We start from the raw sequence: 114,430 nt of genomic DNA on the forward strand, positions 1-114,430 counted from the left end.
TAATCCCATTGGCACTGATAAACCTGGTACCCCCGTTAAATTGACAGGAACGGTAAATGGCAAACAGCGTCTAATCACATCTAAATTTTGCTGGACCCAGTTCTGAGCAAATGCCGGTGTTGAGATAGGGATCGTTGGACCGAGCAAAATATCGACTTCATCAAACGCTTTTTGGAACGCTTCTACCATTTTTCTGCGGGCTTGTTGGGCTCTGACGTATTGTGGCGAATTTGTCAATGCACCGGACAGAAGGAAAATTCGGTTATCTGCTGCATAATACTCTGGATGCGTCTGCAGCCATTCGTGATGGTAAGTGGATGCTTCCCCACCTACAATACTATAGCCTGCAAAAGTTGACATTGAAATTTGAGGAATGACAATTTCGCTTATTTCAGCTCCCAGACTTTTTAAAGTTGTTATGGCATTTTGGAGCAGTTTTTCCACATCCGGGTCTAATCCCTCGAGATAATACGTAGGGATACCGATTTTTATTCCTCTCATTCCTTTATGAAGATCTTCATTGTAATGCGATTCAGGGACATGAAGGCTTGCCGGATCATTCGCATCAAAACCTGCCATGCCGTCCAGCATTAGCGCCAAATCTGAAACCGATCGTGCCATTGGTCCCGCGGTATCCAATGACCAAGCTGAGGGGAACATATTAGAAGTGCTGATGAGCCCATAGGTTGTCTTTAACCCGTAAATACCGCACATCGCTGCAGGCAGGCGGATGGAGCCGAATGTATCTGATCCCGTTGCAAGTGTTGCCAGACCGGCTGCTAAAGCAGCACTGCTCCCGCCACTTGACCCGCCCGCCATATAATGGATGTTCCATGGATTTCGTGTCGTGCCAAAGGTCAAATTGGTACCGGTGGATCCGAGGGCAACTTCATGCATGTTCAATTTCCCCAGCATAATCCCGCCTGCCGCTAACAGTTTTTCTGCTGCTGGTGCCGTTTTGTCAGGAATAAAATCAGCAAAAAGTTTTGAGCCGTTTGTCGTTGGTATGCCTTTTGTATAGTAATTATCCTTAATACCGATCGGGATCCCATGGAGGGGTCCTTTATATTGGCCGTGCATAATGCTGTTTTCCGCTTCTTGTGCTTGTTGAAGGGCAACGTCGTGAAGAGGGGTGATATACGAATGGATGGCTGGATCGATGGTATCGATTCGGTTTAAAAGATGTTTAGTCAATTCAACCGGAGATAGTTGTTTTGTCTGGATTAAAGGAGCAAGCTCAGCAGCCGTTAAGAAGCCTAGTTCAGCCATAGCATCAACCTCTTATCAACCACCGTAATCGGTACAGTTTGGTTTAGGTCAGGGAATGATTTAAGCGGTTCTTGAGCCTGATTAATTGTGACAAGTGTGTTTTGAATGTAAGGCACGTCATCCTCGAAGACAGGTAAACCTTGTAAGTATAAACCTTGTTTTATGAAGGTTGCATCATACATTGAACGTTCCTCCTTGTATTGACTTGCTTTAGTTGAAAGGTTAAATAAAAAAACGGGGAAATAATCACTTTATTTCCCTGGATTCTTTGTGCTATCGTTTTAAGATACTAAGTTCGATTCCAAAAGCGTTGATGTGCAATGGCGTTGGCAAAATCCTTTCCAAAGTCAGGATTGTTTGCGGCAAAAACCACGCCGGCCAGGTTATTTTTTTCTGATGTGTAAAAACAAGACTCGCCGGTTGTTGCAACACCAATCGGTTTATAGTGCCTATACGCTTCACCTGCATAACGCATGACGTCTTGATTGAATCGCTCCTGGTTTTTAGTGCTTCCACCAACGACATAGAGCGCGTCAAGCAGATAAGGACTTGATGTAAGAAATGATTCATCAACCTTGAGTTTTGTGCCATCAGCACCTGTGACAGTACCAAGTTTTTCACTTATGATGGTTATAAAAATCCCATTTTGTTTTAGTGTGTTAAGCACATTTGTTACCTCTTGATCGTTAAAGCCATGACCAATCAGTACCCCGACTTTTTGCGTATAGGCATAACTTGGTGTATTGGCCTGGCTAAGGGAAGGATAACTTGTTGAGACAGGCACATGAGAGCCACTTGGACGGTCGACGCCTATATTGTCAGCAACGATGCATGCCATTTCCTTATCGACATTGACCAGCAAATTAACGGTTTGCTGGCGGACAGATTCGCTTTTCACACTTCCAACCTGATAGCTGAGTGCTTCTATGGTGTGTTGCTTTTCAACAGATGTCAAGCTATTCCAAAATATACGCGGCTGCGAAAAATGATCCCTGAACGAATCGCTTCGATTACGTATGACGTGGCCTTCAACTTTTTTTGGATAATGCGCATAGCCGCCTGCTTCAGGGGGTGTCTCGTATGGGGTATTATTTGCTAAGGAATTTTTATGATAGTTTACCTGATCAACATCGATTCGATACCTCATAGGGCCTCGTCGCTGATTATTATGAAATGGGCAAATTGGTTTATTAATCGGCAGTTCCTGAAAATTCGCTCCAATTCGATGTAATTGTGCACTTTGATAAGCAATTAACCTTCCCTGCAGGACGGGATCATTGGAAAAATCAATTCCCGGAACGACATTGGCAGGATTAAACGCGACTTGTTCTGATTCCGTATGGTAATTATCAATGTTTTTATTTAACGTCATCTTACCGATAAAGTGAACAGGGACGAGCTCTTCCGGCCAAAACTTGGCAGGATCAAGCACATCAAAGTCGTATTTGAATTCATCCTCCAGTGGAATAAGCTGGACACCTAATTCATATTCAGGATAAGCACCATGGTCAATTGCCTCTCTGAGATCCCGCCGGTGGAAGTCCGGGTCGAGTCCGCCGATTTTCAGTGCCTCATCCTGCGTTAGTGAATGAACACCAAGAACAGGCTTCCAAACAAACCGGACGAAGGTTGCTGCGCCCTGTTCGTTGACAAACAGGTACGTATTAATCCCCCACGATTCCATCATTCGATAACTTCTGATAATCCCCCGGTCAGACATGATCCACAGCACCATATGAAGTGCTTCTTCGTTATTGGCTACATAATCCCAAAAGAGGTCGTGTGCACCGCTTGCTGTAGGAATATCATCATCCTGCTTCGATTGGTATGCATGCATCGCATCCGGAAACTTCATCGCCTCCTGATTAATTAATACAGGCATAGCAATTGTTGTCAGATCATAATTGCCTTCTTCTGTATAAAACTTAACACCCTGACAACGTAAATCCCTTGCTGTATCATAAGAGCCCCTGCTCCCTTGTACGGTAGAAAACCGGATAGTTAAAGGCGTCTTTTTCCCGGGTTCCTGTAAAAATCCAGCTTTTGTAAACTGTTTCATTGACTGATAGCATTCAAACTCCCCATGGGCACTGTAGCCTCTTGCATGAACCACTCTTTCCGGTGCCTCTTCATTCACAAAATGTGTCATTTTTTCAAAGTAATGCCAATCCTGATGTAATGTTGGACCGCGTTCACCTGCTTTTAAATTAAATTGGTCGTCTGAAACTTTTCTTCCTTGATTTGTTGTCAATGGTTTTCCTGTGTTTTGGATACGGTACTGATCCAGTTGTTCATCTTTTATGTTTTCACTGTAACCGCCGACGCCTTTCTTATGCCTTGAATTGGAATTATCCATTTCAACACCTCACCTTTCACACAATTTACAAACATCACATTTTATGTGAAAGAGCTCGTCACTATTCATGGGGTCTGTCCCCCACCACGGTAATGCGTTAAAGCGGTGAGGGACAGACCCCATAAAATATGGTATCCTAATGGCAGCATAACAGATGGAGGTTTAACGAATGGATTCTTTCTCACTATTAATGACACTCGCGATTATCGTAACCATTATGGAAGTTTTTGTGGCAATATTTTTAGTGAAAAAAGGGTTGAGCATATGGCGCACACTGTATACCTCGTTGCCCGTTATCGTGATTGTCTGGGTTGTGGCTTTTGTATATTCCTAGACTTACTGCTCAAACTTTTTGCGCGTGAAAAGCCTGTATAGCTTATATTGTACAAAGAAAACGACAAAGGCCAAGATACATAGATTCACATAATACCAGATTCCGCTTCCCAATAGATCGAGCGGTGTATTGGCTGTGGGGGTATGAGACAGATATAAATAGTTGGACCCCAGAAGCGGATTAACGAAAAACCCGATGATGGCAGCATAGATTAAGACATACCCATATGTTTTCAGTAATGTTTTAAATGTAATGGTGACGTTATTAGAAACCACTAAAAATATACTGGTCCATGAAATCGCAGTGTGATGAACAAAAAATTTCAAATAACGGTAATGCGGAAAGTCATATGGCAATTCGGGTGTCACCAGTGCTAAAAATGCCGGCACAAGCCCAATGAAAAAGGTGATCTGGATTAATAGTTTATTATGATTGATAAGAGCGATGGCTCCGGTTATACCGGCTATACCGCAAAGGTGCAGAAATATATGATCCGCTAAACTCCAAATGCCGTTCAGCGCGGTATATGTCTGATAACTCACTTCGGATAAAACGAGCAGGCTGAATAAACTCCAGCGAATCGTGTTGTAGACGGAGCGGTTATACAGTATTTTTTTGGCGAATAAAAGAAAAATCGTAATCCCGGCAAAATAAATGAATAATGCGATTAAATGACTCGAACCAAATGCTGTGAATGGTTCACCATGCTCTTCCAAAAATATGCCCATCATCGTTTCCCCCGCACAGTTAATTTTAATCGATAGGAAAAAAGCCTTATTAAATGCAGTGTCACTTTATTATAAGGGGAAAAATTGAATTTGAAAATTAAAATTTGATTTTCGGTCTTTACAAAAGGGGGTAACCTGTATATAATAAAATTTGTCGGTTTTGCCCGATACATATTTCAAGGCGTGGCACACGCGCTGTATGGCCCGTTGGTCAAGTGGTTAAGACACCGCCCTTTCACGGCGGTAACACGGGTTCGAATCCCGTACGGGTCACCAATGGAGGATTAGCTCAGCTGGGAGAGCACTTGCCTTACAAGCAAGGGGTCGCTGGTTCGAGCCCAGCATCCTCCACCATTTTTATACGCTGGTTTATATGTCACTCAATAATGTGACGGCGGCCAAAAATACCAAATGCCGGTCTAGCTCAATTGGCAGAGCAAGCCGCGGGCACCACCGAGAAGGCTACCATGTGCAGGCCTGCGAGGAGTGCTGCTTCACCGAAATAACTTACAACACGACGAGCTCACAAGATGATAATGCACATGACATTAAAATAATTATTTTATAAATGCCGGTCTAGCTCAATTGGCAGAGCAACTGACTTGTAATCAGTAGGTTGGGGGTTCAAGTCCTCTGGCCGGCACCATTATATTTTTTATGTATAATTTAAATCAATGTTAGTAACAATAGTTACGGAGGGGTAGCGAAGTGGCTAAACGCGGCGGACTGTAAATCCGCTCCCTCAGGGTTCGGGAGTTCGAATCTCTCCCCCTCCACCATATGTTTTATTGGGCTATAGCCAAGCGGTAAGGCATCGGGTTTTGATCCCGTGATTCGCTGGTTCGAATCCAGCTAGCCCAGTCTTTTTTTATTTCAGGCTGTTTTCTGAAAGGCTGTCAACACAAGCGGAGTTTATTTCCGAAGCGGTGTCATTGCACTCAAATTTTTCAGTGTGTCGCAGTTTATATCAACTACGTGGTTAAAAAGCAACAAACATTACGAAAAGAGCTTTTATCATATAAAACTCATACAGCAACTTACTGTACAAACGAGCCATAAGCTGGCCGCCAACATCACCGAGTAAGCTACCAAGTGCAGGCCTCCGAGGAGTGCAGCATCACCGAGTTCTCTTGCAACACGACGAGCAATGCTTTTCTGCGAGGAGTGCGACATCACCGGAATAACATGCAACACGACGAGCAATGCTCTTCTGCGAGGAGTGCGACATCACCGGAATAACATGCAACACGACGAGCACCCTTATACTGTTATAGTAAAAAATCATTATAAAAGTAAAGACACCAAAATAACATTGTACGAGCCATTAGCTCAGCTGGCAGAGCATCTGACTTTTAATCAGAGGGTCGGAGGTTCGAATCCTCCATGGCTCATTCGACCATCATAAACGTTAGCAAATGCATAACAGACGATAATGGCAGATAAGCAAGGTTGTTATGATGTTAACAGCCTTGTTTATTTGCATTTTATCGTGTTTTTTTACATAATAGAAACAGTAAAATGAATATCAATTATGATGACTTTCACATAGTATAAAAGGATGAGTTGGTATGGAAACTTCCAGAATTCCTGGCTTTTATAACATGACCGTTGATGAACGCCGGCAATTGCTTGGAACAATGAATCTGTTTACGGAAGAAAATACAGAATATTTATTTTCTAAAGACCCGTTACCAACGGATACAGCTGATAACATGATAGAAAATGTGATCGGGACGTTTCCGCTTCCTTTAGGATTAGGATTGAATTTCCTGATCAATGGGAAAGACTATTGTATCCCTATGGCCATTGAAGAGCCATCTGTCGTGGCGTCGGCTAGTCACATTGCGAAAATTGTCAGGAATACTGGCGGATTTACAACCGAAGCGACCGACCGTGTGATGACGGGACAAATCCAGGTTGTCGGATGTCCTGATTTCAATGCGGCCAAAGAAACGATAATGAAAGAAAAAGATGCGTTAATTGAAGCCGCCAATAATGCATACCCTAGTTTAATGAAAAGGGGTGGCGGTGCTGAGGATCTGGAAGTCAGACTGCTAAATGGAGAATCGGATTCCAAATACGGACAGATGCTCATCCTGCACCTTTACATCAATACGTGTGATGCAATGGGGGCCAATATGGTCAACACAATGGCTGAGTCACTGGCGCCAGTTGTTGAAGACTTGACGGATGGTAAAGTGTATTTGCGTATTCTTTCCAATTATCCTGATCGCTGTCTTGCACGTGCGCGCTGCGTCATCCCGCCGGATATGCTGCAAACAAGTGACTTTTCGGGTGAGGAAGTACGCGACGGGGTCATCCATGCTTATGAATTCGCGGCTTCTGACCCGTACCGCGCTGTAACTCATAATAAGGGCATCATGAATGGAATCGATCCTGTCGTGATTGCGACCGGTAATGATTGGCGTGCAGTAGAAGCCGGTGCCCATGCACATGCCGCGCGTGACGGTATGTATACATCGATGACAGTCTGGTCTAAAGATGAAGAGGGAAATTTGGTCGGTGAATTGGAATTGCCGATGTCAGTTGGTACGGTTGGCGGCTCCATCAGGGTGCATCCGATTGCCAAACTTGCCCATAAACTGTTAAATGTTGATTCAGCCCAGGAGCTTGCCGGGGTCATTGTAGCAGTCGGCCTTGCGCAGAATCTTGGAGCGTTAAAAGCGTTAGCAACCGATGGCATTCAGAAAGGACACATGGCATTACATTCTCGTTCTGTTGCCATTGCAGCAGGAGCTACAGGGGAGATGATTGATATGATTTCAGAGCGGTTAATTGACGAAAAAGAGATCCGTGTCGGAAAAGCTAAAGAATTGGTGGAAGAATATAAAAAATGAGTGTAGAAAAGGCAACAACTTCAGTACAAACAGCTATTGGCGTAGCTCATAGTAAATTGATTTTAATCGGGGAACATGCAGTTGTACACGGGCAGCCTGCCATTTCTCTCCCATTTCCGTTAGTCGGAGTGGAGGCGATTATCGATTATGTGCCGGGTTCGGTGAAAATTGACAGTACGTTTTATCATGGACCCCTTGAATCCGCACCTGACTCTCTGAACGGGCTTACCTCTTGTATTGAAGCGACATTGGAAGAGCTTGACATGCCATGTGAAGATTTGTTGATCCGGATTAAATCATCCATTCCCCCGGGAAAAGGTCTCGGATCCAGTGCATCTGTGTCGATTGCGGTTATCCGTGCCCTTTTTGCCTTTGCGGAAGAGGATTATGAGATGGCAGATATATTACGGCTTGCCGATATTTCCGAAAGACATGCTCACGGGGAACCAAGCGGTATTGATACACTCACGATAACATCTGAACTTCCGATTTGGTATAAAAAGGAAGAGCCGATTGACATGATTGAGCCTCAAGGTGATTTCCATTTTATCGTTGCAGATTCAGGCAGAATGGGTGATACCCGTTTGGCAGTTGAATCGGTGACGAAACTGATCAAATCGGCACCGAAGCGGATTCAATCCAAATTGGAGCGGCTTGGTGAAATAACACACCGGGCCAGAACGGCATTGGAAACGGCTAGTAAACACCTGCTGGGACAAATGTTAAATGAAGCACAAAAAGAACTGGAAGCACTGGGTGTCAGTGATGCAGGATTGAACAGATTGATTTATCTTGCCCGTCAGGAAGGTGCTTTAGGTGCTAAATTAACAGGTGGGGGTAATGGCGGTTGTGTCATTGCCCTGGCTGAGAATGAGATGCATTCCAAACAGCTGTGTGAGAAGCTGAGAAAGTTTGGGGCACATGCTGTATGGTCATTCGCGCTGGACAGAAAAACGGAGTAGTTGTTCAAAATAAAAGGTAAAATGGCGACTATAGGGTCATTTTACCTCATTTTTTGAATTGGTTCGATAAAGGCTAAAGGGGTTATAACATGAAAACAACAGCAAAGGCTCATACAAACATAGCTCTCATCAAATATTGGGGAAAACGTGATGAGTCATTAATCCTGCCAATGAACAACAGTTTATCGTTGACGTTGGATGGTTTTTATACAACCACAACAGTTGAATTTCAGGATAGCCTGATGTCAGATCGTTTTTATTTGAATGACCGGCTGATTGATGGAAAAGAATATGCCCGGGTAACCGCATTTCTTGATCGCATCCGTGAAGCGGCAGGACGGCCGGATGCTTTTGCTGAGATCCATTCCACTAATCATGTCCCGACTGCAGCCGGTTTCGCATCGTCTGCTTCCGGGTTTGCCGCTTTAGCTGCAGCGGCGGCTAAGGCCATCGATTTACCAACTGATGAACAGAAACTTTCAATTTTGACGAGACAAGGGTCTGGTTCCGCATGCAGGTCGATTTATGGCGGGTTTGTCGAATGGGAGAAAGGTGCAAAGGCTGATGGATCTGATTCGCACGCTGTCCCGATTGCGCCTGCCGATCATTGGGATATCAGGGTTGCTGCTGTTGTTTTATCGTCTGCCGAGAAGAAAGTGTTAAGCCGGGAAGGGATGAGACGGACAGTGGAAACATCAGCTTACTATCCTGCTTGGGTGGACAGTATTCCGGATGATCTGGCCGCGATCAAAGACGGTATTGCGGAAAGGGATTTTGAAAAAGTGGGGGAGATAGCCGAAGCGAATTGCCTGCGGATGCATGCGACAACATTGGCTGCTAATCCCCCGTTCAGTTACTGGCACAGTACGACTTTGTCAATAATGCAAGCTGTTCGGGACTTGCGGTCAGCTGGTGTCCCGGCGTTTTTCACGATTGATGCGGGACCAAATGTGAAGGTTCTTTACCTGCCTGAATATGAAGCGACAATTAAGGAAACGCTCCGTAACGTTCCCGGTGTTCATGATGTGACAGTAAGCAGGCCCGGCCAAGGCGTATCCTACATTTAGGGGTTGAACAAGTTGTCCGATTCCACTTTAACAGTAAAAGTCCCGGGAAAATTGATGGTTGCCGGGGAGTTTGCTGTCCTTGAAAAACATCAAAAATTAGTTGTGATGGCAGTTGATCGCTTGTGTACGCAACGTTAAAAGAAAGCAGCGACAATCGTCTGACGCTTGAGACATTTGATCTGCACGATTTAGCATGGACCTGTGAAAATAATGAAATCCACGTCAAAACGGATGATGAACGCGTACGGTTTGTGGAAGAAGCGATGCATGTTGTCCATACATATTTAAATGAGAATAATATTGAGCTGGATCCATTCCATCTTTCCATTCGAAGTGAATTGGATGATGCATCAGGAAGAAAATATGGCCTTGGGTCGAGTGCTGCAGTTGTCACATCCGTGGTGGCGGCTATGTTGATGAAATTTTTGCCCGAAAAGCCGTCTGAAAAGCTGATTTTCAAATTGGCGGCTATTTCACACGTGAAAACACAAGGAAGCGGGTCTGGCGCTGATGTAGCTGCCTCTTCCTATGGCGGATTTTTGCAATATGCATCATTCCAGGCAGACTGGCTTCAGGCTGCTTATTATGACTCCGTGAGTATTACGGAGCTCGTAAAAAAGGACTGGCTTTATTTTCATGTTCAACCGATCAAGCTGCCGAAAGATTTGTATATGTGTATCGGATGGACGGGAAAGCCTGCCTCCACACATCAATTGGTTATTGGGATTGCCAGACTCAAGACGGATAATCCACCATTATACGAACAGTTTCTGACAGACAGTGAAAAAGCCGTCAGCACTTTTTTAAATGGTATTGATCGGGGTGAGCCTTCATCCATCATCGACGGGACAAAACAAAATCGTCAGGCACTGGCTGCTGTTGGCAGACATGCTGATGTTAATATTGAGACACCCTTATTAAAAACACTCTGTGACCTCGCCGAAGAATATGGCGGTGCCGGGAAGCCATCAGGTGCCGGCGGCGGTGACTGCGGGATTGCATTTCTGCCGTCCCGTGAAAAAGCTGAAAAACTGGCCAAAGCATGGGAACAAGCAGGAATTAAACCGTTGACTATCGTTGCCTCACAGACAGGAGCGGCTGAAACATAAGAAAAAACGCTGACGCGTCTTTTCAGATACCAGGGGTCGGATTGGCAGAAATCGGCGAGTTAGCCGATTTCTGTACCTGAAAACGACATTTAAAATTTTATGCTATCTTTTCAATCAAAAAAAGCAGGATTGACTGATATGAGCCAATCCTGTTTTTTTGTATGTCAATCTCACTATAGGGGGTCGGACTGTATATATATACATTTTTTTGTCGAGTTGAGTCATTGTTCAACTTTTGGCTAAAATAGGGAAAAGAGGAGGCTATTTTATGCTGAAAAATATGTCCGTTATTGGCGTTCCTATGGATTTAGGCCAAAGCCGCCGGGGAGTCGACATGGGCCCAAGCGCCATTCGTTATGCAGGTGTTACGGAGCGCCTTGAAGATCTGAAATATCATATCAATGACCTGGGCGATGTGGCAGTTTCCCGCCCGGATAGCGAAAACACTATACAAGAAGGCAATTTACGCAATCTGCAGCAAGTATCAAAAAGCAATCAGACACTTGCGGAAATGGTCGATCAGGAAATTGAGAAGAACCGTTTTCCATTAGTATTAGGCGGCGATCATAGTATTGCTATCGGCAGTTTGGCAGGAACAGCGAAACATTATGAAAACCTGGGAGTTATCTGGTATGACGCACATGGTGATTTGAATTCCGGTGAAACGTCACCATCAGGTAATATACATGGGATGCCACTGGCTGTGAGTCTCGGAATTGGCCATGAAAGACTCACGAATATTCTGGACTATGCACCAAAAGTAAAGCATGAAAACATCGTCATTATCGGAGCACGTTCACTTGACCCGGGAGAGAAAGAGCTGATCCGGGAAACAGGAATCACCGTTTACTCCATGCATGAAATCGACCGGTTGGGGATGCCTCAAGTGATGGCTGAAACGATTGATTATCTGAAAGAGCGGACAGATGGTGTTCATTTGAGTCTTGATCTGGATGGATTGGATCCTGAAGAAGCGCCCGGAGTGGGTACACCGGAGATTGGCGGCCTGTCTTATCGTGAAAGTCACCTGGCCATGGAAATGCTGTCAGAGGCCGATATTTTGACATCAGCAGAATTTGTCGAAGTTAATCCAATCCTTGATGATAAAAATAAAACAGCTACAATGGCGGTCGGATTAATCGGCTCGCTATTTGGCGAAAAACTGAAATAGAATTGATATTCAAAGACGAAATAAAACCTGCTTACCGCTGGACCTATCTCATAAAAAAGACATCCTTACCCTCGGATGTCTTTTTAGCTATATATGTAATGAAAGACTTTCGTAATTCCCCTTTTGTAAACGTTCAGCATTCTGATATTCATTCAATAAATCATCCAGCTGCTTGCTCACTTTTATGACAGCCAGGGATGTTAAGCCATATTGCTTACTGAGTTCCAGCATTTCATGACGGTAGTTCTCAATTTTTTCTAACAATATTGAATGATTATCCACAAAAGGCCCTCCATTTTTAGTATAATTGTAATATAAACTACCCAATTAACCGGGGTGATAAACGGTTTTATCGCATATTTAACAGACTGGGCCGGTGAAAATGTTACATCCTCAAAAAGCACGATTTTTTTAAGCAGTGCATCATTGGCATAAAACTGGCTTGAATCAGGCAAAAAGCGAGCATTTTGAACTGAAATCTGCAAATAAAAAAACCCATAAAAATTTTTGAAACCTTATACGGTGTTAGTTCGTATGGATAATACCGCATAGTAAGCGGAGGTACAAGAGATGGATTCGATGATCAAGGAGAAAGTCAAAAAGGTTAAACGAGGAGATCAATCAGCTTTTGAAGATATTGTATCCTTTTATCAGCAAAAAATTTATCAGCATTGTTACCGTATGCTCGGCAATACGTACGAAGCGGAGGATATTGGGCAGGAAACGTTTGTTCGTGCCTATGTCAACATTCATTCCTTTGATGACAAACGCAAATTTTCAACGTGGCTCTATCGAATTGCGACCAACCTGACAATTGACCGGATACGAAAACGTAAACCGGATTATTACCTTGATGCAGAAATTAAAGGGATAGAAGGATTGACTATGTACTCCCAGCTGGCTGCAGATAATCGGCTTCCTGAAGAGGAAGTGCAAGGGATGGAGCTTCAGGATTATATAACACGGGAGATTTACGGACTGCCGCCCAAATACCGGAGCGTCATTATTCTAAGATATTTAGAAGAATTTTCATTGCAGGAAATCAGTGACATATTGGATATCCCGCTTGGTACGGTAAAAACCCGGATACATCGAGGGCGTGAAGCTTTACGGAAAAAGCTTCGTCATGTGTAAAGGAGTGTGATCGCATGGATTGCAGCAAAGAGGCCATACAGCTCATGCATAGATATTTGGATGGGGATCTCATAAAACAGGAAGAAGATAAACTGCGCACTCACCTGGAGGATTGTGAGGCATGTCAAAAACATTTCCATGAACTGAAGCGTACGATTACACTCGTTCAAAGTGCCGGGCAAATCAGTGCACCTGATGACTTCACGAACAACGTCATGCAGAATTTGCCGGCTGAAAAGAAACGTGTTAAATATACACGCTGGTTTAAAGCACATCCTATTTTAACATCAGCTGCTATTTTCTTTATTTTGATGTTCAGTGGGATGTTTTCAACCTGGAATCAGGGTAATGAACTGGTTGTTTCCAAACAGGAGAACCTGGAGATACGAGGGGATACTGTCATTGTACCCGAGGATGTGACTGTATCGGGTGACTTAGTCGTTAAAAATGGCGATTTACGAATAGATGGAACGGTGGATGGCGATGTCCGGCTGATTAATGGTGAGCTGATCGACGAAGAAACTATTGAAGGGTCTCAACTGATGGCCTCAGCCGGTGAAATCAACGGCGAGCTTCATCAGGTCGATCGGATGTTTGAGTGGCTCTGGTTTCAACTGAAGGATTTCTTTGAAAGTATCTTTTCACTTGGACATATCCAGATAGTCGGTTTACAAAAATAATTGGTGAGAGAAAACCTGGTTATCGCCAGGTTTTTATTAATCGGAAACAACGTATCAAATTTCGGTTGACGTTTTTATACGAGAATCGGCTGCCTCGCCGATTTCACCCAATCCGGCTTCTGGCATCTGACCTCTGGAAAAACGAGGCTGGCCCTAAGTTTTTCTTATTGATAAATATAGGTGATACCATAAATAATATGATATAATGGGAGCGGTATTATGTATCGATAGGAGAGCACACTATGTATGGAAGGAAGTGTGAACATGCTTGATGGGGGATTTAATCTTCTTGAATTACTGCGAATCGGCGTAGATATTGCTCTCGTCTGGTATGTTTTATATAAAATAATTATGCTGATCAGAGGCACGAAAGCCATTCAGCTGTTAAAAGGCATTGTAGTAGTGCTGCTCGTCTGGGCGGTCAGTATACTGCTTGAACTACATACGATTCAATATCTGACAAACCAGGTGATCAACTGGGGTTTTGTCGTCATTATCATCCTATTCCAGCCTGAGTTGAGAAGAGCATTGGAACAGATTGGCCGGGGGAATCTTTTTGCAAGAGGGTCAAAATCCGAGGAGGAAATACTGGAACAAAGAATCGAGTCAATCGTCCAATCGTGTCAGTACATGGCCAAGCGTCGGATTGGTGCACTGATATCCATTGAACGTGAAACAGGAATCGGTGAGTATGCCGAGACCGGGATTCCAATCCATGGAAAACTGACCCATCAATTACTGACAAATATATTTACGCCGAATACGCCGCTGCATGATGGTGCCGTGATTATAAAGGATGAAGAAATTTTTGCAGCTGCCTGCTATCTTCCATTATCCGAAAGCCCGTTCATCTCCAAAGAACTTGGTACAAGGCATCGGGCGGCAATGGGGATAAGCGAGGTTACCGATGCGATAACGATTGTCGTATCCGAGGAAACAGGAAATATCGCCGCTACGAAAAACGGAGAATTGAAACGGGATCTCGATCAGGAGGGATTGCGCCATTATCTGCGTGAAACGCTATCCCTATCCATGAGAGCCTCTGAACATAAGTTGAGACATCAGAGGGGGAAAAAGAATGGATAATTGGTTTAAGAGTCGGTGGTTTGTCCGTGCTATTTCGTTAGCTTTTGCTATTGCATTATATGTTTTTGTCCAAGTCGAGATTGATCAATATCAGAACGACTCGCGGATATTTCCGAATACAGGCGCTGATGTTCAAACAGTTGAGAATGTCCCTGTCAATATCCGGATCGATGAAGAAAATTATGTGGTAAGTGGCGTACCCGAAGTGGCAAGTGTGACGCTTGAAGGCACAACAGGTACGATAACGGCCACAGCACGCCAGCAGAACTTTGATATATTTGTTGATCTGGAAGGATTAGGTGAAGGTACTCATACCGTGACATTGGAGCATACCGATATTCCCGACGATGTCAGTATGTACATTGAGCCCAAAACAATCGAAGTGACAATTGAAGAACGGGCATCGGAAGAATTCGATGTTAACGTAGATTATATCAATGCTGGCGAGCTTCCTGATGGTTTGGAAATTGGTGAGTCACAGTCTGACCCTGGACAAGTCACCATTACAAGTTCAAGGGAAGTGATTGAGCAGATTGCAATTGTCAAAGTGTATGTCGATATGGCTGGTGTAACAGAACCAATTGACAGCCGGGAAGTCCCCGTCAATGTTTATGATGCAGGCGGAAATGAATTGAATGTCCGGGTTGAGCCGGAAAATGTCAATGTCTCGGTTGATATAAACAACCCAAGTAAGGACGTCCCAGTGAATGTCCAGATATCAGGCGAACTTCCGGATGATTATTCATTATCCTCTATAACGCCTAATGTTGATGAAGTGGAAATTTTCGGAACAAGTGATGTCTTACAAGGTATAGAAGAAGTTTCAACGGAGGAGATTGATTTAGCAAATGTAACGGAATCAGGAACGGTTGATGTTGGATTTAATCCGCCTGATGGTGCCAATGTACCTGATCCGGAAACGGTTGAAGTCACGGTGCAATTGGAACAAACCAGATCCATTGAGGGCATACCGATTGACGTTGAAAACCTTGACGGTGGACAGGATATATCGTTTGTCGAACCGGAAAATGAGGAAATGACGCTAACCGTGACAGGGGCTCAGGCGGAAGTTAGTGAACTGACGGCCGATGATTTTCGTGCCGTGATAGATGCAGAAGGATTGGAAGATGGTGAACATGACATCCCGATCACGATAGAAAGTCCGGAAAACGTTGAAGCCGAGGGGGAATTCGAACAGGTGACAGCTGAGATTTCATCAGAATAGATTCAGCGTAAATGTTCTTATTCATTTCTGTTCAAACAGGATAAAAAGAATTAATTATTTTAACAACCTCTAATAGTGGATAGACGGATGAAAAGGAGAGGTAATCGAGATGGGAAAATATTTTGGAACAGATGGTGTCAGAGGGATAGCCAACACAGAATTGACATCAGAGTTAGCATATAAATTAGGCCGATTTGGCGGTTATGCATTAACAAAAGGCACTGATAAGCCCAAGATACTGATTGGACGGGATACACGTGTATCGGGAAACATGCTTGAAGGCGCACTTGTTGCCGGATTGCTTTCGATTGGTGCCGAGGTCATGCGGCTTGGGGTTATTTCAACGCCAGGTGTTGCTTATTTGACACGAGCGATCAAAGCGGAAGCCGGTGTCATGATCTCCGCATCACACAATCCTGTCGAGGATAATGGCATTAAGTTTTTCGGACCGGATGGTTTTAAATTATCGGACGATGAAGAAAATGAGATTGAACAGCTGATGGAAGGCGGGGACAATCTTCCACGTCCGGTTGGCGCGGATATTGGTGTTATGAATGACTATTTTGTAGGCGGTCAGAAATACCTTTCCTTCCTTAAAGATTCGATTGATAATGATTTTGAGGGTATGCGGATTGCACTGGATTGCGCACATGGCGCAACGTCAAGCCTGGCGACACATTTGTTTGCTGATCTGGAAGCAGACATTGTTTCCATCGGTTCTTCACCGGATGGCCTGAACATTAATGATAATGTTGGTTCGACCCATCCGGAGGCTTTGCAGGAATTTGTCAAAGAAAAGGAAGCCGACCTGGGTCTCGCTTTTGACGGAGATGGCGACCGTTTGATTGCCGTCGATGAGAATGGGAATACTGTCGATGGTGATCAGATCATGTACATTTGCGGAAAATATATGAATCAAAAAGGTGTATTGCGGCATAACACAGTTGTCTCAACCGTCATGAGCAATCTCGGATTTTATAAGGCGCTGGAGGAAAATGGTATGCGCAGTGATAAGACAGCCGTTGGTGACCGCTATGTCATGGAGGAAATGCGTAATGGCGGTTACAATCTTGGCGGCGAACAATCGGGACATGTCATCTTCCTTGATCATAATACAACCGGTGATGGCATGCTGACAGCCCTCCAGCTGGTGAATGTTATTAGAGACACGGAAAAGCCATTATCAGAGCTAGCCGGTGAGATGGATATTTATCCGCAAGTGCTAAAAAATGTGAAAGTCGTTGATAAACATAACGCCATGACGAATCCAAAAATTCAAGAAGCTATCGACCGTGTTGAAAGTGAGATGGGCGGGGAAGGCCGTGTCCTTGTACGTCCATCCGGCACTGAACCGCTCGTCCGGGTTATGGTAGAAGCACCTACTAAAGCGGATTGTGAAAAATATGCCGATCAGGTGGCAACGGTGATTGATGACCTGCTCGGGATGAAAGAATAAGGAAACTGCTCTGCTAAAATAACAGGTTCGGTTCCAAAACTGTCAGGGGAAACAAACACCAGCTGGTACTAACTGTAAAATAATAATTCATTTAATAAACGCTCAGATATATAAGTTCTGAGCGTTTTAAAGTTAATATAAAATAGATAAAGGAAGGTGATTTTGTTGGAAAATGAAGCATTGCTGAGTCGCATGGTGCTACAATTGAATATAAAAGGAATCATTCAAGCAAGAACCACTCCCTAAAAAAAGAGTCATCTTCCAAGTCAAAATAGTGTTTTGAAAATCTTACAAATTCTTCAGTATCAACTTCTTTATACTTGTAATGATCATAATAAGTCTTCAAAAACTTTTCTGCTCCCTTTATCCCATCATTTTGTTCAAATAATTTCCACAACATAGTGCTCGATTTGCCATAGACATATGAACTCATATTGCGATCATATTCATCAAGAGGCAGGTTAACCGGAAGTGGCTCTAAATCTTCTAATTGTTTATTCATCGTTTCATATGGTACTTCCTGATTGCTGCCGGACAAATTGTATAATCCAGTAGCAAAGTTTGCAAAACCTTCATCCAACCAGGCATCATTGTACGGGTCATTGCTAATGACACCATAAAACCATTGATGGGCTATTTCATGCACAACCATATTTTTTAGGGCATTTGGATTAACAGGGCCACTACCATAAACCGAATTAGCTGTCACAATCCCCGGGTATTCCATTCCGAGCTCGTCCACGATAATATCAAGTTGTGTAAATGGGTACGGACCGATATTCTTTTGAAAGTATCGCAGTGCATCGGAAGCCACCTCACTAATTTCTTTATATAGATCCTCGTTCTCTTCAAAACCAACCACTCGGATAGTTATGTCTTCCTCCATTTTTTGAATAACCTTTGGCTGATAAAGGATAGCTATAAACATTTCTTTTACATGATTTACTTCAAACGTGTTATTAGACGGGCCGGGATACTGATCACTGTCGCTTGATGATGCGACAGTGTAACCATCAGGCACCTCATATTTCACCTTAAAATCACTGAAAGCCGTATGATAGGTTTCACCTCTAAACCTGTAATCCTCTTTATTCCACTGATGATCTCTATATGTAGCAACCATCGGGTAGAATTGCGCCAAATAATAGTTCTCATTGTTCTTTGTAAACCTTAAGCCTTCTTCAGGAAGAGTGAAATCATAGGTGAAATCTACTTTTATATCATTACCAGGTTCCAATTTTTTTGATAGAGACACAGTTAAAGTATCTTTATCCAAATTATAATCTGCCTGTTCTCCATTTAACGTAACCTTATGTAAGTTAACAGTTGATGGAACCTCCAAGGAACGATTTAAGTCCAGTGATGTATTTTCCGTAAACATATTTGGGATAAAGTAAAAAACAAGCTCGCTCCACGAATCTTTGGAGATGTTCCTTATTATTACAGAGGTTTCTATATGAAAATTCCCTTCCTCATTCATTGTTAATTCGATATTGTATTGACTATCACTACCTGATGGAGCAGTTTTTAGAGCAAAGTTTGTTACGGTATCCGCAGTTCTTATTGGTTCTTCGCTTTCATATAGAGTAATGAATATCCAAGTTGTAAACGAAATCATTATTATGGAAATTAAAGAATACCATATAAGCTTTTTACTCATTGTATGCCGCCCCTATTTTCAGCGTATCTTTCATAACTTTATATTCTGGATAATTATAGATTATTCCTTCTTTTGAGACATATTTACTTTGACCATTAATTGTACAGATGTGATTCAATTAAATGAAAATTCCCAATAATTAATGTCGCCAAACTAGAGCACGGAAACGCCAAACTTAGGAGGAAAAACGCCAAACATGGAACAGTGACGTCGTACACGGTCCATTTAGAATCTTCATCACTAATCTGTTTATTCTATGTGATTTACGTTATAATTATTTTGCCAAGTAAAATTATTCAAACATTTTATCGAGGGGGAGTTCGATGATTACATTTCCAAAGCCGACAGTTGAGCAATTTTTCCGTACATATGTTATCACAGGGTTTGATGTAAGTGCTGATGAAGAGCGGCTTGTTTTCAGCACCAACCTGGATGGCAACATGAATCTATGGGCCATGGATCTGCCGGCTACATACCCATACCTGTTTGCTCATCAGGATGAATCGTGCAGTTTTGTCAAATTTGATCCGAAAAGCCGCTATGTACTGACTGGATTTGATAAAGATGGTGATGAGAACCACCATATTTATGCGATACCTTATGATGGCGGCATTCCCAAGCCTGTTGTGACAGGGGATCCGGAAGAGAAATTTATTTTCACCGATTTGAGTGATGACGGCGAACGTATTTATTATATAACATCAGAAGAAAACTCATCGTTTCTGAATACCCGTGTCCGCAATCTGGAAAATGATTCGGATACGCTGCTGCATATCGGGGAAGTATCGCCAACGAGTCTGGTAGCTGTTTCTGAGAATGAAGAAGCATTTGTCTATTTGCAGACATTTGCGAACACGTTTATCCCCGGGTTTGTCAAAATGGGAGACGAAACGTACAATCTGACACCTGACCCGGAAAAAGTGCATGTCACATTTGAACCTGTGTTTGTGGATGACAAAACGATTTATTTTGTGACGGATTATGAAAGCGAGTATAAATATGTCGCAAAATTTGATTTGGAGAACAAGGAATTTTCCCGGGTGTTGTCGATTGAGCAAGAAAGTGTCGAGCAAATGAAATATAATAAAGAAAACAATACCTTATTTCTTGTCACGGAAAATGGTGTTACGGATAGCCTGTATCGTTATGATCTGGACTCAGGCAATCTGACAAATTTATCAGCACCGGTGGATATCATTTATCAAATCAACGTAACCAAAGCAGGCAACCTTTATATTCTGGGAACAAGTGCAGCTGTCCCGCCCAATATCTTTCAATCAAAAGACGGTGAGCATTGGAAGCAATTGACCAACAACCGGGTACTCGGCGTGAACACTGATGATATGGTAGAGCCGGATGTTGTGTCCTACAAATCTTTTGACGGTATGGAGATCGAAGCGTTATTGTACAGAGCCAAACCGGAAAATGACAATGGTTATACGGTCTTCTGGCCGCACGGCGGACCACAGGCTGCTGAGCGAAAGTCATTCTATTCGATGTTCCAATGTTTGCTTAACCGTGGCTATACGATTTTTGCCCCAAATTTTCGGGGAAGCACAGGCTATGGTTCAAGCTTCATCAAATTAGTCGAACAAGACTGGGGAGAAGGACCACGCCTGGATTGTATTGCCGGAATTGAATGGCTGTTTGAAAAGGGCATAGCCGATCGGGATAAGCTATTCCTCATCGGCGGCAGCTACGGCGGCTATATGACATTGCTCCTGCATGGCCGCCATCCGGAATATTTCAAGGCATGTGTTGATGTTTTCGGCCCGTCTGATTTGTTCACATTCGTCAATTCGGTCCCTGATCACTGGAAGCCGATTATGGAACGCTGGCTTGGTGATCCTGAACGTGATAAAAAACGCTTCATCAGGGACTCACCGGTCACCTATCTGGATAGCATGACAAAGCCGATGCTCGTCATCCAGGGAGCACATGATCCACGCGTCGTCAAAGCGGAATCAGATAATATTGTAGCCAAATTGGAGGAAAAGGGTCGCGATGTCGACTACATGGTCCTGGATGATGAAGGCCACGGCTTTTCGAAAAAAGAAAACGAAATCAAGGTTTATAAACGCATGCTGGACTTTTTGGAACAACATCAGGGTTAATAGCAAAGTATGAAACTGCCATTTGCATTCCAACCGCTGAACTTATCAAGCGATTCGGGTTGGAAGCCTATCAGCATACGCGCCTTTCGCATTTATCCAAAGGAAATAAGCAAAAGGTAAACATTATTCAGGGTTTTTTAATTTTGCCTGAGCTGTTTTTACTGGATGAACCGACATCAGGACTGGACCCTGATTCACAGGAGACGATGACAGCGAATCTGACACAGTTAAAAAAAGAAGGCACAACGATTGTCTTGACGCATCATGAATCGGATCTTGCCGAAAGACTGGCTGATCGAAATATTCATGTCACACAACAGAACATAAAGGAATTAAAGACGTTCGGGAAAAATAAACACTATCGAACAATCGAATTTACTGGTACATCCAAAGAGCTTTTATCCTTTGTTAGCAGTTCAGCAGACATCATTCAGCATGTTTGCCAGTCCTCATCTTCTCATATTATTTCTGTGTATGCGGCAAAAAGCAATGCGTTAATCAGCAGCATCCTGGCATTGGGCGGCACCATTCAATTTGTCTCCCGTCAGACGAATATGCTGCCGATGCTTGCGCCTGATGATACTGGGAAGGTCAAGGTGAATAGATGATTAATATAGCTAAATACTGCATGCAGGATTATATACGGTCATATCAGTTTGTACCTCCTGTTTGCCTTTATATAATATGGACGATGATTTCCTATACATATATAGATGCACTGCCGCAATTCATGTCTTTCATAACCTGGCTTATTCCACCTGCATTTTCGATTGTTGATTTGTTAGGGGACGAAAGCTTATACATCAATGCTGGATTATTGCTGGAATGGATGTATGTCCTCATATACGCTGGTGTGTTGTTTCTTTTGTTTTTTATAGGCGTTCGCAAACGGAATGTGATCACTGATTGAATAGCGAATCTAGGGTGAATGCAAACACGAGAGTTGCATTAAGCCGGTATTGGAATCCCTTTTGGCTGCCTTCTCCTTTACAGCTGCTGGATGACTCACCCCCTTCTTACTCCTATAATCGAAATCAGAACCAAAAAAGGGGCATCCCAAAAAAAATTTTTTCAGGATGCCTCTTTTCAGCTGTTCGTTTCGATAATAGGGGTAGAAGGAGTTATTTGTTCAGTTTTTTCTCACAGGTCTCAATCGCTGTTTCGGTAGAATGAATCAGCTCACTATTGCGATTGTCTTTTCTGAGTTCCAACGCTTTTTGAAAGTAATCCAGTGCTTCACGGTACTTTTCCTGATCAAACAGGTTTTTGCCTTGATGCTGATATGCAAAATCACGGTATTCTATGTAATCGGAATTGTTTTCAGCATGCTCTATCAGCTCATCGAACATCTGATTGGACGTTTCAAAATCGTTATGCCATTGATATGTATTGGCCAGACGCAGCTGATTGACAAACACGCTCTGCTTTCTGTCCAGTTCACGGAAAATGTCAATGGCCATGTTAAGATGCCGTTTGCTTTCTTCCAGTTCACCAACAATGCGCAAAAAGGTTCCGAGCAGTCCATGCAATTTGCCTTTTTCATGTTTGTCCAGTGTCTTATCATTCAGCTGTTTTTGCAGATACATCATACCATAAAGCATGTCCATTTTATTTAAAGGCACTTCCCGGAGATTCGGGCCAAATTTAAATGTCATATCATGCGGGATATCTGAAATGTTCATGAGCTTACTCCTTATTTTTTAAAAGTAGGTGATTGAAATCATTATAACCTTTCAAACCCCTGAAAATAAAGGATTTGGTATTCTTTGTGGTATATCCATCAGTTTTGATTGTATACATCACTATTTTATCATATAATGTATATGAGGTGATTCGCCATGGAATATGAACGAAAGGTTAGAAAACAAATTTATCTTGATCCTGAGCAGAATAGGTACGTGAAACAAATATCTGCACGAAATGGCATGTCCGAAGCGGAATTTATTAGAGAAGCTGTTGATAACTATCTGGCAAATAACCAAATGAAGCAAAAAGATCCGTTGTTTGAACTGGTTGGAATAGTAAAGAACGGTAAAAAAGATGGATCCACGACACATGATCAGGATGTTTATTTGGCTGAAAAAGGGGATACAGATGAAAAGAAATAAATTATTTATCGACACTGGGGCATGGATTGCTCTCATTGTGGAGAATGATCATTTCCATAAAGCGGCCCGTTCTTATTTAGAAAGTCTTGATTTATCCATTAAACGACTTTCATCCAGTTACGTCATCGCGGAAACTTATACATGGTTACGATATAGGGAGGGATTTAAATCTGCAGACAATTTTCTCAATGTTATTAATCAATCGAAGGCAAGCGGTATGTTGGATGTCATTGTTGGTGAGGGGGATATCCTTGACATATCAGAACAGTTACTAAGGGATTTCTCAGATCAGCGTTTATCCTATGTTGATGCCGTTAGTATGGCAATTATGAAAAAGGAACGAATTAACAAAGTATTTGGGTTTGATCATCATTTTTACTTAATGGATTTTGAGGTGGTTCCATATTTGTGACCATTAAAGGTCTATTAACAATACACATTGTGCTTCATTCAAGCATACACATTATAATACCCACCCTTTCCAAAAAAGATTTGACCAATAAGTGTTGTCCCGGTTAAAATGTAGAAAGCCTCGATTGCTTAAGGGGTGGACTGATTCATTAAACAGAAAGGAGCGCAGTTGATAAAAGCATGAAAAGCGCCTGAACTATTTTCCGACCGGTAGTGAAAATAGTTGACGAGGTGGGGGTTATCGAACTTTTTCGGCGGGTACCTCCCGGCTGCACATCACAGTCGTGATACTTTTTCTTAAAAACAGTGAGGCGACTTGCTGTACAAAGGATTAAGTAAGCTGATGCATGACAATCACGAGAAAGGGGCAACAGAACGCCCCTTCCAGAGGTCAGTGGTCAGAGGCCGGAAGTCAGATGTAAAATCGGCTGGATTGCTGATTTACTCTGATCAGACCTCTGACATCTGATCTTTGGAAAAACGAAAGAGATCCTTTTAGGTCGTTTGTTGCCCCTTAAATTTAAGGAGGAAACAACGATGTGCGGAATTGTAGGCTATATTGGATATAATGATACGAAAGATATTTTACTGAATGGATTGGAGAAACTGGAATACCGCGGATACGATTCTGCGGGTATTGCAGTATTGGATCGTGAAGACATCAATTTGTTTAAGGTAAAGGGACGGATCGCCGCATTGCGCAAGCGTGTTGATGAGAAAGCTGATTCAACCATGGGGATTGGCCATACACGCTGGGCAACACATGGCGAACCGAGTGCGGAGAATGCACATCCGCATCAAAGTGCGTCTGGCCGGTTTGCGGTTGTTCACAATGGTGTCATTGAAAATTACCAGGATCTGAAAAGAGATTATCTCGATGGCGTCACGTTTGGCAGTGTCACTGATACGGAGGTCATTGTTCAGCTCGTTGAAAAAAACGCTGAAACATACGGGGATACAGCCGAAGCGTTTCGTCAGACGATAAGCCTCTTGAAAGGTTCCTATGCGATTGGTTTAATCGATCAAGAAGACGGGGATACGATTTATGTTGCCAAAAATAAAAGCCCATTGCTTGTCGGCCTGGGTGACGGATTTAACGTGATAGCCAGTGATGCTATGGCAACCTTGAAAGAAACCGATCAGTATCTGGAGATTTACGATCACGAAATTGTCCTTTTGAATCGCAATTTTGCGGAAGTGCAAAAACTGGACGGCACTGCCGTAAACCGCAGACCGTTTACAGCTCAGATTGATGTGAGCGATACGGAAAAAGGCACATATCCGCACTTCATGCTGAAGGAAATCGATGAACAGCCATTTGTCATGCGGCGGATTATTCAGGAATATCAGGATGAACAGGATAATCTTAAACTGGATCAGAATGTGCGCTGTGCGATGAAAGCTTGCGACCGCATTTATATCATTGCGGCGGGAACCAGCTATCACGCAGGTCTTGTCGGCAAACAATTCCTGGAAAAAATGGCTGGTATACCAGTGGAAGTTCATGTGGCAAGTGAATTTTCCTATAACATGCCACTCTTGTCGGAAAATCCATTATTCGTATTCATTTCACAGAGCGGTGAAACAGCCGACAGCCGTTCAGTATTGGTTAAAATTAAAGAAATGGGTCATCCGGCACTGACAATCACGAATGTGCCGGGATCCACCCTTTCTCGTGAATCAGATGATACATTGCATCTGCATGCCGGACCGGAAATTGCCGTCGCTTCCACAAAAGCCTATACGGCTCAAATCGCCGTGCTGGCTATTCTGGCAGTGGATACAGCACAGGCAACAGGGCTTGAATTGGACTTTGATCCAATGCAGGAACTCGCTATTGTGGCGAATGCCATGGAAGCTTTGACAGATCAGAAAGAAACCATTGAAGAGCTTGTCCGCGACAATCTCGGAACAACCCGGAATGCTTTCTTCATTGGCCGGAGTACAGATTACTTCGTATGCCTGGAGGGAGCATTGAAGTTGAAAGAAATCTCCTATATTCAGGCTGAAGGCTTTGCCGGCGGTGAGTTGAAGCATGGGACCATCGCATTGATTGAAGAAGGCACACCAGTGATTGCACTCGCAACTCAGGAGGATGTTAATTACGCCATTCGCAGGCAACGTACAGGAAGTTGTTGCACGGGGCGCCAATGACATGACCTTCAGTATGAATGGTCTGGAGCAAGATAGCGATGCATTTGTCATCCCGCATGTGCATGAACTGCTGACACCGCTCGTCAGTGTTGTGCCAATGCAATTGCTCGCTTATTATGCAGCACTGCATCGCGACTGTGACGTTGATAAGCCGCGTAACTTGGCCAAATCGGTCACGGTTGAGTAGTTGCTGAGCAATAATAAAGTTGTTTAAAGATTATGTGCGTTCGATTATGCTTTAATCGGGCGCACATCTTTTATGAATGATAACCATTGCAAAACTACGACATACAATTAAGGGGCCCGGAGATTGGCAGGATAGAGTGTATGAAAAATTAACGTGACACTGCCAAATGCCCAGAGGGATTTGGAATGACGTACACTGGAATTACAATATCTAAAACTAGAACAAAAACGTCAAGATCTGTTTCAAATTAAATAGCAGGAGAGGTGATTGCGTCATGTTAAAACAAGAGACGATATCTTTAAGTATGTCAGAGAAAAATACGATACACTGCCGGATTATCCGTTTAAGCAATTTCCAAACTATGCTGTTTTAAGGCATGCAACCAACAGAAAATGGTATGGTCTTGTGATGAATGTCCATCCGGAGAAATTAGAATTGGATGGAAATGAAGAAATTGAAATTCTGAATCTAAAGTGTTCACCCGAGCTAAATGGAAGTCTAAGAAAGCGACGAGATATTTTACCTGCACATCATATGAACAAGGAGCATTGGTACACGCTTGTTTTAGAACGTACAGACCCTAATGATAATGAAGATATTCATCGTTTGATTGAGATGAGTTTTAATTTAACGAAGTAATAATCAAGCTGTTCCTGCTAAATGGGATTAATTGTTGAAAAGCTAACCAAATAAGTCTGGTGCATCACTGCAATAGGTTTGTTGGAAAGTCATTCTTTACAAAGTTATGTAAATTTCGTTACAATATAAGTTAAGTGTAGAAGGAGGTTGATTTATATGAGTAAACATATTGCTGTTCTCGTTACAGACATGGTAGAAGAAATTGAATTAACCGATCCTGTGAAAGCTTACAAAGAAGCTGGTCATACGGTAGATATTATCAGTAATGAAGGAAACAGAACAATCAATGGTAAAAATGGCGACGAAATACAAGCAGACCGGGGAATTGATGAAGTGAATGCAAACGATTATGATGCATTACTCGTTCCTGGCGGTTTTTCGCCTGACTTACTACGTATTAATCCGAAGAATAGTGAGTTCGCAAAAGCATTTTTGCAGGGCAATAAACCAGTATTTTCAATTTGTCATGGTCCTCAGTTCCTCGTTAATACAGACCTGCTAAAAGGAAGAGAGCTAACGAGCTTTGTTTCCGTACGAAAAGACCTGGAAAATGCAGGAGCAACTGTAAAAGATGAAGAGGTAGTAGTAGGGAACCTTGTAACAAGCAGAACACCTGATGATCTTTCCTGCATTCAACCGCGAATCGCTAAAACTTTTGGAAAAATAATTTGTCGATCGTAAGAGAAGCTGTTAATGATACAGCTTCTCTTTACTTTTATCTAATAAATAGAAGGGTTGTACAAGCAAATTTGAAAGGAAAAAAGACTGAGTATTGTATTTTCACCCGAAATTCCAGCGACGCTTGCGAATCCATGAACAGCACCAAATTTATCTTCTGCTTGTTGAATATAGTTTTTGGTTTCTTCTTCTGAGGAAATGTTCGCAGTCACTAAAAGTACCCTGTCGTTTCCAGATTAAGTTCTTTCTTAACATCCTCAACCGCATCCTGGTTCACACCCACCATAACAACGTTAGCACCCTTTTCATGTGTTTAGAATGAGAAAAAGAATGATTAAAGAGAGGTCATTAAATGGATGCTTATAAGAAAATTCATCTGTTATCCCAGGAGTTAATCCCAGTTATAAACGACTTGGATCATGAACCTGAACAAATCATTTTAGATCATATCAAAGACTGTGAAGATTGCAGAAAACTATACGCCAATACGGTGAACTTCGACGAAAATATTCCCGAACCTGATTACGCCAACGATGTTGAAGTAAAACCCCTGAAAAAATTGGTTCAGTTTAATACCGGATTAAAGTTATTATTGATTGCTTTAAGGGCAATTATTCTGTTCTATATTTTTTACTCGAGTTTCAGTTACTATGATGTGGAATCTGCAGCGATGATACTTGCTTCCTTCCAAGGCGCCATATTCTTATTTTACATGCCCGCTGCCGTCTTTCTGCTGGTATTCACCATCACCTTTTTCAACAAAAAATGGGTATGGACATCTTTCATAACTGATTTAATGATCATTATATTCCTCGACAATATTGTGCAGTTATTTCTATAAAAAACTGGAGGCGTTAACGTGGTGTACTTGATTACGCTGGGCGGTATGTTTTTGGGTTGTATTCTTTTCATGTTTACGTTTATTGCATCTAAAAGGAGTGGCAAGTATTATTTAGCCCCAATCATCACATTTCTTTTTTCTGTTGTTATTGTTGTCTATAGCTTGATTGTTGTTGGCGGGTTTGAAGGTATGGGATATCTATTTTTAGCAGCAGGATTTTTAATCATCAGTATTGCTGGTACACTGTTCCTGCCATTCTTAATCCGCAGAAAAGCGTCACAGCAATTCAAGAAACGGGATAAAATCAGTCTTGTCATGTTACCGATCATATTTTTTGCAACGATTGGGTTGGTCATTTTCTCTGAACAGGGCTATTGGATTATTGATAAAGGAGAGCACAACTATGTAAGAGGAGAAGGGATAGAAAACTATTATAGAGTTTCCACCATTTCTGAAGGGAAAAAACAAGTTTCGTTAAGGGTCGGTGAAGAATACATGGGAAAAGAAATTGAGGTAGAAAATATAACGAAGCGTGGACCTACGGAAATCACTGTGAAAATGGTAGAAGGTGAGGATGAGAATAAAATCCCGTATATTGACATCGGCGTGGATGAAATAACTGAGCCGGTAAAAGTCCAGACAACAAATGGTGTTGTTTTTGAATCGGCAAAGGATAAAGCGGGTAATTAGCAGGAAGAATCCCTTTCCTGCAAAAACGGTGCACAAAATGTCGGGTGGATACATTTAATCCCTGTTTTTCTGTGGATAAAGGAGGCTCAAGTGGATTTGCTTAAGAATATGAATGATGCCATGGCGTATATTGAGGAGAACCTGACAAACGAAATAGACTTCAAGATCGTGGCCAGATTAGCTCACAGTTCGGAATATCATTTCAAAAGGATGTTTTCTTTTCTATCAGGTATGACCTTATCAGAATACATTCGCTGCAGACGACTGAGCTTAGCAGCAGCTGAACTCATGAATCAAAATACAAAGATAATTGATGTTGCGATGAAATATGGCTACCATTCACCGGACGCTTTTACAAGGGCTTTTCAAAATTTACATGGCATCACACCTTCAGAAGCAAGAAATAAGGGCCAGCCATTAAAAGCTTATCCACCAATGACTTTCCAATTATCAATTAGTGGAGGGATTGAGATGAATTATCGCATTGAACAGAAAGAAGCATTCAATATCGTTGGTCTCATGAAAAGAGTATCCATCATGTTTGAAGGCGAAAATCCGGAAATTGCAGAAATGTGGAAATCCTTGACGACGGAGGAATTCGAGCAATTAGAAAAACTGTCGGATGTTGAACCTAATGGGATCATTCAGGCTTCAACAAACTTTTCAGAAGGGCGTATGGAAGAAAAAGGAGGGCTTGATCAATATATTGGCGTGGCCACATCACAAGAATCCCCGGACCATTTTTCAAAACTTGAAGTTCCTGCCTTAACATGGGCGGTATTCGAATCAACAGGATTATTTCCTGATAAACTGCAGGAAACTTGGGGGAAGATTTACTCGGAGTGGCTGCCATCTTCTGACTACCAGGTAACAGAAGGCCCAGAAATCCTGTCCATTAAAAGTGAAGACTTAACTTCACCTTCCGTAAAAAGTGACATTTGGATTCCTGTTTCAAAAAGATTATGATGACAAAGTTTATTGAGCTGTTTCGGCAGCTCTTTATTTTTTTGAAGGCGGATTGACTGTGAATCAATAAACCCATGCCGTCTTTCTTTTCAAGTATAATTGTTTAAAAAATTTGACAATACTACACACCTTGCATATAATTTATGTGTAGGAGGCGTTCAATATGGAGTATCCCATGAAACGGAAACAATTTCATATAACAGAACAGGATGAAAAGGCTTTAAAGGATTTGGCTCAAAATAAGGGGCTATCTGAAGCCGAAATTGTGAGAGAAGCCATCCGGGAGTATACGTCAAATAATCAAAAGAAGGGAAACCCCTTACTCGAAATGGCAAGCAAAGCAGAGAGTTATATGGTTGAATCTGCCGAGGATTTGTCAGTGAACCATGATGATTATCTTCAGGAGATACATGATAATGAGAAACAATAGATGTTTTCTGGACACCAGTGCATTGATTGCGTTAAACGATGTTAAAGATCAATATCATGAGAAATCACGAGATATTGCGGCATCATTAAAAGACAGCAGATTGATTCTTTCGGATGCCGTTGTGACTGAGACCTATAGCCTCCTGAGATATCGGTCAGGTTTCAATATTGCCCGTTATTTTCTCGACACCGTGGTGACGGATGATTCCTTCATGATTGTGGAGATTACGCCTTCAATAAGAGAAAACACTTTGCAAATTCTTGATCAATACTGCGAACATAAAATTTCATATTGTGATGCGTTAAGTGTGGCAGTCATGAACGAACAGCAAATTGAGACGATTTTTGCGTTTGATTATCACTTTGAAATGATGGGTGTCCGGCTTGTCCGGATATAAAAATAGCCCCGGTCGCTTTAACTCACTGATTGTTATACGGCACTCTCCCAAACCACTTGTACCGGCGTGTCGAAACAAATCGGTATGCCGGATCACCGACATAATCAATGAACGGAAAATAGAGTAAAACAGCTAAAGGGACGGTGGCAGGCAGTACGGAAAGAATCCTGCGAACCGTATAAAAGCCTGTAAGCACTTTTTTGTCTTTGGTATACATATAGATTTCATCATACATATTTTTATAGGCGTTAATTCTCTCTCTTGTTGATTCACTCACTTTTTGAACAGGAAACCAGAAAATAGCTCCCTTCCAGTCAAGCCTCTTCAATACTGCTTTTACTGTTCGGCACAACGGGCATTCAGCATCGTAAAACACGATATGTTTATCCATCGGGAACTTCCCTCCTTCTTTCGGATTATTTCCTCCAGCAGCCAAAATCAAACTGACACTCACGAAAATTTGACAATAAGATGAACTTTCTATAGAGACAGCTTACTTTAAAAGTATCATATGATAAGGTGTGAAAAAATCTAGAGTAAATTTCCATTAAAATGTACTTAACAAACACTTAACAAAATAAAGATATGGGTGTAGAATAGAGTCTGTTAAATTTGAAATGCCCTTTAAAGGTTTTAAATCCTCAAAAAAGGGAATAGACTGATTTGAAATTAAACTGAAAGTCAGTAAGAAAAAATGTGGAGTGAGTGAAAGTGAAAAAACTAACAAACTTAAAATCTACCAAGATGGGATTTTTTCTGTTAGCTTTAGTCCTGTTTTGGATGAAGACGTATATCATATATATTACGGAATTTAGTTTAGGCGTCAGTAATATGCTGCAGCATTTTTTACTGTTTATCAACCCTTTGAGTTCAGGTCTGATTTTATTGGGCTTTGCGTTGTTTTTTAAAGGGAAACGATTCGGTATTGCGCTGCTGATTATAGACACATTATTGACCTTGTTTATGTATGCCAATGTCGTTTTCTACCGCGATTATGGCAGCTTTATTACCATTCAGGTGATGATGCAGACGGACAATATCGGAAGTATCGGCAATAGTTTCCTGGGACTGGCTCAATGGCATGACCTCCTTTATGCGCTGGATCTTGTTATCCTGGCTGTTTTGTTTGCCAAACGGAAAGTGCATTGGTCCCCGGCACGCTTTAGCTTCAAAAAGCCATTTGCGGTGCTGGCCACAGGTGTGCTTGTGTTTGCTGCTAACCTGGGCTTGGCGGAGATAGACCGGCCGCAGCTGTTGGAGCGGGTTTTTGACAATAATTATATTGTCAAATATCTCGGTTTGCCCAGTTTCGCCGTGCTGAACACGGTACAGTCCGTTGAGGTAAGTGCTCAGCGTTCAATGGCTTCAAGTGAAGATTTAACGGAAGTGGAAAGCTATACCGACAGGAAGTATGCTGAACCGAACGCTGAGTATTTCGGGACGGCTGAAGGCAAAAATATTATCAAGATCCACTTGGAATCTCTCCAGTCATTCGTAATTGATTATGAATTGAACGGGGAAGAAGTGACACCATTCCTGAATTCGCTTGTTAATGATGAGAGCAAGAATTTCACTTATTTCGATAACTTCTTCCACCAGACTGAACAGGGTAAAACCGCAGATGCAGAGCTGTTATTGGATAATTCATTGTACGGCTTGCCACAGGGTTCTGCTTTTGTAACGAAAGGCACGAACACGTATCAGGCGCTGCCGGCCATTATGGATCAGAAGCAGGATTACACGAGTGCTGTGTTCCATGGTGACGAGGGTTCATTCTGGAATCGGGATCAAATTTATAAGCAATTTGGCATTGATGAGTTTTATGACGATGAGTATTACGATATGAGCCAGGAAAATGTTATCAATTATGGATTGAAGGATAAGCCGTTCTTTGAACAGTCCATGCCGATGCTTGAGGATCTGGCGGCGCAAGATGATCCATTTTATGCGCACATGATGACACTGACACACCATCATCCGTTTGTATTGGATGAAGGTGAAGCGTCAATCGAGCCGGCTCAAACAGGTAATGGTACGGTTGATCGTTATTTCCAGACTGCCCGTTATATGGATGAGTCGTTGGAGCAGTTTTTTGAAGATCTGAAGGAACAAGGATTGTATGAAGATTCCGTCATTATGATTTATGGTGACCATAATGGCATTTCCGGAAATCATAATGAAGCCATGAGTCAAATCATGGGTGAGGAAATAACACCATTAAAATTTGCTGACTTACAACGGGTACCATTTATGATTCGTGTCCCTGGTGTTGAAGGCCAAGGTACAAAACATGAATTCAGCAGCCAGGTTGACGTCATGCCGACAATGCTGCACCTCTTGGGCATCGATTCCAAGGACTATATTCAGTTCGGTACTGACATGTTTTCTGAGGAGCATAAGGACTTTGCAGCATTCCGTAATGGCGACTTTATGACTGAAGACTACAGTTATGTGCAAGAAAAGTTTTATAATAATGAAACAGACGAAGTTATTGAGGAACCGACCGATGAAATGAAAGAATTGCGTGATCAGGTCCACTATGAACTGAGTCTGAATGATGAGGTCCTGAATGGTGACCTGCTGCGATTCTATGAGCCTACCGAAGACTGGGAACCTGTTGATCCCAGCGACTATCAGTATGGGAAATCTGAAGAAGACGATGAAGAAAATAACGATCAATGAGTAGTAAATACCTCCACTTCGATGTGGGGGTTTTTTCTTTCTTAAATTTGATTAAACATATAGCGATGCGCTTTTTATCAAGTGGAATATTACCCTTGGAATCTGGTAATATTGACTTGCAGGTAAATGACGGAGGGGAGTGTTTTTGTGAAGGCGATAATTTTTGATTTTGATGGGACGTTAGCTGATACATTACCCGTCTGTTATCGGGCGTTTCAGGATGTTTTCAGGACGTTTGACGGCAAGGAGCTTTCTGATGATGACGTAAGGGCAATGTTCGGACCTTCTGAAACGGAGATTATCCAAAAAAATCTCACAAATAGCAATAAAGAAGAGGCTATTGAACTATTTTACAAGAGCTATACGGATAATCATCAGCAATTGGTCAAATCGAACGCAGAAATAAATGATATGCTGACGTATTTGAATGACAGGGGCGTTAAATTAGGAATTGTAACGGGGAAAGCGAGAAGAAGTTTGGATATTTCTGTAAAAGCCCTTGAGATGGATAACCGGTTTGAGGCGGTTATAACAGGTGATGATGTCGAAAAATCCAAGCCGCATCCGGAGGGGGTAACCAAGGCCTTATCACTATTGGATGTTGTAAACGATGAGGCAATGTTTATTGGAGACAGTGACGCTGATATTGAAGCTGGAAATCGGGCAAATGTTCAAACAGCAGGCGTTCAATGGCTCCCTGAGTACCAGACATCAGAATTCACTGCCAAACCTGATAACGTATTTAAGACCGTTTCGGATCTTTTCACTATTATGGATTAATATACTGGGGTTGGATAAGACAATCTATAGCGATTATCTGCAAATCTACAGCGGGCCCCTGGAATCTAAAGCGTTTTTACACAATTCTGCAGCGCTGCGCTGAAGCTCTGTCAATCGAGTTAGATTAGCCCCTTTTCATCTGGTCCGAAATGCCGTCAAAGCAATTATTCCGCAAAATTGAGGGTATCACGTGATGATAAATAATTATCAAAGAATTTATAATAAATTGCTCGACTATTACGGCCCGCAGCATTGGTGGCCGGCCGATACGCCGTTTGAAATGATGATTGGCGCCATTCTTGTCCAAAACACGAGCTGGCATAATGCAGAAAAGGCATTAATGAATGTTGAGCCGTATCTGGATCCTGAGCGGATGGAAGAACTGAGAACTGACGAATTGGCCCAGCTGATTCGCTCCAGCGGCTTTTTTAATATTAAAGCTAAACGAATCAAAGCTTTTTTGGATTGGTTTAAAGCCTATCATTACAATATACCAACGATTAAAAAGCTCGGTAAGCAGACAGTAAGAAATGAGCTGCTTACGATTAATGGTATTGGGCGTGAAACTGCTGATGTTATGCTGCTGTATGCGTTTGATAAACCGGTATTTGTTGTTGATGCCTATGCAAGGCGAATCTTTTATCGAATTGGTTTAAATATGCCGACATCCTATGACACCTTTCAGAAACAAGTGGAGGATGCGGTGCCGAGCGATTTGCAAGTACTGAATGACTATCATGCACTGCTGGTAGAGCATGCGAAGGTTCATTGTAAGGCAACACCAATTTGTGAGGGATGTCCGTTGTTTGAGATGTGTGAACAGAGGTTGGGTTAATGTGTGCGTGGTAATTTCAGTAAATTCACTTTCAATTTCACTGATACGCTCCTCGGGTGTTTGTCCCTTCAATTTCTTTTCATGTGCTAGCATTTGCAATTTTAAAGCGTATATTGGGTCTTTCCATAAAAAAGAACTGGCGACAACACTTCATGAGATCTTAACCAGTTCTTATCTGGACAATTTATTAAGAATCTTTTTACGATAAAATGGAAACTTTGGATTGCGGTGCAGTTTTCGTTTTTCAACAAGTTCATCGACTCGTCTGTTTTTCTTGGCCCCTTTTTTATATTCCTCATCGGTTGCATATGTCATTAAATCATGATCGTTTATATCCTTACCGCTTTTTTTGGCGTTATCTTCTTCTGGTACAAAGCCGGCATTTTTTAAAATTTTATAAGCCTGATTTAATTCCGGGGACAGGCCTGGGAGTTCGTCGCGTACGTTAAGCTTTTTTCCTCTTCCCGGCAGATTGTCAAAGTCGCCGTTTTCGATGGATTCTTTTATTTTGTCTTCAACGATCAGGTACATGTTATCCCTCCTAATGTATATTGTATTGAAATTTTTCTGTCTTATCAACGTATTTTACTCATACACTCACTATAGAATAACAAAGCCACGAGGAGAAGCTTATGATTCGCACTGGTATTATCCTTATGCTATTAGCCACTTTAATATATATTTTATCATTCACCTTTTCTTTTTTCGCAAATAATCTTATATACAATTTTTTACTGGTGATCAGTTCTATGTTGGCTGGTGGGTTAGGAACGTTGTTAGTGTTCATCGGAGTTTTGCAAGACAGGATTAAAGCTAAGAGGGAGGAAGATCAAGATGATGTTAGCCAATACTGAAACTATTCCCGGATATGAAATTACCGAGTTCAAAGGATTGGCCAGAGGAAATGTCGTCCGGGCCAAAAATATTGGAAAGGACATTGTTGCCGGACTCAGGAATGTCGTTGGCGGAGAGGTGACAGAGTATACCGAAATGCTGACAGAATCAAGGCAGCGGGCGATTCAGCGGATGGTTCAGCACGCTGAGGAGTTAGGGGCAGATGCGGTGGTTAATATCCGTTTTGTAACGTCTCAGGTGGCAAGCGGAGCAGCAGAGCTTTTAGCGTATGGCACAGCCGTTAAGGTTCAAAAAGTGCAATAGGCTTAATAAAGAGATGAGAGGTATCGTGAACGTTGCGATACCTCTTTCATGATTATAAAATTCATAAATTACGGTTAAGCTGTTCTATTTCTTCCTCAGCCATAACCTCATTGGCAGCTTCCAATTTTTTATGCTCATCAACCGAATCGCCGGTGTCATCATCCTCTTTTTTTAATGGATGCTGGGTATTAAGTCCATCCGTTACGCTTAATTCGCCGTCCTGATTTGCTTGTGTGCGCTTTTTAAACGTTTTTTTGCCTTGCTTTTTCAAGTTACTCACCTCAAAATTTAGCATTTGATATTATTCGGTAATTATCCATACCATTGCATTACGATGTACATCGTATTACAATAGTGAAAAGAGGTGAGATTAGATGGACCGTGAAATCATGAAGGGCAGCATTGATATTTTGCTCCTTAATCTGCTGAATGAAAGCGATATGTATGGCTATGAAATGGTCAAAGTGCTGAAGGAAAAGAGTGAACAATTGTATAACATGGGGGAAGGGACATTGTATCCAGCGTTGAAGCGGATGGAGAAAAAAGGATGGCTCACATCGTATTGGTTTGAAACGAATCATGGACGGCGTAAGTATTACCGCATTACGGATGACGGAAAGGCTGAGTTGGCAAAGAAACTGGAAGAATGGAACAATGTTCATAACCTGATTACAAAAACGTCGGGAGATTTATCATGACGCGAATTGAAAAACATGTTGAAAAGATTTTGGAGCAAATGCAAAGTCCCGACGATGAACGGGAGGAAATACGGGAAGAACTTATTGGCCATTTGGAAGAGGCAAAATGGCAATATATTGATGATGGCTTGACGGAAAAAGAGGCTGAAAAACAGGTGCTGGAGGAATTTGGTGCGGCAGATGTTGTAGGCCATCAGCTGCAGGAATCAATGTACCCATACCAGCGCGGTCTGCTATATGTGATTGGGATAGGGACGATATTATTTGGTGTTATATTTTATTTAATCTCGGCATTTTTCCTTCATAACCCAATTCCCGTCTGGCTGACTATTCAGCTTTTGACAGGCGGAACGGTTACGCTGGCTGCTATTAACATTTCGGTTGTCGGGCGTTATGCTTATGTACTTAATATCGCGTTGCTTGTCAATGTTATCTGGAACGGTATTAATCTGGCAATGATGGAAGGAACACCTCAATGGCAGGCGATTAGCTTCAGCATTTACCTCTTGATTCTGATTGGCTTGGGACTTACAGCTGTTATACGAAATTCTTATTATTCGAGTGGCTCGACTGAAAACAAGCCGCAAAAGCGCGTACGTATACTGTTTAGTTATATCGTTAATTTATTGTTTGGATTGGCTGTTACAGGTATCAGTCTGTTTTTCCTGTGGGCTACGCTTGCTTTTTCCGTGCGCCCTTTAGAAGCGACAGCCATTATTCTGACGATAAGTCCCATTATTATTTGGCTTATTGCCTATAAGTTCCAAATGGGTTACATTTCAAAGAAGCCCTTGTTAGCACTATTAACCGGGCTTGGTATTTCTGTGTTGTCGATCATAATTCCGTTAATAATTCTTCGTTTGTCTTGAGGGAGGCCTTAATTTGATGTCACGCAAAATGAAAAATATCAGCTTTATCGGCGGGGTGGTTTTTTTATTCCTCCTGCTTTGGGGAGCGGGTTCACTAGCTGACGCGCCTGATGGTTTTTCCGGATTTGGCCAATCGACTGATATATCACTGGATGATAATGAACTCGTTTTTTCGTATTATCACAATGATGATGCAGCCCTGTATACCGTTCCTGTCAGTGGCGGAGAGGCTGAACTTTTGGCAAAACCGGATGAAGGCAAGTCATTTCTGAATCCGACATTCTCCCCGGATGGTGAAACAATTGTATTTGTCGAACAATGGGTGGAAGAAACGGAAGAGGACGAGCGGCAATACAGCCAGTTACGTATGCTGGATAAGTCCAGTCAAACGGTTGAAACACTTATGAACACGAGCGATTATATAACAGAAGCTGCATTCGCGCCTGATGGCGAATCATTATACTTTCTAAAAGCAAGTGTTTATCAAAATTATTCACCTATTGCATCCGAGCGGCCGCATGATTTCGATATTTTCCGGATGGATCTTGAGTCGGGGGAAACTGAACAGATAACAGACAAACAAGCATACAGTATGTCATCGCTTGAGGTGACACCTGACGGCAAACAACTGATGTATGTAACCAATGATGGTCAGGATCAGCTTGTTTTACATTCACTTGACGATGGAACTGAAGAAACAATCGTGCCAGAAGGTGACTTTGCATCCAAAGCACCAATCATCTCGTCACCGACAATATCCCCGGATGGCACGTACGTTGTGTTCTCCGATGTGGCTGCGACCGATGAAAATAACACGTTTGTTTATGAGGCTTTTCGTATGGATCTTGACACAAAACAGGCCGAACAGTTAACGTCATTTTATGAATACGTATCTGACCCCGTCTTTTTACATGAACAGGAGAAGCTGATCGTGACAGTTGATAAAAATTTTGCCGGGGCTGATCCGGACTACAGCTATTGGCAAATCAGCGCAGATGGGGAAGAACGCAACCGGGTGACAATTGAGATGCCTGAGGAAAATGAATCTTAGTAAGGGCTTCGGTGCCTCATATGACTTTAAAAGTCGTATTTCCAGGGGCGAAATACGGCTTAAAATCAATATGAATTGTGTTATTATTTTTATCGTTTCACAAAATACCTTTCATCAAGTATTTCTTTCACATCATAAGCACCAGATGCGAGTTCTTCTTCAGCAAAATCGGTAACGTCTGGTTGTTCAAGGTCATACATCACTTCAATTTCTTTTGAAAACAGCAGTTCTTCTTGTTCAAGCAGCTTTGAAAGCTTCGGTTGCTGATTAGGTTCGAGCTCATCTTTATCCATGACCTGCTTCAGCCCGGAAATATAGAATTCAAGTGGGCGGCCGCCAACAATTTTCACGCCTTGATTGTCTTCGTTCACCATGATGATGGTTGGAAAGCCTCTGGCGCCAAGGTTCGCAGCAAGTTTGAAATCCTCATTTAATAATTCTTCACCCTGTTGTGATTCGGCTTCATTGACAATCCATTCGCCATCAAGTCCCAGCTTATTGACGATTTCAATTAAAACATTTTTTTCTGCAATATTTTGATTGAAAGGGAAAACGGCTTCTCTCACACGTCGTAAGAAAACATCAGCTAAAGCTTCATTTTGTTGTTGAATGACTTTAAATACACGGGAAGGCGGATAAGACGAGTGAATAGGGTTGTCATACCAGAGTGTACCATCAATCGGCATGCGTGTTTGCTCACCGACTTCCCTCCAATGCCCTGCGACATCAGCTGGTCCTGAGATGCCATTTGCTGGATCAACCGGGCCATCACCCCATTTTTCGAGTAGCCCGCCCATTACTGCCTTAACGTTAAAATAATCACCATACTGCTCTGTGAAGCGGCGTAAAACCGGTTCCAGCGCCCAGCAGTGTGAACAAATCGGATCTGTCACATAATAAAGATCGACTGTCTTCTTTGGCTTGCTCAAATCAATCACCTGCATGTCATCTTCCCCTGCAGGCCCGCACACGCCTGTTTCCGGATTGCATACCATGTTGTTGTTATGTTCCATTTAATGATCCCCGCTTTCCAATGAAATGTTTTCTTCCACATTTAAATGTTTTTTTGCCCATTCCTGAATTGGTTTCAGACTATTGGCAAGGTCGGTGCCTTTTTGCGTTAATGAATAAGTGATTACAACCGAGGGGTCGCTTGTAACGTTCTTATCAATCAGCCCGGATTCATTAAGCTCGGTCAGCTTGATGGACAGTGATCTGGGTGTGATGCCGGATAAATCCCGTTTAATATCCGAGAAATGTGCTGTTTTGTTTTGACATAACGATAAATAATGTATGATCTGCCCATTCCACTTTTTGCCGATAATATCAAAAGAAGCCTCAATATAAGGACAAACCTTTGTGTTCATTTGCAACACCTCTTATAAGAGATTTTATCATGTATAAAAAATAAATCAAGTATAAAAAATATATTAAAAAGGTTTCTTCCAGTTCAATTAGATGTATTGTTTAAGTATTTTGTGTAAAATAGCATTAAAGAAAATTAAAATGGATTGAGCAATTCGCTTATACGTGGACGTTTTAAGGGGGCATATATTTTGAAAGTTGTTGGCATAGCAGGATCTGTTGTCGGTTCGAAAACACGTATTGCCGTTGAACAGATTTTTAAATAAAGTTCGTGAAGATCATCAGGAGATTGAAACGGAGCTAGTTGATTTAGGAGAATATGAGCTTGTTTTCAGTGACGGCCGGGATTATCGCGATTACAGCGGAGATACAAAATCGGTATTGGAAACAATCATGTCAGCGGATGCTTACATTATTGGAACACCGATTTTTCAGGCGTCCATACCGGGATCGTTGAAAAACCTTTTTGATCTGCTTCCTAATGAGGCTTTCAGAGATAAAGTTGCCGGTATTGTTGCAACAGCGGGTTCTTCTAAACACTACTTAGTGCCCGAGCATCAGCTTAAACCAATTTTGTCCTATATGAAAGCTGTTATTATAGCAAAGTATGTGTTTGTGGAAGAAAAAAGCTACTACCAGAAGGAAATTGTGGATGATGATGCGATCTTCAGATTGAACAGACTTGCCGATGATCTTATCCATGGGGTTAATGTGTTCAGTGAGATTCAAAAGGAAAAAGATTCGGCATTTCCATTTTAATAAAACGGGAAATAAAGTTGTGCAATGGCAACCGTTTTGCATAACTTTATTTCGTGTATATAGTGTATGAACATAATGGTATCGTGGTTACTTTTTATAAGTTTGTTATAAATTTAAAGCAAATGAATTGAATATAAATGTGATTGATGATAAGATGCTTTTGTTCAATTAAAATAATGAATTCAGATAATATGAATTCAAAACATCTTAGTATAGGGGGATAAACATGTTAAATATAGGTATTATTTTAGGCAGTGTCCGAGAAGGCCGTAATGCGGAGGCTGTTACGAATTGGATTCATGATTTTGCAGCTAAACGCAATGATGATGCGGCATATGAAGTTGTGGACCTTGCTGACTATCCTTTGCCAATGCTTGGTGCATCGTTACCTGAAGCACAGCAGGCAGAAGCGGAATCAGCCATCCAAGCATGGTCAGAAAAAATGGCTTCATTTGATGGTTATATAGTCGTCGCGCCGGAATATAATCATGCGGTAGGCGGTGCACTTAAAAACGCTCTGGATCACTTGAAACCGGAAGTTGCCAACAAAGCTGCCGGACTTGTTGGTTATGGCAGCCTGGGCGGTACTCGTGCACATGAGAACTTGCGTCTGATCTTCGGTGAGCTTCAGGTGGCGGATGTTCAAACAGCCGTTACATTCTCGCTAATGACCGACTTTGAAAACTTCAGCGTGTTCAAACCTGCCGACTATCATGCAGATAATGCAAATAAAATGCTGGATCAGGTTATAGCCTGGAGTGGTGCACTGAAACAAGTACGTGAAAATGCAGAAGCTGTAACAACCTAAATATAATAATTACGGGAGATGCGCAAATAGTGCATCTCCCGCATTTTTGCAGCCGTTTACTGAATTTCACAATTTCTGGTTGGGTTTGCCACTAAATATGGCTTGAAACTAGGTTGATCTAAATGAGTGCTGTAAATCGGGTCGGCTGGTGTTGCTGCAGACAGGCAATGTGAAAAAATCAATAAACCTGAGAATGCGGGTTCAGATATGTTATGCTATAACTAACATTTTTGAAGGAGACGTGTAAGCTGGTGAACATTCCAATCCTTTACGAAGACAATCATCTTCTTGTCGTGGAAAAGCCGGTTAATATACCTGTTCAGGAAGACAATACAAGGGATAACGATTTATTGACGATGCTGAAAAACAATATCAAAATACGCTATCAGAAACCGGGCAATGTTTATTTGGCGCTTGTTCACCGGCTTGATCGGCCAGTTGGCGGGGTGATGGTGTTTGCCAAAACATCCAAGGCAGCCTCACGTCTCTCGGATGGGATACGCAGGGGAGCATTTGATAAGCGCTATTTAACTGTAGTGCGCGGCAGACCTTCAAAGGATAAAGCCATATTAGAGGATTTTTTGCTGAAAGATCACCGGGAAAACAAAGTGCATGTGGTTTCACCGAAAACTCAAAAAGCGAAAAAAGCGGTTTTAGATTATGAGGTGTATGGCACGGCGAATGGTTTGAGTTTATTACAGGTCAACCTGCACACGGGGAGGCCGCACCAGATCCGTGTACAACTTGCGTCAGCCGGTTTTCCGATTTACGGCGATCAGAAATATGGGGAAAAGGTGAACAAGCCAGGTCAGCAGATAGCACTATGGTCGAATGCTTTGGCGTTTGAACACCCGACGAAGAAGGATATGACGGAAAATGAATCCTTCCCGCCAGACGTGTATCCGTGGAATCTTTGGCCGAACTGTTGCAAAAGGAGCTGATAACAGTGGGAAAAACGTTACATACATTCACGATTTCAACAAATGAAAAGCAATCGTTTACGAATTTGGATGGCTACTTGGATGAGGCGCTGTCCGAGAGTGGTGTGCAGGATGGCATTATGGTTGTTTACTGCCCGCACACAACAGGAGCCATTACCATCAATGAAAATGCCGATCCAGATGTCAAAACGGATCTGAAACGTGGATTGGATGAGACATTTCCGAATAAGCCGGATTATGTCCATATGGAAGGCAATTCTGACGGTCATATGAAGTCGTCTGTTGTTGGAGCAAGTGAGACACTGATTATTGCTGACGGCAGTCCTGTTCTGGGCACATGGCAAAGTGTCTATTTTTGCGAATTTGACGGACCAAGGACAAGGAAGGTTCATGTGAAAGTTATAGAAGGTTGACGCCGAATTGCTAAATTTTGTGAAGGGGCTTGAACTTGAACTGAACGTGAAGTATAAAATTTAAGGAGGCATCAAAATGGTTGAATTAAAAGATTTAGAGTCAAAAGACGAATTGGTACAGGCGTGGGAACAGTCAAAGGAAAACCCGGTCCTTTTTTTCAAGCATAGTACCACTTGTCCTATCAGCGCAGAGGCGTTCAAACAGTATCAAACATATCTGGAATCAGCCGGGGATGACCTGGATGCTTATATGGTTAAGGTGATTGAGAACAGAGATATATCCAATCAGATTGCGGAAGAGACTGATGTTAAACATGAGTCGCCACAGATTTTTCTGATCCATAATAAAGAAGTGCTCTGGCATACCTCACATTCAAAGATTACCAAAGATTCAATAAACGAGGCACTGCAATAATCGGTATAGACTAACAGCGGTATTCACATTTTGCGCCAGTTTGTTAATTTGTAGGTTTTGAGGAACAATCTCCCGGTTGCGTCTTTTATCCAGAGATCAAGCGTTGACCTGACCTTTTTATAATCTGCCATGAGCGATACCCCCAATGTCCAAGTGCCATGTATAATCCCATTCTTTTCAGCCACACTATAACTGTTACGAAAATAGGAAAGGATGGGTCTCATTACATGGTTCATTTAAAAACATTGGGAATCAAAGCGATTGCGATTGGTATTACCGTTTTTTCGTTATTTGGTATTTTTTATAATGCGAATTTGACGAATTTATTTTGGGTCAGTGTACTGGCGACAGGAATCACTTATCTCATCGGTGATTTGTTTGTTCTGCGCAGATTTGGAAATGTCACAGCGTCTATTGCAGATTTCCCGCTGTCATTTCTTTCCATTTGGCTGCTGTGCGGTATCTTTATAGAAGCAAGCATCCCCATTATCACGACTTCTCTGATGGCTGCGTTTTTTATAGCGTGCTGTGAACCTTTTATTCATACGTACATGGTCGAAAATCTTGAGGATGAAAAATTTGAAGAACAACGGGAAAGATCAGCTGAAACGGGCCGGCTGCAGACTGAGTTTTCAGAGGAATTCGACTCAAATGTAAGGGAAGATCAGGAAAAAGATCGTGATAAATGACAATCAAAATGAAACGTTAATATTTTGAAACCTCATCCCTCGATGAATCGTAAAAAATAAGGACTATCATTTTAATTTCAGGTATGAGTCGTGTATGATGGAATCTGAGGATCTTTCACTGTAATTGCGAGTGAAGTATTTCACCCTTAATTTGGTAGTTTGTTATTCTTCAATAGATAGTAAGGGGGAGAGATTTAAATTGGACGTTTTTGACGGAGGTTCAAATGGTTCTAATCAAAATAGAATAAAATGGAACCGGAAGTTTAACTGGATTGGTTATGTCATACTTGCGATCATTATTGCAGTTATAATCGGTTTATTTTCGCTGCAGCTGGTCACTGATTATATATGGATGGATACACTGAATTATTCAAGTGTTTTCACAACCATTTTGACAAGTAAAGTATTGCTCGGTGTTGCCGGTTTTCTATTGTTTGCAATCAGTACATTCTTTACGCTATTTTGGATTCGCCGGTCATACATAAAGCATTTTGATTCAAGCCAGTTACCGCCCATCCTGACAAAGAAAAAATGGATGACGCTGATTATGCTCGGTATATCAGCAGTTATTGGGCTGTTCGGGAGCAGTATCATCCAGGGTGTCGGTTGGGAAAGTGCTTTGAAATTGATCAACCATGCTTCATTTGGGCAAACGGACCCATATTTTGGCCTGGACATTTCTTTCTACGTTTATATTTTGCCGATTCTTGAATTAGTGGTTTTTGTCCTGTTGGGCTTAAGCATTTTTTTCCTGCTTGTGGAAATTGGTGCATATTCTGTGTTTTATATGTATCGGCAAAGCCGCTCCGCCCAGTTGCATTTGGGTCTCACACTTGGTTTTATCGGGCTGCTTTTAGCAGGTTATCATTTATTGCAGCCGTTTGGAACCTTGTCGACAACACAGGTCAACTTGTTTCAGAACAGTATTGTGGAAGGCCTGAGCTATACGGACGATGTCGTCAATATTCCAAAAGCATATATCCTGGCAGCAGTGGCTGTTCTTATGACTATTTGGATGATAGTAAAACTTGTAAGGGGCAACATCCAAACAATGCTGACTCCGATTGCTGTTTATATCGGATTAGTCGTTGTGGGGCAAGGTGCCTCTGTGGCTGTTCAGAACTTTGCTGTTTCTCCGAATGAATTCGCTATGGAAGAGCCTTATTTAGAGGATAATTTAAATTATACAAGAGCTGCTTATGATTTAGACGATATGAATGTGCAAGAGCACCCGGGAAATAATTCGCTTGATGCTGAAATGGTCGAGCGAAACGCAGGAACAATTGATAATGTGCGGATGAATGATGTGCGGCCATTACTTGATGTCTACAATCAACTACAGACGTTCCGTACGTATTATGAGTTCAATGATGTCGATGTTGACCGTTATCAAGTTGATGGTGAATATGAGCAAGTATTTTTAGGTGCAAGGGAATTGGATACATCCAACCTGCCTGAACAGGCCCAAACATGGGTCAACCGGAATTTGCGGTATACACATGGGTATGGTGTTTCGATGAGTCATGTCAACGAGGTGACAGAACAAGGACAGCCGGAATATATGCTGCAGGATCTGCCTCCTGAAGGTGTCATGGACATTGAGCGTCCGCAAATCTACTTTGGTGAACAGGATTATCCGAATGTTATCACCAATAGTGAAGTGGATGAATTTGACTACCCTTCAGGCGATGAAAATGTGAACAACCGGTATGAAGCGGACACCGGTATTCAGCTGAGTGGTATTAACCGTTTATTATTTGCACTGACTGAAGGTAATTTCCGGATGCTTGTTTCCGATCAGTTAACGGAAGACAGTCAGTTACTTGCAACAAGAAACATTATGGACCGTGTCAATCGAATTGCGCCGTTTTTCACTTATGATCAGGACCCTTATCTGGTCGCGCGTGACGACGGCAGTCTTGTGTGGATGGTTGACGCCTATTTGACGGCGGAGAATTATCCTTATTCTGAACCTTTTCAGGGTAATGAGAATTATATTCGGAATTCAATTAAAGTAATGGTTGATGCCTATACAGGTGACGTTAATTTTTATGCTTCCAATCTCGATGACCCGCTGATGCAAACGTTCCAGAACATATTCCCTGATTTAATAACGGAGGAAGTGCCTGAAGATATACGAGCCCATTTCCGTTATCCGACAGGTCTGTTTAAGGTTCAGGCTTCGATGTATGGAACGTATCATATGTCCGATTTAGAAATGTTCTACAATCGTGAAGACACGTGGCAATTTCCGACAGAGCGCTATTTCGATGAGGATATCGAAATGGAACCATACTATACGACAATGGCATTGCCTGATCAGGACGAGGAAGAATTTATCCTGATGATGCCGTATACACCGAAAAACAGGCAAAACATGGTTGCTTGGATTGGCGTGCGAAATGACGGTGAGAATTACGGCGACATGTTTGTCTATGAATTTCCTAAGCAACGGAATATATATGGTCCACAGCAGATTGAAAACAGAATCAATCAGGATAGTGAGATCTCCCAGGAATTAAACTTATGGTCACAAGGTGGATCGGAAGTCATTCGCGGTAACCTGCTTGCTATACCGATTGAAGATACCATTATTTATGTTGAGCCGATTTATATCGAATCGAACAATGAGACGTCACTGCCGGAAGTTAAACGGGTCGTTGTGGCTTATGAAGATGAAATTGTGATGGAGGCCAACTTTGATGCAGCGCTTGAGGAAATGCTGAACATCGTTGACTCCGGAGGTCAGGATGATGGACAGCAGGAAGATGAAGAAGGTCAGGAAGGCGAATCTGAAGAACAGGACGAACCAACAGATCCGATTATGGAGCAGATTGAGCAGTTACAGGAATTTTCCGGCTGTTTGGAGTCCTATCAGCAGGATCTATGGCAATTGAAGAAGCCGCAGCAATCATGAGCGATTAGAAGCTCTGCTGGATGATATGGACCTGTCGAATGGTTCGGATGCACCTGAGGATGTGCCAGAAGATATGCCAGAGGATGTACCTGAAGACATGGAAGATCCTGAGGCCTCCCAGGCGCCTGACGATAATTCAGAAACACCGGATAACTCGGAAGAATAGGTTGAGTAAAAAGAAATCGGGATGCGCGATGTGCGCCATCCCGATTTTTCTTTATATCGTAAAGAAAGTATAAAATTGACCAGGTCGGTCTAACATGTTATTATAAAATCGACCGATATGGTCTAAATGGAAGCTTAAGCGAATAATCATGATTTTGAGGGGGTGAGAAGCAATTACGGATAAGTTTCAAAATCTTGATGAGAACAAGCAGCAGCGAATTCTGGATGCAGCCTTTATGGAATTTGCGGAAAATGGGTATGAACGGCCTCGACTAATCGGATTGTAAAAAAGTGCCGGTCGGGAAAGGATTGCTGTATTATTTTCAAATAAGAAAGCGTTGTATCATTATAATAGATTATGGACTGATTATACTATTTAATTTAATTGACATGCAAGAAACGGATTTTATTGAACGGATGAGACAGGCAACACAGGTGAAAATGAGATGTTTTGCTGAAAGCCCGAACGTGTTTAATTTCCTGGGTACGTTTTTTCTGGAAAGTGTGCCGGATCTGCCTCTCATCTTGAACAGCAATATCATCAATTGCTGGGAAGAGGGCAATTGCAATTCATGTATGAATATTGATAAATCCCTGTGATGATGTTAATGTAAATAAGGTGTTCAAGCTGATTCAATGGTCAATGGATGGGTATCAAAATGAAATCATCAGTCGGCTGAAAGGTCAAAAACTATCATCTGTTGATTTTAATCCATATTGGGAAGAGTTTTATGCGTATCTGGATATATTGAAAAAAAGCTTTTATAAGCAGGGGGAGTTGTAAAAATGGCGCTTTTAAAAACGGAAAATCTTACGAAGGCGTTTGGGAACTTTAAAGCCGTGGACAATATTAATATTGAAGTCCGGAAAGGGGAAGTGTACGGCTTTATTGGTCCGAATGGTGCAGGGAAATCAACGACTATCCGCGTTTTGCTTGGAATGCTGAAGGCGACAGGCGGCAAGGCATCCATCTTTGGCCAGGATGTCTGGAAGGATGCTGTGGCTATTCATAAGCGGATTGCCTATGTTCCGGGGGATGTGAATTTGTGGCCGAATCTGACCGGTGGCGAGGTTATCGATCTATTTATGAAACTTCGCGGCGGATCGGTAAACAAAGAGCGGCGTGACGAAATGATTGAGAAATTCAAATTTGATCCTTCCAAAAAATGCAGGACATACTCAAAAGGGAACCGGCAAAAAGTTTCACTTATTGCGGCATTTGCATCTGATGCTGACCTGTACATTCTGGATGAACCGACATCAGGCCTTGATCCGCTTATGGAACGAACATTCCAGGAATGTGTGATGGAAGCGCGGAATGAAGGGAAGAGCATTTTGCTGTCCAGTCATATTTTGTCTGAAGTGGAGCGCCTCTGTGATCGGGTTGGCATTATCCGCGAAGGTCAGATTATTGAATCAGGTTCACTTGATGAATTGCGTCATTTAACACGGACGCACATGACAGTTGAGACGAAACAGCAAGTAAGTGGCCTGGAGGACATGCGAGGTGTTCATGATGTTGATATAAACAATGAAACGATTTCGCTGCAAGTTAATACGGAGGAATTGGATGACGTCATCCGGTATATCAGTCAGTTTGGTGTCGTGAAACTGGAAAGTGCCCCACCGACTTTGGAAGATTTATTTATGCGCCATTATGAAGGAGCAGGGGGTGAATCCTGATGCTTCAACGGTCTTTTGCCAACTCAGGTAAGCTGTCCCGATTAATGTTGCGGTTGGATCGTACGCGGATAATAATCTGGCTTGCTGGACTGTCTTTTTTTACCTTGGTGGTACCGGTTGCTTTTGACGATTTATATCCGGCGCAGCAGGATCGTAATGCGATGGCTGAAACAATGGAAAATCCGGCAATGACGGCTATGGTAGGCCCTGGTGATTTGGAAAATTATACAATAGGTGCAATGACCTCCCACCAGATGCTGCTTTTGACAGCAGTCGTGGTTGGATTAATGAATATCTTGCTGATGAATCGGCATACACGCTCTGAGGAAGAGGACGGCCGACAGGAAATGGTTCGTTCACTGCCGGTAGGGAAGCTTGCGAATTTGAATGCTTCCTTTATCGTTTTAGTCTCAATAAATATATTGCTGGCGGTTATTACCGGTATCGGTTTGTATGCTTTGGGCATCGATAGTATGGGACTGTCTGGGTCCTTGCTATATGGCCTGATTTTAGGGGTGACAGGTATATTCTTTGCCGGGGTAACCGCATTGATGGCACAAATAACTGAAAATGCCCGGAGTGTCTTTGGCTTTTCATTGGCACTGCTGCTGCTTGCGTACTTGATACGGGCGATAGGGGACGTCAGTAATGAAACACTGTCCTGGATTTCACCATTAGGATGGGTATCAAGTGCTGAAGTGTACAGTGAAAATAACTGGTGGGTGCTGTTGCTGCTGGCAGGCGGTACGGTTATTTTGATCATGCTGGCTTTTTATTTGAATGCCATTCGGGATTTGGATGCCGGGTTTCTGCCATCAAGACCCGGAAAAAGACATGCATCACGGTCACTCCTCAGTCCGTTCGGTTTGGCCTTTAGATTACAGCGCGCCGGGATCATTTCCTGGGCAGTTGCTATGCTCCTGGTCGGTATTTCTTATGGATCGGTTATGGGCGATCTTGATTCTTTTTTTGGAAGTAATGAAGCGATACAGCAAGTATTGGTCTCAGAGGAACGCGCTTCGTTTACCATGCAATTTGTTTCCATGTTGATGATCGTTATGGCTTTGATTGGGACAGTTCCCGCCGTCATGGCTGTGCTTAAATTAAACGGGGAAGAAAAGAAGGTCCGGATTGATCACGTGTTGGGCAGGTCTGTATCACGAACACGTCTGCTGTTGGGTTATTTGATAATAGCTGTCATCAATGGATTTCTGATGCTGTCCCTAGCCGCAGGAGGTCTTTGGCTGGCAGGTGCGAGTGTGATGGATGAACCGTTTGAATTCGGGGTGATATATGGTGCCGGTCTTGCTTATTATCCTGCTGTTCTTACTATGGTTGGCTTAGCGGTGCTTATTATTGGATTTGTGCCCAAAATAAGCGGCCTTATCTGGCTTTATGTTTTGTACTCGTTTTTCGTCTTGTATTTCGGCAATATGTTCCAATTCCCGGACTGGGTCGGGAATCTGTCACCATTCGGGTATATTCCCGAGTTGCCGGTGGATGAGATGGAATGGACACCTGTTATCATCTTGACTATTGTTGCGATTGGGTTAACAGTTGTGGGGATGTTTGGCTATAATAGACGGGATATTCAGGGGTGATCAATAAACGAAAGGTCTGCAGCTGGTTATAGGCTGCAGACCTTAATTTTTGTCAGTTTTCTTATAGATTATTATTTTCGGGACTATTATTGAAAAAATACATAAAAACCGCAACCAGTTTTTATATTAACCGTCTATACTATGAATTCAATTTTAGAGGGGGGTAAACCTTGTCTAAGGAGAGGTTTCACCGCGACCTTATCGTTCAATGGTATGATCAGTACAGCGCTCCTGTCTTTAAATACATTCTGAAAATGATAAAGGATGTACAGCGGGCTGAAGATCTGACGCAAGATACTTTTATTAAGGCCTATAAGTATATGTCGGGAGAAACCACAGTGAAATATCCTAAAACTTTTCTGTATCGTATTGCACATAATCTCACCATTGATTATTTAAGGAAGCAGGCACCAATCAATATTATGGAGGACTTTCTCTCAAGAAAAAAAGACCCCGGTCCATCAATCGAAAAAATTGTCGAGATACGGGAAGGGGCGAGGGAACTGTATGAAGCATTGTCATTGCTGAAAACGTCATACAGGCAAGTGATCATCCTACGTAAAATAGAGGATTTCTCGGTTCAGGAAACGGCACATATTCTAAACTGGTCCGAGAGCAAGGTCAAATCAACGCTTTTTCGTGCCCTCAGAAATTTGGAGAAACTGCTTATCAAGGGGGGGTTTATAAATGAAACATCATGATGACTCCTATCTTAACGATTTACTTAAAAAAATGGATGATGATGTCTCCTGGAATAATAAACGACAACAAAATGTGCGTCGAAACGTTCTCTCGGCCATTGATCAAGAAGGTGTTAAAAGCAGTCGCAGGATAACACATTGGTTCGGGAAAAAGATTGTACCCGTTTTGGCTACTTTATTACTTGTTGGCGTATCCGTTCCACTTATCATGAGTGAGGCAGGTGACCAGCAGCCTTTAGGTCAGGAACAAGCTGATGAGGTCACTCAAGCTCCGGGCGACTCAGGAAACGAAAACGGCAAGGGGTACTATGTGGATCAACAAAATGGAGCATATATAGAAGACATTAAAGCATCAGGTTTTGATTTAAGATTACCTGGCTATTCACCTGGAAATCATATTGAGGTAGGCAAGATTGTAAAACGCGCGTCCGGTTCCGGATCGCATGTGTCCGTTACGTTTAATCAAGAGGATGAAGAAATATTTAAATTCTGGCAGGAATCATTTAATAGCGACGACCCAGCCCGTGTTGATCAACGAATTGAGCAAATTAAAACTGAAGCATCAGATCAGCTTAGCATAGGCGTTCACAATGCCTATATTGTCAATGATAAAAAGGGAGAATCGTTATATATTGTAACGGAAAGTTATGGATTTACGATTCATTCATCCGAGTTACCGAAAGATCAGATGATTAAAGTAGCAGAATCGATTGATTTATCCGACCTTAACTAGATTAAGCAAATGATAACCCCTTGATTGAAAAATCATGAGTCTGCTCTATATGATTTGAATCAGCGGCAGACTCATGATTTATGTCTTAGTATGGTTCGGAGTCGTTCCCTTTCTCAACTGCTTTATCCGGCGCTTTTTCCGCATCCTTATTGCCGAGCGGATTTCTGCTTGAACCGTCTGACATCATTTTTGCAGCTTCTTCCAATCCTTCACGCAAACGACGTCCGTATTCCTCGTCTGCCTCCTCGGCAAGTGCGATCATTTTATCCTGGATTTCCTGTGTGCATTCGGAAATGTCGCCGACCAGATTCGAAATCAATTCGTCTTTCTCCCAGTCAGCAAACCAGCGAAAGGTCTCACCCGCCTGTTTGGTATTATCATTCCGGTCAATCGACTCCCGGACAAGGTTCCCTTCCACTTTTGGTGTGTATTCCTTGCCGACTTGTTCCGCTTCCTTATAGTTCCCTAACGATGATGGTTCATAATTGATATGCGGATTCTTTTTGGGTGATCGTTCAGGCTCATACCGCATAGCTCCGCCTTGGTGATTGGTGGCGACTCGTTTTTGGGCGGCATTGATCGGAATTTGCAGGTAATTGGCGCCTACCCGGTAACGTTGGGTATCGGAGTAGGAAAATGTCCGTCCCTGCAGCATTTTGTCATCCGAAAAGTCAAGACCATCGACAAGAACCCCGGTACCGAATGCGGATTGCTCGACTTCTGTAAAATAATCTTCCGGGTTTTTGTTTAATACTAACTTTCCTACCGGTAACCATGGGAATTGATCTTCCGGCCAGATTTTTGTGTCATCGAGCGGGTCAAAGGCCAGCTCCGGATGCTCACCTTCACTCATAATTTGTACATATAACTCCCACTCCGGATAATCACCTTTCTCAATTGCATCATACAAATCCTGTGTCGCATGATTAAAATTTGTTGCCTGAATTTTATTGGCTTCTTTAACTGTCAGGTTTTTGATGCCTTCTTTTGGCTCCCAGTGGTATTTAACAAGTACAGCTTCTCCCTCATGATTAACCCATTTATACGTATTGACGCCGGACCCTTGCATCATCCGGTAATTGGCTGGGATGCCCCATGGTGAATAGATGAACGTCACCATATGGAATGACTCCGGCGAATTGGCACAGAAATCAAAGAAGCGCTGGCTGTCTTGAATGTTTGTAATCGGGTCGGGTTTGAAGGCATGAATCATATCTGGAAACTTAATCGCATCGCGGATGAAAAAGATTTTTATGTTGTTTCCGACCAAATCCCAATTGCCGTCTTCCGTGTAAAATTTGACGGCAAACCCTCGTGGATCTCTGAGTGTTTCCGGTGAATGATTCCCGTGTACGACTGTGGAAAATCGTACAAATACAGGTGTACGTTTGCCTTTTTCCTGGAAAACTTTGGCTCGTGTGTATTTGGAAACAGGTTCATTTCCGGCTGTGCCGTATGACTCAAAATAACCGTGGGCACCTGCTCCCCGCGCATGAACAACACGTTCAGGAACACGCTCACGGTCAAAATGGCTGATTTTTTCAATGTAATCATAGTTTTCCAATGTGGCAGGACCGCGGTTACCAACTGTTCTTAGATCTTGATTGTTTGTGACAGGATGACCCTGTTTGTTTGTCAGCGTGTCATCATGTTCAATATTCGTTTGATATTTTTTGTTTTGACCTCCAGCCATCTATACCAACCTCCATTTTTTTAAGAATATACTTTATTCATTTTGTCCAATCTTAGTCAAATTAATCCATCTTTTCTGGAACGCAGAATAATGCTGTAAGTTCCTAAAATGCTTTGATTACAGATTCTCCGAACGCGAAAGCCCATCGTCTTTAGACATGGGATGAAAGTGAGGTCAGATACGGAGCGCCACAAAAGAAGGTTTTGTGGTGCTTGAAGTATCTGAAATGAATTAAGTTAAAAAGATTAAGTGTATTTAGTAAACAATTTGATTTCTGATAGTCAATAGGATATAATAAAAACAAAACATACGTTCCTTGCTAAAGAGGTGTTCACATTGGCCAAAACCACATCCCCAACGTTTGTGTTAACCCTTGAATTAGACCATCATCCAAGAATGTTTTCGGTTATCTCAATATTACAATTAAATTAAGAAAGACTTGTGGCGCCAGCTGCCCGTAAAGGTCCGATTCTGTTCAACTAACATTCAGCGGTAAGAACCGCACCGCTGAATGAAGTTTCACTTTATATTCAGCCTTCTTATTGATGAATACCAATAAGTCAGGAACCAAACCAAATCGAAGCAAATGTGAGGCAGCCTTTCCATTGTTTAAAAAGTTGCATGCCAGGCAATACGGGCTATTGTAAACGGCAAAAGAATGATTTTAAATTCGGGAATCAGTGTCAAAAACTAATGCGACACATATGGCGGTGTGATACCACCGGGCTTGTGAAAGTCAAAGATGCGGTCGTTAATGGCAACAGAGGCTGCTTTGGCCGTGAAAGTTCTGAAGGAAATGGTCCCAGTAGCCCGAACAACCCTAAATGCCGAGCACATGCAAATGTGTCTGTGGCTGCCGGCCGGAAGAAGGACAATGGATTCAGAACCCCACTGCTTTAGCTGTGGGAGTATCAGAGTAGAGTATTAACAGGCGTAAAGGGAGGCGGTAGCGTGAGTACCGGAAGCCTGAAAAATAATGACAAAGCCAAAAAGTTGTGTGTATCATTAGTACCGATTTTCAACCATCTTGATTATGAGGAGCAATTTGAAATAGCCCTTACAAGCAGAAGTCTGTCATATGACAAAAAGGATCTCATTTTCCAGGCTGGAGAACCTTCTGAGTACCTCTATATCGTGCATAAAGGCAAGGTGAAAATGTATAACCTGGCTGAATCCGGCAAAGAACAACTGATTCGCATTCTGGAGCCTGGTGATTTTATGGGGGAATTGGCCGTTTTCACGGATGAGTGGCTTACAAGCTTTGCCGAAGCCATTGAACCGACAGAAATATGCGCCATTCACAAGTCAGATTTACAGGAGTTTCTTGAAGAAAAACCGGAAATCTCCTTTAAAATCCTGGCAGAAAGCAGTAAACGGTTAAAAGATGCGGAAAAGACAATTGAACGGTTAAGTTCCCAGGACGTCGAAAAGCGCCTGTCATCTTATTTACTTGAACAGTCTGAAAAAGGGACATCATCCCAAATAACGCTGCCGATGAGTAAAAAAGATCTCGCATCCTACCTGGGCACCACACAGGAAACCCTTAGCCGGCGTCTGGCAAACTTTGAGGACAAAGGTCTGGTTGAACAGACAGGTCAGCGGAAGATTAATATTTTAAATTTAGAAGCATTGGAATCGATTGCTGAGTGAGAGAAGCAGGGGGGGTCCTTGATCAACAGTCATCAAGCGTACAGAAAAGGAGTGGGGTATCATGTCTGATCGAAAAATGAAGCAAAGTGAATGGGCGGAATTCACTTTGCAGCTAGAAGAAGAATTGGATACCTTACTCTTCCTGGATTTGATTAAGCTTGAGAATGCCTCAGAATCCTTGATAAGTGAAATTAGAAAAAGCGGGAAAGTGTTGTATGTGGCTGAATCCGCCTCCGATAAATCAGAATAAAATCCACTTGATTTTACTTTGATGATAAAAAGCATACCTGAATCTTTTTTCCGGAAAAATCGTATATATTAGTAGAAGAAAAGAGGATGGTATCAACATGAATGATTATGAACAAAAAGTATATAACGACCTGAAAGCATGGCGGCGAAGTGTATTGAAAAAATCAGGTCTCTTCACCCAACTGTCGAAAAAGACGCAGACAAAACTAAATGGGATGATTCCCGAAAAAGCTCATAGCATTATAACGGAAAGTATTAAAAATATGGTAAAAGCAACCCTGGTTGGCTCTAATATCATAACAAATAAGCATCAATCGGCGGGTCTGAATCTTTTTGAAAAGGATCAACTGCTGGAGGAAAAGCTCACATCTTATCGCAAAACAGCTGTGGTTGAAGGGGCCGGGACAGGTGCGGGAGGTTTTTTTCTGGGGCTTGCTGATTTTCCGATGCTTTTATCGATTAAAATGAAGTTCTTGTTTGAAACAGCAGCGATATACGGATATGATACACGCCAATATGAGAGGCGCCTTTTTCATTTTCTCCATGTGTTTCAGCTGGCCTTTTCGAGTGATTCCAAACGCAGGGAAACCTTTTAAACCCCTCGAAAATGGAGTTAGAAAAAGAAAAAACTCGCTGACATGGATTGGCGAGGTTTTTCAGCAGGAATATCGGGATTATATTGATTTGATTAAGCTGCTGCAGCTCATTCCGGGCTTTGGTGCTATTGTTGGAGCGTATGCGAATCATAACCTGCTTGACACGTTAGGTGAAACAGCCATGAACGCGTATCGAATGCGTATTTTAACGACACAGCCGCGAGATTATTAAACGATTTATGCACTGAGTTTACGACAGTGCATAAATCGCGCGACAGCGCCACCCGCCATAAATCCGCGCGACAACCCCGGCATAAATCGGCGCGACCCGGCATAAACGGACACTATCCGATCCTGCTCTAACATTGGAGTTCAACCTTACAACAATTGGACTGAAACTGCCTCTTCCTCTGCCTGCTCGTAACTTTCGATTAAGCCATTTTCAGCTATGGCTTTTTTGGGCACAGATTTTTGTCGAATCGTTATATTAACTTGACTATTAAATGGAAAGACATCCATTTCGACTGATTTTTCATCTTTCCAGTAAATGTTAATCTTGTTCGTATGAAAAAAGGTAAGGAATGCGGAAACTGGAATGCCTTCTTTAAAAAAAGGGTGCTCATTTTCCTTAAGGGCGCCGGGTTCGTTAAACAAAATATACAATGAAAGACTGGTCAAACAATGCAGCAAGCCCCGCCTATGGACATGGAATATATGCTCATCAATAATTGTCCAGAAGCTGAATAATCCGATGCTGCCGTTCGCGTTCATTGGTGTTAAAAACAATTTGGGATTCTTCTTCCCCGATCATCCACAAAGAAACTACGTAATGCTCGCTGCACAATAGGGCAGCGTATGGATCGTGTTTTTTCCACTTCATCGATGCCGGTGTTATTAAAATATTTGTTTTTGGCGGGTTTGGAAAAATCGGGTAAATTGCATTATGGTTTTCTGCTTTGTAATCCGTTCCAAAATGGCTTGTTTTGTCAATCATTTTTCCAGGCCAAATCATGGTTTTTCAATGGCATACAGAACGGATGGGTTTAATTTGCTCTCTAAAAAGAACGAATCTTTCAGGTTGGCCGCCATTTGACCCGAAAGCCGTGCATGGTGATCCTGTTCAATCATAATGTACTTATTCTGACTTTCCCGCACTATCATTTAACGACATCCTTTCCTGAATTTTCTTATGATAAGTATACAAAAATATGTTCATTGTTCAAAATAGAATCTTGCTTTATGTTCTAAAAGTGTGTATAATAGGTTACATAAAGTAACTAGGTGTATAATAATAATTAAATAGATTAACAGGAAGGGCTGAACTAATTGGAAAAAAAGTTTTCGAACAACCGCAACATATGTCGGGGGGAAGGTGAATATAAAACGTAACAGATTTGGACAAATTCACTGCCTTTTATCAGGATATATCGGATAACTGGAGCAAACCGAACGGAAGGCTGTTTTGACAGCAGACGGGGAAACGCCTTTGTTAACGCTGGAACAACCGGCAGATGTTATACCAAAAGAGGGGCGGACGACCGGGTTGTTTCACTTTGCCATTTTACTTCCATCACGGGCCGATCTTTCCAGCTTTTTAAGACACGTTGCCAAGGAAGGAGCACGTCTCGGTGCGTCTGATCACTTAGTCAGTGAAAGCATTAATAATTTGAATGACCCGGATGGCAAATGGGATGAGGGTGTACCATGATCGGCCATCAATCGAATGGAGCTGGGATGACAAGTTTGCTATGTCGACTGAGCCACTTGATGCCGACAGTTTGCTCGCTGAAAGTAATCAAGAATGGGATGGTTTGCCGGAAGAAACGATTATGGGGCATATCCACCTACATAGCAAATCTGCAAAAATACAGAGAAATTTTATTGTAGATGGCCTGGGGGTTCCAAATTGTAACAAATATCCCGGAGCATGTTCGCTTTCACTATATCATCACATCTGGATTAAATATGGAGCGGTGAAATGCACACCTGAAAACAGCCGCAGGTTCTTAATTGGTATCGCTTGTTTTTTTCCTGATGAACAAAGCCAGAATGGAAAAATTGAAAAACTGGAGAGCTTAGGCGTATCCGTTAAAAGGAAAAGAGTCATACGTATGTCGTGAAGGATCCATCTGAAAATGAAATTCATATGTTGGTGGCAGATTAAAAAAAGTCATTCGGAGTAGCTCCGAACGACTTTTAAATCGTGAAAACGCCAAACTTTTACAGAAAAACGCCAAAGTTCAGCATGAAAACGCCGAACAATACGCTTACGAATGTTGCTATTGAACTTATAAGACGATTATACCACCTCGGCAGCGGGCTTTTCACTTCGCCCATTGACAATTGGTGCCCCATATTTTCCCAGTGCAGTTCAACACCGGCACCCGCATTTTCCAGCAAGGACTTAAGATCTTCTGATTCATCGGCTGGACATATCGGATCATTGGTTCCTGCGCCAATAAATACCTGTTTTCCGGAAAGGTCCGGCAATTCAATACCTCGTCTCGGTACCATTGGGTGATGCAGAATAGCAACTTTGAGAGCATTTTGATAGTGGAATAACAGGCTTCCTGCAATGTTGGCACCGTTGGAATAGCCTACTGCCACAATATTATGACGGTCAAAGCCGTATTCTTCAGCTGCCTCATCAAGAAATTCATTCAGTTCTGTGGTCCGGGCAATCAAATCTTCTTCGTCAAAGACCCCTTCCGCAAGCCGTCTGAAAAAGCGTGGCATTCCATTCTCAGAAACATTGCCACGGACACTCAGGACGTTGGCATCCTGATCAATCTCACGGGCGAGCGGCAATAAATCCTGCTCCGTACCTCCAGTCCCGTGAAGAAGCAGTAACGTCGGTTTTGTCTGGTCATTACCTTTTTGGAATATATGCTGCATGGTAAGTCTCCTTTCTGATTCATGAGTATTTTAAACGATCACGTCGGTGTCACGATTTCTGAAACATTACGTTTGCCCAATTCTTTTCAGGATATCAATGACTTTTTCTTTTTCCTTGTCTGTTATATTCTGAAAAATTTCTTCAATGGCTTCCTGGTGTTGCGGGAAAATATCATCCATCAACTGTTTCCCTTTTTCAGTAATATGGATATAGACAACACGCCGGTCTTCAGAGCAATGCTGGCGTTCGAGTAAATCTTTTGCCTCCAATTTGTCGATGACATATGTCATTGATCCGGTATTGATCAGCACCGCTTCAGAAATTTGTTTTACAGTCAGATTCCCTTTGTGGTATAAGGCTTCCAGTACAGCGAAGTCGGTTGTCTTCATATTATATCGATCAATATCCTTCTTAACGTATTCGGTTACCGACTTTGAAGCTTTCATCAGGACAACAAACGCTTTTAATGATAAATTCTCTCCCATAAACGATTCGCTCCAACTTATTTAGTTTGAATTTAATTAACTTGAATTTAAATTAATTGTAATACGTATTTAAAGGGGAGTCAACTAATTCAGTATATTACAAGTTTCACTTTATCCCGCGTGCATACAAGTGCAATATTCCGCTCATGTTTAAATTCGGACGGCAAAATAATATTTTTAAAAGATTCGCTATTGCCATACTTTAATATTCATGTTTAAATGTATAAAATATTACTAAATTGTATATGGGGTGAGGACATGGAAGATAATGTATCGGTTGGTTTATTAGGTGTAGGCGTCGTTGGATCGGGTGTCATAAGTCTGATTGAGAAACATCAGGAAAAAATTGCGCATCAGCTTGGGTGTCACGTTCATGTCAAAAGCGCACTGGTCCGGAATCCGAATAAAGCACGTGATGTAGATGAGGAGATCAATGGGACTGCGCTTACAACAGATCCTGATGATGTTTTGAATGACCCGGAGATTGATGTCATTGTTGAAGTGATGGGCGGTATTGAAGAAGCACGCGAATCCATTTTAAAAGCTTTTGCCGCCAAAAAACATGTGGTGACAGCCAATAAGGATCTGGTTGCTTTGCACGGTGCAGAACTGCATGAGGCTGCAGCGAAAAACAAATGTGACTTCTATTATGAGGCAAGTGTTGCAGGCGGGATTCCTATTTTAAGAGGAATTACCGATGGATTTGCCTCAGATCATATCGAACAGCTCATGGGGATTGTAAACGGAACAACGAACTACATATTAACGAAGATGCATAATGAAGGTGTCAGTTATGAAGATGCACTGAAGGAAGCGCAGCAACTCGGGTTTGCTGAAGCTGATCCGGCCGCTGATGTAGAGGGGCTTGATGCAGCCAGAAAGATGGCAATTCTAGGGCGTCTCGCATTTTCAACATATATTGATTTGGAAGATGTTGAGGTAACCGGCATAAGGGATATAGAGTTGGCAGACTTGCAATATGGTGATAATTTAGGATTCACGATGAAGCTGATTGGTTTTGCTAAATTTGACGGCAAGCAGGTGGAAGTAAATGTCCAGCCGGCACTGATTTCCAAGGATCATCCACTTGCCGATGTCAAAAATGAATACAACGCTGTTTATGTTTATGGTGAAGCGGTTGGTGAAGCGATGTTTTACGGTGCAGGTGCGGGAAGCATGCCGACTGCTTCGGCTGTCATATCAGATGTTGTGACCGTCATTAAGAATATGCATCGTGGTGTGACAGGCAGTCAAATTGTCGAACCCCGTTTCAAAAAGGAATTAAAACCAAAAGATCAGCGCTTTGGGCAGTATTATGTCCGTTTTCACGCCAAGGATGAAGCAGGTGTATTTTCCCGGGTTTCGTCATTATTCAACGATTTGGATATCAGCTTTAAACAAATTCTGCAAAATCCGTCAAACAGTCCTGACACAGCAGAAATTGTCGTTATTACACACTATTCGTCACTGGAAAAAATGCATCAGGCGCTGGAGGAGCTTGAGAATCTTGCTTCCGTGCTTGATGTAAACAGCTTTTATAAAGTAGAAGGGGATGCTGACGCATGACATGGGAAGGTCTGATCAATCATTATCAAAACGATTTGCCGGTTACAGACAAAACACCTGAATTGTCATTGCATGAAGGTAATACACCGCTTATTCATTTCCCGAATCTCTCGGAGCAGCTGGGAATTGAATTACATGGAAAAGTGGAAGGCATTAATCCAACAGGTTCATTTAAAGATAGAGGAATGGCCCTGGCAGTTGCTAAAGCGCTTGAAGAAGGAAGTAACGCTGTCATTTGCGCATCAACAGGTAATACGTCCGCTTCAGCCGCAGCTTATGCAGCAAGGGCAGGCATCCGGGCGGTTATCGTTATTCCCAAAGGCAAAATTGCGCTGGGAAAACTGGCTCAGTCTGTGATGTATGGAGCGGATATTGTAGAGATTGACGGCAATTTTGACGATGCATTAAAAATTGTCCGTAAAATAAGTGAAACGGCGCCCGTAACACTCGTCAATTCGGTCAATCCGTATCGTCTGGAAGGCCAAAAAACAGCAGCTTTTGAAGTGTGTGATGAGCTGGGTTCCGCCCCTGACGTTCTGGCCATCCCCGTTGGCAACGCCGGCAACATCAGTGCTTACTGGAAAGGGTTTAAAGAATATCATGATCTGAAGCAAACAGGTCTGCCGCAAATGTTCGGCTTTGAAGCAGAGGGGGCTGCTGCTATTGTCCGAAACGAAGTGGTTTCGAATCCGGAGACAATTGCAACGGCCATCCGTATAGGCAATCCGGCAAGCTGGGATTTGGCTGTTCAGGCACGTGATGAGTCCAACGGCAAAATTGGTTCGGTAACGGATGCTGACATTGCCCATGCGCAAAAGCTTCTGGCAACGAAGGAGGGTGTCTTTGCTGAGCCGGGATCCTGTGCGTCGATTGCCGGTGTTATCCAGCAATGCCGGAATCAAACAATCGCTGAGGGGTCAAAGGTTGTCGCTGTTCTGACTGGAAATGGATTGAAGGATCCACAGACGGCAGTCGATCAGATTGATGAGGATCCGGTCGTTTTACCGAATGACGAAGCGGTTGTGACAAATTATATTGAGAAGCTGGTGAACGTATGAAGCCGTTCAGGATACGTGTTCCGGCAAGCTCAGCAAACATTGGGCCGGGATTCGATTCAATGGGGCTTGCGCTGGATTTATATTTAACGCTTGATATTGCACCATCCGATAAATGGGAGATTGAACAGCACTCACCGCATTTGCCAGAGGCCACAAGCGCTGATGATCATCTTATTGTACAGACTGCCCGTGATATTGCGTCACGTTGGAATAAGGAGCTGCCTGCCTGCAAAATGGTTGTCTGGAGTGACATACCACTGGCACGTGGCTTGGGCAGCAGTGCCTCAGCGATTGTCGCCGGTATTGAGCTGGCTGATCGGGCATGTGGCCTGTCTTTGACGCAGAAACAGAAACTTGATCTGGGTTCTGAAATTGAAGGGCATCCGGACAATATTGCGCCGGCATTAATGGGTGGATTTATCATTTCCACTGACATTAACCATGAAATTGGTTGGATGTCTTTACCTATCCCTGATTTAGAGGCAGTTGTGTATATTCCGGAAAAAGGGTTGATGACAGAAGAGGCAAGAAGTGTTCTGCCGGAAACATACAAACGAGAGCATGCCACATCGGCGAGTGCTGTCAGCAATGTTCTGATTGCTTCGCTCGCTTCCGGTGATTATCTGCTGGCCGGTAAAATGATGGAGCATGATTTATTCCATGAACCATACCGGGCAGAGATGATCCCGCATTATGACGATATCAGGCAGGAAGCTAAACAGCATGGTGCGTACGGAACAGTCATCAGCGGCGCGGGCCCCACGATGATTTCATTCGCTCCAAAAGGACAGGGCCAAGCCATCGTCAGCCATTTTAAAAACACAATGCCCGATTATCAAGTGGCTTTATTACAGGTCGATTATAAGGGGGTCTGTCCCCTACCACTTTAGCGCATTAACGTGGTGGGGGACAGACCCCATATTTATTCTTTTTCTGTCAGTTCCAGTTTAAAATCGCCAACGGTACCTGGCTCATATAAGTTGGTGATTGAAGTTGAGTAGCTACTGATGGCAGCCGGGAATTCAAGGTTTTTCCCCGGGACTTTTACAACAAAATCATTCTCATAGAGCAGCACCGTAACGTCATGATAATCTTCGTGCGTCACTTTAAAGTCAAAGCTCACCTTAGTCAGCTCTTTCCCATTTTTATTGACTGAATCCGTCCGAACGTTAAACGCACTTATTTCCATATCGTTAATGATGATTTTCTCTTGCACATGCTCACCTTCTCTAGTTTTAAATTCATTTAGTCAATCGTAACAAGTTTGCATGCAAGCTTCCATGTTTTGAACTCATATCATGCCGGCTTTAGTATTTGACTGATGGAATAATTTTTAAGCGTAAGGGAAAAAGAAACAATAGCAGATTTTATCGAAGAAAGGGGCAAGTATGATGGCAATTCCACGTGAGCAGGGATTGGATAATACACTTACTATGTTAACGGAAGGCTATAATTATCTTCACAATAGACGTCGGCGGTTTCAGTCAAATATTTTTCAAACCCGGTTGTTGGGACAGAAGGTTATTTGCATAGGCGGAAAAGAGGCGGCAAAAGTTTTTTATGATGAAGGAAAATTTAAACGGAAAGGGGCTGCACCAAACCGAATAAAAGAAAGCCTGTTTGGAAAAAAAGCGGTACAAGGGATGGACGGTGCAGCCCATAAGCATCGAAAACAACTGTTTATGTCACTTATGAAGCCCGAGCGACTCGCTGAACTGAAGGATATTACCGCCAAACAATGGGAGGTTGCACTCAATAACTGGCAACAGAAACGGAAAATGTCTTTATTTCATGAATCAGAAAAAATCATGTTCCGCATTGCTTGTGAATGGGCTGATGTGCCGTTATTTGCCAAGGAACTGAATCAGCGTACCAGCGATCTGGCTGCCATGATTGATGCTTTTGGAGCGGTCGGTCCCCGGCATTGGAAAGGAAGGTCAGCGCGAAATCGTTCAGAGCGATGGGCCAGAAACCTTATTCAGCAGGTTCGGATTGGGGAACGAGAACCACGTGAAGATACAGCTCTGTACGCCATGGCCTGGCATCGTGATTTAAATGGGAGACTGCTGGAATTGCAAGTTGCTGCAGTGGAATTGCTGAATATTTTAAGGCCCATTACAGCAAATTAGGGACGATATGTAACATTGGGGCACTGGCGATGCATGATTTCCGGAAACGAAAGAAAAGCTTCAGACAGGTGATGATGAATACAGCCGGATGTTTGTGCAGGAAGTCCGCCGTTTACTACCCATTCGGTCCGTTTTTAGGCGCTAGAGTCCGGGATAACTTTGAGTGGGGTGGTCATCAATTCAAAAAAGGAACGCTTGTCTTACTCGATGTTTATGGGGCGAATCACGATCCGGATTTATGGGACAATCCAAGTGAATTCAGACCGGAACGTTTCAAAGAGTGGGAAGGCAGCCCATTCGATTTTATCCCCCAAGGCGGCGGTGATCATGATATGGGACATCGCTGTGCCGGTGAGTGGGTAACGATTGACGTCATGAAAGTCAGCTTGGAATTTTTAGCAAAATATATGGATTATCAGATGCCAAAGCAAAATTTGAATTTCAGTATGGCGCGTATACCGTCCTTGCCGAAAAGCAGATTTATGATAAACAGTGTGACGCGTCAATAGAGATTTCGGTCTGCGCTGCGTATTTATGCACTGAGTTTACGACAGTGCATAAATCGCGCGACAACCATCTCAAATCGCGCGACAACCATCTCAAATCGCGCGACAACCATCTCAAATCGCGCGACGACCATCTCAAATCGCGCGACGACCATCTCAAATCGCGCGACGACCATCTCAAATCGCGCGACGACCATCTCAAATCGCGCGACGACCATCTCAAATCGCGCGACACCCATCATGCGACGTTCAGAAAACATCCTTTCTCGCGTCCTGACATTAATCAAACCTAGTATTATTTTCCTCTGATTTGTTACTGGGACAATCATCCAACGAATAGGATGGTATTTAGAGCATGCAAATTGGGGGAAAGACTATGCAAATTCATGTCGTGCAAAGCGGTGATACAATATGGCAGCTTGCACAAAATTATGGTACGGCTGTTAATCAGATAGTTTTGTTGAATGAATTGGATAATCCGGATGTGCTGGTTGTTGGGGAGTCATTAGTTATTCCTGAACCCGGCCAGGAATATGTTGTCCAGCCCGGAAATACATTATGGCAAATTGGACGAATGTTTGGAGTTACGGCTCAGGAGCTGGCCGTTGCCAATAATATCACGGACCCGTCATTAATATATCCCGGGCAAATGTTGATAAATCCTTATTTCCCGCATATTGTCCAGGCCGGTGAATATATTTGGGGAATTGCGCAGCAGTATGGTGTAACCCCTGAACAAATTATAGCGGCCAATGATATTGAACAGCCAGGCTTGATATTTCCGGGGCAGACGTTAAGAATTCCAGCCCAAGCAAGACCGGTAACCGAAGTGAATGCTTATATAACCCGAGTGGATGAACTGGGGCGCCCCGAAGTTCTGCGTTTGGGCAGACATCTTACCTACCTTTCCCCATTCACGTACAACATCACTGAAGATGGCAGTTTCACCGAATTGCCGGAACAGCCGGTGCTCGAGGCTGCAAGAGCGAATAATGTTGCACCGCTCTTGGTAGTGACGAACTTTATCCAGGGGGAGTTTAATTCGGACGTGGCTGCGGCTGTGTTGCGTAATCCGGAAGCGCAGGAACAATTAATCACCAATCTGCAGACAGTCATGCGTTCGAAAGGCTATGCGGGCGTCAATTTTGATCTTGAATATGTATATCCGGAAGATCGCGAGAACTATAATAACTTCCTGAGGCGTGTTGTAGAGCGATTACATCCGGAAGGGTTTCTGGTTACGACAGCACTGGCGCCTAAGGAAACCGCCGATCAGCAAGGGCTGTTGTATGAGGCACATGATTATCAAGCACACGGGGATATTGTTGACTTTGTGGTGTTGATGACATACGAATGGGGCTGGGCAGGCGGTGAACCGTGGGCAATAGCACCGGTCAATAAAGTAAGAGATGTGTTGGATTATGCCGTAACCGTTATTCCACGGGATAAAATTGTGATGGGAGTGCCTTTATACGGTCGTGATTGGAATATACCATGGGTTGAGGGCACAATTGCCAGCACCGTCAACCCGAAAGAAGCCATTCAGTTGGCAGCAAGGTATGGTGTAGCGATCCAATACGATGAAACGTATCAATCACCGTTTTTCCGCTATGTGGATGAAAACGGTCAGGCACATGAAGTCTGGTTTGAAGATGCCCGCAGTGTGCAGGCAAAATATGATACAGTGAAGGAATATGGTCTGCGAGGCGTGAATTACTGGGCACTTGGGACACCATTCCCACAAAACTGGCCTGTACTGCAGGATAATTTTCGGATCAGGAAGTTGTAATCACCAACCTTTGAAACGACAATGATGTTCGTTTCAAAGGTTTTGTTGATTGATAAAGGTCTTTTGGCGTAATCACACACGTACATAATGAAATGTTACACCCTTCTCATAGCAACCTGGGTAAATCTGCTGCCAATTCTACTGATTACACCCGCCCAGAATAATTTCCGATATCCTTTTTCCTGTTTCCAAACCTTCCAATTTGACATGATTAACACCTGTTTTCAAACCTATCTAATTATATAAATATCTAATTAGTTGAGCAAAAAATAAGGTGATTATTGGATCAGCCACAATTCTTCAGGATTTAACTCATATTCGCCATTTTGCCGTCTCATGAAGCCGCACATGACAAATTCCCGTCTGATTGTTGCGAAATCTTCATGAAACGGTTTGATATAATCGTTGATTTCCTTTTCATGATACGTTTTGCCTTTCTTCAGTCCTTTGACAAGATGCTCCAGTACGATGAGTTTCTTCTTTCGCTGGGCCGGGAGACTTTTGAGTGAGCCATCCTGTGCAAAGAAATTTCGGATGACTTTATATTTCTCCTGATCATCCACCTTGAATTCATTCATTTCTTTTTCACCTCCAATCCGCAAAATAGCCTCAGCCATAAAAGCGAGTTGCTTTTCACTCAGGTGAAAATAGATAGTGTTTTTGTCACGCCGCTGGTAGATAACATTAATCTCTTTCAGTTTTGTGAGATGATAGGAAATGGTGGGTGGGGTCAGACCAAGTTTTCCCGCAATCGCCTGTCCGTGCAATGGCCCACTCTTTAATAGTGCAATGATTTGAATGCGTGTTTTGTCGCCAATCGTTTTATGGAAATTGACAATTCTATCCAGTTGCATACTTTACCCTCCAAACAACACCTAATTAGATTATAATCAAATTAGATGGGTGTGACAATAGTTATTTAGAAAAAGGATTCCTCGAAAGGGTGTTTACAATCTAAAATTCGCTATGAATAAAGTGGTCTTCTATGATATTTTTGACCGATTAGGCTGAAGTACTGTTTTTGACGTGTATCACCGTAACGTTTCAAGCGTTTCCCTGAAAAGTTCGCGAAATTTCGCCTCATCCTCAGAAGTGAAAGCTTTTGGCCCTTTTGTCCGCTTGCCGCTTTTGCGTGCCATGGCGTTCACATACCGGCTCTGCAATAGCTGATCGATGTTATGTTCCGTATAAGTGAAGCCTTTATGATGCAGGACGGTACATTCTTTGGAAAGCCCTAATGATGCGAGTCCGTAATCCTGCGTAATGATGATATCGCCTTGTTGCACAAGCTGCATGATCCGGTAATCCGCTGCCTCAGCTCCGGTATCCACGTAAACTGTTTCCACACCGGGCTGATCGTCATCATGCGAGAAATGAGAAAAGCTTTTCACGAGTGTGACTGGCACATTAAATTCCCGGGCAATCGTTATAATCGTTTTTTTAACCGGACAGGCATCCGCATCGACGTATACGTTCATCTGAATTTCCTCCGTTTTGTATATATAACAATTTTAGCAGAAGTATCATTGTGAAACCACTCCGGACGGAAAATGGCAGTAACCTATGACGCCGATTGATGGTCAAAGCAAGCTGGTAGAATATCCCTTTTCAGAAATGAACAACCCGACCTTATCCCCTCTACACCCTCTTATTAATACGGTTTTTAAATTACCTCTTGCATTTTTAAAGTTTATGTAATACACTACATTACACGACTAATGCACTGACTTAATCACGTGAAAAAGGGGGCAAGCTTGATGATCCATACAGATGGCACGAAACCCATCTACATACAGATATCGGAATGGATTGAGAACGAAATTCTTAATGAAAATTTCAAACCGGATGAAAAAGTACATTCCCAATACAAGCTTGCTGATCTATTCAACATTAACCCGGCAACCGCGGCTAAAGGACTGACACTGCTGTCTGATGAAACCATTCTTTATAACAAGCGCGGTTTGGGCAAATTTGTCGCACATGACGCGAAAGATATTATCACCAATAAACGAAAAAGCCAGACATTGAAGCGGCTGATTCAGGAAATTGTTGTGGAAGCTGAACGGCTGCATGTGGAAGAAGGGGAATTAATCGAATTGGTCCGAAAAACAATCAATGAACATAGGGGGGCTGCAGAATGAACGTCATTAAGTGTACTGATTTAACCAAAAGCTATGGGCAACAAAAGGCATTGGATAACCTTTCCGTAACCATTGAGGAAAATAAGATCACCGGCCTTGTTGGACGAAACGGCGCCGGTAAGACCACCTTGCTGAAAATATTGGCAGGGTTTTGGCGTGTATCATCGGGAGAGGTGAATGTTTTTTCCCGGAAACCATTTGATAACTTGTTTGTTTCAGCCAATACAATGTTTGTTGATGATCAAATGAACTTTCCGACGGCACTGACGCTGAAAGAAATTCTCGAACAGGCTGGGCGGTTTTATGATAACTGGGATATGGAGCTGGCAGAGCGGCTATTTGATTATTTTTCGTTTCGCCCCGGTCAGAACTATTCTGTCCTTTCAAAAGGGAAGAAAAGTACGTTTAATATGATTGTCGGTTTGTGTTCGCGCTGTCGCCTGACAATTTTTGACGAACCGACTACAGGCATGGATACGGCGGTTCGGAAAGATTTTTACCGTGCATTGCTGAAAGATTATCTGGCCCATCCGCGCTCGATCATCATTTCCAGTCATCATGTGGATGAGGTGGAAGAGGTGCTGGAAGATGTGCTCCTGGTGGAGAGCGGGCAAAAATTTCTGCATATGCCGATTGAGGATTTGAAAGAATATGCAATCGCTTTAAACGGACCATCAGAAGACGTTAACAAATGGAGGCGCGACAGAGAAGTGCTTCACACGAAAACGGCCGGTAACAATACGTATGCTGTCGTGACCAATGACTTTGAGCAACATGAGCTGGAACAAATCAATTTGGCGGGGATTGACATGTCATCTGTATCGCCTGGTGACTTGTGCGTGTACCTGACAGACAGGGCAAAAGGGGGAATTGATGATGTCTTTGACAAAGCCTAGCTTGGCACAAACTGTACTAAAACAATTTTGGTTCAAGCTGAAATCGTTAGCCGGTATGATCAGTTCACTGATTATGCTGCAGCTGATTGGTCTCCTGTTTGCCCTCGGTGCATCAAGCAATTTTTATACTGGCAGCGATGGTGTCTTTGACCTGCAAATCAGCTATTATTCTGCTGATCTTGTTGTCGTATTTACGATGTTATGGGGGTTCATCAGTGCCATCACGATGAAAACAAAAGCGTACCGGGAAGATGACTTTGTATTTGTAACAAACAGGCTGAGCAGCAATTTATCGAATATCGCTTATTTATTGGCAGCCAGCGTTATCGGAGGTGTGACAGCGATATTATCGGGGTATTTGCTGAAAGTCGTTATTTATTTACTGTTTGAGTCCACCCCTATCATACACACGGGTTTAACTGACTCCCTCGTTGAATTGTTAAGCGGAATGCTGGCGGCATCTTTGTTTATTTTCATGTTTGCCGGTGCCGGTTATTTGGTGGGGACGTTGGTGCAACTTCATAAGGCGTTCACTTATATCACGCCGGTCGCTGTCATTGGTTTCATCTTATTGAGTGATCGCATATCAGACGGTCATTTATTGGCTGAAGTTGGTGAGTTTTACTTTAATGAAGCATCACTCTGGTTGTTATCGGTGAAAACGCTGGTCACAGCAGGTTTATTATTGGCGGGATCGATAGGGATTTCCCAGCGGTTGGAGGTGAAGACGTAATGATGCCACTGTCATTGTTGTTGATTATCGGTCTGTTGGTGTTCGCAGCTGTCTTGTTTACACCGAAAAAACGTCAAAACAACAGCTATGTTAAAACAGTGCAATGGGCGTTCGGCATTTACATAGCTGTGTTGCTTCTTTCTGTCCCGGTTGTTTATTTGCTTCCGGAAGGCTCAGGTCTCTCTGCTGATGTGGAAAATGCACCATCCGAATTTCCGTCATTGCTTAAGCTTGCTGACAACGGTGACATTGAACACACCGGCCATGTGTATCAACAGGAAACATGGGAGGTGCAGGTGGAAAATCAGGAGGTTCAATTGACAATGTCGGAGGTGAATGGGTCACATGCCAGACTTCCTATTTATGTTGAACATGTAAGTAACCAGCAAGATATGATCGAGGCAGCCTATTATCAGACACCGTTTATCGTCGAAGGATTCGATATGTCAAACCGGTTGGGCTCATTGGATATTGGTTTTGGTAACGAGTCCGGTAGATTGAATATTTATCCGCCCGGTCAGACCAGAATTGACTTGTCTATGTTCAAGCAGGAGTTTCCAATAGCACAATTGACGGGGGAACGCGGAATGGAAAATGTTTATACAAACAGTGATCAATTGCTGTACCTTAAAGTTCCGGAAGACATGGCATTAAACTATCATGATCATATTGAGGTTTATTATCATAATGAAAATCAGTAAAGTTTTAACAGCCCGAAATAGAGCATATAGATTTTCTGTATCAGCCTGTGTGCTGGTACGGATTTTTTATTACTATCGTAAAGGGCAGTGCAGTAACCGGGCTAATTTTCATTTGACGTTTTATTGAATCCAACCTATAATTAAAAGCCATGTTCAAAATAAAAGAGCAAGAAGATGGTTTTTAGAGAGATAGAGTTAACAAATGGTTCGTGAAAAGGATAATCATTTTCCATCCAACGGTCTGTAATGACTCACGTGTTATAGACACTTGTTCCTTAAAATGGGAGGAAAAACGTGCAGGAAACAAAGCAAGTTAAAACGGATTGGACCGTATTTGCTGTAAGTGGCGGATTTTTGATTTTATTTATTGTTTTATCGTTCATCAACAGTGAAATGGTTGGGGAATGGATTACGATCTTATTTGATTACTCTGCAGATCTCTTTGGAGCTTATTGGCAAGTGCTGTTGTTTGGTAATTTTGCAATTGGAATATTTTTAGGCTTTTCCAGATATGGTAAAGTACGATTGGGAAAAATGGATAAACCGAAATATAGTTATTATCGCTGGGTTGCGATGATTCTCGTTACCCTTTTGGCGAGCGGCGGTGTCTTCTGGGCAGCCTCAGAGCCAATGTATCACTATATGACGACACCACCGTTGTTTGGCGGCGGCGAATTCAATAATATATGGGGGGCATTTGCACAAAGTTTTATGCATTGGGGCTTTTTGGCCTGGGCAATCCTCGGTACCCTGGCAACCATTGTGATGATGTATGTGCACTACAGCAAAGGCTATCCGATGCGGCCGAGGGCATTGTTATATCCGCTATTCGGGGAAAAAATCTTTCATAAAAGTATTCTCGGATCTTCGGCAGATATTTTTTCGATCATCGCAACAGCTGCTGGAACATTGGGGCCATTAGGCTTTCTCGGTCTGCAAATATCGTATGGACTGAACCATTTATTTGGTGTGCCAAATACTGTGACTGTCAGTATTCTGGTTGTTGTTGTTCTGGTCGTGATTGCGGCGGTTTCAGCTGCGACTGGAGTAGACCGGGGGATTCTGCTGCTGAGCCGTGTCAATGTTGGGATGACATTCGTATTAGGGGGTATTATACTCCTGATTGGTCCGACGTTGTTTATCATTGACGGATTTATCGGCGGCACTGGGGCTTATTTACAGAATTTCTTTGGGATGAATTTTTATCGAGGGGATAATGAATGGCTTGGCGCATGGACCCTCTTTTTCTGGGGATGGTTTATCGGCTATGGTCCGATGCTGATCATCTTTATCAGCCGTATTTCCCGTGGCAGAACCATTCGTGAATTGATCATTGCGGTATCGATTGTGGCACCGTTAGTGACGAATTTCTGGTTCTCAATTATTGGAGGAACTGGCGTATTCTTTGAGATTGAGAATGCCGGATCAGTTTCCGGGGCGTTGAATGAGAATGGTATGCCTGCTGCTGTTATGGCGATTATGGATCAATTACCGATGGGGACAGTAATCGCAGTAGCTTTTCTTATCATTTCGATTGTTTTCGTGGCAACAACGACCGATACGATGTCCTATACTGTTGCTGTGACACTGACGGGAAATGATCACCCTGCCCGATGGCTGCGTGTCTTCTGGGCTTTGATTTTCGGTGGAACGACGATGATGATTCTCACAATCGGTGAGGGAAGTATCACAGCGATTCAAAATTCAATTGTCATAACGGCTGTACCCGTATCATTTTTACTTTTGCCGCCGTTGTGGAATGCGCCGCAAATCGCCAGAAAAATGGCACTCGAACAAGGTCTGATGTGGGAGCGGCCGCGCAAAGGAAGACCCATTAAATTTGATCATAGAAGATAGAGTGGGGTACTTTAAGGTACTCCCTTTTTTTGTTCAATAATAGTCATATTATTGATCCCGCATATAAAAATCAGCGGATAAAAACGTTCCGCTGATTTAAGTTTCGCTTTATGGCTGTTTTTTGGTATAATGAGAATAGTATTAAGGGAGGCGTCACCGTTGAGTGAAGCGAAACAACTGCAAAAAGATGCAAATAACATATTGAAACAGACAAGCCGGACATTTTACATACCGATAACATTGTTGAAATCACCGCTGAATCAGACGGTCGGATCAGCGTATTTATGTATGCGTGCTGTTGATGAGATTGAAGACAACGAAGAATTGGACTCCGAAACGAAACAGCACCTGCTCCGATCAACGAGTAAGTTATTGAAACAGGATAATTTTGATGAGCAGGGTTACCGTGAATTAGTTCATCCGTATGACACACAGCTTCCCGAAGTGACATTGAGATTAGGTGATTGGATTAAAATTTGTCCTGCCGGGATTGTCGAAAATGTAAAAGAATCAACAAGTGTCATGGCTGCGGGGATGGCTGACTGGGCAGAAAGAGGCTGGGACATCAAAGACGAAACAGATCTGGATGATTATACATACTATGTAGCCGGTCTTGTTGGTGTCATGCTGTCAGATATATGGAAATGGTATGACGGAACCGAAACAGACCGTGAACTTGCGATAGGTTATGGCCGGGGGCTCCAGGCCGTCAATATTCTGCGCAACCAGGATGAAGACAGCGAGCGCGGTGTCAGCTTTGTTCCGGATGGCTGGACACGCGATGATTTGTTCACGTATACCGAAAAAAATCTGGCTAAGGCCGATGAGTATATGAAAGATATCAACACGCGTACGATTAAGCTGTTCTGCCGGATTCCGCTCGCCTTAGCTAAACGAACTGTTAAAGCATTGAAAGAAGGCCGGGAAAAAATATCGAGGCAGGAAGTCGAAACCATTGTTGAAGATATTAAAAACGATTAGAAAAAAGCCACTATTCTATCAGGATGGTGGCTTTAGTTGTGTGCTGAAATGATACTTTTTCGTTGCCGGTTATTGGTATAAAAGGAATAAACAGGAGACCGCTCTACTAAACGATCTCCTGTTTCGGCAATATCATTTGTTCAGCAATGATTTGAAGCCCAGATACAGGATAGCTCCGGCGAATATGATGATTGCAATACCGCCTATCACATTCAAAAAAGAAGCTAATCCTCCTGTAATAACTGAGGATGCCGGTACATTAGCCAGCGCAAATCCCGCCAGGACACATGCCAAATAGAGCAGTGCTAATTGATAAATAATATCCCTCCTTTGTGTGATGTATACGGAACTATTTGGCATAGGAGTCTGAGGCAAAGCTAATAGCACTGGAATGACTGTACGTTATCCAAATCAACACCGTAGTAGACCCATCTGTTCCGCTGCCACCTGAAGCCGGCAATTGACTGGCTGCCGACAAATACCGGGAAAAACCAGAATGAGTCCCATCTCAACCAGATATACGTGAATTGAAACAGGCATCGCCGGATGGCACCTGGATCGATTGCAAAGACACTGAAGTCACCTTGAGCCTGCTGTGTTTGCGGCTGTTGTGGTGTGAATGACGGTGGCGGTGAAGTTGGTGCACTGACCTGCTGCTGTCCTCCAGGAAATCCTGGCTGCGGCCATTCATCTGTTTGACCGGGTGGTCCGCTAAATGGGGGACCTCCTCCCGCTTGCCCAGGCGGCCAGCCGAATGGCGGACCTGTACCTGGACCGTCTTCCTGGAACCAGGGAAAGTTAAATATCCGTGCATCCCTGTATGGTGGTTGATTCATTTTAACTTCCTCCTTAAAAAATCCTTCCCGTTATTATATGGGGATTCGTCTAATCATGTATGGGCGTATGAAACGGGTGTTTATTTTTGAAGAATAGCAGAATGAATCCCGGGAAATTCCTGTTGACTCTCACGTTGCGTTATACTTTAAAGTAACAATCGAAGGGGGGCGCAACGATGAAAGTGAAAGAAGTGGCAGAATTGGCCGGGATCAGTGTGCGCACACTGCATCACTATGATGACATTGGATTGCTGAAACCTGAGCAGATAACTGACACAGGTTATCGGATTTATTCAGAAAAAGATCTCGAAAGACTGCAACAGATACTGTTTTTTAAAAAGCTTGGCTTCCCTTTAAAGAAAATAAAGGATATTATCAATAGTCCATCGTTTGACAGGGAGGAGGCGCTTCAGATTCAGCGTAACATGCTGCTTGAAGAGCGTTCCCGGTTGGATAATATGATTGCGACGATTGATAAGACAATCCAGTATACGAAAGGAGAGCGGGAAATGAGTGACAAAGAAAAATTTGCCGGTTTTGATTTCAGCAGTAACCCTTACGAACAGGAGGCCCGCGAACGCTGGGGAGACAAAGCGGTTGATGAGGTGAATGACAAGATTAATAGCATGTCACAAGATGAACAGAAAGAAATGGGTGAAGAATTTAATAACATTTATAAAGATCTTGCTGCAATCCGGTATAAAGAACCCGATTCAGATGAGGCACAAGCCGCCATCAAAGTATGGTATAATTATTTGAACAGGATTGGCGATTACTCACTTGATGCTTTCAAAGGACTCGGTCAAATGTATGTTGACGATGAACGCTTCAGAAAAAACATTGATAAATATGGTAACGGATTGGCAATCTTCATGCGGGATGCCATGGCTGTTTACGCAGAACGGAATGAATAAGCGTCAGATAGTCGAGATGATTTAAGCGGTGAATGGACAGTGCATCGGGGTCCAAGTACTGTACTTTCCCGGTTTGATTGGGTATGTTAAATTTCCTGTATATAATCATTTTTAGCTGGAAAAATGCGGCTGAATAATGGAAAAATCTTGTAGGAGAACTTGCGTATGTTCATTTATGTAGCCGCTTATGTGTTGATTTTCTTATTAGGTGCTACGCCTTTCATGGAAATCTTAGGCGTCATTCCAATTGGTGTAGCAGCTGGATTGCCGGCCATACCAGTGTCTGTGGTTGCATTTTTGGGAAATATGTCAACCATTTGGCTGCTGATATTGTTGGCAGAACGCGTCAAAACCTGGCTGAAAAAGCGGAGAGAAAAGAAAGAGAAAGAAAAAGAAAGCTCAGCAAAAAGAGGCGAACGGGGAAAAGCCATTTGGAAAAAATATGGGTTGCCTGGATTGGCCATTGTAGCGCCTATATTGGTCGGAAGTCATTTGGCAGCCGTTGTTGCGATTGGTGCCGGGGGCGAGCGGAGACAAATTTTCCTTTGGATGACAATCAGTATTATTATTTGGACTATTGCAACAGGGATAGCATCGCATTACGGCATTGACTATCTATTTAATCAAACCGGATATGAAGGATTTTTAAATGATTTACTTGATATGGAGTAAGGGAGAAGGCAAACGAAAGCCTTCTCCCTGATTTAACCTTATAGCATTTTAACAGCTGTTTTGACATCATCAGCTTCTGTTATGGCCGAAATGACAGCGACACCATCAGCTCCGGCTTCCATAACAGACGCTGCGTTAGAAACGGTAATGCCGCCAATTCCAACAATCGGCAAGTCGGGATACTGATGCTTCATTGTTTTAATCCATTCAGTACCGACTGCTTGTTCGGCATCATTCTTAGATGACGTTGCATAGACCGATCCCACCCCAAGGTAGTCAGCCAGATGAATCGGGCTGTTTGCAGCTTCAGTTAGAGTTGATACCGATAAACCGATGATTTTATCAGGAAACATCTCCTGCAATTTTCTCAAATCCATGTCATCCTGCCCGACATGGATACCGTCAGCCTCCAGAGGTTCGACCAGATCAACATCATCATTTACAAAAAACAGCACGTTATAACGGGTGCAAATATCGCGAAGTCTGCGCCCTAATTTTAATTTTTCCTGACCGGTAAGGGACCCTTCACCTTTTTCCCGGAATTGAAAAGCAGTGATGCCGGCTTTTGCCGCTTCCTTCAAAATATCCTCGGGATTGCGGTGACAGTTCTGACTTCCCATAATAAAATATTTTCTCAGATTCATCCGTTACGTCATCTCCAATTCAGCAGGGTCATAGGCCAGTGCATCAATAAAATGGGGGAGGAAGGTCCCGGATCCGTTAACTTCCGGTTTTTCGGCGGCATGTTCCGCGGCCAGCCCGTAAAATCTGACAGCGGCCAATGCCTGATTTCCAATGGTTTCATTTGTTGTCAGGCAGGCCGTTAAAATCGATCCAAGCAGGCACCCCGCTCCGGTTATTTTTCCTAGAAGCGAATGACCAGTATGATTATGCAGCAGCTCGCCATCCGCACAAATGACGTCTGTTTTGCCGGTGACAATAGCGGCGGTTTGATACGTTCTGGCGACTTTTGAGGCGATTTCATCAGCATTTCCCTCACCGACTGACTCGACGCCTTTTGTTTCCCATGGGATTTCGACGAGATGTGCGAGTTCGCCGGCATTACCTTTAATCACGGTTGGCTCCACCTTATCAAGAATCCTCTTTATAGCAGTTCTCCGGAATGGGGTTGCGGCAACGCCTACCGGATCAAGGACGACGGGAATTCCTTTTTCATTGGCTGCTTTACCCGCCTGAATCATAGCCGAAAGCTCATTAGCAGTCAGTGTGCCAATGTTAAGTAAGAGGCCGTCTGCGTTGGACGCCATGTCTGCAGTTTCTTCCTCATCTTTTGCCATAACAGGTGCACCGCCAAATGATAACAGGCCGTTCGCTGAAAAATTCACAACAACCTGATTCGTAATATGATGGATGAGTGGTGTTATTTCGCGTATTTCCTGAATAATGGTATTGTTCATTTACATCACCCTTTCCACTCGATGTGCCCATTGATTAGTGGGGCCGCTTCCAGCCCCGATTGAAAATGAATGACGAATGGCCGTTGTCACAAATGCTTTTGCCTTTTGGACAGCTTCCGGTAATGGATAGCCGTGGCTAAGATAGGCTGTAATCGCAGCTGCATAAGTACAGCCGGTACCATGCGTGTTCTTCGTATCAATACGTTCTGTTGAAAAAGTATACACTTCTTGGCCGTCGTACAGAAAGTCGACTGCTTCGCCCTGCATATGACCACCTTTCACTAAGGCAGCTTTTGTACCATATTCATGCACAATCTGCTTGGCAGCCGCTTGCATGTCGCGGGCTGTTTCAATTTTTCCGTCGATAATCACCTCGGCTTCGGGAATATTCGGCGTTACTAATGTTGTCAATGGCAGCAGGTTCTCACGTAAATACTCACGGGAGTCCTCTGCAATTAAGGTGTGACCGCTTGTTGTCACCATAACCGGATCCATAATATAATGGGCGCCTACTCCGGTAATCTTTTCGGCAACAGCGTCCATGATGTCGATATTCGCAAGCATGCCGGTTTTGAATGCCTGGAACGGAACATCGGAAATAACGGATTCTAATTGCTGTTTTATCAATGATATCGGCATATGCTCCACGTCCTGGACCCCTGTTGTATTTTGGGCGACAACGGAGGTTATGACCGACATGCCATATGCTTTTAATTCCTGAAACGTCTTTAGATCTGCTTGAATGCCGGCACCGCCGCTTGGATCAGTGCCGGCTATGGTTAATGCGGCCGGAATTTGTTTCATTGACTGGGCACCTTCTTTCTGTGAAATTTGTGAAAATGACATGATAAAATTCCTGTAATTAAGAAGCTTTCGGGTATGCACAGCGTAACAGAGGAGAATCCACTCCCTGTTTTTCTGTTTCACACGTTGGAAATTAATAAACCAGGTCCAATCTTCCTCCTCTCAAAAAGGGGCAGAGGACATCAAAAAAGCCAGATCCATCGTTTGGACCTGGCCCTGAAATAGCTGATAGGCAATATTCCGTCAGACTACTTCCCTACGCTGGTGTTAACCAGATCAGGTCCGTAAGAGTCGGAAAGCTTAGGACGCCTTTCCTCTCAGCCCACGATTTTTGGGCACCCCTAGTAGTGTTAGATTCTTTTGTTCGCATCTTTAGTGTAACAAATAGGAAAGTAATTGTCGTTGGATTATTAAATTTTCAACAGGATTTGTTAGAATGGGATAGCATAGGAACTTGTATCACTTGAATATAAACAGTTTTTCACGGTGCTCAGGGGCAAAAAGCAGGTCTATTGCCGATCGGAAATTTAAAAGTGACAAATAGTCTGATGAGGGAGGGGTTGGAGGAATTTATGGTACAATAGTGAACTATGCGGACTTTGAATATTTCATTTGACACGCCGCATACGATAACGAAGAATAATAGGGGAGGGATTTGAATGCGTAGAACCGCAGAAATTGTATTATCAGTAATAGGTGCACTTATTTATGGCTTTTTTGCCTTCATTGGTGTATCGATGGTATGGCTGTTTAATCAGGAAACTTTTTGGGATCAGACATCAGAAGAACTAAAACAACAGCCTGACATAAATTCAGGAGATGTGGAAGTAGCTCTGGAGGCACTGCAGGGAAGTGGCCAGGGGAGCGGCTGGTTTTTGATTATCGCTTCTGTAATAGCCGTTATTATGGGTATTGTCGCGATTATACTGGTAAAAGGCAATAAGAAGCCAAAAGCAGCAGGAATCATTCTAATTGTGGCGGCAGTATTGGGTTCACTTACGGTATTGGGTATTTTTGGAGGCATATTCTTACTGATTGCCGGCATCATGTGTCTGGCACGGAAAGCACCTCCGGCAAACACAGTAACAGAATAGGCAGTGAAAAAGAGCGGCTTTTGCTGGTTGCTCTTTTTTAGTGTGTTATTTTTATGATTAAATTTTTTAAATATTTACAATGGGTAATATTATGTTATAGTATTAAAGAAAAGTTTGTAAAAAAGCATGTCTCATTATGGGAGATTTTGATGAAATACAAGGGGGATTATGACGTGAAGGAACAAAATACGCCGGATAGTGACCCACGCTATAAAGTTGCCAACCGGGAAGCATTGATTGGGGTCGGTCTGGTTCTTTTCAACTTTATTTGGTGGTTTGCATTTGCATATGGACTCGGAGGAAAAGACCCGGCGGAATATACATACGTCTTTGGTTTGCCGGCATGGTTCTTTTATAGCTGTGTGCTGGGATTTGTCGTTATGGCAGCACTTGTAACAATTGCGGTGAAAAAGTGGTTTGTGGAAGTACCATTTGATGAAGAGGGAGAAGAGACATGAATTGGGAGGCATTAGTTCCGTTAATTGGTATCATATTGATTATATTTGGTGTCGGGGTATGGGCAGGTAAATATGTTAAATCCTCTAACACGTTTTTAGATGATTATTTCCTGGGCGGCAGAAGCCTTGGCGGGTTTGTTCTGGCCATGACGATGACGGCTACATATGGCAGTGCGAGCAGTTTTATAGGGGGACCGGGGACAGCCTATACTGAGGGACTTGGCTGGGTGCTATTGGCAATGACTCAGGTTTCAACCGGTTATTTTGTGTTAATGGTTTTGGGCAAAAAATTCGCGATAGTGACCCGCAAATATAATGCGCTGACGATGGTCGATTTTTTGAAAGAACGGTATCGATCCAAATGGGTCGTACTCATTTCGGCATTCAGCATTATTGTCTTTTTGTTTTCAGCGATGGCAGCCCAGTGGATTGGTGGGGCACGGCTGATTGAGTCATTGATTGGGATACCGTATACGACAGCGTTATTCATCTTTGCGGTATTGGTGCTCATTTATGTTGTAATTGGGGGATTCCGGGCGGTGGCACTCACTGACTCCATTCAAGGGACGATTATGTTTTTTGGAACGCTTATACTGTTGATTGCAACGATTATCGCAGGCGGTGGTATTTCCAATATCATATCGGATCTTTCCGCTGAAAATCCGAATCTGATTACGCCATATGGTGCTGAGGGCACTCTCACACCGGCCTTTGTATCGTCTTTTTGGATACTGGTCGGTGTCGGTGTCGTGGCACTGCCGCAGATTACAGTCAGAGCGATGTCCTATAAAGACTCCCGTTCCATGCATCGTGCCATCATTATTGGCACCATAGTCGTTGGTGTGATTATGTTAAATATGCATTTGATTGGTGTGTTTGCCCGTCCGATTTTACCTGGGATTGAAGTTGGCGATCGTGTCATGCCGCTCATTGCACTGGAGGTTTTACCAAACTGGCTGGCTGGTATCGTTCTGGCGGCCCCGATGGCAGCAATCATGTCAACGGTCGATTCATTGCTGCTTTTGGTGAGCTCATCCATCGTCAAAGATGTTTATTTGAATTATGTAGAACCGAAAGCATCACATGATCGGGTGAAACGGCTCAGTATCGGTGTTACAGCCGTTTTGGGAGTGATCGTATTCCTGTTGGCACTGAATCCGCCTGATTTGATTATTTGGCTGAACCTGTTCGCATTTGGCGGTCTGCAAGCAGCATTTATTTGGCCGATTGTTATGGGACTGTATTGGTCGAAAGGAAATAAATATGGTGCCATTGCTTCAATGGTTACCGGTGTCGGATTATATATTTTATCAGATACATTTTATCCGCAGCCATTCGGATTGCATTCGGTCGTGCTGCCTGTCGTCGTTTCATTCTTTGCGTATGTCCTAGTGAGTTTAGGGACACAGGATCGTCACCAGGTAGTTAAAAGTTAAGTTCTTTTGAGTGTTATAACGACCAAAAACGAGAACTGAGCTGTGTCTAAAATAGAGAAAAAAAGAGTGATTCTATGTTTAAAGCGCGTTATATTGAAAGCATATTATCACAATATGATTTAGTGTCGAATGTGAAAGTTTTTGGACTTTGAGATGGCCGTTATATTATGTGATACTTACGAGGTTAGCCCAAATAGTTGATTTGGCAATTAATTTAAACAAAGATCATCAAGGGGGATCTATAATGGTTAAAAAATTTTTAGGGTTAACTTCAGCTTTAGTGTTATCAATAGGCTTAACAGCATGTGGCGGAAATGAGGAGACAGAAGATAATGGAAACGCTAGCTCCTCTATTGGTGAAGAAGTTGAGCATACGATTGTAGGAATCGACCCTGGAGCCGGTATTATGGAGCAGGCAAGTGACATGTTATCCGAATATGAACTTGAAAACTGGGAGGTTCAGGAAAGCTCCGGTGCTGCCATGGCAGCGGAATTAGGGAGTGCCATTGATGAAGAAGAGCCAATCATTGTGACAGGCTGGATCCCGCATTGGAAATTTTTCGAGTTTGATCTGAAAATGCTGGACGATCCTCAAGAAGTTTATGGTGGCGAGGAAGATATCCATACTTTGGTACGCCAGGGTTTAGAGGAGGATATGCCTGGTGCCTATACGTTCTTTGACCAATTCCAGTGGGAGCCGGATCACCTGCAGAATGTTATGCTGAAAATTGAAGAAGGTTTATCAGAAGAAGAGGCAGCACAGGAATGGGTTGAAGAAAATCAAGACCTGGTTGATTCCTGGGTTGAAGGAGCAGAGCCTGGAGACGGTGCTGAAGTGAGCATCACCTATGTTGCATGGGCCGATGTGATTGCCAGTTCCAATGTTGTCAAATACGTCATGGAAAATGAATTGGACTATCAAGTTGAGTTAGTTCAAGTGGAACCAGGTCCAATGTTTGCCAGTGTTGCTGATGGTACCGTAGATGCTATGGTAGGTGCGTGGCTGCCTTCAACACATGCCGCTTACTATGAAGAGTACGAAGGCGATTTTGAAGACTTAGGCGCTAACCTGAGTGGTACACGGAATGGTCTTGTTGTTCCTTCGTATATGGATATTGATTCAATTGAAGACTTAAAAGAGAGTAATGAATAATAATATATAAAGGACATTTCATAAGAACACAGCATAATAAATCTAAACTAAACTCCTTTGGACATGGGTGTCTGGAGGAGTTTTTTTATATCGATTGAAAATAACATCTTTACAAAAGCCACTAATCTTTGTGTAGTTGCATGCATGAGTAATCAACCATACAGATGGTTAACCCTGAGCCCGGGGTAAATAACGAAAGGAGGGCTCTCATTGCAGCCAGTATTAGATGAATCGTAACCTATATTTCAGCAAATTGCACAGATGATCAGCAATGATATTGTAGAAGTATTTTAGAAGAAGGCGAATAAATCCATGTTTAATGCTGGTTAAAAACAGAATTACTAGGTGGTTCGGGCAAGTGTGTTAATATAGACTTAATGTTTGGCACAATTATTTTGGGGGAGGGTTTCGGAAATGACAACGATTGGTTTTGTCCGTCACGGTATTACACGTTGGAATAAAGAAGGTAGAGCGCAAGGGAGTTCTGATATCCCATTGGATGAAGAAGGACTGAAACAGGCTGGCATGCTTGCAGAACGGCTGGGGGTAGGTGAATGGGATATTGTGTATTCCAGTGATTTATTGCGGGCTAAACAGACTGCGGAAATCCTGAACGGTAAATTGGGAACAAAATTGCACCTGGATTCCAGATTGCGTGAACGAAGTGGCGGGCTTATTGAGAGAACAACAGAGGAAGAACGTGTCCAAAAATGGGGACCCAACTGGCGTGAACTAGACATGAAACTGGAATCACATGACAGTATCATCTCCAGGGGGATTACGTTTATTAATGAGATAAGCGAAAAACATATGGATCAGAATGTACTGATCGTCAGTCATGGAGCCTTCATTAAGCATCTTCTGAAAGTGCTTCTTCCTGGGTCGAATAAAGATGAATCCTTAAATAATACGTCATTAACTTCCCTGGTAAAGTGTGAGAGCGGCTGGAATTGTGATTTGTATAATTGCACAGACCATTTGTTAAAGGAAGAGTCACTTAAATTGTAATTGAAAAAGCGTCTTGAGGGAGTGAATAATCAAAGCAAAACACTGGATGTTGTAAAAAGCAAATTGTTAGCGCCTGCCCGGGGAGACATTAAAATTTTCACACCCGGATTTATGTCTATTCACCCATGGTACAGCGGTCAGCAGCATATTTATCATTATTGGTTCATATTTTTAAGTCAAAAGAAGTGTATACCAGCCGGAAATTGGGTACAGTCATGATTAGGATTGTATGCTAAACCGTTTTCTGGTTATATGAATGAATCAAATGCTTATTCCCCGTTTCTATTTTTGATATCTTCTCTGTCATAAGAGGTGAAACGCCATGGACATGAATGTATTGAACAAACACAAACTCGGGCTGTATTTATCGCCATTGCTTATTGTTGCTTTGTTATTTGTTAATTTTTATATGATTATTAACCATAAATCAATTGTTACGACTACCACAGCCATGATTTCAGCTGCATTGCTGATCATTTTATTATTTATGTCGATAAGGTCTATTTTTAAAGAAGCGGGAAGTTAAGTGAACAGTTGCCAGCCCTGTGAGCACTTAACCGGAATGAAATCTGCTTATCTAAGTTTTTGCCTGAGGTTATAAAAAAAGAGGATGTTTGTAACATCCTCGTTCTGATTATTAGTTGGTCTCAAATTGTTCCTGTGCAAACTGAACAAAATAATCCAGTGAGTCCTGATTGCTTAATGACCCCTTATTAACGACCTCATCCACCGGCTTACCCATTAATATTTTCTTAATCGGAATTTCCAGCTTTTTGCCGTTCAAGGTTTTTGGCAGGTCCGGTGCTTGGTAAATACCGCTTGGTGTGTGACGTGGTGAGCAGTGAGTCCGAATTTGACTTTTGATCGTTTTCTTCACGTCATCGGTCAGTTCCTTGCCTTCTTTCATCAAGATAAACAATGGCGTGCAGGAGTCTCCGTCACCTTTTGGGACATCAACAATCAGGCTGTCGCTGACCTCGCTGACATGATCAACGGCACGGTAAATTTCGCTGGTACCAATGCGGATGCCACCGCGGTTGATCGTTGCATCAGACCGTCCGTAAATAACACATGTATGCCGGTCAGTGACTTTCAAATAATCGCCATGGCGCCAAATACCCGGGAATACGTCGAAATAACTATCACGTAAACGGCTGCCGTCCTCGTCATTCCAAAAATAAATCGGCATGGACGGAAATGGTTCGGTCAAGACCAATTCGCCGACTTCTTCAATTTGTGGATTGGCATTATCATCAAAGCTCTCAATTTTAGCCCCCAGTCCACGACATTGCAGTTCGCCCGCATAGACCGGCAAAGTTGGTGAGCCAAGAATAAATGCCGTACAGACGTCAGTTCCGCCGCTTGCTGAAGCAATCCAAAGGTCCTCCTTTACATTATCATAACACCATTGGAATCCTTCCGGCGGCAGTGGGGAGCCTGTCGAGCTAATGCTTTCGAGATGGCTCAAGTCAAATTCCTCACCAGGTTTCAAGTCTTCATCCTTCATGCATGCCGTAATATAGCTCGCACTCGTGCCGAAGACTGTCATCTTTGTATCCTGAGCAAACTTCCATAACATGCGTTTATCCGGATAGGCGGGATTACCGTCGTATAAAATAATGGTACTGCCGGTCAAAAGTCCGCCCACGAGGAAATTCCACATCATCCAGCCAGTGGTCGTAAACCAGAAGAAGCGATCGTCTTTCCCAAGATCAGCATGGAACGTCAGTGCTTTCAGATGTTCGAGCAGAATGCCGCCCTGACTTTGCACGATCGGCTTCGGTTTTCCTGTTGTCCCCGAGGAAAACAATACCCAAAGCGGGGCGTTAAAATTGACATGTTCGTATGTTAATGTTCCTGATTTTGCTACAGCATCATCCCAAAACATAACATTTTTCAAACGGCTGGTGTCCGGATTTTCGTTCAGATATGGAATGACAATGGTTGCTTCCAATGTCGTGAGCTCTGATTGGATATTTTCCACAACTGAAGTCCGGTCAAAATCCTTTCCACCGTAACGATAGCCATCGACAGTTACCATCACTTTCGGTTCAATCTGCTTGAAACGGTCGATTACGCTCTGTGTGCCAAAGTCCGGTGATGCACTTGACCAGATGGCCCCAAGGCTTGCTGTTGCCAGGAGCGCCACAATAGACTCATAGATATTGGCGACATAAGCGACAACACGATCGCCTTTCGTAATGCCAAGGCTTTGAAGGGTTTGCTGCATAGCGGCTGTATCACGGTAAAGTTGCTGCCATGTTATTTCTTGTGTTGGACGCAATTCCGAAGTGTGTATAATCGCCGGTTCATCGTCATCACGGTTTCTGAAAATATGTTCGGTGTAATTGATGGCCGCTTCCGGAAACCACTTGGCACCGGGCATTTGATGTGAGGTTAGCACTGTTTCATAAGGCTTCTCTGCCAGGATGTCAAAGTACTCCCATATTGATGCCCAGAAATCCTCGAGTTCATCGACAGACCATTTCCAGAGCGAATGATAATCATTAAAGTGCAAGTTTTTATGTTCATTTAACCAATTCATATAATCATAAATGTTTGAATTTTGTTTCCGTCTTTCACTTGGTTCCCATAACAGGGTGCCTTCCTTTATTTCACTCAAATTTCTGCCCCTCCTTTTCCCTTAACCTGTCATCATTATATGAAACCGTTTGCCTTGTGTAAAGCTGCCTGTGTTTTCAGATTAATCATTTTTCATTCCTTCACTTAAATAAATACTGATATTTATCATTTTTTCTTTAAAATTTATCAATTTGATAGAATATATATTAATACATATTAGGGAGAGGGTTTCATGGAAAAGTATAGAATGAGTCCAAATGTTAATCAATCTGTGGTGAATGGTATTCTTCAAGGTTATAAGAACTATATTGATGAACGGAAAGTAAAAAGGCAAGAGATGAATATCAGTACTGCATATGCCTGGGTCAAATAATTTTTATTGCCAACAAGTGAATTTACAGAGGACTTCCAAACTATTTCTAAGGTTTCACACCCGGATTCGTATATCGAATTAAAACGGAAATGGATGGTCTCTATCCAAGCTATGGCATTTCGAGCTCATTCCTTGGAATTAATTTCATATCAGCAATACAGATACTTTAATATTAAACTTAACAGGCTGAAGTACAAACAAATTGAACCTCTTGACCGGGAATTGAAAGTACCTCGGCCGGGAAAATTAAGGAGTATTCTGCAATTATTGTTTGAAAAAGAATATTTACCCTTAGATGAGTTAATGAATGCAATGGAAGTGGATATAGGCTTTTTGACGAACCTGACGGGCATAGAAGAAGACTTTTTTAAACACTATCAATTACAGCAAGCTCGGACATTTTCTATTAAAGACCTGGATTTTAAGGTGATTTAGTTTGTGTATACTTTAAACCCCCGCGCTGCCTTCGCGGGGGTTGACGTATTATGGTTCTGCCAGTTCGTTCACGCATTAACAATGATGTTGATGTCCTGGTTGCAGCGAAGCCGATCACCTACCAATCGAACCGTTCTCCTTTCGGGATGTAAGTATACAGGAGTATGCTGAATAACAGCCAGGCTCCTCCACCCAGAAATCCGCCGATGACATCCAGTGGATAGTGAACACCCAAGTAGATCCGGCTAAGACCAATAAGTCCTATCAAAACAACAGAACTCGCCCAAACCCAACGCGACAATTTCCTGTTGCCTTTTAATTTCTGATGCCACAAAAATGCAAGAAAACCGAAAAAAGCGATTGAATTCATTGAATGCCCGCTGGGAAAACTGGCTGAACTGACTTGGACAAGGTGCTCCAAATCCGGGCGAGGTCTTTCGAAAATGGATTTAAGCAGCCAGTTCAGCTGCCGCACACCGATAAGATTAAAGACAATCAGCAGGGTGGTCCAGAGTCTTTTTTGATACAAAAAAACGAATATGAGAATTCCCATAATGGGAAAGGAAACATATCCTGAACCGATATAGGTAATCACAACAAAAATGAAGTCCCCAAATGGTCCAAGAAAATCGTATAAATAGGACTGCATCTGCTCACCGAAGTTCAACAACCACGGCCTTTTTAAATTGAATGCGATTGTTATAAATAATGCTATTGATAGAACCATACAGGAAAATAATAGAATCTGCTTTTGATGAACTGGCATTATACGCCTCCTTTGTTGCCGTTTGTTGTTTTATATCCCCTGGAATTATATTTTCAATCATTTTACCCAAACGGGATGTGGATTAATCTTATCAACCTGCTGCACTCCAAGCAAAAACAAACCATACGTAAGCATAAATAATATCATAATATCAACTGGCGCAAAAAAACACTTCGGCTGATCAGTTCCCGAAGCGCTTATTAAAGGTATATAATGTTGATGATTTGCTATTACCGGCTGTTCCGGTCATGCTCGGCAAACTTCACAAACGTAAGTTCATCTTCAATCAGACCGCATGACCCGCATTGTATTTTTAAGGCTGGTCCACTGTAAGTAATATGAAAGACTTCAGGGTGATCATCCGTATAGTCATTTAAAACATCGCCGGTTTGCGGATCCAGTTTCACAGGTTGTGCTACTTGTTCGATAATATTAAACCGGGAACGATTCGTTTTGCAATTGGGGCAAAGGTATTGTTGCGTCATATCAGACACCTCCAGCCCTTATTATTCCGGAATTGTTACATCTTATTCAGGGAAACGGCAGTACAACGTCTTTATGACCTGCAATCTATAAGCCCCGGCTCCCTCTGATTGACGCTACACTTTAAGGCTCAATATTAATTTTCGGTTTTTTGTTTATTTATTTTAAATGTATCGAGCCTTTTTTGTTCCGTTTCCACTTTTTGTTCGACAAACTTGGTGAATCCTTCTGTTTCCTGTGTTGCCAAAAAATATATATATCTTTCTTTTTCGTCTTTCTCAATAATCAATGGTGCTATAGCATTCTTTATTAACAAATAATTTATGATGAGTCTTCCCACGCGACCATTTCCATCCGCAAATGGGTGGATACGTTCAAATGTGATATGACTTTCACAAATCATTCCAATGCATTCTGACAAGTAAATCATCCATGTAGTCATTAGGCAAATTCATAAGGACTAACACCTCCCATGGCTCGTGTAACTTATTCATAGTATACCATCTTATTTATGTCCTTAACATCCTTTGTTGCTCCCCTTTAAACATTATAGTCCAGAATAACAGGTAAATTTCCAGGCCGCCACAATCAGTCTTTTTTCGACAGATTGGCGTTCATCGATTCTTCCACTTTTTTATAATACAGATAATATCCGATCCAAAACAGGGCGTAAATGACAATAAAACCCAGGAAGCTCAATAGAATAGCAGGTATGCTAAATGGGATCCAATTAGCCATAAACAGGGCGATGATAAAGTAAACAGTAATCGACATAATGAAATGGAGGACTGTTTTTTTCAATTCGCTCCATCCGTTATCCTCAAAGATGAACGATGCCAATCCAAAATAGATACCGAGGATAAAGGAACAGAGCATATAAAGCCATACCTGTGAAACGGGGGCCTCTGTACCGGTAACAACGACAATCGTAAGTGCAACGAATGTAATAATACCACCTAAAGCTATCCCCATGAAACTTCTCCTGATTGCTTCAACGATCATCTGACTGACCTCCCATCGCCAACCTGTTTTTGATTGGGGCCACATATTTTCGTGTAATATACTCTTTATTTCCGGAGTGAAAGTAAACACACAGATTGCCATTAAACGATAACTCAAAACGCTCGATCTGGTTCAGATTGCCGATGACGGACTTGGAAAAGCGCATGAAGTCATAGGGGGCTAACATATCTTCTACTTCATAAAGCTTCATGCGTATCTCCACTTTTCGATTACCGATGCATGCAAAAATCCGCCTTTTTTCGGCATACACGAAATCAATATGTTTTGGGTCAAGCAGCACGGTTTGATCGGATTCAACCCCAAATAACCGCTGCCGATTTTTCCGTTTAATGATGGAAACAATTTCTTCCAGTTCATCAGTCCATTCATTTGTCTGAATGGTGATGGATGGTTCTGTGTGCTTATTATCAATATCGATGTTCACTTTCATCATCAAGCCCCCAATTTGAACTATCCCTTTGCCCGTTTTAAAAAGTTCGGGTAACATAGAAGCGCTGCGATAAATCCGGCCAGACCAAATCCTAAAAGAACAAGTGAAGGTTGCAAAAGTTCGGGCAGCTGAAGCGTTCCTGCCATCGCATCCTGAAAAGCCTGGTGTGCCCAATACTGCGGCAAAAATGCGCTGATTGTCTGCAGGATATCCGGCATCATGTCAATCGGCATCCAGAGCCCGCCAAGCACCGCGCCGCCCAAAGCAATAACCTGTGTCAGGGCGATTCCCATGTTATTTGTTTTAACCATGACAGCTAGTGCCAATCCCAATCCCGTCACCATGAAAGTCAAAAACACGGATAAAACCAGCAAATGCACCGGCTGCTCGAGTGGAATATCATAGACAGCTTTTCCAAACAGCAGCAGGATCACAATTTGTATAATCACAATGTACATGTAACTCATCCATTTACCAAGTAAAAATAAATACGGTGACAATGGTGTACTGGCAATTCTGGCAACCATACCAATATTCCGATTTTTAATAAATGATTCTGTCATTGATATCATAATAAAGAAAACAAACATGATTGTATACCCCGGAACGATCGATAAAATCACTTGGCGGCTTTCTGTTTCGCCGAGTCCGGAAGTGAATACTGAAATAAACAACACGGTAAAAACAATCGGCAGAATTAACGTCCAAAATAAAAGTCCTCGATCCTGAAGATTCTTCTTCAATTCCAAGCTGGTAATGGCATTCATTTGCTCTCGCTCCTTTTTTGTTTAATCCCGCAGCTGACTCCCTGTCAATGAAAAGAAAACATCCTCGAGACGTGGTTGGACGAGTTCCAGCCGGTCTAATTTTTCGTTATTTTTCCTGCAGAAGCTGAGTACTTTTTCCATTGCACTGAGCGGGTCGTTTGTTCTTATTAAATAACCGCCATTCTTTTTTGTAACTGAACCATACTCTCCAACATCATCAGGCAGGCAATTTTCCCCCTTTACATAAATCGAAGGGACAGCATGGTTTTGCAGTAAAGTTTCGATTGTGCCATTTTCTAAGACTTCACCATCATCCATAAAAGCCGCTTCATCACATAACTGTTCAATTTCTTCCATATAGTGGCTGGCATAAATGATGGTGCTTCCTTCTTTTTTAAATCGCTCAATCATGTGGAAAATGTACCGTCGCGATTGCGGGTCGATACCTACTGTCGGCTCATCCATGATGATTAGATTTGGTTCGTGCATAATCGCACAGCCTATGTTTAATCGACGCTTCATGCCCCCGGAAAAAGTCTGAACTTTGTCTTTTCCGCGATTATCCAGCCCGATTTCAGATAAGACATCATCGGTGCGGCTTTTTAAAGTTTTACCACTTAATCCATACAGTTTTCCGAAAAAATATAAATTATCGCGGGCCGTTAACGTTTCTTCCAAAGCTATCTCTTGTGGGATATAACCGATCCGGCGCTTATTATTGGAAAATTGTACGTCACCATCATGATCGTGAATGATTGATGCGATAATTTTAATCAATGTTGATTTGCCCGCCCCATTCGGACCGACAAGACCGTAACAGCTTCCGGCAGGGATATTTAGAGAAACCCCTGACAACGCCTGGTCATCAGCATAAGACTTATCAATATTTTTCAAGGTAAGCATGCAGACACCTCTTTTCATTGTTTATTCGATTATGGCAAAGAATCGTTTTAATGACGTTGGAAAATGTATGACACATCATATCTGTTGTTTGAACTTACAGAAATAGTGAGCGTAAATAAAATGAATATTTATTGGAGTGGGAAGTGAATTCAATTAAAAAATAATATTCTGTGAAATTATATATAGATGATTGGATAATTGTGTTAAGATAATTTTAGAAAATGTGGGCTTGGTACTGGTCAACACGATATCACAATATTTAAGACAAAAGACTATTTAATTTTGGAAAGAATGAAATAGGTTATTCAACTTGCAGGTTCTTATTAAGTCGTGGCTCTTTTCCGTTATCGCAACAGGGCATCATAGGGCGCAAGAATTGAACAATGGTGGGCTGTATCCGCCCATTTCTGCTCTTTAATCCGTTATAGGATCAGAATTTTGGGATAAAAATGAATGCTGAGGTGTTCAAATTGATAAAAGAATTAAGTAAGGATGAGGAATTACCGTTGGAGTTATTACTGTTGGCTGATCCATCAGAGAAGCTTGTCAGAGAATACGTTTCAAGAGGTAAGTGCTTTATTATGAATCTTGATGGAAGAACTGTAGGTACATATGTCCTTATTCCAACTCGACCAGAAACAGTAGAAATTGTAAATGTGGCAGTGAATGAAGATTATCATGGTCGGGGTTATGGAAAGCAACTTGTCCTTCATGCAATTGAAACGGCAAAACGTGATGGATATAAAACCATCGAAATAGGAACCGGTAATTCAGGAGTTGTTCAATTGGCGCTATATCAAAAATGCGGTTTTAGATTGACTTCAATTGATCGTGATTTTTTTGTTAGACACTATGAGGAACCACTATATGAAAATGGCATCCAAGTTATTGATATGGTTCGACTTTCTCAAGACTTATGAAGGTTGGCATCTTAGACCTTATATTGACATCGGCCTGGATGAAATAAATGAGCCTTTAAAAGTTCAAACAACAAACGGCGTTGTTATTGACTCAGCAATGGATGAAGCAGGTAACTAAGAGCCAAATGTGACCCTGAGGTAGTCTGTATTCATTTAATTGTTTCTAAATCTATTGAAATTGCTGTAACCGTGAGAAAAACTGCTTTACAAAACGGTAAAACACTTCTTCTGATGGCGCCAGCGTTTTTTTCTTAGGTTTAATGATTCCGACGGTTCGCCTGATTTCCGGAAGCTCGAGTGGTATTTTAACAGTCATTCGTGGCGTGGACTCATGAAATGTGCTTTCCGGTAAAAGAGTCACACCAACCCCCGCGGAAACGAGCCCTTTAATGGCGTCAATGTCTTCTCCCTTTGCAGAAATAATAGGGGTGAAACCTGCTTGTCTGCATGCATCCATCATTATTTTATTCAGGACATACCCTTCAGGAAAACTGACAAATTGGTCATGTTTCATATCACTGAGAGACACACCTTCTCTTTTGGCAAAAGGGTGATTGATCGGCAGTAATGCCAGAAAGTGTTCCGAGAAAAGAATGTTGGATTCGATGTCATATTCATCTTTAGGTACCGGCCCGATCAATGCTACTTGGATGTCTCCTCTTTTTACCGAATCGATCAGATAACGATATGAGCCCTGGCGCAATTGAAATCTGGCATCCGGGTATTCATCTTTAAACGCGGCTATCACACTGGGCATAAGGTGACTGGATAAACTTGTTGGAAAGCCGATTTTGATTGTCCCGCGTTCAGGGTCCAGATATTCATCTATTTGCTTTTTGGCATTGTCAATCGCCTCCATGGCAATCTTTGTATGTGTATAAAACGTTTTTCCAATCTCGGTTAATTTAATATTCCTTCCTTCACGCTCAAATAAATCGACTTCAAGTTCGCCCTCCAGGTTGGCAATTTGCCTGCTTATTGCCGATTGGGCAACATGCAAATTGACAGCTGCCTCGGAAACGTGTTCCCGTTCTGCTACTTCCATGAAATAGCGTAATTGACGTAGTTCCATCCCTGTCATCTCCATTCATATCAAAAACAGATTGATTTAATCTAAATTATATATTGTTTCGATCGAATTGAAAACCTATAATTACTAATATACAGTAAATTCGAGTTGTGCGATATTCATTCATTCACTGCAAGGATCGGAAAACGGCACCGACAAAAAAACATTCAACGTAATAAAAAAGTTTATAACATGTAACTTGAAATTCTCCCATCTTATCTACATGAAGAAAATTAAACATGCACGATAGCAGACAAAAGCTATAAATTGTTCGACACTGAATCGAATAAAAAAATTATAATTAAACAGGCGATTAACAAAATATTCTTACTCATGAGGATTTAATCTATAAACAAAGGAGATGAATCTAAGATGAAGTATGAAGTGTTCCCAAGACGTTGGGGTTACCAACACATTATTACAACCCCGGTTAAAGGCAAGGTGGAAAGTATTTCGGTTGAATCAGGAGAACAAGTTCATGAACAGCAATTGTTAGTCATGATTCGGGCAGAACGAGGGAATGTGAAACACATTCTGACTGCGGCAAGCGGAAAAGTTGAGACATTAACCGTGAAAGTCGGGGACAAAGTAGTCCATGGCGATGTTCTCTTTTTTATAAAGGAAGATTTATAAGTCAGGCGCAACCGGCTTTTAGACATACGACTGACTTAACTGTTTTATTCTGTTCAAGCTTTTCATCAGCAGGGATGAAGAGTAATCCTGCACTGATGGAAGCTTCACTTTAAGAAAACCATTGCTTAATTTTATCAAAGAAAGATTTATTTGTTTCGGTGTTTTCATCCTCGTTCGAAATGTCATCGTCATCAATAAATATATTTTCTTTCTCAATCGCATAATCATAAGCAAGCACTGCACCGATGTCTGTATCGGCGTCTTCGTTTGTAACCTCGGTATAGGGGATGTTGTATTTATTAGCGAGTGCTTTTTCCTCTTTCAAAAATTTGTGCGAGACATCACCGTTCATCAGCAGCTTGGCATCTTTATTGGACTTCATGGCCTCTTCCAGTTTCGCAAGCCCTTTATCTGACATGACTTGTCCTTTTGTGAGCGCAATGACGATACGTTCCCGGATGGTGCCCAGAAATTGCTGCCGTTCCGATCGCTTTGTTTGCTTTTTGCCATATATTCCTTCTGTCAGATAATCATCGACATTCTTTTTTGCCATGTTGCCACTTCCTCGTTAAGTATTTGTGTATTTAATTTTAAATCATACCTGCCTGACGCGCAAAGTCACTGCTTAATATTAGAAAGTGCCCCAGAGTTGGAGCACTTTCTTTAAGTCTGATTGCCGGCTGTGCTCTGGAATATAGAGGCGTCAGCCGTTATAAATTTTTGTTTTGCACACGTTTTTGAGCTGCATGTCTTCTTACTTGAGCTATTTTGTCATGATGGTCACCAAATTCCTCGGAAAACTCAACATCTTTACTGTCTATTTTCGCGTATTTTGGCGTCTGCGCCATACGGGCTCTTCCTCTGCGATTCGTCCGATGTTCATCTCTTCCCATTCAGCTTCACCTCAATCAAAATGGCTTCATGAATAGTATGTGCAAATCATATCTGTTTAGCTGATGTAAATTCTGTTAGCGTCTGTCCCCGCCGAACAGATTATATAATCCGCCGGCGATACTTCCTTCGCCTTTATCGGAGCCGCCTTCCTGTGGGGCTGAAGCAAATACACGGCTCGCCAGGCGGCTGAATGGGAGTGACTGCACCCATACGGTTCCGGGTCCGCGCAATGTTGCAAAAAACAGCCCTTCACCGCCGAACAAAGCCGTTTTGACACCACCAACAAATGCAACATCATAATTAATGTCGCTCGTCATCGCAACAAGGCAGCCGGTATCCACCCGCAATGTTTCATCTGGGGCGAGTTCCTTTTTATGCATCGTCCCGCCGGCATGAACAAACGCCATCCCGTCGCCCTCCAGTTTTTGCATGATAAATCCTTCGCCGCCGAAAAATCCGACGCCAGCTTTTTTCTGAAATTCAACGCCAACTGATACGCCTTTTGCGGCAGCCAGAAAAGCATCTTTCTGGCAAATGATTTTCCCGTTCATATCACTCAAATCCATCGGCATAATCTTGCCTGGATAAGGGGAAGCAAATGATACATGTTTTTTGCCGGTCCCTTCATTTGTAAAAGTCGTCATGAACAGGCTCTCACCTGTGATAACACGTTTGCCGGCTCCTATAAGCTTACCCATCAGTCCGCTCCCCTGATTGGATGACCCATCACCAAAAATCGTTTCCATCCCGATGTGTTCATCCATCATCATCAGACTGCCGGCTTCAGCAATGACTGTTTCCTGAGGGTCAAGTTCAACCTCAACAAACTGCATATCATCGCCGTGGATTTCGTAATCAATTTCGTGGTTATTCATTTTTTCCATCTCCCCCTGCAATCGTTACCCTAAGTAATACGCTGGAAATCCTGAAAAGATTCACCAGTCTCTGCAAATAATTATACAACTTTTTCATATACTAACAACGTATACGTTTGTATAAAAAATAATTGAACGTAACCGGTAAGGAGGATTTTAATGCCATTGAATATGACCCAGAAATTGATAAAAGACCATCTCGTTACTGGTGAGATGACCCCGGGTGAGGAGGTTGGTCTGAAAATTGATCAGACGCTGACGCAGGATGCCACCGGTACACTGGTCATGCTTGAACTTGAAGCGATGGAGTTGGATCGGGCAAAAACCGAGGCCTCCGCACAATATGTTGATCACAACCTGATTCAGGAAGACAGTAAAAACCCTGACGATCACTTATTTCTGCAAAGTGCGACAGAGAGGTTCGGACTGTATCATTCCAGACCGGGTAATGGTGTCAGTCATCCTGTACATATGCAGCGGCTGGCCAAACCGGGACAAACACTGCTTGGATCTGACAGTCATACGTGTGCCAATGGTTGTATGGGAATGCTTGCCATGGGTGCAGGCGGCATTGATGTGGCCATGGCCATTGCGGGTGAACCATTTTATGTCAAAATGCCGAAAGTTTGGGGGATCAAACTGACCGGAGAGCTTCCGGATTGGGTCAGTGCTAAAGATGTCATCCTTGAACTTCTGCGCCGCCATGATGTGAAAGGCGGGGTCGGATTTGTCATGGAGTATTTTGGCCCGGGTGTTGAAAATTTAAGTGCCATGGATCGCCACGTCATTGCCAATATGGGGGCTGAACTTGGTGCGACAGGTACGGTTTTTCCATCTGACAAAGAAGTGAAACGGTTCCTGAAGACCCAGGATCGTGAAGACGACTGGGTTGAGCTGACTGCTGATAAAAATGCCACATATGATGTTTTGGAAGAAGTGGATCTTTCGGAACTGGAACCGTTGATTGCCAAACCATCCAGCCCCGGAAACGTTGTGACCGTCCGGGAACTTGCCGGAACACCAATTTATCAGTCATATATCGGATCATCCGCCAATCCGGGGTATCGCGATTTTGCAATAGCTGCCGAAATGGTTAACGGCCAGCATATTGCCGATGGGGTGTCATTTGATATTAACCCGACATCAAGACAAATGCTGACAAATTTGGTGAAGGACAGTCATGTTGCAAGCTTGCTTCAGTCGGGCGGACGGATGCACCAGGCTGGATGCAACGGCTGTATTGGTATGGGGCAGGCACCGGCTACAGGAAGGAATAGCCTGCGTACGACACCGAGAAATTTCCCTGGCCGTTCCGGGACACGGGAAGACAGTGTTTTCCTATGCAGTCCGGAGACAGCGGCAGCATCAGCATTGACAGGTCAGATTACCGATCCGCGCACACTGGAGCTGGATTATCCGAAAATAAAAGAGCCAAAGCCTGAGAAAGCTAATATGGATTTACTGGATGAACCACTGCCTTATGAACAGGCGAAAAATGTTGAATTGCAAAAGGGGCCGAATATCGCATCCATTCCGAAAATGGATGAAATGGCTGATCGGATGGAGCTGCCGGTACTCTTGAAAATGGACGATAACATTTCCACTGACGAAATTTTGGCCGGTGGTGCACGTGTGCTTCCATATCGAAGCAATTTGCCGGAAATCAGTAAATTTACGTTTGAAATCATTGACGATACGTACTACAAACGCGGAAAGGCAACCGTCGATGAGGGCGGTCATGCGGTAGTAGGCGGATTCAACTATGGCCAGGGATCCAGCCGTGAACACGCGGCGCTTGCACCAAGATACTTAGGCCTCCGTGTGGCGCTGGTTAAGGACTTTGCCCGAATCCATTGGCAAAATCTCGTGAATTTTGGTGTTTTGCCACTGACATTTTCGAATGAAGCGGATTACGATTTACTTTCAGCCGGTGATGTTTTGGTGCTTTCTGATTTAAGGAACAAAATTCAGCAGGGGAATGAATTTTCAATTGATGTAAAAGATAAGGATGAACAAATCAATGTGAAACACAGCCTTTCCGAGCGTCAAATTGAGATTATGCTGAAAGGCGGTATTATTAACTGGGCAAAAGACCGGCAACAGATAGGAGGATGAATCGTGGCTCGTGATAATACATGCAAAGCCTGTGAAGGATCGGGTTTGCTTTCCGATGATGAGGGTTGGCAATATAAATGCAGTGTTTGTGATGGGGATGGATCATATGATGTTGATGATATCTCCAGACCAGCACGCGTTATGACCGTTGATGAAAATAACCGGATGCTTGACTGACGAAAAGAAAAACCCGCCTGTGCATCGAGAATAGGCGGGTTTTTTGGGGGTCTGATCCTTTGTCCCTTCCAAAAAGAAGGAACCGGCTCCTTCGCCGATTCCAACGCATTTGATCTCTGATTGTGCCTTCTGCTTAATGCGGCATTGTGCCTTGTGCAGGGGCATAGCTTTGCTGGAATGCTTGCATGTCCTGCTGCTGCAGCTGTGGCACTTGATAATATTGGTTCTTGTTTTGATATAGGAATACTTCATAGGCCATTTCAATTAAGTTCGGGACACTATCTGCCAGTACACGACGCATAACCGGGTTGGTCATTTCTGATGCAGCTGTTGTAAATGAAGAAGCTGCAGATTTTAACCCGCTCATTATGAAGCCGGAAATTTTTTCGTCATTTAAATCACTTACCGATTGAGCAGGTGTGGACGGCTGTGTCGGGGGTTGCATACCATAAACGACATTGTTGCTCTGATCCATTTTATAGGATTGTGTATCGACAGCAGGATCCTGTCCTGATTGATACGTATCAACAATGGTATTGTAAAGCTGGCTGCAAAAAGCCCGATGTTTCTGTGACATCGTCTGCAATTCCGGGTCCTGGATATGTTGCTCATACAACACGCATTGATCCATTGCACCGGTCAGAGCTGATAAAGCTTCATGTCCATCAAACATGTCATGACCGCCATAGTGCTGTTGCGGGGGCAGTTGTGTTGTGTCCGTGAAATTTTGCTGCTGGTTTTGCATCAAGATAACCTCCTAAAAGTATTCCTTGTTATTTTGGGATAAAAGGAATGGATTATGTATTGAATGATTGGTTCGTTTATTGCCATTTTTTACGTGCTTCAGCAAAGTGAATTCGCGCGGGAACCGAAAATATCGCGCGATGAAGTCCCAATTTCGCGCAACGAAGCTCTAATTTCGCGCAGCAACCAGCCGGGCTCGCCTTCTAATTCCTTCTTTCACTCCTACAATCGAAGTGAACGGGGCATGAAAATAAAAAATTTTTTTCTGTTGGAAATGCCCCTTTTTTCAAACTTATTTCGATTGTAGTCAAAAGAGGGATCTGACCCCATACTTTCTTAAACAATGTTGAATAGGTATAATTTAATGTCATGAAGGATATGTTCACTTCACACTTTGGCATATGGCTTTTTGTTGAAGCTTAATATCACCTATAAGGAGCTGTTATACATTGTCACAGGAAAATAAAAAAGAAAACATAGAAGTATGGGAAGATCTTGTCAATATAAAGGATTTGGTATTAAGTCTGACTATTTGCAGTTTGACGTCACTCGGCGGTTATTTAGTGGCACCTGAGGATCAGCAACCGCTTATATTCGGGCTGATCGGTGCAGTGGTGGGTTTCATTATCAGCAGCATTATTATAAAACCAAAACGGCAATTCGGTTATACAGATGAGGAGTAGGCAGAATGGATATTGTATTAATTTTACAAATGGTTGTAGTGGCGATTCTAGGGGCAGGATTATATACCATCATTGGAATCGCACCGGGTACGGATGAAACGGCCGTTTTGGCACCGGTTACGCTGGTTCTGGTGATTTCTGGCCTTGAGCCGATTCTTATTTTGACATTTTTTATTGCAGCGATTGTCGCAAAAAAATTGACCGACTCCATCCCGGTTGCGCTCGCTGGTATCCCGGGGGGCGTTATGTCTGCGCCAATGGTTGAACACGCCATGGTTCTAAAAAAACATGGCATGCCCGATGTGAGTATCCGCAAAATGGCTTCCGGCTCAGTCATTGGAACAATTATTTCAATCCCGCTGAGTCTATTGCTGGCAACTGCACTGGTCCCGTTGGCTGATGTTATCGAGCAGTATTCAAGTCAGATATTTTTCTTCGGGGCGATTTTTCTGGCCTTGATGACAAAAAATCGCTGGTTTGCCATATTGTCGATTGTTCCATTTGCTTTCATCATTCAAGGGTTAAGGAATTTATACTGGGAGCTTAATATTGTGCCCGAAGATACGACCGTTTTCACGTCATTTTTCCTCGGCATCACAATCGGTCCCGTGATTTTAAAATTGTTCGAACTGTTGAATGGACGGATCAGAAGAAGTCTGCCGCGTTATGGTACGAAAGAAATTTCGATGCGCAAAACGAAGGCGGAAAAGGGCTTTCCGAATCCGTTTAAAATTCTGGATAAAAACGAAACGATTTCGAGTGCGGTTAGTTCGGTATTTGGCGTTGTAACTTTTTTCATGACACCGGTTGGCATGACGATCTTTCTCGGTGAAACGATAGCCAGCCGCATCAAAGAGCCGGTGAAACGGGCATCCCGGGCGATTTCCAGCATGGACGGGCTGACAAATGCGGCCTATCTCGCTGGTACCCTGGTTCCGCTGATCGCAATTGGTTACCCGCTTTCTCCAACTGCTTTGGGCCCCGGACATGCCTTATTTAACGCACCACCGGTTTTCACGTATGAGCATAATCTGCATCATATTTTATCGATGAATGATTTTGTGCTGGCGACGTTGATAGGTGCTGTTATTGCGATCAGTATAACGTTTTTTGTTACGATCAAGTACGCGCAGCAAATATGTGCGTTTGTTTTTAAATATATTCCGCACGAGGCTATGCTTGGGCTGTTTTTCGGGCTTGTCCTGATGCTGGCCTATATGGATGCTGGTGTACTGAATATTGCCGGCGTATTGGTGATCGGTCTGGTTGCCGGGTTTCTCCATCGAAAAGGTGTTAATTATGGTGTACAATTTATGACGTTGTATGCAGCACCATGGCTTGTATCATTTATCCTGTAGCTGCCGGGTTTTGCGCGGTTCAGCTTTCGTGAAACATTTAAGGGTTAATGATCGTATGAAAGGTAGACGAGGAGGAGTTCCATGAAAAAAACGGTCCGTATTTTGTGCTTAGTGATTGTTATATTAATGGTGGCTGCCGGATGCCGTGATGGGGAAGAAGGTAATGATGAGACCGACTTGAACGGCGAATGGACAGGGTCGATTGAAATTCCCAGTCAGCCGCTTGACATTATTGTAAACCTTAATAACGACGATGAATGGAACGGAACCATCAGCATTCCGGTCCAAGGCCTCCAGGATTATCCGCTATCATCAATTACTGTTAATGGTACGGATGTTGCCTTTTTCATGGAAATACAGGGACAGCAGATTTCATTTGACGGTGAATACAAGGATGAAACGATTGAAGGTGACTTTACCCAGCATGGCCAGACCTTTCCATTTAATTTAACAAAGGGTGGACGGGTGGAAGAAAGTGAAGCAGATTTATTAAGTGTGGAAACCGATGAAGGGACACTTTATGGTGAACTGGAAAAACCGGATGGGGAAGGACCTTTTCCTGTCATGCTGATTATTCCCGGGTCAGGACCAACTGATCGCGATGGTAATTCAAGTGGAATTCCGGGAAATAATAACAGCCTCAAGCTGCTTGCTGAAGGATTGGCTGAACACGGAATAGCCAGTGTACGCTATGATAAACGTGGAGTCGGCAATAATCTGGAAGCAGCCATTCCGGAAAATGAGCTTCATTTCAATCAGTTTGTGAATGATGCCGTGAACTGGACCGAGCTTCTGGAACAGGAAGAAGACTATTCCCATGTTGGCATTATCGGTCACAGTCAGGGCGCCCTGGTTGGCATGCTGGCTGCTCAAGAGAGTAATGCTGATGCTTTTATTTCGCTTGCCGGAGCCGGACGTTCGATTGACGAAGTCCTCTATGGCCAATTGGAAGCTCAATTGTCAGGGGATCTGCTGGATGAAGTTGATGTCATAATGGAAAAACTTCAGCAGGGAGAAGAAGTGCAGGGTGTAAGTCAGGAACTGCAAAGTGTCTTCAGGCCGTCCGCGCAATCCTTTATGGCGTCCTGGATGCAGTATGATCCGGCTGAGGAGATTGCTGAACTTGACATGCCGGTATTGATTGCCGGTGGTGGCCGTGATTTGCAGGTTCCATCCAGTGAAGCAGAATTACTGCATGACGCCAAACCGGATTCCGAAAAAATCTTACTTGAAAAGATGAATCATGTGTTAAAAGAAGCACCGGAAGATGAACAAAATAATATGGAGACTTATGGCAATTCAGATCTTCCTTTAGCAGATGGGCTAATGGATGGGATCATGGTATTTTTAAATGAAAATGAGTTTTTGGAATAATTGACTGAATTTCCGTTTTCAGTATGTCACGGATCTTAAAAACAAACATTTCACTTTTGGAAAATTGACAATCAGCCATTTCAGGAGAATGAGAAATTTAGTTTTGCCTATTCGAGTTATCACCACATTTCAGGTATAATTTAAGAAAATAGTGAAAATAAATTTTCAAGGCAGAGGGGCGTGCTGGAAATGGAAGATAAAAAGCCGATTCAACTGGATGAGCGCATTCATTTAATCGATGGATTTGATTTGGGCGTACCGGAGCGCACCGGTACATATGTCATTGATGAGGAAGAACTGACACTGATTGAAACAGGGCCGAGCCCGTCGGTGAAATATATCAAAAAAGGTCTTGGTGAACTGGGTTTTTCGTTGGAAGAGGTCACGTATATCATCGTTACACATGTACATCTCGATCATGCAGGTGGTGCAGGTCTATTGCTGCAGGAGTGTCCGAACGCAACTGTCATTGTCCATCCAAAAGGGGCCAGACATTTGGTGAATCCGAAAAAACTTGCAGCAGGAGCGAGAGGTGTTTACGGTGACAGTTTCAGTGAGTTGTTTGACCCGATTGTTCCAGTGCCTGAAGAGCGTTTGATTACAAAGGATGACGGCGAAACGCTTAAAATTGGTGATCACTGTACATTGGAATTTTTTGATACACCCGGGCATTCCAGACATCACTTCAGTATCTATGACCCACTCAGTAATGGTCTGTTCACAGGTGATACGGTTGGCATCCGTTATCAGCAGCTGATTGATGAAGGGATCGATTTCTTTTTGCCGTCCACATCGCCGAACCATTTTGATCCGAATGCCATGCACGCATCCATCAATCGTATTCGGAATATGAATTTGGCCAGGATTTATTACGGACATTTCGGCATGACGGATAAAGTTAATCAAGCGCTTGATCAAGTATCCGAATGGCTTGATATTTTCGTTGACATAGGTGAAGAGGCCATGTCGGAGGGAAAAGCTTATGATGTACTGGCTTCACGCATGCTGGAGCAGGTTAAAGGAGACTTGTCGATTAAAGGACTGCGGACCGATCATGATGTCTACATCGTGCTAAATCTCGATATGCAGATATGTGCCCTCGGTATCATCGATTATTTCAAAAAACTGAAGCAATGAAAAAATGCCTGTCATGTGCGGTGACAGGCAAATTTCAGTTCAACCAATTTTTGACGATATGATTGACTTGTGCTTTTTTCGATGCATCTAACAGATAATCCAAGTCCATAATTTCTGAATCACTTTGGTGGATTTGAAATATTCGCTCGGCCCAGTGGTAATCATCTGCAAATATTGGCTCAAGATTTCATAAAATCGGCTCAAGTTCACATTCAACTTATTACTTCCCATCCTCTGCCTTCATAAATGTCAGCACGGCAAAAAGAGCGAAACTTAAAAGTAATATCGAACCGCCGACAATAAAGAAGGCGGTCACAAATCCGTCAGCCAGGTTAAACGGACGCAAATAATACAACCACATGCCGGATGTCAGTCCGATTGCACCAATAATTGCTGTCCAGACATGAAGCGTGGCAATGATCGTCCGGGCAGGTGTGAAGATCTTGTAGTAAACCGCCCAAGCGAATAATGTCAGCCAGCCGACAACCAGAATGTGGGCATGTACCGTTGTGAAAGCGGCACTTCCCGCACCAGCCATGTGTGAGCCGATAAAGGCACCGATAAAAGCGAAAATCGCTGAAAATCTGAGTAAAGCCTTACTATAGTTTTCCAATTTCGAACCTCCTTTTGTCAGGGTAAAAACGCTGACTATCTTAAGTATATAACCTGTATATGAACAGAAGATGAACACCCTGTCTCAATCATACATCACAATAATCTAAATTAAAAAGGGGTATTGACTTCTGAGTGTATTAATCATATAATACATCATATAGGCTGTATTACGCACTTAATACACATTTTTTTGACCAAAGCGTATTAACCATTTAATACACATGAATTCATCTGAAGAAATGGGAGCTGTGATTATGAATGTGAATTTTAATAAGCGGGACCCGGTTTATGTACAGGTCATTCGGTATTTTAAAGAACAGATCGCTACCGGAGTTTTTGAGCCGGGCCAGGAAATTCTGTCACGGCGGGAGTTGGCCGGCAGATTGAAAATAAACCCAAATACCGCACAACGGGCTTATAAAGAAATGGAGGAAGCGGGTTTGATTTATACAGAGCGGAATTTACCGAGTAAGATTACGAAGGATGAACATGTCCTCAAATCGGTGAGACAGGAATTAATCATGGAAGCGGTCGACGATTTTGTCCATTCAGTCCGTTCGATTGATGTCCCGGTTGATGAAGTTCTGGATCTGGTTAAAGAAAAATATGAAAGCACGAGTGATGGTGAGGAGGTTCAAAATGATTGAAGTCAATGGTATAAAGAAAAAATTCGGGCGCAAAAAAGTGCTGAAAGGCGTATCGTTCACGGCGGAAAAGGGTGAGATCACCTGTATTATCGGGATAAATGGTGTCGGCAAAACAACGATACTGAATGCGATTATGAACCTGACACCGCTTAATGGCGGCGAGATACTTATTGGTGGTGAAAAAATCAACAAACATAGCTATGAAAAAATCACATTCATTCCGGATGCGATCATTATGCAGCCAAACATGACGATTGCTGAGTCCATGCAGTTCATGGCTGACTTCTATGACAGCTGGAATCAGGAACGTGCAATCGAACTGCTCGATTTCTTCAAATTAAAGGAACATGAAAAAATCAATAGCTTGTCCAAAGGGAATCGAGCGAAAGTTAACTTATTGCTTGGGCTTGCACTTGACGTTGATTATTTACTGATGGACGAGCCGTTTTCCGGAATCGACATTTTCAGCCGGGAACAGATTGCCGAGGTTTTCACAAGCCATCTGGTAGAAGACCGCGGCGTGATTATTACGACACACGAAATCGGTGATATTGAGCATTTGATTGATGAGGTTGTGCTTCTTGATGAAGGGGAAGTTTTAAAACAATTCAACAGTGAAGAAGTCAGGGAGACAGAAGGGAAGTCAGTTGTTGACGTGATGCGGGAGGTGTATCAGCCATGAATCGTTTTGCTAAGCTCTTGAACTTTGAATTGAGCCGGTTTATGAAACTATATCTCGTGCTGGTGGCTATGACGATTATTGTACAGATTGCAGGCGTGATTGTGAAAACGAATGAGTACATGGGCAGAGCCAATCAGACCATTCAGGAAGATGGGCTGTCGATCGCTCAATTCGTTGAACAATATGGTGCCATGTCATTTCTGGATTTTACCCGGAGTCTTTGGTTTATGGGGCCGATTGCAATCTGTGCTGCAGCATTGATCTTCTACATTTTCATGATCTGGTATCGTGACTGGTTCGGAAAAAACACATTCATCTATCGTCTGCTCATGCTGCCGACTGCACGCTTGAATGTTTATTTTGCCAAGGCAACTTCGATTGTGTTGATGGTGCTGGGACTTATATCGGTTCAACTCATTATTCTGCCGCTGGAAAATACCATCTTCAAGTCGATGCTGCCGGTTAATTTTAGAGTCGATATGACAATAGACCGTATTATTGATTGGAACTACCTATCAATGCTCATTCCGCAAACTTTTATTGAATTTGTCCTGTACTATGGTGCCGGATTTATGGCGGTATTGATTCTGTTTACAGCCGTTTTATTCGAGCGCAGTTTCAAGTGGAAAGGAATATTGCTCGGGATTGGGTATATCGCGATTTCCGGTATTGTTATGCTATCACCTGTTTTATCAATGGTTTTTCTGAATCATTACTATTTGTATCCGCTCGAATCACTCGGTTTGCAAATTGTCCTGGGGATTATCGTAACAGCCATGTCCATCTGGTTGAGTAATTATTTGCTGAACAAAAAAGTAACGGTATAGGAGGCGGTATAAAATGAAGCGCTATTGGCGATTAATTGCGATTGTTTCGGTTGTTGTTCTGACCATTGGAACGTTTTATATACAATCAGCAATGGCGGCAAACAACCTGCCGGACATAACGATTGAAACAGTAAACGGTGATGAAGATGAATTGGATTCTGTTGTCATAAACGGCACTTATACGGTTGGAAATGGGATGGGTGAATTCGTGGAGCTGAATTCAGATGGTTCAACATACGACAGTGAACAATCTTTTATTGAAGGTCTTCAGACAAGACCTTTTAACGAAAGAACTAATCAACTGCAGGAAGACTATCGTGGCTTCATGCGCGGAAAAGGTCGTAATACCGCGTCTTATCTTGAAACAGAGGATACGCTCGCTTATACGGAGGTCATCAACCAGTCTGTGAGCGGTCCATCAAGTGATATGGAATTTGACATTTCCGTTTTGGATAAGGAGAGTGGCGAAACACTATCATTCACCGTGCCGGTACCAAATAGGGCGATGTATGCCCAGGTACTCGTTGAAGATGTGCAAATAATGGATGGTGCGTTAAAGGTTTTCACACGAAATTATTCAAAAGACGGCGGGGGTGAAAAGCATCTCTACAGTTTCGACATCGCGAATCAGGAGATAAATGGTAACGAATCGCTCATGTCAACTGAAAGCCAGGATCAAAATACCAGTATCCATATAAGTATCGTATCAAATTCGGATATAACAGCTGCCAATCAGTTTATTATATTTGAAAAAACGAAACGGCCGATTACTCGGGGACCTGAAAATAATCAGGGGATAGATTCGGAACAACCTGCTGATGAAGGTACACAGGAATTCATTGTTTATAATCTGGAAACAGGAGAGCAAAAAACGTTGGATCTCCCTGAAACATTATCCGGGAAGCGGGTTACTGATCGTGAACATTCGACCTTATACTTTGAAGGTGAGGGAAATATCATTCATTACAATGTTGAAACAGAACAGGTTACAGATGAAACTGAGCTTCCTGTGAATGGGACAGCAGAGTTTACACGTATCGCTAATGGAAAAGTGTACATGTTAACGGGGCCGGAAAATCAGAACAATTTTCAGCGCCTGATGATACTTGATCTGCAGTCCGGCGATACGCTGTATGAAGGTGAAATTAAGCCGGAGGAACCTGTTGAAAATGGTGCTTTATTAGACTTTAACGGGCTGCATATTGAGTGAAACCGTCTTTTCAGAGGTCAGAAGCCGGAAGTCAGACTTGAGGAAATCGCCGAATTAGCCGATTTCAAGATTGAAGTCTTCATCTGAAATGTTATATTTTCTGATCTTATGAATAAAACAGGACGCCTGCTTCCAATCAGAAGCAGGCGTCCTGTTTGGTTTTTAAGTTAGGAGATAAGGATGTACTGTTCTTGCACGTTTAAGGTTTTTCAATAAATCCATATTGCAGACTATTATCTTAGGTGATTGAAAGCCGGTGGTCAGCCGGCTTTCGAAGGGTGAATTCATGGGTCATGCTCTCAACAAGGCCTTGTATCGATTACTATATACTATGTTTGGCTTATCGAAGTGAATCGGCATTTCTACTAAGAGAACTGCACAATCTTTATGGTATACATAGTTGTCATAGATCATATTCATGTAGATAGGGATTACCAACTTAGATATTAGGAAGATAGCTTTTGATAGATTGGGGGTTGATGTTGAAGGATATAACCGTCATTATGGTTGATTATGTCAGTCAGACTGTGCTCGATAAATCGTTATCCTCGCTAAATAGCATTAGCTCCAGACTGAAGTCAGTTATTATTTTGCGGGAAGGAGAAAGCTCTTTTAATCATTTGCCCGGCGTTGATTGGTCTGATCGGATTCGATATGTGACAATCAGGGATCATGACCTTGGAAAAACGTTGCATGATACAATCGTGACAATCAACAGTACGTATGTGATATTTCTCGAAAGTCCTGATTATCTTTCAACTCACATAATACCCCAATCGCTTCAGCTCGACCGATCACAGACCCTGTTGGGGGATATTTCTTATAATCGGGATATTGTCATCCGGCAGCCTTTACTGGTAAGGACGTCACTTCTGGAAAAGCACCCTTTCTTATCATCCCGTCAGCTGCCATTCAAGGAGGCATTGTTTCCCGGCTGGCTGGCAACTGCCGAAACGTCCTGTAACATTTTTCGGAAGGGTTTGGTGCGGCAGGCCAGGAAAAACAGCTCCAGAAACACAATCGAAAAGCAGAAATTTATCCAAAAATATCAGCTGGAAAAAACGAACACGGCGAATCCGACGCTTTCGATTATCATGTCAGCCTATAATATGGAAGGATATGCAGAAACAGCTGTGATGTCATGTCTCCTGCAGAATGAGCAGCCGGAGCAGGTATTAATCATGGATGACGGCTCAACGGACAATACCTATGAACGGCTCCAGCGGTATCATGACGAATCAATTGTGAAACTGTTCAGCAAAAAGAATGGCGGGAAAGCAAGGGCTTTAAATGCAGTATTGCCACACGTAACGTCTGATTTCATATTGGAGCTCGATGCCGATGATTGGCTTGATCCTGATGCGGTTTCCGTTATTAAAAAGCATTTGGCTGATCTTTCGGCTGACGTCTCGGTATTGTACGGCAATTTACGAAAATGGAAGCAATTAAAGGATGATGTGCAGTATAAAGGCATGGCCAGAGGAACTAAGGTCACAGGGAGAAAAGACCTTTTGTCCTATCGTTTTCCGTTGGGGCCGCGGGTCTATCGTACTTCTTCTTTAAAAAAGGAAGGCGGCTTTCCGGTTATAGATTTTGCAGATGGCCGGCTTTATGAAGATGTCAGCGTCCTGAACCGGTTATTAAAAAATGGACCATTTCAATATCGGGATTTCACTGTCTACAATGTGCGGGAACATAAGGAAAGCATCACCAAGCAAAACCTTGCCAGCTGGCATGACTTTTTAAAATCACTTGAATAAGGGAGGAACAATGGCCATGTCCTAACCATTGTCCTCAAGAAAATCATTTATCGTTTTAATAATATAATCTTGTTTCTGGAACGATAGTGTCGGGTGGATTGGAAGGCCCAGGATTCGTTCGGCGGTTTTTTCAGCGATTGGGAAGTCGCCTTTTTTAAAACCCAGGTAATCGAAGGCCGGCTGCAAATGCAGCGGAACGGGATAATAAATCGCTGAATCAATCCCGTTATAGTCTAAAGCAGAAGCGAGCTCATCCCGTTTATCAAGTTCGATGCAATATTGATGAAAGGTGTGCTCCCTATTTCGAGTAATTGACGGTGTTTTCAGGAGAGGATGCAGGTTCTCGGTATATCTGTTGGCGGCTTCCTTCCGCTTATGCAGGAAAATGTCCAAATAATATAATTTAACGAGCAAAAAAGCTGCCTGTATTTCATCAAGCCTGCTGTTCATGCCGATTGCCGCATGATGGTATTTTTCCAGGCTGCCATGATTGCGCAGCTGCATGATGTTTTCAAAAACCGCCTCCTGATTAGTTGTCACCAGTCCGGCATCCCCAAATGCACCAAGGTTTTTGGACGGGAAGAAGGAGAAGCAGCCAATATCACCAATCGCACCGACCCGCTTCCCATCGTATTCAGCACCAATAGCCTGACAGGCATCTTCTATCACAAATAAATCATAGTCCTCAGCAATCCGCGTAATTTCCTTCATATTAGCAGCTTTGCCATACAAATGGACAACGATGATAGCCTTTGTGTTTGGGGTTATGGCTTCTTCAACATGGGCCGGGTCAATATTGTACGTATCTTCCTCGATATCAGCGAAAACCGGCCTGGCGCCGACTTGTGCAATCGCTTCTGCCGTGGCAAAGAAGGTGAACGGCGTTGTAATGACATCATCACCCGGGCCGATACCCAACGCCCTCAGTGATAGTTCCAGAGCATCTGTACCGTTTGCTGCGCCAATCCCATAGGAAGCTCCAACATATTGCGCTGCTAATTTTTCAAATTGCTTTCCTTTTTCCCCCAATATATAGTCACCGCTGTCTAATACTTCTGTCATCATCTCAAGTACTGGGGTTCTGATCAATGTTAACTCCTCTTTTAAATCAACCATTGGTATTTGATTCCATTCGGGATGTGTCAAAATGGCAAGCCTCCTTCGTTACCGATTCCTTCATAAGCAATGCCAAGGCGGTTGATGTCTTTTTGATTCAGTTTATTCCTTCCGTCTAAAATGAGCTGACAGTTGGTGAAATGGCTGAAGTCAATAGCGTTGTATGCATCGTGAAAAGCTTGGAGGATAACAACATCTATTTCGGAACAGTGCTGATCATTTAACGCTAGTGGCGCGGCGTCATACAGCCTGATTTCACGGTCAGAAAATGACGGATCATTGACAAATGGATTTGCTCCCTTTTCCTGGAGCTGATCAATCAGCATTAATGCAGTTGATTTGGTTGGTTCCTTGACATTTCCGCGATAGGATAACCCTAAGATGAGAATGTTTTTATCGCTTAACGACCCAATCCGTTCTTCAATTTTGGTGATGGCGTAATCAGCCATGTTGTCATTGATTTTTCGCGATAATGGGGTAAGACCTTCACTTAATCCTTTGTTGATGAAAAAATACGGATAGATTGGAATGCAATGGCCGCCAACCCCAATTCCGGGCGAATGGATATTGGCGTAGGGCTGACTATTGCTGGCATTTATCACTTCAGTCATCTGGACACCTTTATCCTCGGCAAACCTGGCCAGTTCGTTGGCAAGCGCAATGTTGACGTCGCGATAAACACACTCGGCAACTTTTGCAAATTCAGCTGTTTCCGGGGAACTCACTTCGATCATTTCGCAGCCGAGTGCAGTTTTATAAAAGTCTGCAGCGCGTTCAAGACTTTTTTCATTGATGCCGCCAACAATTTTCGGATAATGCTCCAAATCGTGGATAATTTGATTGGAGTAAACCCGTTCAGGACTATAGGCGAGATCGAAATCCCGACCCGGACGCAAACCTGAAATGTCCTTTATCATTTTACCGAATCGATTTTCGGTGTCCCCTGGCGGCAGTGTTGTTTCAAAAATAACCAGCGCATCTTTTTGAATGCCATTGGCGACATCCTCAACAGCACGGTCAATCATTCGATAATCAATCTGGTTCTGTTCATCAGTTAATACAGGTACAATCACAACGATTGTATCTGCTTGACTGACGGCCTCAGCGGTGGCTGTTGTAGCTGACAATGCATTGTTTTGATGGGCAGCCCATACCAACTCATCCAATCCCGGTTCGTTTTGAATATGGGATATGCCCTGGTTTACCGATGCTGTGACATCGGGATTGATATCAGCACCAAAAACATTGTAACGATGATTGGCAAAAACAGCAGCTAGCGTAAGCCCTATTTTACCGAGGCCAACGACTGCTACTGTCGGTAATGATTCGCTATGATCTGTCATGATGATGTCAAACCCCATTTCTGTCGTCATAAGATGTTTACTGTATAGCTTATGGAAATGTAAGTGAAAACGATTGGACTGATCACTAACGTTCGGAATTGAATGAGGAATTAATAGAAAGGATTTATATACATTAGTTGATATGGCCGACCAAATGTTTGTTATTTGCAATGCTATTTAATGTGATAATTATAATGTTCACCCATAAATATTAAATAAAATTTCTGAGTTTTTAGAAGGCACGAATTCATTATGTGTTAAAATAAATGAAATACATTTGTATATAACAATACGATACCAGCTAATATCAGAAATGACTGTTCGGAATCGGGCGCCTAACAGGAATAAGACTAAAGACCCATGAAGAGGTCGGCGAATTATTCGTGATATACAATTAATGCAAAGTATTCTAATTATTTAAAGGGGGAGTGTGCAAGGTGAATAAATATCAAGAACGTTCTGTTTATATTTCTATTGTAGCGCTTGTTTTCTTCTTGGTATTATCTTTAATTACACACAAATGGGGATTCTTTTTATGGAGTTTAATGCCTGTGTTTATGGTTTTGTCGACTGCATTTTTTCCACAAAGAGTCATAAGCAAAATGATAGAAAATAAAACAATCTATTCAATCATCAGGTGAAAATCCTGAAGCTCTTCCATACACAAGAGCCAGATTGTTGAGGAAAGCTTCAAGTATAATAGATAGTGTTAAAAAGCACAGATATTGATTACTTCTGTGCTTTTTTGCTATCTATTTATCGACTGCAAGGTTAAAAAGCAACAAAGCTTACGGGAAGCCCTTTAATAATATAGATATAACGTATTATTGCTCTTCTTATTGATCAATAATGTCAGGTTGTGTTCTTTGCACTTCAGGCTTGGATGCATCGATCATCAGTAAAATTGCTGTAACCGTGTGCATGGCCCACCCGACAAACGGAATCCAGGCAACACAGGATGTGACAATGCCGAGGATACTTCCAACTGTATTTCCTCCTTCTTTCTTAGTGAGAACAAGTGTCACAATATGGAGTGCAAGTGTTACGAGAAGCGGGATATACAGAAAACCGATGACAATGGATCCCCCCAAAACTGGAATGGCCAATAGCGCTTCTGCTCCCCCGCTAATCCATTTTAAGATACGTGGCGTAGACATAGATACCTTCCTTCTTTCTATAAAATTATAAATTAATCCACTTTTAAAATTATACCATTATATTTAGCTTCCTCCAATTTTTTTAACAGAGTTATCTAGTAACGTATGAAAATCGTTCTACAAACTATTATAAATATTAATATAGCGGTCTGCCACTATTGGAGCGTGGTGATGGTTCTCAATATACTGTCTGCCTTTTACACCAAGCTCTTTCCACTTTTCCTGGCTTTGCAGGAGATCTTTTAAAACAGCGGTTATCGTATCGGGATTGGCATTGACGATGGGCAGCTCCCGCGGATACTTTGATACAAGGTCCGGTCTTATATAACATATGACCGGCTTTCCATGTGCCATGGCCTCTGAGCTGATATAACCACTGGCACCAATCAGCAGCTGATCAATCACGATATCTGCCCTGGACAGAAGGTTTTTGGCTTCTGCATTCGAGACACCTTCAATTAATTGAAATTGGAATGAAAAGCCGGAATGCTTCAATTCGTTCACGGCATTAAGAATAAATTCCGTCCCTTTAATATGCCGTGATGTCGGAGCGTGTACAACAAGGGGAGGTGTGTTTTTAGGTGAAGGATAATGTGGTGTATACTGATTGGCATCAATCGTGTGTGGAATAACGTGGACATGTTTATAAGTGTTTTTAATATAGGATTCCAATTCATAATCCTGAACAATAGCGTGATCGCTATATTTTGCCAGCATGTTAACATTTTGATTGATTTTCGCTTCGGTCCATTCCGGTTTTATCCGGACGTAAGGATTATTTGTTTGGGCAGCCGATTTAAGTCTGATTTCTGAACCATGATGATGAACAATCATCTTCTTTCCGGCGCGCTTCAGCATTTTCAGGTCGCTCTTGTCGGCGAAAAATGTTTCACCGAAATGAAAATGAAAAATGTCATACTGAAGCATCGATTCCTTCAAAAATTGCTTCACCTTTTTTCTTCGTTCCTGATTTGAAAGGGTATTCAGCTGCAGACAAATATCCGGCTTAAATTCAAATGGGTGTTCATCAAAGTAGCATGATGTCGATTGAATGCCTTGTGACTCGAGCGCATGGGACAATTCAATCATTGGCGAGCCATAAGGCAAATGCAATACCCGCACGATAACCATCCTTTCCTAGTCTTGTGATAATTGACGATAAACAGTGAACAGCCGCTTCTCCATGTGTTCCCAGCTATACCTGGTCGCGATGATGTTGCGTGCAGACAGGCCCATCTCCCGGATTTTGCTTCTGTCAGATGCCGCCTGGATGAGCTTCTGTACATAATCCCCGGCGGTGGCCTGCCTTTTTTTGACAATATATCCGCAATGATATGTGTCAATAAAATCTTCCATATCTGTGCATTGATTGACGATAACCGGGATGCCATTATTCAAATAACTGAAGAACTTGTTAGGCATTGCAAAGCGGTTGTTCAGGGAGTTCGCTGCATCCAGATCAATCCATCCTATGTCAACGTCCTTCATGGCTTCAGGGATGGCTGTATAGTCTACCCAGCCAGTATATTCAATTTTATTTTTTAAGTGTAGGTCCAGCTGCTTGAGATAATCTTTTTCGAAATGCTTACCGCCGCCAATGATTTTGAGTTTCACCGGAAAATGTTCATTACACCACTGC

125 protein-coding genes, 6 tRNA genes, 5 pseudogenes and 1 riboswitch (2 of these 137 cut by a window edge) are annotated in these 114,430 nt (G+C 42.7%); of the genes and pseudogenes, 91 read left to right on the forward strand and 45 right to left on the reverse strand.

Translation table 11 applies throughout. The annotated features are described in order from the left end of the window. From Len3610_RS16805 to Len3610_RS16815, 3 genes are all read right to left on the reverse strand, one after another. A protein-coding gene (locus Len3610_RS16805; RefSeq protein WP_176448960.1) for an amidase crosses the window boundary here: on the reverse strand, positions 1-1,269 show its 5' portion. The gene continues 117 nt to the left of window position 1, outside the view; only the first 1,269 of its 1,386 coding nucleotides appear in the window; the start codon lies at positions 1,267-1,269; its stop codon lies off the left edge, out of view. Next, on the reverse strand, positions 1,257-1,451 hold the full coding sequence (locus Len3610_RS16810) for a hypothetical protein (protein ID WP_176448961.1): 195 nt from the start codon (positions 1,449-1,451) through the stop codon (positions 1,257-1,259). Before Len3610_RS16810 ends, Len3610_RS16805 begins: the two co-directional genes overlap by 13 nt. Before the next feature lie 107 nt (positions 1,452-1,558). Next, entirely contained in the window at positions 1,559-3,625 is a 2,067-nt protein-coding gene (locus Len3610_RS16815; protein WP_176448962.1) for a catalase, read from the reverse strand. 169 nt (positions 3,626-3,794) lie between these two features. Here Len3610_RS16815 and Len3610_RS16820 point away from each other — a divergent pair, with 169 nt between their 5' ends. Further along, positions 3,795-3,959: a hypothetical protein gene (locus tag Len3610_RS16820; protein WP_176448963.1), complete on the forward strand. Its 165-nt coding sequence runs from the start codon at positions 3,795-3,797 to the stop codon at positions 3,957-3,959. A gap of 2 nt (positions 3,960-3,961) precedes the next feature. On the opposite strand, the gene Len3610_RS16825 is transcribed toward Len3610_RS16820, so the two are convergent. After that, positions 3,962-4,690: a YwaF family protein gene (locus Len3610_RS16825; RefSeq protein ID WP_176448964.1), complete on the reverse strand. Its 729-nt coding sequence runs from the start codon at positions 4,688-4,690 to the stop codon at positions 3,962-3,964. Between the two features lie 198 nt (positions 4,691-4,888). Here Len3610_RS16825 and Len3610_RS16830 point away from each other — a divergent pair. From Len3610_RS16830 to rocF, 12 genes are all read left to right on the forward strand, one after another. Further along, positions 4,889-4,963 (forward strand) — tRNA-Glu (locus Len3610_RS16830). Between the two features lie 2 nt (positions 4,964-4,965). Next, positions 4,966-5,041 (forward strand) — tRNA-Val (locus tag Len3610_RS16835). A 216-nt stretch (positions 5,042-5,257) separates the two neighbouring features. After that, a tRNA-Thr gene (locus Len3610_RS16840) sits at positions 5,258-5,333 on the forward strand. Positions 5,334-5,381: 48 nt separating this feature from the next. Then, positions 5,382-5,466 (forward strand) — tRNA-Tyr (locus Len3610_RS16845). A gap of 10 nt (positions 5,467-5,476) precedes the next feature. Continuing rightward, positions 5,477-5,548: transfer RNA gene (locus tag Len3610_RS16850), tRNA-Gln, on the forward strand. A 457-nt stretch (positions 5,549-6,005) separates the two neighbouring features. Continuing rightward, a tRNA-Lys gene (locus Len3610_RS16855) sits at positions 6,006-6,078 on the forward strand. A 177-nt stretch (positions 6,079-6,255) separates the two neighbouring features. Then, on the forward strand, positions 6,256-7,545 hold the full coding sequence (locus Len3610_RS16860; RefSeq protein ID WP_176448965.1) for a hydroxymethylglutaryl-CoA reductase, degradative: 1,290 nt from the start codon (positions 6,256-6,258) through the stop codon (positions 7,543-7,545). Further along, a complete protein-coding gene (mvk, locus tag Len3610_RS16865; RefSeq protein WP_176448966.1) occupies positions 7,542-8,507 on the forward strand; it encodes a mevalonate kinase in 966 nt (321 codons plus the stop codon). Before Len3610_RS16860 ends, mvk begins: the two co-directional genes overlap by 4 nt. Before the next feature lie 89 nt (positions 8,508-8,596). Next, positions 8,597-9,574 carry a diphosphomevalonate decarboxylase gene (mvaD, locus tag Len3610_RS16870; RefSeq protein ID WP_176448967.1) on the forward strand — a complete coding sequence of 326 codons (978 nt, stop codon included), beginning with the start codon at positions 8,597-8,599 and terminating at the stop codon, positions 9,572-9,574. A gap of 12 nt (positions 9,575-9,586) precedes the next feature. After that, positions 9,587-9,712: a hypothetical protein gene (locus Len3610_RS21285; RefSeq protein ID WP_255259664.1), complete on the forward strand. Its 126-nt coding sequence runs from the start codon at positions 9,587-9,589 to the stop codon at positions 9,710-9,712. Continuing rightward, entirely contained in the window at positions 9,697-10,683 is a 987-nt protein-coding gene (locus tag Len3610_RS16875; RefSeq protein ID WP_255259665.1) for a phosphomevalonate kinase, read from the forward strand. Before Len3610_RS21285 ends, Len3610_RS16875 begins: the two co-directional genes overlap by 16 nt. Positions 10,684-10,951: 268 nt before the next feature. Further along, positions 10,952-11,854, forward strand: coding sequence for an arginase (gene rocF / locus Len3610_RS16880; protein ID WP_176448968.1), 903 nt, complete (start codon positions 10,952-10,954; stop codon positions 11,852-11,854). A gap of 87 nt (positions 11,855-11,941) precedes the next feature. Here rocF and Len3610_RS16885 read toward each other — a convergent pair whose 3' ends face one another. Next, positions 11,942-12,136, reverse strand: coding sequence for an aspartyl-phosphate phosphatase Spo0E family protein (locus Len3610_RS16885; RefSeq protein ID WP_176448969.1), 195 nt, complete (start codon positions 12,134-12,136; stop codon positions 11,942-11,944). A 288-nt stretch (positions 12,137-12,424) separates the two neighbouring features. Between Len3610_RS16885 and sigW the strand changes: the two genes are divergently transcribed. The 5 genes from sigW (at position 12,425) to glmM (ending at position 17,435) form a co-directional block, all read left to right on the forward strand. Continuing rightward, the gene (sigW, locus tag Len3610_RS16890) at positions 12,425-12,988 is read left to right on the forward strand and encodes an RNA polymerase sigma factor SigW (RefSeq protein ID WP_176448970.1); all 564 of its coding nucleotides are present in this window, start codon (positions 12,425-12,427) and stop codon (positions 12,986-12,988) included. 14 nt (positions 12,989-13,002) lie between these two features. Further along, a complete protein-coding gene (locus Len3610_RS16895) occupies positions 13,003-13,668 on the forward strand; it encodes a zf-HC2 domain-containing protein (RefSeq protein ID WP_176448971.1) in 666 nt (221 codons plus the stop codon). Positions 13,669-13,932: 264 nt separating this feature from the next. Then, a complete protein-coding gene (gene cdaA, locus Len3610_RS16900) occupies positions 13,933-14,754 on the forward strand; it encodes a diadenylate cyclase CdaA (RefSeq protein WP_176449722.1) in 822 nt (273 codons plus the stop codon). After that, on the forward strand, positions 14,747-15,979 hold the full coding sequence (locus Len3610_RS16905) for a CdaR family protein (protein ID WP_176448972.1): 1,233 nt from the start codon (positions 14,747-14,749) through the stop codon (positions 15,977-15,979). Before cdaA ends, Len3610_RS16905 begins: the two co-directional genes overlap by 8 nt. Positions 15,980-16,088: 109 nt before the next feature. Then, positions 16,089-17,435: a phosphoglucosamine mutase gene (gene glmM / locus Len3610_RS16910; protein WP_176448973.1), complete on the forward strand. Its 1,347-nt coding sequence runs from the start codon at positions 16,089-16,091 to the stop codon at positions 17,433-17,435. A 220-nt stretch (positions 17,436-17,655) separates the two neighbouring features. Here the strand turns inward: glmM and Len3610_RS16915 are convergent, their stop codons facing one another. After that, positions 17,656-19,095, reverse strand: coding sequence for a M1 family metallopeptidase (locus Len3610_RS16915; protein WP_176448974.1), 1,440 nt, complete (start codon positions 19,093-19,095; stop codon positions 17,656-17,658). A 323-nt stretch (positions 19,096-19,418) separates the two neighbouring features. Between Len3610_RS16915 and Len3610_RS16920 the strand changes: the two genes are divergently transcribed. The 3 genes from Len3610_RS16920 (at position 19,419) to Len3610_RS16930 (ending at position 22,119) form a co-directional block, all read left to right on the forward strand. Then, positions 19,419-21,209, forward strand: coding sequence for a S9 family peptidase (locus tag Len3610_RS16920; RefSeq protein WP_176448975.1), 1,791 nt, complete (start codon positions 19,419-19,421; stop codon positions 21,207-21,209). Positions 21,210-21,253: 44 nt separating this feature from the next. Continuing rightward, complete coding sequence (locus tag Len3610_RS16925) at positions 21,254-21,817, forward strand: ATP-binding cassette domain-containing protein (RefSeq protein ID WP_255259922.1); 564 nt, start codon at positions 21,254-21,256, stop codon at positions 21,815-21,817. A gap of 83 nt (positions 21,818-21,900) precedes the next feature. Next, complete coding sequence (locus Len3610_RS16930; protein WP_176448977.1) at positions 21,901-22,119, forward strand: hypothetical protein; 219 nt, start codon at positions 21,901-21,903, stop codon at positions 22,117-22,119. A gap of 211 nt (positions 22,120-22,330) precedes the next feature. On the opposite strand, the gene Len3610_RS16935 is transcribed toward Len3610_RS16930, so the two are convergent. Then, on the reverse strand, positions 22,331-22,891 hold the full coding sequence (locus Len3610_RS16935; protein ID WP_255259666.1) for a tetratricopeptide repeat protein: 561 nt from the start codon (positions 22,889-22,891) through the stop codon (positions 22,331-22,333). 156 nt (positions 22,892-23,047) lie between these two features. Here Len3610_RS16935 and Len3610_RS16940 point away from each other — a divergent pair, with 156 nt between their 5' ends. From Len3610_RS16940 to Len3610_RS16985, 10 genes and pseudogenes are all read left to right on the forward strand, one after another. Then, positions 23,048-23,317: a ribbon-helix-helix domain-containing protein gene (locus Len3610_RS16940; RefSeq protein ID WP_176448978.1), complete on the forward strand. Its 270-nt coding sequence runs from the start codon at positions 23,048-23,050 to the stop codon at positions 23,315-23,317. Further along, positions 23,304-23,729 (forward strand): type II toxin-antitoxin system VapC family toxin, encoded by a 426-nt coding sequence (locus Len3610_RS16945; RefSeq protein WP_176448979.1) that lies wholly within the window; start codon positions 23,304-23,306, stop codon positions 23,727-23,729. Before Len3610_RS16940 ends, Len3610_RS16945 begins: the two co-directional genes overlap by 14 nt. Before the next feature lie 536 nt (positions 23,730-24,265). Next, a pseudogene (glmS, locus tag Len3610_RS16950) lies at positions 24,266-26,069 on the forward strand (glutamine--fructose-6-phosphate transaminase (isomerizing)). 267 nt (positions 26,070-26,336) lie between these two features. Then, a complete protein-coding gene (locus Len3610_RS16955) occupies positions 26,337-26,708 on the forward strand; it encodes an MmcQ/YjbR family DNA-binding protein (protein WP_176448980.1) in 372 nt (123 codons plus the stop codon). A gap of 156 nt (positions 26,709-26,864) precedes the next feature. Continuing rightward, positions 26,865-27,375 (forward strand): annotated as a pseudogene (locus Len3610_RS16960) (type 1 glutamine amidotransferase domain-containing protein). A 363-nt stretch (positions 27,376-27,738) separates the two neighbouring features. Beyond that, positions 27,739-28,227, forward strand: coding sequence for a hypothetical protein (locus tag Len3610_RS16965; RefSeq protein WP_176448981.1), 489 nt, complete (start codon positions 27,739-27,741; stop codon positions 28,225-28,227). A gap of 18 nt (positions 28,228-28,245) precedes the next feature. Next, positions 28,246-28,917, forward strand: coding sequence for a YesK family protein (locus tag Len3610_RS16970; protein WP_255259667.1), 672 nt, complete (start codon positions 28,246-28,248; stop codon positions 28,915-28,917). 90 nt (positions 28,918-29,007) lie between these two features. Next, positions 29,008-29,883: an AraC family transcriptional regulator gene (locus Len3610_RS16975; protein WP_217994037.1), complete on the forward strand. Its 876-nt coding sequence runs from the start codon at positions 29,008-29,010 to the stop codon at positions 29,881-29,883. 163 nt (positions 29,884-30,046) lie between these two features. Further along, positions 30,047-30,313, forward strand: a complete 267-nt coding sequence (locus tag Len3610_RS16980) for a ribbon-helix-helix domain-containing protein (protein ID WP_176448982.1) — start codon at positions 30,047-30,049, stop codon at positions 30,311-30,313. Beyond that, positions 30,300-30,710, forward strand: a complete 411-nt coding sequence (locus Len3610_RS16985) for a type II toxin-antitoxin system VapC family toxin (protein ID WP_176448983.1) — start codon at positions 30,300-30,302, stop codon at positions 30,708-30,710. The genes Len3610_RS16980 and Len3610_RS16985 overlap by 14 nt, the downstream gene beginning before the upstream one ends. A gap of 22 nt (positions 30,711-30,732) precedes the next feature. Here Len3610_RS16985 and Len3610_RS16990 read toward each other — a convergent pair whose 3' ends face one another. Continuing rightward, entirely contained in the window at positions 30,733-31,101 is a 369-nt protein-coding gene (locus Len3610_RS16990) for a thiol-disulfide oxidoreductase DCC family protein (protein WP_176448984.1), read from the reverse strand. 353 nt (positions 31,102-31,454) lie between these two features. Between Len3610_RS16990 and Len3610_RS16995 the strand changes: the two genes are divergently transcribed. From Len3610_RS16995 to Len3610_RS17005, 3 genes are all read left to right on the forward strand, one after another. Continuing rightward, positions 31,455-33,392 carry a lipoteichoic acid synthase gene (locus Len3610_RS16995; protein ID WP_176449726.1) on the forward strand — a complete coding sequence of 646 codons (1,938 nt, stop codon included), beginning with the start codon at positions 31,455-31,457 and terminating at the stop codon, positions 33,390-33,392. A gap of 147 nt (positions 33,393-33,539) precedes the next feature. Next, the gene (locus Len3610_RS17000) at positions 33,540-34,172 is read left to right on the forward strand and encodes an HAD family hydrolase (RefSeq protein ID WP_255259668.1); all 633 of its coding nucleotides are present in this window, start codon (positions 33,540-33,542) and stop codon (positions 34,170-34,172) included. 193 nt (positions 34,173-34,365) lie between these two features. Continuing rightward, complete coding sequence (locus Len3610_RS17005) at positions 34,366-35,007, forward strand: endonuclease III domain-containing protein (RefSeq protein WP_176448986.1); 642 nt, start codon at positions 34,366-34,368, stop codon at positions 35,005-35,007. Between the two features lie 171 nt (positions 35,008-35,178). Here Len3610_RS17005 and Len3610_RS17010 read toward each other — a convergent pair whose 3' ends face one another. Next, positions 35,179-35,538, reverse strand: a complete 360-nt coding sequence (locus tag Len3610_RS17010) for a DnaJ family domain-containing protein (RefSeq protein WP_176448987.1) — start codon at positions 35,536-35,538, stop codon at positions 35,179-35,181. 303 nt (positions 35,539-35,841) lie between these two features. Here Len3610_RS17010 and Len3610_RS17015 point away from each other — a divergent pair, with 303 nt between their 5' ends. Beyond that, the gene (locus Len3610_RS17015) at positions 35,842-36,165 is read left to right on the forward strand and encodes a YbjQ family protein (RefSeq protein WP_176448988.1); all 324 of its coding nucleotides are present in this window, start codon (positions 35,842-35,844) and stop codon (positions 36,163-36,165) included. Positions 36,166-36,226: 61 nt separating this feature from the next. Here Len3610_RS17015 and Len3610_RS17020 read toward each other — a convergent pair whose 3' ends face one another. Continuing rightward, positions 36,227-36,436 carry a hypothetical protein gene (locus Len3610_RS17020; protein ID WP_176448989.1) on the reverse strand — a complete coding sequence of 70 codons (210 nt, stop codon included), beginning with the start codon at positions 36,434-36,436 and terminating at the stop codon, positions 36,227-36,229. A gap of 103 nt (positions 36,437-36,539) precedes the next feature. Between Len3610_RS17020 and Len3610_RS17025 the strand changes: the two genes are divergently transcribed. The 3 genes from Len3610_RS17025 to Len3610_RS17035 are packed head-to-tail and all read left to right on the forward strand — an operon-like array spanning position 36,540 to position 38,783. Next, positions 36,540-36,863, forward strand: coding sequence for a PadR family transcriptional regulator (locus tag Len3610_RS17025; protein WP_176448990.1), 324 nt, complete (start codon positions 36,540-36,542; stop codon positions 36,861-36,863). Beyond that, entirely contained in the window at positions 36,860-37,732 is an 873-nt protein-coding gene (locus Len3610_RS17030; RefSeq protein ID WP_176448991.1) for a permease prefix domain 1-containing protein, read from the forward strand. Before Len3610_RS17025 ends, Len3610_RS17030 begins: the two co-directional genes overlap by 4 nt. A gap of 13 nt (positions 37,733-37,745) precedes the next feature. Next, positions 37,746-38,783 (forward strand): TolB family protein, encoded by a 1,038-nt coding sequence (locus tag Len3610_RS17035; RefSeq protein ID WP_176448992.1) that lies wholly within the window; start codon positions 37,746-37,748, stop codon positions 38,781-38,783. An 89-nt stretch (positions 38,784-38,872) separates the two neighbouring features. Here Len3610_RS17035 and Len3610_RS17040 read toward each other — a convergent pair whose 3' ends face one another. Continuing rightward, positions 38,873-39,796, reverse strand: coding sequence for a DsbA family protein (locus tag Len3610_RS17040; protein ID WP_176448993.1), 924 nt, complete (start codon positions 39,794-39,796; stop codon positions 38,873-38,875). Next, on the reverse strand, positions 39,797-40,150 hold the full coding sequence (locus tag Len3610_RS17045) for a winged helix-turn-helix transcriptional regulator (RefSeq protein WP_176448994.1): 354 nt from the start codon (positions 40,148-40,150) through the stop codon (positions 39,797-39,799). It lies immediately after the preceding gene. Between the two features lie 189 nt (positions 40,151-40,339). Here Len3610_RS17045 and Len3610_RS17050 point away from each other — a divergent pair. From Len3610_RS17050 to Len3610_RS17105, 12 genes and pseudogenes are all read left to right on the forward strand, one after another. After that, positions 40,340-40,907, forward strand: a pseudogene (locus Len3610_RS17050) (NADPH-dependent FMN reductase). 226 nt (positions 40,908-41,133) lie between these two features. Then, a complete protein-coding gene (locus tag Len3610_RS17055) occupies positions 41,134-41,715 on the forward strand; it encodes an NADPH-dependent FMN reductase (RefSeq protein WP_176448995.1) in 582 nt (193 codons plus the stop codon). A 251-nt stretch (positions 41,716-41,966) separates the two neighbouring features. Further along, positions 41,967-42,656 carry an RluA family pseudouridine synthase gene (locus Len3610_RS17060; RefSeq protein WP_176448996.1) on the forward strand — a complete coding sequence of 230 codons (690 nt, stop codon included), beginning with the start codon at positions 41,967-41,969 and terminating at the stop codon, positions 42,654-42,656. Between the two features lie 5 nt (positions 42,657-42,661). Beyond that, positions 42,662-43,069: a secondary thiamine-phosphate synthase enzyme YjbQ gene (locus tag Len3610_RS17065; RefSeq protein ID WP_176448997.1), complete on the forward strand. Its 408-nt coding sequence runs from the start codon at positions 42,662-42,664 to the stop codon at positions 43,067-43,069. Positions 43,070-43,145: 76 nt separating this feature from the next. Next, positions 43,146-43,484, forward strand: a complete 339-nt coding sequence (gene ytxJ / locus Len3610_RS17070) for a bacillithiol system redox-active protein YtxJ (protein ID WP_176448998.1) — start codon at positions 43,146-43,148, stop codon at positions 43,482-43,484. Positions 43,485-43,711: 227 nt separating this feature from the next. Next, positions 43,712-44,173, forward strand: coding sequence for a YndM family protein (locus Len3610_RS17075; RefSeq protein ID WP_176448999.1), 462 nt, complete (start codon positions 43,712-43,714; stop codon positions 44,171-44,173). Positions 44,174-44,372: 199 nt separating this feature from the next. Beyond that, on the forward strand, positions 44,373-47,090 hold the full coding sequence (locus Len3610_RS17080; protein WP_176449000.1) for a UPF0182 family membrane protein: 2,718 nt from the start codon (positions 44,373-44,375) through the stop codon (positions 47,088-47,090). A gap of 25 nt (positions 47,091-47,115) precedes the next feature. After that, positions 47,116-47,256: a hypothetical protein gene (locus tag Len3610_RS17085; RefSeq protein ID WP_176449001.1), complete on the forward strand. Its 141-nt coding sequence runs from the start codon at positions 47,116-47,118 to the stop codon at positions 47,254-47,256. A 785-nt stretch (positions 47,257-48,041) separates the two neighbouring features. After that, on the forward strand, positions 48,042-48,938 hold the full coding sequence (locus Len3610_RS17090; RefSeq protein WP_176449002.1) for an ABC transporter ATP-binding protein: 897 nt from the start codon (positions 48,042-48,044) through the stop codon (positions 48,936-48,938). Further along, on the forward strand, positions 48,938-50,539 hold the full coding sequence (locus tag Len3610_RS17095; RefSeq protein ID WP_176449003.1) for an ABC transporter permease: 1,602 nt from the start codon (positions 48,938-48,940) through the stop codon (positions 50,537-50,539). The genes Len3610_RS17090 and Len3610_RS17095 overlap by 1 nt, the downstream gene beginning before the upstream one ends. 170 nt (positions 50,540-50,709) lie before the next feature. Further along, positions 50,710-51,240: an RNA polymerase sigma factor gene (locus Len3610_RS17100; RefSeq protein ID WP_176449004.1), complete on the forward strand. Its 531-nt coding sequence runs from the start codon at positions 50,710-50,712 to the stop codon at positions 51,238-51,240. Further along, a complete protein-coding gene (locus tag Len3610_RS17105; protein WP_176449005.1) occupies positions 51,227-51,973 on the forward strand; it encodes a DUF4367 domain-containing protein in 747 nt (248 codons plus the stop codon). The genes Len3610_RS17100 and Len3610_RS17105 overlap by 14 nt, the downstream gene beginning before the upstream one ends. Positions 51,974-52,058: 85 nt before the next feature. On the opposite strand, the gene Len3610_RS17110 is transcribed toward Len3610_RS17105, so the two are convergent. Further along, positions 52,059-53,666: a catalase gene (locus Len3610_RS17110; protein WP_176449006.1), complete on the reverse strand. Its 1,608-nt coding sequence runs from the start codon at positions 53,664-53,666 to the stop codon at positions 52,059-52,061. A 951-nt stretch (positions 53,667-54,617) separates the two neighbouring features. Here Len3610_RS17110 and Len3610_RS17115 point away from each other — a divergent pair. The 3 genes and pseudogenes from Len3610_RS17115 to Len3610_RS17125 all read left to right on the forward strand — a co-directional run bounded on the left by Len3610_RS17115 (position 54,618) and on the right by Len3610_RS17125 (position 56,393). Then, positions 54,618-55,316, forward strand: a complete 699-nt coding sequence (locus tag Len3610_RS17115) for a Crp/Fnr family transcriptional regulator (protein WP_176449007.1) — start codon at positions 54,618-54,620, stop codon at positions 55,314-55,316. 61 nt (positions 55,317-55,377) lie between these two features. Next, positions 55,378-55,566, forward strand: coding sequence for a hypothetical protein (locus Len3610_RS17120; RefSeq protein WP_176449008.1), 189 nt, complete (start codon positions 55,378-55,380; stop codon positions 55,564-55,566). Positions 55,567-55,663: 97 nt separating this feature from the next. Further along, a pseudogene (locus Len3610_RS17125) lies at positions 55,664-56,393 on the forward strand (EcsC family protein). 146 nt (positions 56,394-56,539) lie between these two features. Here Len3610_RS17125 and Len3610_RS17130 read toward each other — a convergent pair. From Len3610_RS17130 to Len3610_RS17140, 3 genes are read right to left on the reverse strand one after another with little or no spacing between them, the layout of a single operon-like run. After that, on the reverse strand, positions 56,540-56,932 hold the full coding sequence (locus Len3610_RS17130) for a DUF3891 family protein (protein ID WP_255259923.1): 393 nt from the start codon (positions 56,930-56,932) through the stop codon (positions 56,540-56,542). Then, a complete protein-coding gene (locus Len3610_RS17135) occupies positions 56,883-57,155 on the reverse strand; it encodes a DUF3891 family protein (protein ID WP_176449010.1) in 273 nt (90 codons plus the stop codon). The genes Len3610_RS17130 and Len3610_RS17135 overlap by 50 nt, the downstream gene beginning before the upstream one ends. Positions 57,156-57,169: 14 nt before the next feature. Then, the gene (locus tag Len3610_RS17140; RefSeq protein ID WP_176449011.1) at positions 57,170-57,322 is read right to left on the reverse strand and encodes a DUF3891 family protein; all 153 of its coding nucleotides are present in this window, start codon (positions 57,320-57,322) and stop codon (positions 57,170-57,172) included. A gap of 301 nt (positions 57,323-57,623) precedes the next feature. On the opposite strand from Len3610_RS17140, the gene Len3610_RS17145 reads away from it, so the two are divergent. Together Len3610_RS17145 and Len3610_RS17150 are read left to right on the forward strand one after the other, a co-directional pair. After that, positions 57,624-57,869 carry a VOC family protein gene (locus tag Len3610_RS17145; protein ID WP_176449012.1) on the forward strand — a complete coding sequence of 82 codons (246 nt, stop codon included), beginning with the start codon at positions 57,624-57,626 and terminating at the stop codon, positions 57,867-57,869. Beyond that, positions 57,853-58,281: a VOC family protein gene (locus Len3610_RS17150; RefSeq protein ID WP_176449013.1), complete on the forward strand. Its 429-nt coding sequence runs from the start codon at positions 57,853-57,855 to the stop codon at positions 58,279-58,281. The genes Len3610_RS17145 and Len3610_RS17150 overlap by 17 nt, the downstream gene beginning before the upstream one ends. Positions 58,282-58,483: 202 nt before the next feature. Here the strand turns inward: Len3610_RS17150 and Len3610_RS17155 are convergent. Next, positions 58,484-59,056: pseudogene (locus tag Len3610_RS17155) on the reverse strand (alpha/beta hydrolase); the annotation flags it as partial. Between the two features lie 66 nt (positions 59,057-59,122). Continuing rightward, positions 59,123-59,542 (reverse strand): MarR family winged helix-turn-helix transcriptional regulator, encoded by a 420-nt coding sequence (locus tag Len3610_RS17160; RefSeq protein WP_176449015.1) that lies wholly within the window; start codon positions 59,540-59,542, stop codon positions 59,123-59,125. A gap of 258 nt (positions 59,543-59,800) precedes the next feature. Here Len3610_RS17160 and Len3610_RS17165 point away from each other — a divergent pair, with 258 nt between their 5' ends. From Len3610_RS17165 to thrB, 3 genes are read left to right on the forward strand one after another with little or no spacing between them, the layout of a single operon-like run. Continuing rightward, positions 59,801-61,108, forward strand: coding sequence for a homoserine dehydrogenase (locus tag Len3610_RS17165; protein WP_176449016.1), 1,308 nt, complete (start codon positions 59,801-59,803; stop codon positions 61,106-61,108). After that, entirely contained in the window at positions 61,105-62,166 is a 1,062-nt protein-coding gene (gene thrC, locus Len3610_RS17170; protein WP_176449017.1) for a threonine synthase, read from the forward strand. The genes Len3610_RS17165 and thrC overlap by 4 nt, the downstream gene beginning before the upstream one ends. Next, positions 62,163-63,056, forward strand: coding sequence for a homoserine kinase (thrB, locus tag Len3610_RS17175; protein ID WP_176449018.1), 894 nt, complete (start codon positions 62,163-62,165; stop codon positions 63,054-63,056). The genes thrC and thrB overlap by 4 nt, the downstream gene beginning before the upstream one ends. 32 nt (positions 63,057-63,088) lie before the next feature. Here thrB and Len3610_RS17180 read toward each other — a convergent pair whose 3' ends face one another. Then, positions 63,089-63,382 (reverse strand): DUF3219 family protein, encoded by a 294-nt coding sequence (locus Len3610_RS17180; RefSeq protein ID WP_255259669.1) that lies wholly within the window; start codon positions 63,380-63,382, stop codon positions 63,089-63,091. A gap of 172 nt (positions 63,383-63,554) precedes the next feature. Here Len3610_RS17180 and Len3610_RS21940 point away from each other — a divergent pair, with 172 nt between their 5' ends. Together Len3610_RS21940 and Len3610_RS21945 are read left to right on the forward strand one after the other, a co-directional pair. After that, positions 63,555-64,295, forward strand: coding sequence for a cytochrome P450 family protein (locus Len3610_RS21940; RefSeq protein WP_369693599.1), 741 nt, complete (start codon positions 63,555-63,557; stop codon positions 64,293-64,295). Between the two features lie 29 nt (positions 64,296-64,324). After that, positions 64,325-64,804 carry a cytochrome P450 gene (locus Len3610_RS21945; protein WP_369693600.1) on the forward strand — a complete coding sequence of 160 codons (480 nt, stop codon included), beginning with the start codon at positions 64,325-64,327 and terminating at the stop codon, positions 64,802-64,804. A 23-nt stretch (positions 64,805-64,827) separates the two neighbouring features. Here the strand turns inward: Len3610_RS21945 and Len3610_RS17190 are convergent, their stop codons facing one another. Beyond that, entirely contained in the window at positions 64,828-65,061 is a 234-nt protein-coding gene (locus Len3610_RS17190) for a hypothetical protein (protein WP_176449019.1), read from the reverse strand. Between the two features lie 116 nt (positions 65,062-65,177). Between Len3610_RS17190 and Len3610_RS17195 the strand changes: the two genes are divergently transcribed. After that, positions 65,178-66,590 (forward strand): LysM peptidoglycan-binding domain-containing protein, encoded by a 1,413-nt coding sequence (locus tag Len3610_RS17195; protein ID WP_176449020.1) that lies wholly within the window; start codon positions 65,178-65,180, stop codon positions 66,588-66,590. A gap of 278 nt (positions 66,591-66,868) precedes the next feature. On the opposite strand, the gene Len3610_RS17200 is transcribed toward Len3610_RS17195, so the two are convergent. Both Len3610_RS17200 and Len3610_RS17205 read right to left on the reverse strand, forming a co-directional pair. Beyond that, positions 66,869-67,444 (reverse strand): DUF2087 domain-containing protein, encoded by a 576-nt coding sequence (locus Len3610_RS17200; protein ID WP_176449021.1) that lies wholly within the window; start codon positions 67,442-67,444, stop codon positions 66,869-66,871. Between the two features lie 177 nt (positions 67,445-67,621). Next, positions 67,622-68,068, reverse strand: a complete 447-nt coding sequence (locus Len3610_RS17205; RefSeq protein WP_176449022.1) for a YaiI/YqxD family protein — start codon at positions 68,066-68,068, stop codon at positions 67,622-67,624. Between the two features lie 276 nt (positions 68,069-68,344). Here Len3610_RS17205 and Len3610_RS17210 point away from each other — a divergent pair, with 276 nt between their 5' ends. From Len3610_RS17210 to Len3610_RS17235, 6 genes are all read left to right on the forward strand, one after another. Beyond that, entirely contained in the window at positions 68,345-68,731 is a 387-nt protein-coding gene (locus Len3610_RS17210) for a GntR family transcriptional regulator (protein ID WP_176449023.1), read from the forward strand. Then, on the forward strand, positions 68,728-69,627 hold the full coding sequence (locus Len3610_RS17215; RefSeq protein ID WP_176449024.1) for an ATP-binding cassette domain-containing protein: 900 nt from the start codon (positions 68,728-68,730) through the stop codon (positions 69,625-69,627). The genes Len3610_RS17210 and Len3610_RS17215 overlap by 4 nt, the downstream gene beginning before the upstream one ends. Next, complete coding sequence (locus tag Len3610_RS17220; protein ID WP_176449025.1) at positions 69,605-70,360, forward strand: hypothetical protein; 756 nt, start codon at positions 69,605-69,607, stop codon at positions 70,358-70,360. The genes Len3610_RS17215 and Len3610_RS17220 overlap by 23 nt, the downstream gene beginning before the upstream one ends. Next, complete coding sequence (locus tag Len3610_RS17225) at positions 70,360-71,061, forward strand: hypothetical protein (RefSeq protein ID WP_176449026.1); 702 nt, start codon at positions 70,360-70,362, stop codon at positions 71,059-71,061. Before Len3610_RS17220 ends, Len3610_RS17225 begins: the two co-directional genes overlap by 1 nt. Positions 71,062-71,355: 294 nt before the next feature. Further along, positions 71,356-72,918 carry a BCCT family transporter gene (locus tag Len3610_RS17230; RefSeq protein ID WP_176449027.1) on the forward strand — a complete coding sequence of 521 codons (1,563 nt, stop codon included), beginning with the start codon at positions 71,356-71,358 and terminating at the stop codon, positions 72,916-72,918. Between the two features lie 159 nt (positions 72,919-73,077). Continuing rightward, positions 73,078-73,899: a squalene/phytoene synthase family protein gene (locus tag Len3610_RS17235; protein WP_176449028.1), complete on the forward strand. Its 822-nt coding sequence runs from the start codon at positions 73,078-73,080 to the stop codon at positions 73,897-73,899. Between the two features lie 377 nt (positions 73,900-74,276). Here Len3610_RS17235 and Len3610_RS17240 read toward each other — a convergent pair whose 3' ends face one another. Further along, complete coding sequence (locus Len3610_RS17240) at positions 74,277-74,735, reverse strand: hypothetical protein (protein WP_176449029.1); 459 nt, start codon at positions 74,733-74,735, stop codon at positions 74,277-74,279. A 176-nt stretch (positions 74,736-74,911) separates the two neighbouring features. On the opposite strand from Len3610_RS17240, the gene Len3610_RS17245 reads away from it, so the two are divergent. Together Len3610_RS17245 and Len3610_RS17250 are read left to right on the forward strand one after the other, a co-directional pair. Beyond that, on the forward strand, positions 74,912-75,649 hold the full coding sequence (locus Len3610_RS17245) for a MerR family transcriptional regulator (protein WP_176449030.1): 738 nt from the start codon (positions 74,912-74,914) through the stop codon (positions 75,647-75,649). A 165-nt stretch (positions 75,650-75,814) separates the two neighbouring features. Beyond that, positions 75,815-76,321 (forward strand): small multi-drug export protein, encoded by a 507-nt coding sequence (locus tag Len3610_RS17250; RefSeq protein ID WP_176449031.1) that lies wholly within the window; start codon positions 75,815-75,817, stop codon positions 76,319-76,321. Positions 76,322-76,359: 38 nt separating this feature from the next. Here the strand turns inward: Len3610_RS17250 and thiE are convergent, their stop codons facing one another. The 3 genes from thiE to thiD are packed head-to-tail and all read right to left on the reverse strand — an operon-like array spanning position 76,360 to position 78,543. Then, entirely contained in the window at positions 76,360-76,965 is a 606-nt protein-coding gene (gene thiE / locus Len3610_RS17255; protein WP_176449032.1) for a thiamine phosphate synthase, read from the reverse strand. A 3-nt stretch (positions 76,966-76,968) separates the two neighbouring features. Beyond that, complete coding sequence (thiM, locus tag Len3610_RS17260; RefSeq protein ID WP_176449033.1) at positions 76,969-77,739, reverse strand: hydroxyethylthiazole kinase; 771 nt, start codon at positions 77,737-77,739, stop codon at positions 76,969-76,971. Further along, positions 77,740-78,543, reverse strand: a complete 804-nt coding sequence (gene thiD / locus Len3610_RS17265) for a bifunctional hydroxymethylpyrimidine kinase/phosphomethylpyrimidine kinase (protein WP_176449728.1) — start codon at positions 78,541-78,543, stop codon at positions 77,740-77,742. Between the two features lie 236 nt (positions 78,544-78,779). Next, positions 78,780-78,896: riboswitch (TPP riboswitch) on the reverse strand. Positions 78,897-79,202: 306 nt separating this feature from the next. On the opposite strand from thiD, the gene Len3610_RS17270 reads away from it, so the two are divergent. From Len3610_RS17270 to Len3610_RS17295, 6 genes are all read left to right on the forward strand, one after another. Further along, the gene (locus Len3610_RS17270) at positions 79,203-79,637 is read left to right on the forward strand and encodes a DUF4064 domain-containing protein (RefSeq protein ID WP_176449034.1); all 435 of its coding nucleotides are present in this window, start codon (positions 79,203-79,205) and stop codon (positions 79,635-79,637) included. Between the two features lie 149 nt (positions 79,638-79,786). Further along, positions 79,787-80,095 carry a YhdT family protein gene (locus Len3610_RS17275; RefSeq protein WP_176449035.1) on the forward strand — a complete coding sequence of 103 codons (309 nt, stop codon included), beginning with the start codon at positions 79,787-79,789 and terminating at the stop codon, positions 80,093-80,095. Further along, positions 80,092-81,531 (forward strand): sodium/pantothenate symporter, encoded by a 1,440-nt coding sequence (gene panF / locus Len3610_RS17280; protein WP_176449036.1) that lies wholly within the window; start codon positions 80,092-80,094, stop codon positions 81,529-81,531. The genes Len3610_RS17275 and panF overlap by 4 nt, the downstream gene beginning before the upstream one ends. A gap of 244 nt (positions 81,532-81,775) precedes the next feature. Continuing rightward, a complete protein-coding gene (locus Len3610_RS17285) occupies positions 81,776-82,684 on the forward strand; it encodes a glycine betaine ABC transporter substrate-binding protein (RefSeq protein WP_176449037.1) in 909 nt (302 codons plus the stop codon). 414 nt (positions 82,685-83,098) lie between these two features. Beyond that, positions 83,099-83,692 carry a histidine phosphatase family protein gene (locus Len3610_RS17290; RefSeq protein WP_176449038.1) on the forward strand — a complete coding sequence of 198 codons (594 nt, stop codon included), beginning with the start codon at positions 83,099-83,101 and terminating at the stop codon, positions 83,690-83,692. Between the two features lie 322 nt (positions 83,693-84,014). After that, positions 84,015-84,218 carry a hypothetical protein gene (locus Len3610_RS17295; protein ID WP_176449039.1) on the forward strand — a complete coding sequence of 68 codons (204 nt, stop codon included), beginning with the start codon at positions 84,015-84,017 and terminating at the stop codon, positions 84,216-84,218. A gap of 111 nt (positions 84,219-84,329) precedes the next feature. Here Len3610_RS17295 and Len3610_RS17300 read toward each other — a convergent pair whose 3' ends face one another. Continuing rightward, positions 84,330-86,315, reverse strand: coding sequence for an acetoacetate--CoA ligase (locus Len3610_RS17300; RefSeq protein WP_176449040.1), 1,986 nt, complete (start codon positions 86,313-86,315; stop codon positions 84,330-84,332). Between the two features lie 192 nt (positions 86,316-86,507). Here Len3610_RS17300 and Len3610_RS17305 point away from each other — a divergent pair, with 192 nt between their 5' ends. Next, positions 86,508-86,648: a hypothetical protein gene (locus Len3610_RS17305; protein WP_176449041.1), complete on the forward strand. Its 141-nt coding sequence runs from the start codon at positions 86,508-86,510 to the stop codon at positions 86,646-86,648. Positions 86,649-86,780: 132 nt separating this feature from the next. Beyond that, positions 86,781-87,083: a hypothetical protein gene (locus Len3610_RS17310; RefSeq protein WP_176449042.1), complete on the forward strand. Its 303-nt coding sequence runs from the start codon at positions 86,781-86,783 to the stop codon at positions 87,081-87,083. A gap of 118 nt (positions 87,084-87,201) precedes the next feature. On the opposite strand, the gene Len3610_RS17315 is transcribed toward Len3610_RS17310, so the two are convergent. The 7 genes from Len3610_RS17315 to Len3610_RS17345 form a co-directional block, all read right to left on the reverse strand. Then, positions 87,202-87,849 (reverse strand): phosphatase PAP2 family protein, encoded by a 648-nt coding sequence (locus Len3610_RS17315; protein WP_176449043.1) that lies wholly within the window; start codon positions 87,847-87,849, stop codon positions 87,202-87,204. Between the two features lie 230 nt (positions 87,850-88,079). Next, positions 88,080-88,334 carry a DNA alkylation repair protein gene (locus Len3610_RS17320; protein WP_176449044.1) on the reverse strand — a complete coding sequence of 85 codons (255 nt, stop codon included), beginning with the start codon at positions 88,332-88,334 and terminating at the stop codon, positions 88,080-88,082. A gap of 134 nt (positions 88,335-88,468) precedes the next feature. Further along, positions 88,469-88,774 carry a Fic family protein gene (locus Len3610_RS17325; protein ID WP_369693601.1) on the reverse strand — a complete coding sequence of 102 codons (306 nt, stop codon included), beginning with the start codon at positions 88,772-88,774 and terminating at the stop codon, positions 88,469-88,471. Between the two features lie 146 nt (positions 88,775-88,920). Continuing rightward, positions 88,921-89,334 carry a DUF3021 domain-containing protein gene (locus Len3610_RS17330; RefSeq protein WP_176449046.1) on the reverse strand — a complete coding sequence of 138 codons (414 nt, stop codon included), beginning with the start codon at positions 89,332-89,334 and terminating at the stop codon, positions 88,921-88,923. Beyond that, a complete protein-coding gene (locus tag Len3610_RS17335) occupies positions 89,324-89,788 on the reverse strand; it encodes a LytTR family DNA-binding domain-containing protein (RefSeq protein ID WP_255259670.1) in 465 nt (154 codons plus the stop codon). The genes Len3610_RS17330 and Len3610_RS17335 overlap by 11 nt, the downstream gene beginning before the upstream one ends. A 17-nt stretch (positions 89,789-89,805) precedes the next feature. After that, positions 89,806-90,552: an ABC transporter permease gene (locus Len3610_RS17340; RefSeq protein ID WP_176449047.1), complete on the reverse strand. Its 747-nt coding sequence runs from the start codon at positions 90,550-90,552 to the stop codon at positions 89,806-89,808. A 21-nt stretch (positions 90,553-90,573) separates the two neighbouring features. Next, on the reverse strand, positions 90,574-91,455 hold the full coding sequence (locus tag Len3610_RS17345; RefSeq protein ID WP_176449048.1) for an ABC transporter ATP-binding protein: 882 nt from the start codon (positions 91,453-91,455) through the stop codon (positions 90,574-90,576). Positions 91,456-91,904: 449 nt separating this feature from the next. Here Len3610_RS17345 and Len3610_RS17350 point away from each other — a divergent pair, with 449 nt between their 5' ends. Beyond that, a complete protein-coding gene (locus tag Len3610_RS17350; protein ID WP_176449049.1) occupies positions 91,905-92,375 on the forward strand; it encodes a GNAT family N-acetyltransferase in 471 nt (156 codons plus the stop codon). Positions 92,376-92,544: 169 nt separating this feature from the next. Here the strand turns inward: Len3610_RS17350 and Len3610_RS17355 are convergent, their stop codons facing one another. Continuing rightward, positions 92,545-93,447, reverse strand: a complete 903-nt coding sequence (locus Len3610_RS17355) for a glutamate biosynthesis transcriptional regulator GltC (RefSeq protein ID WP_176449050.1) — start codon at positions 93,445-93,447, stop codon at positions 92,545-92,547. A 369-nt stretch (positions 93,448-93,816) separates the two neighbouring features. On the opposite strand from Len3610_RS17355, the gene Len3610_RS17360 reads away from it, so the two are divergent. Continuing rightward, positions 93,817-94,077, forward strand: coding sequence for a biotin/lipoyl attachment domain-containing protein (locus Len3610_RS17360; RefSeq protein WP_176449051.1), 261 nt, complete (start codon positions 93,817-93,819; stop codon positions 94,075-94,077). Between the two features lie 109 nt (positions 94,078-94,186). On the opposite strand, the gene Len3610_RS17365 is transcribed toward Len3610_RS17360, so the two are convergent. The 3 genes from Len3610_RS17365 to Len3610_RS17375 form a co-directional block, all read right to left on the reverse strand. Beyond that, on the reverse strand, positions 94,187-94,630 hold the full coding sequence (locus tag Len3610_RS17365) for a YueI family protein (RefSeq protein ID WP_176449052.1): 444 nt from the start codon (positions 94,628-94,630) through the stop codon (positions 94,187-94,189). A gap of 157 nt (positions 94,631-94,787) precedes the next feature. Then, positions 94,788-94,970 (reverse strand): YfhD family protein, encoded by a 183-nt coding sequence (locus tag Len3610_RS17370; protein WP_176449053.1) that lies wholly within the window; start codon positions 94,968-94,970, stop codon positions 94,788-94,790. A 75-nt stretch (positions 94,971-95,045) separates the two neighbouring features. Beyond that, positions 95,046-95,846 (reverse strand): TIGR00266 family protein, encoded by an 801-nt coding sequence (locus tag Len3610_RS17375; protein ID WP_176449054.1) that lies wholly within the window; start codon positions 95,844-95,846, stop codon positions 95,046-95,048. A 159-nt stretch (positions 95,847-96,005) separates the two neighbouring features. Between Len3610_RS17375 and Len3610_RS17380 the strand changes: the two genes are divergently transcribed. Then, on the forward strand, positions 96,006-97,961 hold the full coding sequence (locus tag Len3610_RS17380) for an aconitate hydratase (protein ID WP_176449055.1): 1,956 nt from the start codon (positions 96,006-96,008) through the stop codon (positions 97,959-97,961). A 3-nt stretch (positions 97,962-97,964) separates the two neighbouring features. Beyond that, positions 97,965-98,138, forward strand: coding sequence for a hypothetical protein (locus Len3610_RS17385; RefSeq protein ID WP_176449056.1), 174 nt, complete (start codon positions 97,965-97,967; stop codon positions 98,136-98,138). Between the two features lie 133 nt (positions 98,139-98,271). Here the strand turns inward: Len3610_RS17385 and Len3610_RS17390 are convergent, their stop codons facing one another. Continuing rightward, entirely contained in the window at positions 98,272-98,883 is a 612-nt protein-coding gene (locus Len3610_RS17390) for a spore coat protein (protein ID WP_176449057.1), read from the reverse strand. Positions 98,884-99,331: 448 nt separating this feature from the next. On the opposite strand from Len3610_RS17390, the gene Len3610_RS17395 reads away from it, so the two are divergent. The 4 genes from Len3610_RS17395 (at position 99,332) to Len3610_RS17410 (ending at position 103,434) form a co-directional block, all read left to right on the forward strand. Then, entirely contained in the window at positions 99,332-99,565 is a 234-nt protein-coding gene (locus Len3610_RS17395; protein ID WP_176449058.1) for a hypothetical protein, read from the forward strand. 5 nt (positions 99,566-99,570) lie between these two features. Further along, positions 99,571-100,923 carry a tripartite tricarboxylate transporter permease gene (locus Len3610_RS17400; protein WP_176449059.1) on the forward strand — a complete coding sequence of 451 codons (1,353 nt, stop codon included), beginning with the start codon at positions 99,571-99,573 and terminating at the stop codon, positions 100,921-100,923. An 81-nt stretch (positions 100,924-101,004) separates the two neighbouring features. Continuing rightward, on the forward strand, positions 101,005-102,297 hold the full coding sequence (locus Len3610_RS17405; protein ID WP_176449060.1) for an alpha/beta hydrolase: 1,293 nt from the start codon (positions 101,005-101,007) through the stop codon (positions 102,295-102,297). A 189-nt stretch (positions 102,298-102,486) separates the two neighbouring features. Then, positions 102,487-103,434, forward strand: coding sequence for an MBL fold metallo-hydrolase (locus Len3610_RS17410; RefSeq protein WP_176449061.1), 948 nt, complete (start codon positions 102,487-102,489; stop codon positions 103,432-103,434). Positions 103,435-103,654: 220 nt separating this feature from the next. Here the strand turns inward: Len3610_RS17410 and Len3610_RS17415 are convergent, their stop codons facing one another. Beyond that, a complete protein-coding gene (locus Len3610_RS17415; RefSeq protein WP_176449062.1) occupies positions 103,655-104,047 on the reverse strand; it encodes a hypothetical protein in 393 nt (130 codons plus the stop codon). A gap of 256 nt (positions 104,048-104,303) precedes the next feature. Here Len3610_RS17415 and Len3610_RS17420 point away from each other — a divergent pair, with 256 nt between their 5' ends. The 5 genes from Len3610_RS17420 to Len3610_RS17440 all read left to right on the forward strand — a co-directional run bounded on the left by Len3610_RS17420 (position 104,304) and on the right by Len3610_RS17440 (position 109,175). Beyond that, on the forward strand, positions 104,304-104,696 hold the full coding sequence (locus Len3610_RS17420) for a GntR family transcriptional regulator (RefSeq protein WP_176449063.1): 393 nt from the start codon (positions 104,304-104,306) through the stop codon (positions 104,694-104,696). After that, the gene (locus tag Len3610_RS17425) at positions 104,689-105,378 is read left to right on the forward strand and encodes an ABC transporter ATP-binding protein (RefSeq protein ID WP_176449064.1); all 690 of its coding nucleotides are present in this window, start codon (positions 104,689-104,691) and stop codon (positions 105,376-105,378) included. Before Len3610_RS17420 ends, Len3610_RS17425 begins: the two co-directional genes overlap by 8 nt. Further along, on the forward strand, positions 105,375-106,205 hold the full coding sequence (locus Len3610_RS17430; RefSeq protein ID WP_176449065.1) for a hypothetical protein: 831 nt from the start codon (positions 105,375-105,377) through the stop codon (positions 106,203-106,205). Before Len3610_RS17425 ends, Len3610_RS17430 begins: the two co-directional genes overlap by 4 nt. A 13-nt stretch (positions 106,206-106,218) precedes the next feature. After that, positions 106,219-107,415, forward strand: a complete 1,197-nt coding sequence (locus tag Len3610_RS17435) for a hypothetical protein (RefSeq protein ID WP_176449066.1) — start codon at positions 106,219-106,221, stop codon at positions 107,413-107,415. Positions 107,416-107,876: 461 nt separating this feature from the next. Continuing rightward, complete coding sequence (locus tag Len3610_RS17440) at positions 107,877-109,175, forward strand: glycosyltransferase family 2 protein (protein ID WP_255259671.1); 1,299 nt, start codon at positions 107,877-107,879, stop codon at positions 109,173-109,175. A 21-nt stretch (positions 109,176-109,196) separates the two neighbouring features. On the opposite strand, the gene Len3610_RS17445 is transcribed toward Len3610_RS17440, so the two are convergent. Further along, positions 109,197-110,321 carry a DegT/DnrJ/EryC1/StrS family aminotransferase gene (locus Len3610_RS17445; protein ID WP_255259672.1) on the reverse strand — a complete coding sequence of 375 codons (1,125 nt, stop codon included), beginning with the start codon at positions 110,319-110,321 and terminating at the stop codon, positions 109,197-109,199. After that, complete coding sequence (locus Len3610_RS17450) at positions 110,318-111,634, reverse strand: nucleotide sugar dehydrogenase (RefSeq protein ID WP_255259673.1); 1,317 nt, start codon at positions 111,632-111,634, stop codon at positions 110,318-110,320. The genes Len3610_RS17445 and Len3610_RS17450 overlap by 4 nt, the downstream gene beginning before the upstream one ends. 437 nt (positions 111,635-112,071) lie before the next feature. Between Len3610_RS17450 and Len3610_RS17455 the strand changes: the two genes are divergently transcribed. After that, positions 112,072-112,275: a hypothetical protein gene (locus tag Len3610_RS17455; RefSeq protein ID WP_176449067.1), complete on the forward strand. Its 204-nt coding sequence runs from the start codon at positions 112,072-112,074 to the stop codon at positions 112,273-112,275. 195 nt (positions 112,276-112,470) lie between these two features. On the opposite strand, the gene Len3610_RS17460 is transcribed toward Len3610_RS17455, so the two are convergent. From Len3610_RS17460 to Len3610_RS17470, 3 genes are all read right to left on the reverse strand, one after another. Further along, positions 112,471-112,791, reverse strand: coding sequence for a hypothetical protein (locus Len3610_RS17460; RefSeq protein WP_176449068.1), 321 nt, complete (start codon positions 112,789-112,791; stop codon positions 112,471-112,473). A gap of 117 nt (positions 112,792-112,908) precedes the next feature. Beyond that, entirely contained in the window at positions 112,909-113,913 is a 1,005-nt protein-coding gene (locus Len3610_RS17465; RefSeq protein WP_176449069.1) for a glycosyltransferase family 4 protein, read from the reverse strand. Between the two features lie 15 nt (positions 113,914-113,928). Next, positions 113,929-114,430 carry the 3' end of a glycosyltransferase gene (locus Len3610_RS17470; protein ID WP_176449070.1) on the reverse strand. Its footprint extends 722 nt past the window's final position, so 502 of the gene's 1,224 nt are visible here — the last part of the coding sequence; its start codon lies beyond the right edge, outside the window; the stop codon is at positions 113,929-113,931.

Origin of the sequence: Lentibacillus sp. CBA3610, from assembly GCF_013373365.1 — a bacterium.
Taxonomy (GTDB): Bacteria; Bacillota; Bacilli; order Bacillales; family Amphibacillaceae; genus Lentibacillus.

Bases quoted from the DNA above. Each gene is read 5' to 3' on its own strand.
- Len3610_RS17205 (WP_176449022.1), bottom strand. From the start codon at position 68,068: ATGAACGTATACGTCGATGCGGATGCCTGTCCGGTTAAAAAAACGATT.
- thrB (WP_176449018.1), top strand. From the start codon at position 62,163: ATGAAGCCGTTCAGGATACGTGTTCCGGCAAGCTCAGCAAACATTGGG.
- mvaD (WP_176448967.1), top strand. From the start codon at position 8,597: ATGAAAACAACAGCAAAGGCTCATACAAACATAGCTCTCATCAAATAT.
- Len3610_RS17315 (WP_176449043.1), bottom strand. From the start codon at position 87,849: ATGCCAGTTCATCAAAAGCAGATTCTATTATTTTCCTGTATGGTTCTA.
- thiE (WP_176449032.1), bottom strand. From the start codon at position 76,965: ATGAATCTGAGAAAATATTTTATTATGGGAAGTCAGAACTGTCACCGC.
- Len3610_RS17275 (WP_176449035.1), top strand. From the start codon at position 79,787: ATGAAATACAAGGGGGATTATGACGTGAAGGAACAAAATACGCCGGAT.
- Len3610_RS17320 (WP_176449044.1), bottom strand. From the start codon at position 88,334: ATGACGCAACAATACCTTTGCCCCAATTGCAAAACGAATCGTTCCCGG.
- Len3610_RS17355 (WP_176449050.1), bottom strand. From the start codon at position 93,447: ATGGAACTACGTCAATTACGCTATTTCATGGAAGTAGCAGAACGGGAA.
- thiM (WP_176449033.1), bottom strand. From the start codon at position 77,739: ATGAACAATACCATTATTCAGGAAATACGCGAAATAACACCACTCATC.
- Len3610_RS16940 (WP_176448978.1), top strand. From the start codon at position 23,048: ATGGAATATGAACGAAAGGTTAGAAAACAAATTTATCTTGATCCTGAG.
- Len3610_RS16985 (WP_176448983.1), top strand. From the start codon at position 30,300: ATGAGAAACAATAGATGTTTTCTGGACACCAGTGCATTGATTGCGTTA.
- Len3610_RS16930 (WP_176448977.1), top strand. From the start codon at position 21,901: ATGATTTCCTATACATATATAGATGCACTGCCGCAATTCATGTCTTTC.
- Len3610_RS17005 (WP_176448986.1), top strand. From the start codon at position 34,366: ATGATAAATAATTATCAAAGAATTTATAATAAATTGCTCGACTATTAC.
- Len3610_RS17270 (WP_176449034.1), top strand. From the start codon at position 79,203: ATGCGTAGAACCGCAGAAATTGTATTATCAGTAATAGGTGCACTTATT.
- Len3610_RS17075 (WP_176448999.1), top strand. From the start codon at position 43,712: ATGGTTCATTTAAAAACATTGGGAATCAAAGCGATTGCGATTGGTATT.
- Len3610_RS17110 (WP_176449006.1), bottom strand. From the start codon at position 53,666: ATGGCTGGAGGTCAAAACAAAAAATATCAAACGAATATTGAACATGAT.
- Len3610_RS17015 (WP_176448988.1), top strand. From the start codon at position 35,842: ATGATGTTAGCCAATACTGAAACTATTCCCGGATATGAAATTACCGAG.
- Len3610_RS16815 (WP_176448962.1), bottom strand. From the start codon at position 3,625: ATGGATAATTCCAATTCAAGGCATAAGAAAGGCGTCGGCGGTTACAGT.
- Len3610_RS17140 (WP_176449011.1), bottom strand. From the start codon at position 57,322: ATGATAGTGCGGGAAAGTCAGAATAAGTACATTATGATTGAACAGGAT.
- Len3610_RS17400 (WP_176449059.1), top strand. From the start codon at position 99,571: ATGGATATTGTATTAATTTTACAAATGGTTGTAGTGGCGATTCTAGGG.
- Len3610_RS17285 (WP_176449037.1), top strand. From the start codon at position 81,776: ATGGTTAAAAAATTTTTAGGGTTAACTTCAGCTTTAGTGTTATCAATA.
- Len3610_RS17330 (WP_176449046.1), bottom strand. From the start codon at position 89,334: ATGATCGTTGAAGCAATCAGGAGAAGTTTCATGGGGATAGCTTTAGGT.
- Len3610_RS17290 (WP_176449038.1), top strand. From the start codon at position 83,099: ATGACAACGATTGGTTTTGTCCGTCACGGTATTACACGTTGGAATAAA.
- glmM (WP_176448973.1), top strand. From the start codon at position 16,089: ATGGGAAAATATTTTGGAACAGATGGTGTCAGAGGGATAGCCAACACA.
- thiD (WP_176449728.1), bottom strand. From the start codon at position 78,543: ATGAAACAAATTCCGGCCGCATTAACCATAGCCGGCACTGATCCAAGC.
- rocF (WP_176448968.1), top strand. From the start codon at position 10,952: ATGCTGAAAAATATGTCCGTTATTGGCGTTCCTATGGATTTAGGCCAA.
- Len3610_RS17025 (WP_176448990.1), top strand. From the start codon at position 36,540: ATGGACCGTGAAATCATGAAGGGCAGCATTGATATTTTGCTCCTTAAT.
- Len3610_RS17345 (WP_176449048.1), bottom strand. From the start codon at position 91,455: ATGCTTACCTTGAAAAATATTGATAAGTCTTATGCTGATGACCAGGCG.
- Len3610_RS16860 (WP_176448965.1), top strand. From the start codon at position 6,256: ATGGAAACTTCCAGAATTCCTGGCTTTTATAACATGACCGTTGATGAA.
- Len3610_RS17390 (WP_176449057.1), bottom strand. From the start codon at position 98,883: ATGCAAAACCAGCAGCAAAATTTCACGGACACAACACAACTGCCCCCG.
- Len3610_RS17040 (WP_176448993.1), bottom strand. From the start codon at position 39,796: ATGGAACATAACAACAACATGGTATGCAATCCGGAAACAGGCGTGTGC.
- ytxJ (WP_176448998.1), top strand. From the start codon at position 43,146: ATGGTTGAATTAAAAGATTTAGAGTCAAAAGACGAATTGGTACAGGCG.
- Len3610_RS16920 (WP_176448975.1), top strand. From the start codon at position 19,419: ATGATTACATTTCCAAAGCCGACAGTTGAGCAATTTTTCCGTACATAT.
- Len3610_RS17340 (WP_176449047.1), bottom strand. From the start codon at position 90,552: ATGAATGCCATTACCAGCTTGGAATTGAAGAAGAATCTTCAGGATCGA.
- Len3610_RS17360 (WP_176449051.1), top strand. From the start codon at position 93,817: ATGAAGTATGAAGTGTTCCCAAGACGTTGGGGTTACCAACACATTATT.
- Len3610_RS16935 (WP_255259666.1), bottom strand. From the start codon at position 22,891: ATGAACATTTCAGATATCCCGCATGATATGACATTTAAATTTGGCCCG.
- Len3610_RS17380 (WP_176449055.1), top strand. From the start codon at position 96,006: ATGCCATTGAATATGACCCAGAAATTGATAAAAGACCATCTCGTTACT.
- Len3610_RS17245 (WP_176449030.1), top strand. From the start codon at position 74,912: ATGAAAGTGAAAGAAGTGGCAGAATTGGCCGGGATCAGTGTGCGCACA.
- Len3610_RS17215 (WP_176449024.1), top strand. From the start codon at position 68,728: ATGAACGTCATTAAGTGTACTGATTTAACCAAAAGCTATGGGCAACAA.
- Len3610_RS17190 (WP_176449019.1), bottom strand. From the start codon at position 65,061: ATGTTTTCTGAACGTCGCATGATGGGTGTCGCGCGATTTGAGATGGTC.
- Len3610_RS16825 (WP_176448964.1), bottom strand. From the start codon at position 4,690: ATGATGGGCATATTTTTGGAAGAGCATGGTGAACCATTCACAGCATTT.
- Len3610_RS16820 (WP_176448963.1), top strand. From the start codon at position 3,795: ATGGATTCTTTCTCACTATTAATGACACTCGCGATTATCGTAACCATT.
- Len3610_RS17325 (WP_369693601.1), bottom strand. From the start codon at position 88,774: ATGACTACATGGATGATTTACTTGTCAGAATGCATTGGAATGATTTGT.
- Len3610_RS16915 (WP_176448974.1), bottom strand. From the start codon at position 19,095: ATGAGTAAAAAGCTTATATGGTATTCTTTAATTTCCATAATAATGATT.
- Len3610_RS17420 (WP_176449063.1), top strand. From the start codon at position 104,304: ATGAATGTGAATTTTAATAAGCGGGACCCGGTTTATGTACAGGTCATT.
- Len3610_RS17220 (WP_176449025.1), top strand. From the start codon at position 69,605: ATGATGTCTTTGACAAAGCCTAGCTTGGCACAAACTGTACTAAAACAA.
- Len3610_RS17460 (WP_176449068.1), bottom strand. From the start codon at position 112,791: ATGTCTACGCCACGTATCTTAAAATGGATTAGCGGGGGAGCAGAAGCG.
- Len3610_RS17030 (WP_176448991.1), top strand. From the start codon at position 36,860: ATGACGCGAATTGAAAAACATGTTGAAAAGATTTTGGAGCAAATGCAA.
- Len3610_RS16965 (WP_176448981.1), top strand. From the start codon at position 27,739: ATGGATGCTTATAAGAAAATTCATCTGTTATCCCAGGAGTTAATCCCA.
- Len3610_RS17410 (WP_176449061.1), top strand. From the start codon at position 102,487: ATGGAAGATAAAAAGCCGATTCAACTGGATGAGCGCATTCATTTAATC.
- Len3610_RS17225 (WP_176449026.1), top strand. From the start codon at position 70,360: ATGATGCCACTGTCATTGTTGTTGATTATCGGTCTGTTGGTGTTCGCA.
- Len3610_RS17375 (WP_176449054.1), bottom strand. From the start codon at position 95,846: ATGAATAACCACGAAATTGATTACGAAATCCACGGCGATGATATGCAG.
- Len3610_RS17150 (WP_176449013.1), top strand. From the start codon at position 57,853: ATGAGGGTGTACCATGATCGGCCATCAATCGAATGGAGCTGGGATGAC.
- Len3610_RS17105 (WP_176449005.1), top strand. From the start codon at position 51,227: ATGAAACATCATGATGACTCCTATCTTAACGATTTACTTAAAAAAATG.
- Len3610_RS21945 (WP_369693600.1), top strand. From the start codon at position 64,325: ATGCATGATTTCCGGAAACGAAAGAAAAGCTTCAGACAGGTGATGATG.
- Len3610_RS17095 (WP_176449003.1), top strand. From the start codon at position 48,938: ATGCTTCAACGGTCTTTTGCCAACTCAGGTAAGCTGTCCCGATTAATG.
- Len3610_RS16995 (WP_176449726.1), top strand. From the start codon at position 31,455: ATGGGATTTTTTCTGTTAGCTTTAGTCCTGTTTTGGATGAAGACGTAT.
- Len3610_RS21940 (WP_369693599.1), top strand. From the start codon at position 63,555: ATGATGGCAATTCCACGTGAGCAGGGATTGGATAATACACTTACTATG.
- Len3610_RS17370 (WP_176449053.1), bottom strand. From the start codon at position 94,970: ATGGGAAGAGATGAACATCGGACGAATCGCAGAGGAAGAGCCCGTATG.
- Len3610_RS17250 (WP_176449031.1), top strand. From the start codon at position 75,815: ATGTTCATTTATGTAGCCGCTTATGTGTTGATTTTCTTATTAGGTGCT.
- Len3610_RS17435 (WP_176449066.1), top strand. From the start codon at position 106,219: ATGAAGCGCTATTGGCGATTAATTGCGATTGTTTCGGTTGTTGTTCTG.
- Len3610_RS16895 (WP_176448971.1), top strand. From the start codon at position 13,003: ATGGATTGCAGCAAAGAGGCCATACAGCTCATGCATAGATATTTGGAT.
- Len3610_RS17165 (WP_176449016.1), top strand. From the start codon at position 59,801: ATGGAAGATAATGTATCGGTTGGTTTATTAGGTGTAGGCGTCGTTGGA.
- Len3610_RS16990 (WP_176448984.1), bottom strand. From the start codon at position 31,101: ATGGATAAACATATCGTGTTTTACGATGCTGAATGCCCGTTGTGCCGA.
- cdaA (WP_176449722.1), top strand. From the start codon at position 13,933: ATGCTTGATGGGGGATTTAATCTTCTTGAATTACTGCGAATCGGCGTA.
- thrC (WP_176449017.1), top strand. From the start codon at position 61,105: ATGACATGGGAAGGTCTGATCAATCATTATCAAAACGATTTGCCGGTT.
- Len3610_RS17425 (WP_176449064.1), top strand. From the start codon at position 104,689: ATGATTGAAGTCAATGGTATAAAGAAAAAATTCGGGCGCAAAAAAGTG.
- Len3610_RS17045 (WP_176448994.1), bottom strand. From the start codon at position 40,150: ATGAACACAAAGGTTTGTCCTTATATTGAGGCTTCTTTTGATATTATC.
- Len3610_RS17055 (WP_176448995.1), top strand. From the start codon at position 41,134: ATGTTAAATATAGGTATTATTTTAGGCAGTGTCCGAGAAGGCCGTAAT.
- mvk (WP_176448966.1), top strand. From the start codon at position 7,542: ATGAGTGTAGAAAAGGCAACAACTTCAGTACAAACAGCTATTGGCGTA.
- Len3610_RS17135 (WP_176449010.1), bottom strand. From the start codon at position 57,155: ATGATTGACAAAACAAGCCATTTTGGAACGGATTACAAAGCAGAAAAC.
- Len3610_RS17350 (WP_176449049.1), top strand. From the start codon at position 91,905: ATGAATGCTGAGGTGTTCAAATTGATAAAAGAATTAAGTAAGGATGAG.
- Len3610_RS17195 (WP_176449020.1), top strand. From the start codon at position 65,178: ATGCAAATTCATGTCGTGCAAAGCGGTGATACAATATGGCAGCTTGCA.
- Len3610_RS17240 (WP_176449029.1), bottom strand. From the start codon at position 74,735: ATGAATCAACCACCATACAGGGATGCACGGATATTTAACTTTCCCTGG.
- Len3610_RS17010 (WP_176448987.1), bottom strand. From the start codon at position 35,538: ATGTACCTGATCGTTGAAGACAAAATAAAAGAATCCATCGAAAACGGC.
- Len3610_RS17450 (WP_255259673.1), bottom strand. From the start codon at position 111,634: ATGACAGATCATAGCGAATCATTACCGACAGTAGCAGTCGTTGGCCTC.
- Len3610_RS16905 (WP_176448972.1), top strand. From the start codon at position 14,747: ATGGATAATTGGTTTAAGAGTCGGTGGTTTGTCCGTGCTATTTCGTTA.
- Len3610_RS17200 (WP_176449021.1), bottom strand. From the start codon at position 67,444: ATGCAACTGGATAGAATTGTCAATTTCCATAAAACGATTGGCGACAAA.
- Len3610_RS16945 (WP_176448979.1), top strand. From the start codon at position 23,304: ATGAAAAGAAATAAATTATTTATCGACACTGGGGCATGGATTGCTCTC.
- Len3610_RS17430 (WP_176449065.1), top strand. From the start codon at position 105,375: ATGAATCGTTTTGCTAAGCTCTTGAACTTTGAATTGAGCCGGTTTATG.
- Len3610_RS16980 (WP_176448982.1), top strand. From the start codon at position 30,047: ATGGAGTATCCCATGAAACGGAAACAATTTCATATAACAGAACAGGAT.
- Len3610_RS17120 (WP_176449008.1), top strand. From the start codon at position 55,378: ATGTCTGATCGAAAAATGAAGCAAAGTGAATGGGCGGAATTCACTTTG.
- Len3610_RS17365 (WP_176449052.1), bottom strand. From the start codon at position 94,630: ATGGCAAAAAAGAATGTCGATGATTATCTGACAGAAGGAATATATGGC.
- Len3610_RS17090 (WP_176449002.1), top strand. From the start codon at position 48,042: ATGGCGCTTTTAAAAACGGAAAATCTTACGAAGGCGTTTGGGAACTTT.
- Len3610_RS17335 (WP_255259670.1), bottom strand. From the start codon at position 89,788: ATGATGAAAGTGAACATCGATATTGATAATAAGCACACAGAACCATCC.
- Len3610_RS17305 (WP_176449041.1), top strand. From the start codon at position 86,508: ATGGAAAAGTATAGAATGAGTCCAAATGTTAATCAATCTGTGGTGAAT.
- Len3610_RS17130 (WP_255259923.1), bottom strand. From the start codon at position 56,932: ATGAACGCGAACGGCAGCATCGGATTATTCAGCTTCTGGACAATTATT.
- panF (WP_176449036.1), top strand. From the start codon at position 80,092: ATGAATTGGGAGGCATTAGTTCCGTTAATTGGTATCATATTGATTATA.
- Len3610_RS17405 (WP_176449060.1), top strand. From the start codon at position 101,005: ATGAAAAAAACGGTCCGTATTTTGTGCTTAGTGATTGTTATATTAATG.
- Len3610_RS16810 (WP_176448961.1), bottom strand. From the start codon at position 1,451: ATGTATGATGCAACCTTCATAAAACAAGGTTTATACTTACAAGGTTTA.
- sigW (WP_176448970.1), top strand. From the start codon at position 12,425: ATGGATTCGATGATCAAGGAGAAAGTCAAAAAGGTTAAACGAGGAGAT.
- Len3610_RS17160 (WP_176449015.1), bottom strand. From the start codon at position 59,542: ATGGGAGAGAATTTATCATTAAAAGCGTTTGTTGTCCTGATGAAAGCT.
- Len3610_RS17085 (WP_176449001.1), top strand. From the start codon at position 47,116: ATGGACCTGTCGAATGGTTCGGATGCACCTGAGGATGTGCCAGAAGAT.
- Len3610_RS17295 (WP_176449039.1), top strand. From the start codon at position 84,015: ATGGACATGAATGTATTGAACAAACACAAACTCGGGCTGTATTTATCG.